108 protein-coding genes and 3 pseudogenes (2 of these 111 only partly in view) are annotated in these 113543 nt (G+C 58.8%); 60 read left to right on the top strand and 51 right to left on the bottom strand.

The features are described from left to right. From ACM1ZW_RS25045 to ACM1ZW_RS25075, 7 genes are all read right to left on the bottom strand, one after another. Positions 1 to 274, bottom strand: the beginning of a protein-coding gene (locus tag ACM1ZW_RS25045; protein ID WP_414880440.1) for a peptidylprolyl isomerase. 686 nt of this gene lie to the left of the window's left edge; 274 of the gene's 960 nt are visible here — the first part of the coding sequence; its start codon is at positions 272 to 274; its stop codon lies beyond the left edge, outside the window. A 10-nt stretch (positions 275 to 284) separates the two neighbouring features. Beyond that, entirely contained in the window at positions 285 to 965 is a 681-nt protein-coding gene (narI, locus tag ACM1ZW_RS25050) for a respiratory nitrate reductase subunit gamma (protein WP_017338871.1), read from the bottom strand. Beyond that, the gene (narJ, locus tag ACM1ZW_RS25055; protein ID WP_017338872.1) at positions 958 to 1713 is read right to left on the bottom strand and encodes a nitrate reductase molybdenum cofactor assembly chaperone; all 756 of its coding nucleotides are present in this window, start codon (positions 1711 to 1713) and stop codon (positions 958 to 960) included. Before narJ ends, narI begins: the two co-directional genes overlap by 8 nt. 2 nt (positions 1714 to 1715) lie before the next feature. Continuing rightward, on the bottom strand, positions 1716 to 3254 hold the full coding sequence (gene narH / locus ACM1ZW_RS25060; protein WP_010460230.1) for a nitrate reductase subunit beta: 1539 nt from the start codon (positions 3252 to 3254) through the stop codon (positions 1716 to 1718). Position 3255: 1 nt separating this feature from the next. Beyond that, positions 3256 to 7029 (bottom strand): nitrate reductase subunit alpha, encoded by a 3774-nt coding sequence (locus tag ACM1ZW_RS25065; RefSeq protein WP_414880439.1) that lies wholly within the window; start codon positions 7027 to 7029, stop codon positions 3256 to 3258. Positions 7030 to 7098: 69 nt separating this feature from the next. Then, positions 7099 to 8496, bottom strand: coding sequence for a NarK family nitrate/nitrite MFS transporter (locus ACM1ZW_RS25070; protein WP_414880438.1), 1398 nt, complete (start codon positions 8494 to 8496; stop codon positions 7099 to 7101). Beyond that, entirely contained in the window at positions 8474 to 9778 is a 1305-nt protein-coding gene (locus ACM1ZW_RS25075) for an MFS transporter (RefSeq protein ID WP_017338875.1), read from the bottom strand. The genes ACM1ZW_RS25070 and ACM1ZW_RS25075 overlap by 23 nt, the downstream gene beginning before the upstream one ends. A 304-nt stretch (positions 9779 to 10082) precedes the next feature. Here ACM1ZW_RS25075 and ACM1ZW_RS25080 point away from each other — a divergent pair, with 304 nt between their 5' ends. From ACM1ZW_RS25080 to ACM1ZW_RS25095, 4 genes are all read left to right on the top strand, one after another. Continuing rightward, entirely contained in the window at positions 10083 to 11885 is a 1803-nt protein-coding gene (locus ACM1ZW_RS25080) for a HAMP domain-containing protein (protein WP_414880437.1), read from the top strand. Beyond that, positions 11882 to 12529: a two-component system response regulator NarL gene (gene narL, locus ACM1ZW_RS25085; protein WP_416739578.1), complete on the top strand. Its 648-nt coding sequence runs from the start codon at positions 11882 to 11884 to the stop codon at positions 12527 to 12529. The genes ACM1ZW_RS25080 and narL overlap by 4 nt, the downstream gene beginning before the upstream one ends. A gap of 86 nt (positions 12530 to 12615) precedes the next feature. Continuing rightward, positions 12616 to 13290 (top strand): Crp/Fnr family transcriptional regulator, encoded by a 675-nt coding sequence (locus ACM1ZW_RS25090; protein WP_416739579.1) that lies wholly within the window; start codon positions 12616 to 12618, stop codon positions 13288 to 13290. Between the two features lie 74 nt (positions 13291 to 13364). Further along, positions 13365 to 13790: a putative zinc-binding protein gene (locus ACM1ZW_RS25095; RefSeq protein ID WP_017338878.1), complete on the top strand. Its 426-nt coding sequence runs from the start codon at positions 13365 to 13367 to the stop codon at positions 13788 to 13790. A gap of 78 nt (positions 13791 to 13868) precedes the next feature. Here the strand turns inward: ACM1ZW_RS25095 and ubiT are convergent, their stop codons facing one another. The 7 genes from ubiT to norR form a co-directional block, all read right to left on the bottom strand. Continuing rightward, entirely contained in the window at positions 13869 to 14336 is a 468-nt protein-coding gene (gene ubiT / locus ACM1ZW_RS25100; RefSeq protein ID WP_416739580.1) for a ubiquinone anaerobic biosynthesis accessory factor UbiT, read from the bottom strand. Beyond that, complete coding sequence (locus ACM1ZW_RS25105) at positions 14333 to 15220, bottom strand: U32 family peptidase (RefSeq protein ID WP_414880433.1); 888 nt, start codon at positions 15218 to 15220, stop codon at positions 14333 to 14335. The genes ubiT and ACM1ZW_RS25105 overlap by 4 nt, the downstream gene beginning before the upstream one ends. A 10-nt stretch (positions 15221 to 15230) precedes the next feature. Next, a complete protein-coding gene (gene ubiU, locus ACM1ZW_RS25110; protein WP_416739581.1) occupies positions 15231 to 16226 on the bottom strand; it encodes a ubiquinone anaerobic biosynthesis protein UbiU in 996 nt (331 codons plus the stop codon). 122 nt (positions 16227 to 16348) lie between these two features. Then, positions 16349 to 17584 (bottom strand): gephyrin-like molybdotransferase Glp, encoded by a 1236-nt coding sequence (glp, locus tag ACM1ZW_RS25115; protein WP_416739582.1) that lies wholly within the window; start codon positions 17582 to 17584, stop codon positions 16349 to 16351. Continuing rightward, complete coding sequence (gene moaB, locus ACM1ZW_RS25120) at positions 17581 to 18135, bottom strand: molybdenum cofactor biosynthesis protein B (RefSeq protein ID WP_010460206.1); 555 nt, start codon at positions 18133 to 18135, stop codon at positions 17581 to 17583. The genes glp and moaB overlap by 4 nt, the downstream gene beginning before the upstream one ends. 243 nt (positions 18136 to 18378) lie before the next feature. Continuing rightward, positions 18379 to 19026: a pyridoxamine 5'-phosphate oxidase gene (gene pdxH, locus ACM1ZW_RS25125; RefSeq protein WP_416739583.1), complete on the bottom strand. Its 648-nt coding sequence runs from the start codon at positions 19024 to 19026 to the stop codon at positions 18379 to 18381. Positions 19027 to 19114: 88 nt separating this feature from the next. Next, positions 19115 to 20644: a nitric oxide reductase transcriptional regulator NorR gene (gene norR, locus ACM1ZW_RS25130; RefSeq protein ID WP_017338885.1), complete on the bottom strand. Its 1530-nt coding sequence runs from the start codon at positions 20642 to 20644 to the stop codon at positions 19115 to 19117. A gap of 155 nt (positions 20645 to 20799) precedes the next feature. Between norR and ytfE the strand changes: the two genes are divergently transcribed. After that, the gene (ytfE, locus tag ACM1ZW_RS25135; protein WP_017338886.1) at positions 20800 to 21474 is read left to right on the top strand and encodes an iron-sulfur cluster repair protein YtfE; all 675 of its coding nucleotides are present in this window, start codon (positions 20800 to 20802) and stop codon (positions 21472 to 21474) included. A gap of 136 nt (positions 21475 to 21610) precedes the next feature. Here the strand turns inward: ytfE and ACM1ZW_RS25140 are convergent, their stop codons facing one another. Next, complete coding sequence (locus tag ACM1ZW_RS25140) at positions 21611 to 22048, bottom strand: CopD family copper resistance protein (RefSeq protein ID WP_145307128.1); 438 nt, start codon at positions 22046 to 22048, stop codon at positions 21611 to 21613. A 28-nt stretch (positions 22049 to 22076) separates the two neighbouring features. Then, positions 22077 to 23267, bottom strand: a complete 1191-nt coding sequence (locus tag ACM1ZW_RS25145) for an NnrS family protein (protein WP_416739584.1) — start codon at positions 23265 to 23267, stop codon at positions 22077 to 22079. A gap of 483 nt (positions 23268 to 23750) precedes the next feature. Between ACM1ZW_RS25145 and ACM1ZW_RS25150 the strand changes: the two genes are divergently transcribed. Beyond that, positions 23751 to 24434: a Crp/Fnr family transcriptional regulator gene (locus ACM1ZW_RS25150; protein WP_416739585.1), complete on the top strand. Its 684-nt coding sequence runs from the start codon at positions 23751 to 23753 to the stop codon at positions 24432 to 24434. Next, complete coding sequence (locus ACM1ZW_RS25155; RefSeq protein WP_017338889.1) at positions 24431 to 24631, top strand: hypothetical protein; 201 nt, start codon at positions 24431 to 24433, stop codon at positions 24629 to 24631. The genes ACM1ZW_RS25150 and ACM1ZW_RS25155 overlap by 4 nt, the downstream gene beginning before the upstream one ends. A gap of 15 nt (positions 24632 to 24646) precedes the next feature. Here ACM1ZW_RS25155 and ACM1ZW_RS25160 read toward each other — a convergent pair whose 3' ends face one another. The 6 genes from ACM1ZW_RS25160 to ACM1ZW_RS25185 all read right to left on the bottom strand — a co-directional run bounded on the left by ACM1ZW_RS25160 (position 24647) and on the right by ACM1ZW_RS25185 (position 30224). Beyond that, on the bottom strand, positions 24647 to 26488 hold the full coding sequence (locus ACM1ZW_RS25160) for a nitric oxide reductase activation protein NorD (protein WP_414883851.1): 1842 nt from the start codon (positions 26486 to 26488) through the stop codon (positions 24647 to 24649). Between the two features lie 78 nt (positions 26489 to 26566). Beyond that, positions 26567 to 27994: a cbb3-type cytochrome c oxidase subunit I gene (locus ACM1ZW_RS25165; RefSeq protein ID WP_414880427.1), complete on the bottom strand. Its 1428-nt coding sequence runs from the start codon at positions 27992 to 27994 to the stop codon at positions 26567 to 26569. Positions 27995 to 27997: 3 nt separating this feature from the next. After that, on the bottom strand, positions 27998 to 28438 hold the full coding sequence (locus tag ACM1ZW_RS25170) for a c-type cytochrome (protein ID WP_416739586.1): 441 nt from the start codon (positions 28436 to 28438) through the stop codon (positions 27998 to 28000). Positions 28439 to 28593: 155 nt separating this feature from the next. Further along, positions 28594 to 28851 (bottom strand): cytochrome C oxidase subunit IV family protein, encoded by a 258-nt coding sequence (locus tag ACM1ZW_RS25175; protein ID WP_031318934.1) that lies wholly within the window; start codon positions 28849 to 28851, stop codon positions 28594 to 28596. Positions 28852 to 28861: 10 nt separating this feature from the next. Further along, complete coding sequence (locus tag ACM1ZW_RS25180) at positions 28862 to 29449, bottom strand: cytochrome c oxidase subunit 3 family protein (protein ID WP_416739587.1); 588 nt, start codon at positions 29447 to 29449, stop codon at positions 28862 to 28864. Further along, the gene (locus ACM1ZW_RS25185) at positions 29433 to 30224 is read right to left on the bottom strand and encodes a CbbQ/NirQ/NorQ/GpvN family protein (protein ID WP_017338894.1); all 792 of its coding nucleotides are present in this window, start codon (positions 30222 to 30224) and stop codon (positions 29433 to 29435) included. Before ACM1ZW_RS25185 ends, ACM1ZW_RS25180 begins: the two co-directional genes overlap by 17 nt. A gap of 199 nt (positions 30225 to 30423) precedes the next feature. Between ACM1ZW_RS25185 and ACM1ZW_RS25190 the strand changes: the two genes are divergently transcribed. The 11 genes from ACM1ZW_RS25190 to ACM1ZW_RS25240 all read left to right on the top strand — a co-directional run bounded on the left by ACM1ZW_RS25190 (position 30424) and on the right by ACM1ZW_RS25240 (position 39463). Further along, a complete protein-coding gene (locus ACM1ZW_RS25190; RefSeq protein ID WP_416739588.1) occupies positions 30424 to 32115 on the top strand; it encodes a cytochrome D1 domain-containing protein in 1692 nt (563 codons plus the stop codon). Between the two features lie 24 nt (positions 32116 to 32139). Next, the gene (locus ACM1ZW_RS25195) at positions 32140 to 32454 is read left to right on the top strand and encodes a c-type cytochrome (protein WP_042932083.1); all 315 of its coding nucleotides are present in this window, start codon (positions 32140 to 32142) and stop codon (positions 32452 to 32454) included. A gap of 19 nt (positions 32455 to 32473) precedes the next feature. Then, the gene (locus ACM1ZW_RS25200) at positions 32474 to 32797 is read left to right on the top strand and encodes a c-type cytochrome (RefSeq protein ID WP_414883858.1); all 324 of its coding nucleotides are present in this window, start codon (positions 32474 to 32476) and stop codon (positions 32795 to 32797) included. After that, positions 32794 to 33972: a cytochrome D1 domain-containing protein gene (locus ACM1ZW_RS25205; RefSeq protein WP_416739589.1), complete on the top strand. Its 1179-nt coding sequence runs from the start codon at positions 32794 to 32796 to the stop codon at positions 33970 to 33972. The genes ACM1ZW_RS25200 and ACM1ZW_RS25205 overlap by 4 nt, the downstream gene beginning before the upstream one ends. 1 nt (position 33973) lies before the next feature. Then, positions 33974 to 34432, top strand: a complete 459-nt coding sequence (locus ACM1ZW_RS25210) for an Lrp/AsnC family transcriptional regulator (RefSeq protein ID WP_416739590.1) — start codon at positions 33974 to 33976, stop codon at positions 34430 to 34432. Next, positions 34429 to 34944 carry an Lrp/AsnC family transcriptional regulator gene (locus tag ACM1ZW_RS25215; RefSeq protein WP_102593703.1) on the top strand — a complete coding sequence of 172 codons (516 nt, stop codon included), beginning with the start codon at positions 34429 to 34431 and terminating at the stop codon, positions 34942 to 34944. The genes ACM1ZW_RS25210 and ACM1ZW_RS25215 overlap by 4 nt, the downstream gene beginning before the upstream one ends. Further along, entirely contained in the window at positions 34937 to 35380 is a 444-nt protein-coding gene (locus ACM1ZW_RS25220; protein ID WP_010460162.1) for an Lrp/AsnC family transcriptional regulator, read from the top strand. Before ACM1ZW_RS25215 ends, ACM1ZW_RS25220 begins: the two co-directional genes overlap by 8 nt. Further along, positions 35355 to 35858, top strand: a complete 504-nt coding sequence (locus tag ACM1ZW_RS25225) for a nitrite reductase (protein ID WP_414880420.1) — start codon at positions 35355 to 35357, stop codon at positions 35856 to 35858. The genes ACM1ZW_RS25220 and ACM1ZW_RS25225 overlap by 26 nt, the downstream gene beginning before the upstream one ends. 26 nt (positions 35859 to 35884) lie before the next feature. Then, the gene (nirJ, locus tag ACM1ZW_RS25230) at positions 35885 to 37063 is read left to right on the top strand and encodes a heme d1 biosynthesis radical SAM protein NirJ (RefSeq protein WP_416739591.1); all 1179 of its coding nucleotides are present in this window, start codon (positions 35885 to 35887) and stop codon (positions 37061 to 37063) included. 70 nt (positions 37064 to 37133) lie between these two features. Continuing rightward, entirely contained in the window at positions 37134 to 37973 is an 840-nt protein-coding gene (gene cobA, locus ACM1ZW_RS25235) for a uroporphyrinogen-III C-methyltransferase (RefSeq protein WP_411960961.1), read from the top strand. After that, positions 37970 to 39463, top strand: coding sequence for a cytochrome D1 domain-containing protein (locus ACM1ZW_RS25240; protein WP_416739592.1), 1494 nt, complete (start codon positions 37970 to 37972; stop codon positions 39461 to 39463). Before cobA ends, ACM1ZW_RS25240 begins: the two co-directional genes overlap by 4 nt. 184 nt (positions 39464 to 39647) lie before the next feature. Here ACM1ZW_RS25240 and ACM1ZW_RS25245 read toward each other — a convergent pair whose 3' ends face one another. The 11 genes from ACM1ZW_RS25245 to ACM1ZW_RS25295 all read right to left on the bottom strand — a co-directional run bounded on the left by ACM1ZW_RS25245 (position 39648) and on the right by ACM1ZW_RS25295 (position 53300). Continuing rightward, positions 39648 to 40391 carry an SDR family NAD(P)-dependent oxidoreductase gene (locus ACM1ZW_RS25245; RefSeq protein WP_172790894.1) on the bottom strand — a complete coding sequence of 248 codons (744 nt, stop codon included), beginning with the start codon at positions 40389 to 40391 and terminating at the stop codon, positions 39648 to 39650. Positions 40392 to 40499: 108 nt separating this feature from the next. After that, complete coding sequence (locus ACM1ZW_RS25250) at positions 40500 to 41003, bottom strand: nitrous oxide reductase accessory protein NosL (protein WP_416739593.1); 504 nt, start codon at positions 41001 to 41003, stop codon at positions 40500 to 40502. Between the two features lie 33 nt (positions 41004 to 41036). Next, on the bottom strand, positions 41037 to 41867 hold the full coding sequence (locus tag ACM1ZW_RS25255; protein ID WP_416739594.1) for an ABC transporter permease: 831 nt from the start codon (positions 41865 to 41867) through the stop codon (positions 41037 to 41039). Beyond that, the gene (locus ACM1ZW_RS25260) at positions 41864 to 42787 is read right to left on the bottom strand and encodes an ABC transporter ATP-binding protein (protein WP_416739595.1); all 924 of its coding nucleotides are present in this window, start codon (positions 42785 to 42787) and stop codon (positions 41864 to 41866) included. The genes ACM1ZW_RS25255 and ACM1ZW_RS25260 overlap by 4 nt, the downstream gene beginning before the upstream one ends. Next, complete coding sequence (locus ACM1ZW_RS25265; RefSeq protein WP_416739597.1) at positions 42784 to 44073, bottom strand: nitrous oxide reductase family maturation protein NosD; 1290 nt, start codon at positions 44071 to 44073, stop codon at positions 42784 to 42786. Before ACM1ZW_RS25265 ends, ACM1ZW_RS25260 begins: the two co-directional genes overlap by 4 nt. A gap of 27 nt (positions 44074 to 44100) precedes the next feature. Next, positions 44101 to 46023, bottom strand: a complete 1923-nt coding sequence (nosZ, locus tag ACM1ZW_RS25270) for a TAT-dependent nitrous-oxide reductase (protein ID WP_416740843.1) — start codon at positions 46021 to 46023, stop codon at positions 44101 to 44103. A 52-nt stretch (positions 46024 to 46075) separates the two neighbouring features. After that, positions 46076 to 48256, bottom strand: a complete 2181-nt coding sequence (gene nosR / locus ACM1ZW_RS25275; protein WP_416739598.1) for a transcriptional regulator NosR — start codon at positions 48254 to 48256, stop codon at positions 46076 to 46078. A gap of 110 nt (positions 48257 to 48366) precedes the next feature. Next, positions 48367 to 49755 (bottom strand): oxygen-independent coproporphyrinogen III oxidase, encoded by a 1389-nt coding sequence (hemN, locus tag ACM1ZW_RS25280; RefSeq protein ID WP_416739599.1) that lies wholly within the window; start codon positions 49753 to 49755, stop codon positions 48367 to 48369. A 22-nt stretch (positions 49756 to 49777) separates the two neighbouring features. Beyond that, positions 49778 to 51124 carry a coproporphyrinogen III oxidase gene (locus tag ACM1ZW_RS25285; protein ID WP_416739600.1) on the bottom strand — a complete coding sequence of 449 codons (1347 nt, stop codon included), beginning with the start codon at positions 51122 to 51124 and terminating at the stop codon, positions 49778 to 49780. 117 nt (positions 51125 to 51241) lie between these two features. Continuing rightward, entirely contained in the window at positions 51242 to 51685 is a 444-nt protein-coding gene (locus ACM1ZW_RS25290; RefSeq protein ID WP_017338913.1) for a CopD family copper resistance protein, read from the bottom strand. A 271-nt stretch (positions 51686 to 51956) separates the two neighbouring features. Next, positions 51957 to 53300, bottom strand: a complete 1344-nt coding sequence (locus ACM1ZW_RS25295; RefSeq protein ID WP_416739601.1) for an MFS transporter — start codon at positions 53298 to 53300, stop codon at positions 51957 to 51959. A 306-nt stretch (positions 53301 to 53606) separates the two neighbouring features. On the opposite strand from ACM1ZW_RS25295, the gene ACM1ZW_RS25300 reads away from it, so the two are divergent. After that, positions 53607 to 55040 carry an aldehyde dehydrogenase family protein gene (locus ACM1ZW_RS25300; protein ID WP_416739602.1) on the top strand — a complete coding sequence of 478 codons (1434 nt, stop codon included), beginning with the start codon at positions 53607 to 53609 and terminating at the stop codon, positions 55038 to 55040. Between the two features lie 70 nt (positions 55041 to 55110). Here the strand turns inward: ACM1ZW_RS25300 and ACM1ZW_RS25305 are convergent, their stop codons facing one another. Further along, complete coding sequence (locus ACM1ZW_RS25305; RefSeq protein WP_414883873.1) at positions 55111 to 56397, bottom strand: OprD family porin; 1287 nt, start codon at positions 56395 to 56397, stop codon at positions 55111 to 55113. A 224-nt stretch (positions 56398 to 56621) separates the two neighbouring features. Between ACM1ZW_RS25305 and gcvA the strand changes: the two genes are divergently transcribed. The 17 genes and pseudogenes from gcvA to scpA form a co-directional block, all read left to right on the top strand. Beyond that, complete coding sequence (gcvA, locus tag ACM1ZW_RS25310) at positions 56622 to 57527, top strand: transcriptional regulator GcvA (protein ID WP_414883874.1); 906 nt, start codon at positions 56622 to 56624, stop codon at positions 57525 to 57527. 94 nt (positions 57528 to 57621) lie between these two features. Then, a complete protein-coding gene (locus tag ACM1ZW_RS25315; protein ID WP_416739604.1) occupies positions 57622 to 58560 on the top strand; it encodes an NAD(P)-dependent oxidoreductase in 939 nt (312 codons plus the stop codon). A 244-nt stretch (positions 58561 to 58804) separates the two neighbouring features. Further along, the gene (locus ACM1ZW_RS25320) at positions 58805 to 59164 is read left to right on the top strand and encodes a Zn-ribbon domain-containing OB-fold protein (RefSeq protein ID WP_414883876.1); all 360 of its coding nucleotides are present in this window, start codon (positions 58805 to 58807) and stop codon (positions 59162 to 59164) included. Further along, a complete protein-coding gene (locus tag ACM1ZW_RS25325) occupies positions 59161 to 60306 on the top strand; it encodes a thiolase family protein (RefSeq protein WP_017338920.1) in 1146 nt (381 codons plus the stop codon). The genes ACM1ZW_RS25320 and ACM1ZW_RS25325 overlap by 4 nt, the downstream gene beginning before the upstream one ends. Before the next feature lies 1 nt (position 60307). After that, positions 60308 to 61072 (top strand): SDR family NAD(P)-dependent oxidoreductase, encoded by a 765-nt coding sequence (locus ACM1ZW_RS25330; RefSeq protein WP_017338921.1) that lies wholly within the window; start codon positions 60308 to 60310, stop codon positions 61070 to 61072. A 10-nt stretch (positions 61073 to 61082) separates the two neighbouring features. Next, positions 61083 to 61889: an enoyl-CoA hydratase/isomerase family protein gene (locus tag ACM1ZW_RS25335; RefSeq protein WP_031318940.1), complete on the top strand. Its 807-nt coding sequence runs from the start codon at positions 61083 to 61085 to the stop codon at positions 61887 to 61889. A gap of 18 nt (positions 61890 to 61907) precedes the next feature. Beyond that, positions 61908 to 62318 (top strand): PaaI family thioesterase, encoded by a 411-nt coding sequence (locus ACM1ZW_RS25340; RefSeq protein WP_017338923.1) that lies wholly within the window; start codon positions 61908 to 61910, stop codon positions 62316 to 62318. Continuing rightward, positions 62308 to 63513: a CaiB/BaiF CoA transferase family protein gene (locus ACM1ZW_RS25345; protein WP_414883879.1), complete on the top strand. Its 1206-nt coding sequence runs from the start codon at positions 62308 to 62310 to the stop codon at positions 63511 to 63513. Before ACM1ZW_RS25340 ends, ACM1ZW_RS25345 begins: the two co-directional genes overlap by 11 nt. 364 nt (positions 63514 to 63877) lie before the next feature. After that, positions 63878 to 64360: an MSMEG_0572/Sll0783 family nitrogen starvation response protein gene (locus tag ACM1ZW_RS25350; RefSeq protein WP_017338925.1), complete on the top strand. Its 483-nt coding sequence runs from the start codon at positions 63878 to 63880 to the stop codon at positions 64358 to 64360. 84 nt (positions 64361 to 64444) lie between these two features. Further along, on the top strand, positions 64445 to 65389 hold the full coding sequence (locus ACM1ZW_RS25355; protein WP_017338926.1) for a Nit6803 family nitrilase: 945 nt from the start codon (positions 64445 to 64447) through the stop codon (positions 65387 to 65389). A 4-nt stretch (positions 65390 to 65393) separates the two neighbouring features. Beyond that, positions 65394 to 66473, top strand: coding sequence for an MSMEG_0568 family radical SAM protein (locus tag ACM1ZW_RS25360; protein ID WP_416740844.1), 1080 nt, complete (start codon positions 65394 to 65396; stop codon positions 66471 to 66473). Positions 66474 to 66486: 13 nt separating this feature from the next. Then, positions 66487 to 67050, top strand: coding sequence for an MSMEG_0567/Sll0786 family nitrogen starvation N-acetyltransferase (locus tag ACM1ZW_RS25365; RefSeq protein WP_017338928.1), 564 nt, complete (start codon positions 66487 to 66489; stop codon positions 67048 to 67050). Next, the gene (locus ACM1ZW_RS25370) at positions 67040 to 68035 is read left to right on the top strand and encodes a sll0787 family AIR synthase-like protein (protein WP_416739606.1); all 996 of its coding nucleotides are present in this window, start codon (positions 67040 to 67042) and stop codon (positions 68033 to 68035) included. Before ACM1ZW_RS25365 ends, ACM1ZW_RS25370 begins: the two co-directional genes overlap by 11 nt. A gap of 1 nt (position 68036) precedes the next feature. After that, positions 68037 to 68363, top strand: coding sequence for an MSMEG_0570 family nitrogen starvation response protein (locus tag ACM1ZW_RS25375; RefSeq protein WP_017338930.1), 327 nt, complete (start codon positions 68037 to 68039; stop codon positions 68361 to 68363). A 26-nt stretch (positions 68364 to 68389) separates the two neighbouring features. After that, the gene (locus tag ACM1ZW_RS25380; protein WP_017338931.1) at positions 68390 to 69613 is read left to right on the top strand and encodes an MSMEG_0569 family flavin-dependent oxidoreductase; all 1224 of its coding nucleotides are present in this window, start codon (positions 68390 to 68392) and stop codon (positions 69611 to 69613) included. Between the two features lie 95 nt (positions 69614 to 69708). Continuing rightward, a complete protein-coding gene (locus ACM1ZW_RS25385; protein ID WP_238588290.1) occupies positions 69709 to 70518 on the top strand; it encodes a Pnap_2097 family protein in 810 nt (269 codons plus the stop codon). Beyond that, positions 70515 to 72521: pseudogene (gene scpA / locus ACM1ZW_RS25390) on the top strand (methylmalonyl-CoA mutase); the annotation flags it as partial. The gene ACM1ZW_RS25385 and the pseudogene scpA, both read left to right, overlap by 4 nt. Positions 72522 to 72612: 91 nt before the next feature. Here the strand turns inward: scpA and ACM1ZW_RS25395 are convergent. Continuing rightward, positions 72613 to 72768 (bottom strand): annotated as a pseudogene (locus ACM1ZW_RS25395) (oxidoreductase); the annotation flags it as partial. Between the two features lie 274 nt (positions 72769 to 73042). Between ACM1ZW_RS25395 and ACM1ZW_RS25400 the strand changes: the two are divergent. Continuing rightward, on the top strand, positions 73043 to 74947 hold the full coding sequence (locus ACM1ZW_RS25400) for a sigma 54-interacting transcriptional regulator (protein WP_416739607.1): 1905 nt from the start codon (positions 73043 to 73045) through the stop codon (positions 74945 to 74947). A 54-nt stretch (positions 74948 to 75001) separates the two neighbouring features. Here ACM1ZW_RS25400 and ACM1ZW_RS25405 read toward each other — a convergent pair whose 3' ends face one another. Continuing rightward, a complete protein-coding gene (locus tag ACM1ZW_RS25405) occupies positions 75002 to 75937 on the bottom strand; it encodes a DMT family transporter (RefSeq protein WP_017338935.1) in 936 nt (311 codons plus the stop codon). A gap of 146 nt (positions 75938 to 76083) precedes the next feature. On the opposite strand from ACM1ZW_RS25405, the gene ACM1ZW_RS25410 reads away from it, so the two are divergent. Both ACM1ZW_RS25410 and ACM1ZW_RS25415 read left to right on the top strand, forming a co-directional pair. Then, complete coding sequence (locus ACM1ZW_RS25410; RefSeq protein WP_416739608.1) at positions 76084 to 76929, top strand: LysR family transcriptional regulator; 846 nt, start codon at positions 76084 to 76086, stop codon at positions 76927 to 76929. A 198-nt stretch (positions 76930 to 77127) separates the two neighbouring features. Beyond that, the gene (locus tag ACM1ZW_RS25415) at positions 77128 to 78291 is read left to right on the top strand and encodes an MFS transporter (RefSeq protein WP_416740845.1); all 1164 of its coding nucleotides are present in this window, start codon (positions 77128 to 77130) and stop codon (positions 78289 to 78291) included. Positions 78292 to 78363: 72 nt separating this feature from the next. Here ACM1ZW_RS25415 and catC read toward each other — a convergent pair whose 3' ends face one another. Next, a complete protein-coding gene (catC, locus tag ACM1ZW_RS25420; protein WP_017338938.1) occupies positions 78364 to 78654 on the bottom strand; it encodes a muconolactone Delta-isomerase in 291 nt (96 codons plus the stop codon). Positions 78655 to 78737: 83 nt separating this feature from the next. Beyond that, positions 78738 to 79121 carry a winged helix-turn-helix transcriptional regulator gene (locus tag ACM1ZW_RS25425; RefSeq protein WP_017338939.1) on the bottom strand — a complete coding sequence of 128 codons (384 nt, stop codon included), beginning with the start codon at positions 79119 to 79121 and terminating at the stop codon, positions 78738 to 78740. Positions 79122 to 79214: 93 nt separating this feature from the next. Between ACM1ZW_RS25425 and ACM1ZW_RS25430 the strand changes: the two genes are divergently transcribed. After that, on the top strand, positions 79215 to 80342 hold the full coding sequence (locus ACM1ZW_RS25430) for an alkene reductase (RefSeq protein WP_416739609.1): 1128 nt from the start codon (positions 79215 to 79217) through the stop codon (positions 80340 to 80342). 64 nt (positions 80343 to 80406) lie between these two features. Here ACM1ZW_RS25430 and ACM1ZW_RS25435 read toward each other — a convergent pair whose 3' ends face one another. The 6 genes from ACM1ZW_RS25435 to ACM1ZW_RS25460 form a co-directional block, all read right to left on the bottom strand. Then, positions 80407 to 80997: a TetR/AcrR family transcriptional regulator gene (locus tag ACM1ZW_RS25435; protein ID WP_416739610.1), complete on the bottom strand. Its 591-nt coding sequence runs from the start codon at positions 80995 to 80997 to the stop codon at positions 80407 to 80409. 100 nt (positions 80998 to 81097) lie between these two features. Then, positions 81098 to 81922, bottom strand: coding sequence for an HpcH/HpaI aldolase/citrate lyase family protein (locus tag ACM1ZW_RS25440; protein WP_416739611.1), 825 nt, complete (start codon positions 81920 to 81922; stop codon positions 81098 to 81100). Then, positions 81919 to 83124, bottom strand: coding sequence for a CaiB/BaiF CoA transferase family protein (locus ACM1ZW_RS25445; protein WP_416739612.1), 1206 nt, complete (start codon positions 83122 to 83124; stop codon positions 81919 to 81921). Before ACM1ZW_RS25445 ends, ACM1ZW_RS25440 begins: the two co-directional genes overlap by 4 nt. Before the next feature lie 6 nt (positions 83125 to 83130). Beyond that, complete coding sequence (locus tag ACM1ZW_RS25450; RefSeq protein ID WP_416739613.1) at positions 83131 to 84483, bottom strand: MmgE/PrpD family protein; 1353 nt, start codon at positions 84481 to 84483, stop codon at positions 83131 to 83133. 10 nt (positions 84484 to 84493) lie between these two features. Beyond that, the gene (locus ACM1ZW_RS25455) at positions 84494 to 85654 is read right to left on the bottom strand and encodes an acyl-CoA dehydrogenase family protein (protein WP_017338945.1); all 1161 of its coding nucleotides are present in this window, start codon (positions 85652 to 85654) and stop codon (positions 84494 to 84496) included. Positions 85655 to 85694: 40 nt separating this feature from the next. Continuing rightward, positions 85695 to 86522 carry an FAS1-like dehydratase domain-containing protein gene (locus ACM1ZW_RS25460; protein ID WP_017338946.1) on the bottom strand — a complete coding sequence of 276 codons (828 nt, stop codon included), beginning with the start codon at positions 86520 to 86522 and terminating at the stop codon, positions 85695 to 85697. Between the two features lie 131 nt (positions 86523 to 86653). Here ACM1ZW_RS25460 and ACM1ZW_RS25465 point away from each other — a divergent pair, with 131 nt between their 5' ends. Continuing rightward, positions 86654 to 87541 carry a LysR family transcriptional regulator gene (locus tag ACM1ZW_RS25465; RefSeq protein WP_017338947.1) on the top strand — a complete coding sequence of 296 codons (888 nt, stop codon included), beginning with the start codon at positions 86654 to 86656 and terminating at the stop codon, positions 87539 to 87541. A gap of 41 nt (positions 87542 to 87582) precedes the next feature. Here the strand turns inward: ACM1ZW_RS25465 and ACM1ZW_RS25470 are convergent, their stop codons facing one another. Continuing rightward, positions 87583 to 88461, bottom strand: coding sequence for a LysR substrate-binding domain-containing protein (locus ACM1ZW_RS25470; RefSeq protein WP_017338948.1), 879 nt, complete (start codon positions 88459 to 88461; stop codon positions 87583 to 87585). 124 nt (positions 88462 to 88585) lie between these two features. On the opposite strand from ACM1ZW_RS25470, the gene ACM1ZW_RS25475 reads away from it, so the two are divergent. From ACM1ZW_RS25475 to ACM1ZW_RS25485, 3 genes are all read left to right on the top strand, one after another. Further along, positions 88586 to 89962 carry an MFS transporter gene (locus ACM1ZW_RS25475; protein ID WP_416739614.1) on the top strand — a complete coding sequence of 459 codons (1377 nt, stop codon included), beginning with the start codon at positions 88586 to 88588 and terminating at the stop codon, positions 89960 to 89962. 61 nt (positions 89963 to 90023) lie between these two features. Continuing rightward, the gene (locus ACM1ZW_RS25480) at positions 90024 to 90437 is read left to right on the top strand and encodes an ester cyclase (RefSeq protein WP_017338950.1); all 414 of its coding nucleotides are present in this window, start codon (positions 90024 to 90026) and stop codon (positions 90435 to 90437) included. Positions 90438 to 90532: 95 nt separating this feature from the next. Further along, positions 90533 to 90793 carry a DUF2790 domain-containing protein gene (locus ACM1ZW_RS25485; RefSeq protein ID WP_414883889.1) on the top strand — a complete coding sequence of 87 codons (261 nt, stop codon included), beginning with the start codon at positions 90533 to 90535 and terminating at the stop codon, positions 90791 to 90793. Between the two features lie 237 nt (positions 90794 to 91030). Here ACM1ZW_RS25485 and ACM1ZW_RS25490 read toward each other — a convergent pair whose 3' ends face one another. The 3 genes from ACM1ZW_RS25490 to ACM1ZW_RS25500 form a co-directional block, all read right to left on the bottom strand. Continuing rightward, a complete protein-coding gene (locus ACM1ZW_RS25490) occupies positions 91031 to 92368 on the bottom strand; it encodes an MFS transporter (RefSeq protein WP_414883890.1) in 1338 nt (445 codons plus the stop codon). Positions 92369 to 92678: 310 nt separating this feature from the next. Beyond that, complete coding sequence (locus ACM1ZW_RS25495; protein ID WP_144425261.1) at positions 92679 to 93245, bottom strand: 2,4'-dihydroxyacetophenone dioxygenase family protein; 567 nt, start codon at positions 93243 to 93245, stop codon at positions 92679 to 92681. A 149-nt stretch (positions 93246 to 93394) separates the two neighbouring features. Continuing rightward, complete coding sequence (locus tag ACM1ZW_RS25500; protein WP_017338954.1) at positions 93395 to 94282, bottom strand: LysR family transcriptional regulator; 888 nt, start codon at positions 94280 to 94282, stop codon at positions 93395 to 93397. 412 nt (positions 94283 to 94694) lie between these two features. Between ACM1ZW_RS25500 and ACM1ZW_RS25505 the strand changes: the two genes are divergently transcribed. Further along, the gene (locus ACM1ZW_RS25505) at positions 94695 to 95159 is read left to right on the top strand and encodes a hypothetical protein (protein WP_238588291.1); all 465 of its coding nucleotides are present in this window, start codon (positions 94695 to 94697) and stop codon (positions 95157 to 95159) included. A 37-nt stretch (positions 95160 to 95196) separates the two neighbouring features. Then, positions 95197 to 96093, top strand: a complete 897-nt coding sequence (locus ACM1ZW_RS25510) for an N-acyl homoserine lactonase family protein (protein WP_017338956.1) — start codon at positions 95197 to 95199, stop codon at positions 96091 to 96093. A gap of 62 nt (positions 96094 to 96155) precedes the next feature. On the opposite strand, the gene ACM1ZW_RS25515 is transcribed toward ACM1ZW_RS25510, so the two are convergent. The 3 genes from ACM1ZW_RS25515 to ACM1ZW_RS25525 form a co-directional block, all read right to left on the bottom strand. Further along, positions 96156 to 97433: an OprD family porin gene (locus ACM1ZW_RS25515; RefSeq protein WP_017338957.1), complete on the bottom strand. Its 1278-nt coding sequence runs from the start codon at positions 97431 to 97433 to the stop codon at positions 96156 to 96158. A 131-nt stretch (positions 97434 to 97564) separates the two neighbouring features. Next, complete coding sequence (locus tag ACM1ZW_RS25520) at positions 97565 to 98359, bottom strand: enoyl-CoA hydratase-related protein (RefSeq protein WP_416739615.1); 795 nt, start codon at positions 98357 to 98359, stop codon at positions 97565 to 97567. A 36-nt stretch (positions 98360 to 98395) separates the two neighbouring features. Further along, positions 98396 to 99565: an acetyl-CoA acetyltransferase gene (locus ACM1ZW_RS25525; RefSeq protein WP_017338959.1), complete on the bottom strand. Its 1170-nt coding sequence runs from the start codon at positions 99563 to 99565 to the stop codon at positions 98396 to 98398. A 147-nt stretch (positions 99566 to 99712) separates the two neighbouring features. Between ACM1ZW_RS25525 and ACM1ZW_RS25530 the strand changes: the two genes are divergently transcribed. The 14 genes and pseudogenes from ACM1ZW_RS25530 to ACM1ZW_RS25595 all read left to right on the top strand — a co-directional run. Continuing rightward, positions 99713 to 100819, top strand: a complete 1107-nt coding sequence (locus ACM1ZW_RS25530) for a phosphotransferase family protein (protein WP_017338960.1) — start codon at positions 99713 to 99715, stop codon at positions 100817 to 100819. A 10-nt stretch (positions 100820 to 100829) separates the two neighbouring features. After that, entirely contained in the window at positions 100830 to 102005 is a 1176-nt protein-coding gene (locus ACM1ZW_RS25535; protein WP_017338961.1) for an acyl-CoA dehydrogenase family protein, read from the top strand. Further along, positions 102002 to 102790: an SDR family NAD(P)-dependent oxidoreductase gene (locus tag ACM1ZW_RS25540; protein WP_416739616.1), complete on the top strand. Its 789-nt coding sequence runs from the start codon at positions 102002 to 102004 to the stop codon at positions 102788 to 102790. Before ACM1ZW_RS25535 ends, ACM1ZW_RS25540 begins: the two co-directional genes overlap by 4 nt. A 14-nt stretch (positions 102791 to 102804) precedes the next feature. Next, the gene (locus tag ACM1ZW_RS25545; RefSeq protein WP_031318945.1) at positions 102805 to 103992 is read left to right on the top strand and encodes a CaiB/BaiF CoA transferase family protein; all 1188 of its coding nucleotides are present in this window, start codon (positions 102805 to 102807) and stop codon (positions 103990 to 103992) included. Positions 103993 to 104044: 52 nt separating this feature from the next. Continuing rightward, complete coding sequence (locus ACM1ZW_RS25550) at positions 104045 to 105661, top strand: acyl-CoA synthetase (RefSeq protein WP_416739617.1); 1617 nt, start codon at positions 104045 to 104047, stop codon at positions 105659 to 105661. A 14-nt stretch (positions 105662 to 105675) separates the two neighbouring features. Beyond that, a complete protein-coding gene (locus tag ACM1ZW_RS25555; RefSeq protein WP_050558282.1) occupies positions 105676 to 106413 on the top strand; it encodes a FadR/GntR family transcriptional regulator in 738 nt (245 codons plus the stop codon). A 7-nt stretch (positions 106414 to 106420) separates the two neighbouring features. Continuing rightward, positions 106421 to 107134 (top strand): nitroreductase, encoded by a 714-nt coding sequence (locus ACM1ZW_RS25560; protein WP_017338966.1) that lies wholly within the window; start codon positions 106421 to 106423, stop codon positions 107132 to 107134. A 23-nt stretch (positions 107135 to 107157) separates the two neighbouring features. Continuing rightward, positions 107158 to 107919, top strand: a complete 762-nt coding sequence (locus ACM1ZW_RS25565) for an SDR family NAD(P)-dependent oxidoreductase (RefSeq protein ID WP_017338967.1) — start codon at positions 107158 to 107160, stop codon at positions 107917 to 107919. 207 nt (positions 107920 to 108126) lie between these two features. Then, positions 108127 to 109434, top strand: coding sequence for an MFS transporter (locus ACM1ZW_RS25570; RefSeq protein ID WP_416739618.1), 1308 nt, complete (start codon positions 108127 to 108129; stop codon positions 109432 to 109434). 206 nt (positions 109435 to 109640) lie between these two features. Continuing rightward, entirely contained in the window at positions 109641 to 110897 is a 1257-nt protein-coding gene (locus ACM1ZW_RS25575) for a 3-isopropylmalate dehydratase large subunit (RefSeq protein ID WP_017338969.1), read from the top strand. A gap of 9 nt (positions 110898 to 110906) precedes the next feature. Continuing rightward, a complete protein-coding gene (locus ACM1ZW_RS25580) occupies positions 110907 to 111419 on the top strand; it encodes a 3-isopropylmalate dehydratase (protein WP_017338970.1) in 513 nt (170 codons plus the stop codon). 20 nt (positions 111420 to 111439) lie between these two features. Further along, entirely contained in the window at positions 111440 to 112297 is an 858-nt protein-coding gene (locus tag ACM1ZW_RS25585) for an isocitrate lyase/PEP mutase family protein (RefSeq protein ID WP_017338971.1), read from the top strand. Between the two features lie 248 nt (positions 112298 to 112545). Further along, positions 112546 to 112653 (top strand): annotated as a pseudogene (locus ACM1ZW_RS25590) (LysE family translocator); the annotation flags it as partial. A 305-nt stretch (positions 112654 to 112958) separates the two neighbouring features. After that, on the top strand, positions 112959 to 113543 hold the 5' portion of the coding sequence (locus ACM1ZW_RS25595) for a lecithin retinol acyltransferase family protein (RefSeq protein ID WP_414880407.1). 15 nt of this gene lie beyond the right edge of the window; the window shows 585 of its 600 coding nt (coding positions 1–585); its start codon is at positions 112959 to 112961; its stop codon lies beyond the right edge, outside the window.

A 113543-nucleotide genomic window follows, 5' to 3' on the forward strand; every position in this document is an offset into this window, starting at 1 on the left:
CTTCTTCGCGGCTTTCGGCCGGGTGATATTGCAGCTCCTGGGCCATCGCTTCCGGCGTGATCGACACCTCGTTGACGCTGATGATCGGCCACTCCTGTTCACTGCTGGCGATCAACTGCGCCGGGGCGTCATCGGCCCCTGCGGGCTCAACCGGCAGCGCTTCGAACTGCGCCTCTGCGACCGGCGCCATGTCGAGAACGGCCTCCGCTTTTTTTGAAGAACCGCAGCCACCGCCGCCCCCATTACCGCCACCACATCCGCATCCACCTGACATGATTGTCTCCTCAGTACTTCTGACGAACGATTTGATAACGGCGCCCCAGGTACCAGATCGGTGCGCTGATCATGTGTACGAGACGGGTGAAGGGGAACAGCACAAACAGGGTCAAACCGAGAAACACATGCAGCTTGTAGATCAGCCCAACCGGCGCGATGGCCGCCGCTGCTTCCACCGGACGCAACAACACGGTGTTCTGTGCCCAATCGGCGAGCATCACCATCACCGAGCCGTCCATATGCGCGGTGGACGCAACGATCGTCAGCAGCCCCAGCAGCAACTGCGCCAGCAGCACCAGCAGAATCAGAATGTCCGAGGGGCTGGACGTGGCGCGGACCCGTGGATCGGTCAGCCGCCGATTGACCAGCATCAGCAAGCCAATCAGGCACAACAGACCAAAGAAGCCACCGGACACCATCGCCAGCAACTGCTTGTTCTCAGTGCTGATCACGTGGTGATAAACCGACGCAGGGGTCAGCAGGCCGACAAAGTGTCCGGCCAGTACGAACAACACACCGATGTGGAAGAAGTTGCTCGCCACGCGCATGCCGCGCTGATTGAGCATCTGGCTCGAGCCGGCCTTCCAGGTGTACTGCGACAGATCAAAACGCGCCCAGCTGCCAATCAGGCAAATCGCCAGGGCGACGTAGGGATAGACCCCGAACAACAACAGGTTCCATTTAGACATTGCCTACCTCCTTGGCCGGCACGGCGGCCAACCCTTCATGCTGAAAATCCACCCAGTGCAACGGCACCGCGCTTTCTTCCCGGGCCTTGCCCGGTGCGCTTGGCAGTCCACTGCAACGGTCCTGCTGTTCGGCCTGGAGAAAGTCCACGGCCTCCTCTTCCCAGATCTTGTCGAGGGCTTCCAGGGAGTCGTCGCGCGGCTCCGCCGCCACCTGCGCCCGCAGGTCGGCCACCGCTTGATGCGGCTCGGCCCCGGCAATTTGCAGCAGCGCCCGGAAGCAGCTGGCATAGGCGCTTTCGCGCTCTTCCAGACGTGCGGCGAGCAAGGCCAGCAAGTGCGAAACATCCGCCAGGCCCTCCCGGGCCTCGATGTCTTCGCGGGTGGACAGGAACTCCAGGTACAGCGGGATGTAATCGGGCAGCTCTTTGACGCCGATGGCAAAACCGGCTTCTTCGTATTGCGCCATCATGTCGACCATCGCCTGGCCGCGATCGCGGGATTCGCCATGCACGTGCTCGAACAAGAGCAGCGACAGCGAGCGGCCTCGACCGAACAGCGCACCGTAGTGTTCCTGCCCATCCATCAGGTCATTGGCGCAGATCAACTCCAACAATTCGAACAACGCACCCCGTTGCTTCGGGCTGATTTCCCGTGACTGGATGATCGCTTGCTCGAGTTCGTCGCGACCGCCAATCAGTGTCTCGGTCGGGTAATCGAGCAGCAGCGAAATCACTTTGAGAATTTGCATGCTCATTCCTCCCACAACTGGACGGTTTTCAGGATGTCGCGGCGGTTGGCTTTCTTCGCACCGAACATGTTGGTGTCGGAGCTGCCGCTGCAGCCGCTACCAAAGCTGAAACCGCAACCGGAGCGCTCGGCAAAGGCGTCGCTCATAGCGTCTTCACGGTGGGCGCTCGGTACCACAAAGCGGTCTTCGTAGTTGGCGATTGCCAGGTAGCGATACATCTCCTCGACCTGGGCCACACTCAGGCCGACATCCGCCAGCACCTGCAGGTCCTGCACGCCGTCGACTTGCTCGGAACGTTTGTAGGCGCGCATCGCCAGCAAACGTTTAAGCGCACGCTTGACCGGCTTTTCATCACCCGCCGTCAGCAGGTTCGCCAGGTACTTCAGGGGAATACGCAGGCTGTCGACATCCGGGATCACCCCGTTCATGCCGACGGTGCCGGCAGTGGCAGCGTTCTGGATCGGCGACAGTGGCGGCACGTACCAGACCATCGGCAAGGTGCGGTATTCCGGGTGCAGCGGCAGCGCGAGTTTCCAGTCCACGGCCATTTTGTAGACCGGCGAACGCTGAGCGGAATCGATCACCGATTGCGGTACGCCATCGGCCAGGGCCTGACGAATCACTGCCGGATCGTTCGGATCGAGGAAGATCTCCAGTTGTTTCTCGTACAGGTCCTGCTCATTGGCGGTGCTCGCCACTTCGCTGATGCGGTCGGCGTCATACAGCAGCACGCCGAGGTAGCGGATGCGCCCGACGCAGGTTTCCGCGCAAACGGTCGGCATCCCGGCTTCGATACGCGGGTAGCAGAAGATGCATTTCTCGGACTTACCGCTTTTCCAGTTGAAATAGATCTTCTTGTACGGGCAGCCGCTGATGCACATCCGCCAGCCACGGCATTTTTCCTGGTCGATCAGGACGATGCCGTCTTCTTCACGCTTGTAGATCGCACCGCTCGGGCACGACGCCGCGCACGTCGGGTTGAGGCAGTGCTCGCACAGGCGCGGCAAATACATCATGAACGTGTTTTCGTACTCGCCGTAAATGTCCGCCTGAATCTTGTCGAAGTTCTTGTCCTTGCGACGTTTGGCGAATTCGGTGCCGAGGATTTCTTCCCAGTTCGGGCCCCACTCGATTTTTTCCATGCGCTTGCCGGAGATCAGCGAACGCGGACGCGCGGTGGGTTGATGCTCGCCCAGCGGCGCGGTGTGCAGGTGCTGGTAATCGAAGTCGAACGGTTCGTAGTAGTCGTCGAGGCTCGGCAGGTCCGGGTTGGCGAAAATGTTCGCCAACACGCGGAATTTACCGCCGATGCGCGGGTTGATCGTGCCGTTGGCGTTGCGGATCCAGCCGCCCTTCCACTTGTCCTGGTTTTCCCATTCTTTCGGGTAGCCGATCCCGGGTTTTGATTCGACGTTGTTGAACCAGGCGTATTCCATGCCTTCGCGGCTGGTCCAGACGTTTTTGCAAGTGATCGAACAGGTGTGGCAACCGATGCATTTGTCCAGGTTCAGAACCATGCCGATTTGTGAGCGAATCTTCATCTCAGTTCTCCTCAATATCGGTCGGCAGCGGACGTGGCAGGTCATCGCCACTTGAACCATCGAGCCAGTCGACTTTGGACATTTTGCGCACCACGACGAATTCATCGCGGTTGCAACCGACCGTGCCGTAATAGTTGAAACCGTAGGCCTGTTGGGCATAGCCGCCGATCATGTGGGTCGGTTTGAGCACGACGCGGGTGACCGAGTTGTGGTGGCCGCCACGGGTCTTGGTGGTTTCCGAACCTGGCACGTTCACGATCCGTTCCTGTGCGTGATACATCATCACCATGCCGTCCTTGACGCGCTGGCTGACCACCGCCCGGGCGGTCAGTGCACCGTTGACGTTGAAGCACTCGATCCAGTCGTTGTCCTCGATGCCGGCGCTTTTCGCGTCGTTCTCCGAGAGCCAGACAATCGGCCCGCCACGGCTGAGGGTCAGCATCAGCAGGTTGTCGCTGTAAGTGCTGTGAATGCCCCATTTCTGGTGTGGGGTGATCCAGTTCAGGACGATTTCCTTGTGGCCGTTGCTGCGCTTGCCTTTCACCCCTTCGATGGTGCGGGTGTTGACCGGCGGGCGATAACTCATCAGTTGCTCGCCGAACGCCTGCATCCACGGGTGATCCTGGTAAAACTGCTGGCGACCGGTGATGGTGCGCCACGGGATCCCTTCGTGAACGTTGGTGTAGCCGGCGTTGTAGCTGACGTGATCGTCTTCGAGGCCCGACCAGGTCGGGCTGGATATGATCTTGCGCGGCTGTGCCTGAATGTCGCGAAAACGAATCGCCTCGTGGGCCTTGGACAGCGCCAGGTGGCTGTGATCGATGCCGGTAAATTCCGAGAGCGCGGCCCAGGCCTTGACCGCCACCTGGCCGTTGGTTTCCGGCGCCAGGGACAGAATCACTTCAGCGGCATCAATGGCCGTGTCGATTTTCGGACGGCCGTGACTGATACCGGCATCGCCTTCTTTGTGATTGAGTTCACCGAGGAATTTCACTTCGTCTTCGGTGTTCCAGTTGATGCCCTTGCCGCCGTTGCCGTGTTTTTCCAGCAATGGCCCGAGAGATGAGAACTGTTTGTAGATGTTCGGGTAGTCACGCTCCACCACGTGCAGATTCGGTGCGTTTTTGCCTGGCACCGGTGCCACGCCGGCGCTTTTCCAGTCGGTGCCGCCAAACGGCTGGGCCAGTTCGCCGACGCTGTCGTGCATCAGCGGGATGGTCACCAGATCCTTTTCAACGCCCAGATGCCCTTCGGACATGCTGGAAAACGCCTTGGCGATGCCTTTGTAGATTTCCCAGTCGGAACGCGATTCCCACGCCGGGTCGATCGCTGCCGACAACGGGTGAATGAACGGGTGCATGTCCGAGGTGTTCATGTCGTCTTTTTCGTACCAGGTCGCGGTCGGCAACACGATGTCGGAATAGACACAGGTCGAGGACATGCGAAAGTCCAGCGTAGTGACCAGATCAAGCTTGCCGATGGCGCCCTCATCCACCCATTCGGCTTCTTCAGGTTTGCAATCGCCGACCTGGCCGATGTCTTCGTTCATCACCCCGTTTTTGGTGCCGAGCAGGTACTTGAGCATGTACTCGTGGCCCTTGCCCGAGGAGCCCAGCAGGTTGGAACGCCAGATGAACATGTTGCGCGGGAAGTTGACCGGGCTGTCCGGCTGTTCGCAGGAGAAGCGCAGCGAACCGTCCTGCAGCGACTTGACCACGTAGTCTTTCGGGTCCATGCCGGCCGCCGCCGCGTCACGGCAAATGTGCAAAGGGTTAGTGTTGAGTTGCGGTGCGCTGGGCAACCAGCCGGCGCGTTCGGCGCGGATGTTGTAGTCCAGGGCATGCTCGGGGAATTTTGATTTATCGGCCAATGGCGAGAGCACGTCGTGCATGCTCATTTTCTCGTGACGCCATTGCGAGCTGTGGGCGTAGAAGAAGCTGGTGCCGTTCATTTGGCGAGGCGGACGGTTCCAGTCCAGGCCGAATGCCAGGGGCAGCCAGCCGCATTGCGGACGGAGTTTTTCCTGGCCTACGTAGTGCGCCCAACCGCCACCGGTCTGGCCGACACACCCGCAGAGCATGAGCATGTTGATCAGCCCGCGGTAGTTCATGTCCATGTGGTACCAGTGGTTCATCGCCGCGCCGACGATGATCATCGAGCGACCCTTGGTCTTGTCGGCGTTGTCGGCGAACTCACGGGCAATCTGGATGGCTTTCTCACGGCTGACGCCAGTGATCTGCTCCTGCCACGCCGGCGTACCCGGTACAGAAGCGTCGTCGTAGTCCTTGGCCACATTATCGCCACCGAGGCCGCGATCAATGGCCAGGTTGGCAGCCGACAGGTCGAACACGGTGGCGACTTTGGCCACGCTGCCGTCCGCCAGCACCACGCTGTGAACCGGCACGCGGCGGTATTGCACAGCATCGCCGGCCACGTGCTGGAAGTGCTCGTGGGACTCGCCGGCAAAATACGGGAACGCCACTTCGGCAACGTCACCGCCAATCAGGCTCAGTTTCAGATCGATCTCACGGCCTTCGCCACCTTCACGGGGAAGGATGTTCCACTTGCCCTTCTCGCCCCAGCGATAACCGATGGAACCCTGAGGCGAAACCAGTTCGCCGCTGACGTCGAGGGCGATGGTTTTCCATTCCGGGTTGTTTTCCTGGCCGAGGTTGTCGGTCAGGTCGCTGGCGCGCAGGAAACGGTCCGGCTGATAACCGGCGCCCGGTGCCTTGTCGACCATTTGCTTGAGCAGCACCAGCACCGGCAGATCGGTGAAGCGCTTGGCGTAGTCGGTGAAATAGGCGCTCGGTTTGTCCAGGTGGAATTCTTTGAAGATCACATGGTTGAACGCCTGCGCCAGCGCCGCGTCAGTGCCTTGCTTAGGGTTCAGCCACAGGTCGGTGAGCTTGGCGACTTCCGAGTAGTCCGGGGTGATCGCCACGGTCTTGGTGCCCTTGTAGCGGACTTCGGTAAAGAAGTGCGCGTCCGGGGTACGGGTTTGCGGGACGTTGGAGCCCCAGGCAATGATGTAGTTGGAGTTGTACCAGTCGGCCGATTCCGGCACGTCGGTCTGTTCGCCCCAGACCATCGGCGAGGCCGGCGGCAAGTCGCAGTACCAATCGTAGAAGCTCAGGCAGGCGCCACCGATCAGCGACAGGTAACGCGAGCCTGCGGCATAGCTGACCATCGACATTGCCGGGATCGGCGAGAAGCCGACGATCCGGTCCGGGCCGTATTGCTTGATCGTATAGACGTTGGCCGCGGCAATGATCTCGTTGACTTCCTCCCAGTTGGAGCGGATGAAGCCACCCATGCCACGCTTGCTTTTATAGGAGTCGGCCTTGGCCTTGTCCTCGACGATGCTGGCCCAGGCTTCCACTGGCGCCATGGTCTGCCGCGCATCGCGCCAGAGCTTGAGCAATGGCTTGCGGATTTTCGGGTACTTGAGCCGGTTGGCGCTGTAGATGTACCAGCTGTAACTGGCACCACGCGGACAGCCACGGGGCTCATGGTTCGGCAGATCGTTACGGGTACGCGGGTAGTCGGTCTGCTGGGTTTCCCAGGTGATCAGGCCGTTCTTGACGTAGATTTTCCACGAGCAGGAACCGGTGCAGTTCACCCCGTGGGTGGAACGCACGATCTTGTCGTACTGCCAGCGCGAACGGTAGACGTTCTCCCAGTCACGGGACTCTTTGCGGGTCTCGCCATGACCGTCGGAAAACTCGTTTTGCTTGCGGTTGAAAAACCGCAATTGATCCAGTAAATGACTCACGGTGTAGTCCTCTCAGGCTTTGTCGCGGGGTCTGTGCCCCGCCCACGCAATGGTTGGATGCAGCTCGGCTCAGCAGGGTGTCGCGGCGCCTTTGCGCGCGTACCACCACCAGGTCACCACGATGCAGCTCAGGTAAAAGCCGACGAACATGTAGAAGGCCATCTCCGGACCGCCGGTCTGGGCCATCGAAGTGCCGAAGGATTTGGGAATAAAGAACGCGCCGAAGGCGCCCATGGCCGAACTGAAGCCCAGGACCGCAGCTGATTCTTTGCCGGCATCCTTGAGCGCTTGTTCGCGCACGGCGGCTGGTTTGCCGGCCGAGGCTTTTTCATGCTGGGTGCGGAAGATCACCGGGATCATGCGGAAGGTGGAACCGTTGCCGACGCCGGTGGTGATGAACAGCAGCATGAACATACCGAGGAAGCCGTAGAAGTTACCGCCCTGGCCGCTTTGCGGCAGAAAGTGCAGAACACCGAAGACCATCACGATCATCAGCACGAAGTTCCACAAGGTCACCTTCGCACCGCCGAGCTTGTCCGCCAGCCAGCCGCCCAATGGACGCACAAGCGCACCCACCAACGGGCCGAGGAAAGCGAACTTCAAGGCAATGACGTCAGGGAACGAGGTTTTGATCAGCAGCGGAAACGCGGCGGAGAAACCGATGAACGAACCGAAGGTCGCCAGGTACAACCAGCACATCAGCCAGTTGTGTTTGCGTTTGAAGATCACCGCCTGTTCGCTGAACGAGGCCCGTGCACTGGACAGATCATTCATGCCAAACCAGGCCAGCACGGTCACCAGGACAATAAACGGCACCCAGATGAAGCCGGCGTTCTGCAACCACAACTGGCCGCCGTCCGGCAGTGCTTGCGGCGAGCCGCCCATGAAACCGAACACACCGAAGGTAATCACCAGCGGCACACAGAACTGCATCACCGAGACGCCCAGGTTACCCAGCCCCGCGTTGAGGCCAAGGGCCGTGCCCTGCTGCGACTTCGGATAGAAGAAACTGATGTTGGACATGCTCGACGCGAAGTTGCCGCCACCAAAACCGCAGAGCAACGCAATCAACACGAACACGCTGTAGGAGGTGCTCGGGTCCTGCACGGCGAAGCCCATCCAGATCGATGGCAGCAACAGCGACGCGGTGCTCAGGGCGGTCCAGCGACGGCCACCGAAGATCGGCACCATAAAGGAATAGAAGACCCGCAAGGTCGCCCCGGACAGCCCCGGCAACGCCGCCAGCCAGAACAGCTGGTCGGTGGTGAAGGAGAAACCGATGGCGTTCAAACGCACGATCACCGTGCTCCAGACCATCCACACCGCAAAGGCCAGCAGCAACGCAGGAATGGAAATCCACAAGTTGCGCGTGGCGGTCTGTTTGCCGCTACTTCCCCAGAACGCGGGGTCCTCGGGGCGCCAGTCATGAATGACCGGGCCTTTGTCAGGCTTTTGCAGAACGGACATGTTCTTCTCCTAGGGCAATGCTGGAAATCGGGGACGGTGTCAGCAGCGGCGCTTTACCCAGCACCGGGCTTTTGCGTATTTCGCTGAAGTACATCCAGGTGAGGGAGACCCAGACCACGCCGTACATCAACATGAAGCAGGAAGAGCGCACGCCGGTGAGGTCCACCAGGGCGCCGAACAGGATTGGCAACACGAAGCCGCCCAGGCCACCGGCGAGGCCGACGATGCCGGACACCGCACCCATGTTTTTCGGGTAGTCATTGGCGATGTATTTGAAGACCGAGGCCTTGCCGAACGCGAAGGCGATGCCCATGACGAACAGCAGTACGGTGAACAGCGCGGGGTTGAGGCCGATGTGAAAATCCACCGGGCCGTTGATCGTTTGCACTTGCAGTTGGGTCTGGGGATACGAGAGCAGGAACAGGCAGATCCAGCTGATCCACAACACCCACCAGGTCACGCTTTGCGCACCCCAGCGATCCGACATCCAGCCACCGACCGCACGCAGCACGCCACCGGGCAGGGAAAAACAGGCCGCCAGCAGCGCCGCGCTTTGCAGGCTGAAACCGTATTCCTGCACGTAGTATTTGGTCATCCACAGCGCCAGGGCGACATAACCACCGAAGACGATCGAGTAGTACTGGCAGTAGCGCCACACGGCCGGGTCCTTCAGCGAACTCAATTGCTCACGCAACGTGGCGCCCGAAGCGCTGCGGTGGTTTTTGTTCTCGGCGCTGAGGAACCAGAACAACAGCGCGGTGATAAATAGAATGGCGCTGAAAACTTTCGGCACCAGCTGCCAACTGCCGGCAGCGATCAATGCCGGGGCCAGAAACTTGGTCACCGCGGCTCCGGCGTTACCGGCGCCGAAGATGCCCATGGCGAAGCCCTGATTCTCCTTGTCGAACCATTTGGCGACGTAGGCAATCCCCACCGAGAACGAGCCGCCGGCCAGGCCGACGAACAAGCCCAGCACCAGGAACTGCCAATAGGCGGTGGCGTGACTGATCAGGTACAGCGGCGCGACACAGGCCAGCATCAGCAGGAAGAACACGCTGCGCCCACCAAAGCGGTCGGTCAGCAGCCCCAGTGGCAGACGCACCAGCGAGCCGGTCAGCACCGGCGTCGCGGCCAGCAGGCCGAACTGGGTTTCGTTGAGCTGGAGAAGGTCCTTGATCGGCACCCCGAGCACGGCAAACATCATCCAGACCATGAAGCAGACAGTGAAGGCCAATGTGCTCATGCCCAGCACCAGGCCTTGTCGTACACGGGGTTCGGTCACAATGCTCTCCAGTCAGTTAGCCATGGCGGCAGACTAGAGAGGCCAACCCCGCAAAAACTTGACCTACGTCAACGAAGCCCATGGGGGCATAGGCCTATGCTTGCGGGGTCTACCTCTAAGGAGGTAGTACAGAAGAACCCTAAAACCGTTTGTTTATCAGTGTCTTAAGGTTTTTCGCCGCGGTTTTTGCTGACAAGGATCAGTCGACAACTCTTTAGAGGTAGCGCGCCCTGGATCGGCGGCAAAACCCTGACCTGGGGTTCCACATGCTCTGTTTTCCTGAAATTGTCCGGAACCTGCGCTGATGATGCGCTGGTTGCGCAGCTCCCTGCCCGCTCGCGCCGGGCTGGCTGTGATCCTGATCGCCGTGCTCGCCCTCGCCAGTTCGTTGAGTGCCGGACTGATCGCCTGGTTCAGCCAGGGTGATGCGGCTGCCATCAACACCGCAGGCTCTGTGCGCATGGAGACCTACCACCTGAGCTGGAAACTGGCCGCAGGGGCAACCGGCGAAGAAATCCTCGCCATCACCGACAGCCTGCAAACCCGTTTAAACAGCCAGTCACTCAAAGCCGTGCTGGAAGATGGCCCGACCACCGCACTGCAGATCAGCTACGGGCAAATCCAGCAACAATGGAACGAGGATTTGCGTCCGGCACTGGAACGCGGTGATGCCGCCTATTTTCAGCTCCAGGCCCTGCCCTTCGTTGAGCAACTGAACCATTTCGTCGACCTGTTGCAGCGCCAAAGTGAACAGAAGCAAGGCTGGCAACAAGTTATCCAGGGCTTGGCGCTGTTCACCACGATGATCGTCCTGCTGCTTGGGCTTTACGAACTGCAATATGGCGTGGTCACGCCCCTGAAAGAGTTGGTGGACGCGACCCAGCGTTTTCGTCGTGGCGATTTCAAGGTGCGGGTCAACCATCAGTCCCAGGACGAATTGGGCCAATTGGCCATGAGTTTCAACGCCATGGCCGAGACGATCGAAGACTCGCATCGCACCCTTGAGAGTCAGGTCCAGCAGAAAACCCTGAACCTGCAACAAGCCAATGCGGCCCTTGAATTGCTGTACCAAAGCAGTCGAAGCCTGGCTACACGCCTGGCCAATGCCGAAGGTTTGGATGAGTTGATCCGGCGCTTCCAGCAACGCCTGCCCGGCTTGCGCCTGTCGCTGTGCCTGCAAGGTCAATTGCAGGCCCCGGCCCAACAGTTGCTCGCCCTGCATGGCGCCAACATCCGCGAAGTCTGCGCCAGCAGCGATTGCGCCACGTGCCAGAAGCACCATAAAGCCAGCCCGCAAACCTTCAGCATCAGCAACCAGGGCAGCGAACTGGGTGAGCTCAAGGCGCATTTTGTCGATGGACACCCGACGCAAGCCTGGGAAACCCAACTGATCCAGGCCCTGGCCAACCTGATCGGCACCTCGCTGTCGCTCAAGCGCCAACGGGAACAGGATCATCGCCTGCTGTTGCTCGACGAACGCACGATCATTGCCCGCGAGCTCCACGACTCACTGGCCCAGGCCCTGTCCTACATGAAGCTGCAAGTCAGCCGTCTGCAAACCCTGATGCGTCGTGGCGAACCGGTCGAGACCCTGGAGAACGTCACCGCCGAACTGCGCGAAGGGCTGAACAATGCCTATCGCCAGTTACGCGAGTTGCTGACCACCTTTCGCTTGCAGATTCACGATGCGGGGCTGGTGCAGGAGCTCAAGGACACCGCCGAAGAGTTCTCCCGTCGCGGGGAGTGCCAGGTGCACCTGCACGTCGACGCGCTGGCCTTTCAATTATCGGCCAGCGAACAAATCCACATTCTGCAGATCACCCGCGAGGCGCTCTCCAATTGCCTGCGTCATGCCCATGCGCAAAACGCCTGGCTGCAACTGCGTCAGGACGGTGAAACCGTGAGGCTGATCGTTGAAGACGACGGGCGTGGCTTCAGCGGCAACGTCGACCAACGCGAGCATCACGGCCTGAAAATCATGGATGAGCGGGCCCGCAGCTTGCGCGGTCAACTCGAAATAGTTTCCAGGGAGCCGCAAGGCACCCGTGTCCAACTGGAATTCCAACCGGAGTTTCTGGGACAAAAAACAGAAGGTAGCGTCACATGAACCCGTCCCTGCAACACACCATCCTGCTGGTCGATGACCATCCGATGATGCGTCACGGCATCCGCCAGATGCTCGAACTCGAAGATGATTTCCTGATCGTCGGTGAAGCCAGCAACGGCGAAGAAGCGCTCGGACTGATCGAGCCGCTGCAACCGGATCTGGTATTGCTCGATAACAACATGCCGGTGATGAATGGCATTGAAACCCTGCGCCAGTTACGGGCGATGCACTACAACGGCAAGGTGCTGCTGTTTACGGTCTCGGATGCCGAAGACGATATTCGCGACGCGCTGCGTCTGGATGCCGACGGCTACCTGCTCAAGGACATGGAGCCCGAGCTGTTGATTCAGTACATCCGCAATGCCTTGAACGGCGAATTGGTGATCAGCCCGGGGCTGACCCAGGTCATGGCCCAGGCACTGCGCTCACCCCAGCGCCAGACCGTGGTGGAACTGACCGAGCGTGAACGTCAGGTGCTGAAAACCATCGCCAGCGGCTTCAGCAACAAAGTCATCGGGCACAAGCTCGGCATCACCGAAGGGACGGTCAAGGTTCATGTGAAAAACCTGCTGCACAAACTCGGCTTGCGCTCGCGGGTCGAGGCCGCGGTATGGGCCATGGAGCATCTGCGCAATGCCGGATGACGGGTATGCCTCTTTGGAGGTAGACCGGCAGAGGCATAGGTCATCCGGCCGACACTCTCTACTATGAGCGTCAGCGGAGGTACGCCATGCTGACCCACCCTTCCATCGTTTTAACGTTGCGCCGTCACCATCTGTTCAGCCAACTTCCGGAGAAAATCTTCGAGGAAGTCTGCAGCCTGGCGATGCTCAAGCGCCTGAGTTGTCACAGCACACTCATGCACCAAGGGGATCCGGCCAAGCGTTTCTTCCTGCTGGTCAGCGGCCAGATCAAGTTGTATCGGCTGACCGGCGAAGGCCAGGAGAATCTGGTGGAGATCATCCAGCCGGGCCAGACCTTTGCCGAAGCTTTACTGTTCAGCCAGGCCCGTCTCTACCCGGTCAGCGCCACGGCGCTGAAAGACAGCGTACTGGTGAGTATCGAGGGCAACCACTACCGCAATGCCCTGGAAGATCAGCCGAAAGTCTGCCTGGCGATCCTGGCGAGCATGAGCGTGCACCTGCACCTGCGTCTGCGCGACATCGACACCTTGACCATGGCCAGTGCGAGCCGCCGGGTGATCAACTTCCTGTTCCAGGAACGCAACCCGGTCAGCGGTTTGATTGTGTTGCAGGTGTCCAAACGCCTGGTGGCCTCGAAGCTGGGCATTCAGCCGGAAACCTTTTCGCGGATCTTGCACCGCCTGGTGGACAGCGGCCTGATCGCGATGGAACGCCGCAACATCAGCATCCTCGCCGAAGAGGATCTCGCGGCCTTCCAATAGTCGTAATTGACCGCCGTCAATGCGCAATGCCACCGCTCTTGCACACTGAAGATGTCCATCCATGGAGAGCGCTCATGTCCCGTTCAACCTTGCCCCTGATTTACTCCTGCTCAGGCTGCTCCAACGTTGCCCAACTGGCCAATACCCTGGCCGTGCGGCTTGATCGCAGCGGACTGGCGGAAATGTCCTGCATCGTCGGGGTCGGCGGGCACGTGGCGGCGTTGGTCAACAAGGCACGCTCGGGACGGCGGATTTTTGCTTTGGATGGTTGTCCGTTGCAATGCGTCGAAAACTGCCTGAAGCAGCATGGTTTGCACGCGGATGTGCATTTGATTCTTAGCCATTACGGGTTGCGCAAACGCTTTGGCGAGGACTGTACGGAGGCGCAGGGGGATGAGTTGTTTGAAGGGATCAAGCAGTTGATCGCCAGTGATGCCCGCCAGTCTGTGGAACAAATACATTCTAATGTGGGCGCAGGCCTGCTCGCGAAGGCGGACTGATATTCAACATTGATGTTGACTGACACACAGCCTTCGCGAGCAAGCCCGCTCTCACATTTTGACCGGCGTTTGCAGGTTCTACTGCGCCGCCAACCCCTTCCCTGCCCGCTCCAGATTGCGCCACAGCCAAACCGGCAACACATCTGGATCGAGGCTGTCGATAAGGTTCTTCAGCGCCAGCCCCAACTCCGTATCACCCTCAATTACCAAACGCCTGCGAAAGAACAACGTATCCGGATCCTCCTGACGACTCGCCAGCAATAAAAACTCACGCCAGTTACCACTGATGGTCACATGCGCGTTGGCGCGTTCAGCAATTCGCAACCCTTCACTGGTCAGCGTAAGAAACCAGGACAACCCCAGGTCCGGAATCCGCAAGCACAACCAGCGCCCACGCAACACTTCAAACTCGCCGTCGCGCAACGGCTCCGCGAGGCAGCGATTGAGCGCCTGCTGCAACGCCAGACGCTGCACGGCAAAAGGCACCCGGCGCACCAACGGCAACAACCGGTCGGCGCCTTTGAGCAGCCACTTCTTCCGATTCACAGGCCGACCTCTTCGACGCGCAACATGCCGGCCTGGCCATGCCAGTAACCGTTACAGCCGTCGACGAACACCGGCGGTGTCTCGCCCAGACGAACCCGTTGATAGGCGGCAATGACCTGCGCCATGCCTTGATAACGAGGGCTCAGTCGCAACAAATCAGCGCCGCAGGCCACCAGCCCTGCGTAATCGGCCAGGAGATTGGTCACCTCGGCCGACATCGTTTGAATGCCATTAATGGTGAACAGTGCCTGCCCTTCCTGACTGGTCAGCGGCAGGCCGTCGGGGTAGTTGATGCAGCAAAACTGGCAGTCGTCCTTGGGCCGGTTTTCCGCCCGCGCGGTGAAGCAGCGTGCGGAATAGGCCAACGGCAAATGCCCATAAGCGAAGACCTCGACTTCCGGGACCTCTCGACCCAGTTCCCGCACCTGATCGAGCACATCGCTAATCAGCGTCGCCGAACACTCCACGGGCGGCACCCAACGGGTCATCCCGCCGTCCAGCAGTTGCGTGAGCGTATGCCCGTTGTACACATTCAGCGCAGGACCGCCCACGAACGGCAACTTGCGCTCGGCCAGAAACTGCACCGCGCCCATGTCGTTGGCTTCCACCAACAGTTGGCCGTTGTCGCAGAGCCGCCGCAGGCTAGAGAGTTCGGAGGCCGCTTCGATAAGCGTCAGGCTGGAGAGAACCAGTTGTGCCTGGCTGCATTCTTGTAACTCGCGCCCCAGCCCCAACCATTGATCCAATGAAAATGACCGGCGTTTCGAGCACACGGTTTCCCCCAGATAAATCACATCCAGGGGCAAGGCCGACATCTCGGCGTAAAAGTTGCTGAGTTGCGCTTTGTCCCAATAAAACAGGACCGGTCCAAGGCTGAGCTTCATGTCGCCTCCCTCATTGCCATGATCGATGGTAAGCACCCAAAGTGGTCTGGCTGCCTTCGGACAAACCGGCCAACACCCGTCGCCATTCCTCCTTGACCCGAAAACTGCCCGGCGAACCACGATGGGCATCCAGCGCCGCACGCCAGACACGGGTGACTTGTTCGACATACGCCGGGCTGCGTTGCCGGCCCTCGATTTTGACCGCCTCGACGCCGATGGCCGTCAATTCCGGCAGCAAGTCCAGGGTGTCGAGGCTGGTGGGTTCTTCCAGCGCATGAAAGCGTTTGCCGCCGACCAGGAAACGGCCTTTGCACAGGGTCGGATAACCGGCGGATTCCTCAGGGGTGTAACGGTCGATCAGCACTTCACTGAGCCGTGCACTCAAGCCGTCGGCGTCTTCGCTCCAGCGCACCGCTTTGGCCGGCGAACAGACGCCACAGAGGTTCGGCGACTCACCGGTAATGTACGAAGACAGATGGCAACGCCCTTCAGCCATGATGCACAAGCTGCCGAAGCCAAAGACTTCGATGGGCACCGGGCTGCTTGCAGCGACCTGACGCACCTGCGCCAACGACAACACCCGTGGCAGTACCGCGCGACGAATTCCGTAGCGCTGCGCATAAAACTCCAGGGCCGCGGCATGGGTCGCCGAGCCCTGTACCGACAGGTGCAGCGCCAGTTGCGGATGCCGCTGGCTGGCGTAGTTGAGTACGCCGGGGTCGGCGGCGATCAGCGCATCCACGCCAAAATCGGCGGCGCGATCAACCGCGCGCTGCCAGCGTTCCCAGCCCTTGGGTTGCGGGTAGGTGTTGACCGCGACATAGAGTTTTCGTTGATGCTGACGAATGTGGGCGACCGCCGCGTCGAATTGTTTGTCGTCCATGTTCAGCCCTGCAAAATGCCGGGCATTGGTGTCATCGCGAAAACCGACATAAACGGCATCGGCGCCTTGGCGCACCGCCGCTTTTAGCGCAGGCAGGTTGCCTGCCGGGCAGACCAGTTGCATGGGTAATCCTCATGGGAAAACGCGTCTGAACCCTCCCCCGATGCCTGTGGCACAGCGATCGAAAAAGGCGCTGCCAGTCTAGCGAAACCGGCAGGCACAGCCTTGACGGCAATCAATTGCGATCAATGCATCAGGTCGGCGAAGGACAGGAACATCACGTTGTCGTGCTTGAGCACTTGCTGCTCGCACTCGATCACCGCCAGACCATCGGCCCAGCACGCGGCGGTCAACATCGCCGAGCTTTGCTGGGGGTGCAGCTCCACGCTCAACTGACCATCAGCACCGGGTGTCAGCCGAGCCCGCAGGTACTGCCGACGTTTGTTGCGCTGCAACCAATCGAACCCGGCGGGCACGGCCAGTGGCGCCGGCAACACATCGCTGACGCCCTGAGCCCTGAGCAGGAACGGGCGCACCACCACCAACGCGGTAATCAGCGCCGCCGAAGGATTGCCCGGCATGCCGATCCAGGGTTTGCCGGCGACTTCGCCGAAGGCCAGCGGCTTGCCCGGCTGAATGGCCAGCCGCCAGAAATCCAGGCTGCCGAGTTCCTCGATCGCTTGTTTGAGGTGATCTTCCTCACCCACCGAGACGCCACCGGAACTCAACAACAGGTCGCATTCCGAAGACGCCAGGCTTAACGCATGCCGGCTGGCGGCCAACTCATCGGCCATGACGCCATAGTCATGCACCTCGACCCCCCAACCGCTCAACAACGCGGCGAGGCAGTAACGATTGCTGTTGTAAATCTGCCCGGGCGCCAATGAATCACCCGGCTCACGCAGTTCATTGCCACTGCTGAGCAAGCACACCTGCAACGGTCGATAGACCTCGAGCCGCCCGATGCCAGCGCCAGCCAGCAATCCCACTTCTTGCGCACGCAGACGTTTGCCGGCCTGGATTAACAGGTCGCCGCGGCGAACCTCCTCACCTTCTTTGCGCACGTGATCGCCAGTATTGACGGGCGGGAACCACACGCGCTTGCCCTCGATCCGACAACGCTCCTGTGGCACCACGGTGTCGGCGCCTGCAGGTAATGGTGCACCGGTAAAAATCTGCACTGCTTGCTGCGCGAGCAACGGTGAGCACGCCGAATCCCCCGCTGCGATTCGTCCGCCAATCAACAACCAGCCACCCTCCGGTGGCAGGTCAGCGGCCCTGAGGGCATAACCGTCCATGGCGCTGTTGTCCCAGGCCGGCAGGTCGACGGGGGAATGAATGTCCGCCGCCAGCACCCGACCCAAGGCTTGATCCAGGTCGATCTTTTGCGCCAGGGGCGGCGGCGGTGCCTGGTCCAGCAAACGATTGATGGCCTCGTCCACCGGCATCAAGTGACCAAGGTCACACACCCGGCCGGTCATGAGCGGGTCTCGCAGGCGTCGACGACCCGTTGCCCTTGCGGTTTCAAATGGGGGGCGAAATTGCATGGGCCGGTGCGGCTGTCCAGCTGTTCGAGCAGGATCTGGTTCCAGGCCGTTCGACACGCGCCCGGCGAACCCGGAACGCAGCACACCAGCACGCCATTGCTCATCCCTGCCAATGCCCGGGATTGCAGGCTGGACATGCCGATTTCCGCAAGGGACACCTGACGGAACAGTTCACCGAAGCCTTCCACGTGTTTGTCCAGCAACGGCAAAACCGCTTGTGGTGTGTTGTCGCGCGCGGTGAAACCGGTGCCGCCGGTCATCAATACCACCTGCACCTTGGGGTCGGCGATCCAGTGGGAAACCTTGGCGCGGATCTGATAAATGTCGTCCTTGACCAGACCACGATCGATCAATACATGCCCGGCCGTTTGCAGCAAATCCGTGAGGGTCTGCCCCGAGGTGTCGGTGTCAAAGGTGCGCGTATCGCTGATGGTCAGCACGGCAATGTTCAGGGGTTCAAACGTGCGTTGCGCCAGATGGGCCATATCCAAGCCTTCCCGTAAATGAGGGTATGGGGCAAAGCCTGAACTGGAATGCCCGATGAGCCTATTCCTCCAAGGAGGTACCTCTACAGGGACATATGAAGAACGTGTAGGCCACACGATACCTGTGGGAGCGAGCCTGCTCGCGATAGCGGCTTGTCAGGCAACATTGATGTCGACTGACCCACTGCTATCGCGAGCAGGCTCGCTCCCACATTGTTCTCCATCGCTGCGCGTTCTGCGGGTTCAAGGTGCCAAGCGGTTCCGTTGCCATACGCCATCGCGCAACCGGTAATCGAGACGGTCATGCAAGCGGTCGGCACGGCCTTGCCAGAATTCCAGGCGATCAGGCTGCAAGCAGTAGCCGCCCCAGTGCTCGGGCCGCGGCACGGCCTGGCCGGCAAACCGTTGGGTGGTTTGTATCAACAGCGACTCAAGCTCGGCCCGATTGGCCAATGGTCGGCTTTGCGGTGAGGCCCAGGCGCCCAGGCGACTGTCCTGTGAGCGGGAATCGAAGTACGCATCCGACAGCGTCGGGGCGAGCCTGGACACTTGCCCCTCGATCCGCACCTGACGCTCCAGCCCCGGCCAAAAAAAGGTCATCGCAGCATACGGATTAGCAGCCAATTGCTGCCCCTTGTCGCTCTGGTAATGACCGAAAAACGTGAAGCCTTCATCACTAAAGCCCTTGAGCAGCAGGACCCGACAGTGCGGGCGACCTTCACTGTCGACGGTCGCCAACACCATGCTGTTGGCTTCGACAGGCGCGGGCTCGGTGTCGCGGGCCAGTTGCATCCACTGTCGGAACATGGCCAGCGGGTCGTCCAGCGCCGCCTCGTCTTGCAGGCCAAAAAGGATGTAGTTGCGGCGCATCTGTGCCAGGGAAAGCGGCATGAGGGTGATCTCCGAAAAGGTTCTGCCCAGCGTGCGAGACTTCGCGCAACAGCACCTTGATCACCATCAACACTGAGCATGCCCAGCCTTACTTGAGGCGTAACCGCCGCGCCAGTTTGTGCAGGTTGCTGGGATCGATTTCCAGGATCCGCGCGGCGCTGGCCCAGTTATCCCCGGACAGGCTCAAGGCCTGGAGAATTTTCTTGCGCTGGTAATCGTCGACCGCTTCCCCCAGGGGCTGGAACGGCGCGTCAGCCGTTTCGTCCAGAGGACTTTCGACGACCACGCCCTGCCCGCCCATGGCACTGTCGAGGTCCAGAATCTCGGGTTCCAGCGTCATGATCAGGGTGCGACTCGTGCCGCGGCTGAGCGTCTTCAACGCGGCTCGGCTAATCACATGTTCCAGCTCGCGCACGTTGCCCGGCCAGCTGTAAGTCAGCAGCGCGCGCTCGGCGGCCGGCGACAGACGCAAACCGCGCAAGCCAAGCCGCGCCCGATTCAGCTCAAGGAAGTGCCCGGCCAGCATCAACACATCGTTACCCCGCTCGCGCAACGGCGGAATCGGCACCGGATAGACCGAGAGCCGGTGATACAAATCCGCCCGAAACAAGCCATCGCGGATGCTGTCCGGCAGGTGCCGGTTCGTCGCGGCGATGATGCGCACATCGACGTGCAACGGCTTGTCGGCGCCGAGGCGCTGGATCTCGCCGTTCTGCAGGGTGCGCAGCAGTTTCGCCTGCACAGCCAATGGCAATTCACCCACTTCATCGAGAAACAGCGTGCCGCCGTTGGCCGCATCGAAACGCCCGGCACGGTCACTGGTGGCGCCGGAAAACGCGCCTTTGACATGGCCGAACAATTCACTTTCCGCCAGAGACTCCGGCAAAGCAGCGCAGTTGACCTGCACCAGCGGCTTATGACTGCGACGCGACAGACGATGCAAGCGCCGGGCGAACAGCTCTTTGCCGACGCCGGTCTCGCCCAGCAGCAACACCGGCAGCTCGGAATCGGCCAGTACATCCAGTTCATTGAGCAACTGGTGCAGCACTTCACTTTGCCCGAGGATTTCGCCTTCGTCCGCCGGTCTGCGTACGTCTTGAATATCGCTGCGGGACAAGCGCAGGCTGCGGTTTTCCTGTTCCAGTCGGGTGACTCGCACGGCGGCTTCGATCTGCAAGGTGCAGCGCTTGAGTTCTTCCCGCGCACGGCTGTCGAAGGTCCCGGCATGCAGCGCATCGAGGGTGATCGCCCCCCAGATCCGACCTTCCACATACAGGCTCACGCCCATGCAGTCATGCACTGGCATCGGTTCGCCGGCGTGATTGTCGAGCAAGCCATCATAGGGATCCGGCAGCCGACTGTCGGGCTCGAACCAGGTGGGTTCGCGCGACGCCATGATCGCCGCCAGCCGCGGATGCTGAGCGATGACAAACCGGCGGCCCAACGCTTCATGCACCAGCCCCACCGTCGCGACCGGCCTGAGGCTGTCGTCATCCAGACGCAGCAATCCCACGGCGCCACTGTTGAAGTACTCGCGCAGGGTCTGGACCAAACGTTGCAACCGCACAGCATTCGGCAACTCGACGATCAGGTCGGCCGCCAGGCTTTCACGCAGCATGGTAGTTATTACCCTCTATGGTTGGATTCACCCTAAAGCGTCCGGGTGTCTATCACCACAACTAAAAATTAAGCCATATTTTTCAATGCGTTAAATATGGCATACCGGGTGCAATGAGCTTGGGGAACCGTTGAAATCCAAACAAGGAACCCCTGATGAGCCTGACCCTATTGGAACAAAGCCTCGGCCAACTGGCGTGCGACATTCCCGGCGCCACGCGGATTTTCCACACCTTTAAACTGGACTTCTGTTGTGGCGGGCATAAAAGCCTGCTTGAAGCAGCCGCTGGCAAAGGCCTTGATCCGGCCCTGATTGCCGATGCGCTGCACCGGCTGCAAGACACCGGCGAAACCCAGCACGACTGGCGCAACGAACCCTCGGAGCTGTTGATCGCCCATCTTCTGGCGCGCTACCACGCCCGCCATCGCGAACAACTGCCGGAGCTGATTCGTCTGGCCCGCCGAGTCGAGCAGGTCCATGGTGCCCGCAGCAGTTGCCCCAACGGCCTGGCCGATCTCTTGACCGACATGCAACAAGAACTTGAAGGCCACATGCTCAAGGAAGAACAAGTGCTCTTCCCGATGCTGCAACAAGGCATCGGCCCTCAGGCCGCACCGCCGATCCAGGTGCTGCGCTTTGAACATGATCAACATGGCGAAGCATTGGAAAGGCTGCTTGCGCTGACCAACAACATCACCCCGCCGGCCGATGCCTGTAATACCTGGCGTGCCCTGTATCGCGGGCTGCTGGAGTTCCGTGATGACTTGATGCAACACATCCATCTGGAAAACAACGTGTTGTTCGTCAACGCACTTAAACCTCGCCATTGATCGATTGCGGGTCATACAAAACCAGTGACACAGCTTTCGCGAGCCAGCTCGCTCTCACAGGGGAACGGTATCCCAATGTGGGAGCGAGCCTGCTCGCGAATGGCGCCGTTACAGGGTTGCGGGTTCTCCAGCGCGATCAACCGTGCCAATAGAACATGGCCTTGGCCAGGATCACGATCAGCACCATGTGCCCGAGGATGCTGCGGCGAATCCAAGTGGCGCGCGTCGTGGTCAGGCATGCGCTTTTCAGCCAGTACGCCAGCAGAAAATAATGGCCGATGATGCTCAGGGCCAGGATGATCTTCAGGCTCAGCAGCGTACCAAAACTGCTCGCCAGCGGCTGACTCAATACACCCCGGTGTTGCCACGCCAGGCTGATACCGGCGCCATACAACAGCAACACCACGCCATGCAGCACCTTGCGCGAACGCACTGCAATCGCTTGATCGGCGCTCGTTTGCGCGCTAACCGCCACCTGCTGGCGGGCGTTGTGCCAGATCACCACCTCGAAAAACAGCGTGCCGATGAAGGCAATCGCCGCCAGCAAGTGGGTGACCAGTAAAAAGGGATACATCACCGGCAGCCTCCATCAGTTAGCGTGCTTAGCCCGGATGGCCGTCCACCCGGGACTGCAACAGCATCGGCCCATAGCGCCAGGCGTATAGCGCAAACGCCAGCACCCAACACAGACCGGCCAGCCACAACGCCGGCAAGGGGAAAAACAGGATCAACACGACCCGGCTCAGACAGGCCAGGTTGAGCAGAATGAACGCCAGGGTCATGCCCGACGGCGGCTCCAGCGCGCGGCCGGTATGCCCCAGGCTGACCCGTGCAATCATCGCCAGCACCAGGCCACCCATGGCGCCAATGGACAGGCAATGCACCGCCAGACTCGGATTGATCGGCACACCGAAATGCCACAGCGCCATCCCGAGACAGGCCACCGCCAACCAGGCATAAGCCAGGTACAACGACCACAACAACGGCACATGCCAGAGGGCGCGATCATGCCAGCGCACCAGGCGCACCAGATGCCCTGCGGCCAACACAGCGAACAACAGGCCCACCCAGAAATCGGGGGCAAGCGCAGGTCCCGCGGCATAGAGCAACGCCACCAGCGGTGAGACAATAAGCAGCAGCCAATCCAGCCACGGCCAAGGGGTAACGCCCTCGACCTTGCCGAGGCCGCGCTGGATGAAGAACGGAATGACGCGCCCACCGATCAAACCCATCATTGCCGCCACCAGCCACAGACCCGTCAACACGCCTTGACGCTGCCAGCCTTCATGACCTTCGACCAGACCATACAGGGACAACCCATCGGCCGCCGCTAACAGCAGCAACACCACCGCAATGGGGTAGTTACGTTTCTGCCGCACCTTCCACAAGGTGAATCCCATGAGCGCAGCCACCGCCAGCGGGAACGCCAGTTCCAGCACCGCGAGCACCGGCAACGGTGCATTGACCAGCCAGGCCACGCGCGCCAACAACCACAGCAGCGCCAGCATGGCCAGTGGTTGCCCGCTGATGCCGGGACGACCGGTCCAGGTCTGCACCGCCGTCAGCAGAAAGCCGGCGATGATCGCCAAGCCGAATCCGAACAGCAATTCGTGTCGATGCCAGCCCAGCCAGCCACCCGCCGGCTGCCAGCCGGAAAGCTCACCACTGAAGGCGAACAGCCAGAGCGGAATGACCAGCACCGCCAGCAGGCAGCCGGCGAGGAAAAATGGCCGAAAGGCCAAACGCAACAGCGGCGCGATAGCCATCGCTTTACGGCGGTCAAGCACTTGCATAAAGCTACTCCTTTACCTTGCTGCTGACCTGACGCCAACCCACACGCGTCGAGGCAAGTCCGGGGGCAATCATCGGGTATTGACGATTAATTGCCTTTGTCGCAGATCAAGTGTGCAAGGGCCGTGCCCTGATGTTCATTCGCCCGCTGTGGTGAGAGGACCTGCCCCCTGTGGGACCGGCTCAGGGTAGAAATGACCATTTAAGGGTTATTTCAACCCTAAACTCCGTGGTCGTTTTCACCCTCCTATCTGACAACCCCAGTAAACAACGGACTCCAGGCATGGCCCGCGTCTTGCTCAATGGTTCAGAAATCAAGGAAAACCTGATCCTTCTCGATCCCCAGGAGTCGTCATGAAAAAAGTCATCCAGCCATTGGCCTGGTTTGTTGTGCTGACCTCGGTGCTGGCGTTGGCCAGCGGTGTCTCGCTGGGCCTCGTTTGACTTGATCGCCATCCCCTCCTCAAACCTCAGGATGAATTCTTATGGTGCTTCATCGCGTCCATCACCAGATTCTGCGCAGTCACCACTTGTTCGAGCCGTTGAACGAAGAACAGCTGGATGAGTTGATGAGTACCAGCCATTTGCTGAGCATCGACAAAGGCGAACCGTTGTTCCGTCAGGGCGAGCCGGCTGACTCGTTCTATTTCGTGATTGCCGGCGCGGTGAAAATCTATCGCCTGACGCCGGACGGGCAGGAGAAAGTGTTTGAGGTCATTGGTGACCGGCAAACCTTCGCCGAAGCGATGATGCTGATGGACACCCCGGACTATGTGGCCTCGGCCGAAGCGATCTGCCCCACTCAGCTCTATCGGTTATCCAACAACACCTATATGCGCCTGCTGCAAAGTAACAGCCGACTGACCTTTGCGCTGCTCGGCAAGCTGTGCGTTCGCTTGCATCAACGGGTCAACGAAATCGAAACCCTGTCACTGAAAAACGCCACCCACCGGGTCGTGCGTTATCTGCTGACGCAACTGGTGCGCCAGCAAACCGTTGGCAGCCAATTCGAACTGCCAATGGCCAAGCAACTGATTGCCGGGCACCTGTCGATCCAGCCGGAAACCTTTTCGCGGATCATCCGTCGCCTGATCGATGAAAACATCATCACCCAGGACGGCCGCCAGATCGCCATTCTTGATCGTCTGCGCCTGGAACAGTTCGAGTGAGTGCCCTGCCCGTCTGTTTGTATTGCCAACGCGCCAACCCCGCACAAGAAACCGAGTGCCTCCAGTGCGGCATGCCCCTGCCGGTATTGGCCGCACACGCGGCGCAACGTCGGCTGCGCCGATTCACGTGGTTCTGCATTGGCCTGACGATCTTCTGCGTGGCGATGTTTTTCTGGCTGCCACGCGGCAGCAGTTGATGCTGCGTGCCCCCCTCAAGGTTGGGTCAACTGGCGGTACAGCTGCGGCAATCGCAGGGGTAATTGCTCGGGCTGACGGATCAAGGTGTAGCCATTGGCGCCGAACATGTAAGGCAGGTATTCCCCGGCCTCGCGATCAATCGTGATGCAGAACGGCGTCAACCCCTTGCGCCGCGCCTCCAGCACCGCTTCGCGGGTGTCTTCAACGCCGTAACGTCCCTCGTACAAGTCCAGATCGTTTGGTTTGCCATCCGTGAGCAGCAGCAACAGTTTGCTGCGGCGCTTGCTCTCGCCCAGCAGTTGGGTGGCCTGGCGGATGGCGGCGCCCATGCGCGTGTAATAACCCGGTTTGAGCCCTTGAATACGACCGCGGGTGTTGTCGTCATAACGCTGGGTGAAAGACTTGAGTTCCTGCATCCGCACTTGATGACGGCGCAACGAGGAAAACCCGTACAGGGCGAAATCATCACCGAGCACCGACAGGGTCTCACCGAACAGCAGCAAGCTGTCGCGGATGACATCAATCACCCGATGCTCATCGTTCAGGTGCGCGTCGGTGGACATCGACACATCGGCCAGCAACAGGCACGCCAGGTCACGGCGTGTCTGCCGTTGTTCCATGAACAAACCGCGTTCCGCACACTGGCCATGCTCGCGTTCAACGTGAAAATCCAGCCAGGCCTGCATATCCAGTTCAGACCCTTGGGGTTGCTGGCGTAACCATTGGCGGTCATTGCGCAGGTGCTCGAACTGGCGCCGCAGACGGTGCGCCGAAGCTTTCAGCCGTGGCGGCAGTGGCTGCGCCTCGCAGTCCCGGGGCACCATCATTTGCAGATTGACGAAGGCGTCTTGCATCTGCTGTTTGCGATAGTCCCACTCCGGCAACTTGATGCCCTCGCCCAGGGGAATATCGTCGACATCGGCCGGCGGTAAATCCAGGTGCAGCTTGAGGCCGCCGCCCTTGCGCAGACGGGTGCGCGACAGGCTCAACTCGTCGAGGTCCTCGGCGACTTTGGCCGCGTCCGGGTCCTCGCTGTCGTCCGACCAGCGATCCAGGTCCACGTGTTCGGTCCAGCTGAACAGGTTCTCCAGACGCACGATTAACAACCCGCCGTCACGGGTGCTTTCATCTATCCGCTTGGCGCGTTTGCTTGCGCCCTTTTGCTCACCGGGCGGGGTCGTCAACGATTCTTCGGACTCCTCCCCCAGGTCGGCAGCCTGAGGGCTCGCGAGGTTTTGCGGCGGGTACAACCACAGCGGCAACGGCCACGCGGCCCGTTCGCTGCGGGGAAAATGTTCGACACTGCCGGGCTCGCGCAGCGCCTGGCATAACGCCCGTTCCAGGGCCGCTTCGCCGCTACTCAATGTGGCCGGATCCGGGCGCAATTGCAGGTGAGCATCGACCAGACGTTTGTACCTGGCACGCAACGCGGGATAACGCCCTAACAGCAGTTGCGTCCAGCGTTGATTGTCCCGGCCCCAGTGCCGCATCTGGCCGGCCTGTGCCGCCAGCAAGGCGAGCCAACGATAGAGTTCTTCGTTCAGCGCGACTTCGGGAAACACCGCGAGGCTCGACGGCAGACGAAGGTTGCTCGCATCGCACCACGCCAGGGGCACTTGCTTGCAGGTGCCGGCGATCTGCTGCAACACGTTGCGCCGCAACAGCAGATCGCGGTCGCTGGCGGCTTCGACACCGATGCCACTGGCGCCGCCCATGGCGCGAAACAGCAGCGCCAGCGGACGTTGCTGGCTGGCCAGTTCGACGCGTGCTTCGGGGAAGTCCGGGCTGGCGCGCCGGGTGATGAAGCGATGCCAGACGCTGCCGACCCACTCTTCCAGTTCGACGGTAAAGGCCATGATCATTGCCCTTTTTGTAAAGCAAAAAAACGGCCCGCTGTATCAGCCGGGCCGACCTTTTCTAGCCTTGACAGCGACTCATGAAGGCACCACGGCCGCCGGGGCGCGCAAGGCTGCGCGGCCACGTTGTTTGAAGCTGAACAGGTAACAGAGCAGTCCCGCAAGGAAACCAAGACCGGCGCCAAAACGGGCCCAGAACAGCACCTGCAGATGTTCGACCGTGGCCATGAAGGGCAACGCGACACCATCGACCTGCCAGCGTTGCAGGTAGACCTGAACGACACCGGCTGCGGTGAGGAACAGCGTGATCATCACCATCGACAGGGTCATCAACCAGAAGCCCCAGATTTCGAAGGTCTGCGAGCGCTCATCGCCTGCTTCACCCAACCCGCGCAGTCGTGGCATGGCGTAGCTGATCAAGGTCATCACGATCATCGCGTAAGCACCGTAGAAAGCCAGATGGCCGTGCGCCGCCGTCAGTTGCGAACCGTGGGTGTAGAAGTTGACCGGTGCCAAGGTATGTAAAAAGCCCCAGACGCCAGCACCGAAGAACGCTGTGACGACGGTTCCCTTGGCCCACAGGGTGGCGGCGCGGTTCGGGTGTTGCCGGCGGCGGTTCTTCACCATGCTGAAGGCGAAGATCACCATGGCCAGGAACGGCAGCGGTTCGAGTGCCGAGAAGATTGAACCGACCCACAACCAGACCTCAGGCGCACCGATCCAGAAGAAGTGGTGACCGGTGCCGATGATCCCGGTAATCAGCGCCATGGCGATGATCACATACAGCCATTTCTCCACGACTTCCCGGTCTACCCCGGTGATCTTGATCAGGACAAACGCGAGCATCGAACCCATGATCAGTTCCCACACGCCTTCCACCCAAAGATGCACCACCCACCACCAGTAGAACTTGTCGCGGGCCAGGTTGCCGGGGTTATAGAAGGAGAACAGGAAGAACACCGCGAGCCCGATCAACCCGGTCATCATCACCATGCTGACGGTGGTCTTGCGACCTTTGAGCAGGGTCATGCCGATGTTGTAGAGGAAGCCCAGGCACACCACCACAATGCCCATCTTGGTGATGGTCGGTTGCTCCAGGAACTCCCGGCCCATGGTCGGCAACAGTTCGTTGTGGGTCAGCCTGGCCAGGCCGGCATACGGCACCAGCAGATAGCCCAGGATCGTCAGCACACCCGCGGCGGCGAAGACCCAGAACAGGATGATCGCCAGCTTCGGACTGTGCAGTTCGCGGTCGGCCTCTTCCGGAATCAGGTAATAGGCAGCGCCCATGAACCCGAACAGCAGCCAGACGATCAGCAGGTTGGTGTGCACCATCCGCGCCACGTTGAAGGGAATGATCGGGAACAGAAAGTCCCCTATCACGTATTGCAGGCCCATGATCAACCCGAACAGCACCTGACCGAGAAACAGCATCAGGGCGAACACGAAGTAAGGTTTGGCCACGGCTTGCGAGGCAAATTTCAGATGCGGATTAGCAATGCTCATCGCTTAGCCCTCCTTGTTTGGCGGCCAGCCATTGGTGTTGATGTTCGAGCTCCATTTGAGGAACTCTGCGATGTCATCCACCTCCTGGTCACTCAACTTGAACTGCGGCATCGCGCGCCGGCCGGGTACGCCCAGTGGCTGCATTTTCATCCAGGCATGCAGAAAGGGTTTGAAGCCCGCGTCCCCACCGCGCCGCTGGAACACGTTGCCCAGCTCAGGCGCAAAGTAGGCGCCCTCGCCCAGCAGCGTGTGGCAGCCGATGCAATTGTTTTGCTCCCAGACCAACTTTCCGCGCACCACGGATTCGGTGAGCTGCGCCTCATTGCTGCGGGCCGGAAAGGTTTGTTCCGTGTGATAGGTCAAGGCCAGGAATATCAGGAAGAAGAAGATGCTTCCCCCGAAGTAGATATTCCTGGCCATGCCTTTAGTGAAGGTCTCTGACATGGTCGCTTCCTCTTTGCTTGGCCCGTCCATGATAGGAAGCGAAGGGTTGAAACCTGCTTGATGGCGATCAAGAAAGACAGATGGTTTTGGTCGGGTATTACTGACAACGCAAATCGAATGGGAGCGAGCAAGCCCGCTCCCACATGAGTATTCCTTCAGCGGAACGACATCAGTGTCATCCCGATCACCGTTGCCAACACCAGCGCCCAGCTCAACATCAACCGGCGCCACAGTCGCGGCGCGTGGCGCATCTCCATGAAGCCATCGGTGATCAGCCACGCCTTGCCCACCGCCACCAGCAAGATGGCCATCGACAGCAGCGATGTCGAGCCAACGTGGGCCAACGCCACCGTGCACACACTTAACGTGGCAAGCGCCGCCCAACAGACGAGCAATACCCTGGAAACAGACATGAGAACCTCGTCAACTCAGCACGTAGACCAGCGGAAACAGCACCACCCAGATCAGATCGACCATGTGCCAATACAGCACACCCGATTCAAGCCCGCTGCGGTTGGCGGCGTTGTACAGGCCACGGCGACAGCGCTCCGCGAGCCACCCGAGAATGACCATACCGAGCAGTACATGGAGAAAATGAAAACCGGTGAGGATCCAGTAGAGGGTGAAAAAGGTGTTGTGCTCAATGCCCAGTCCCGAGGCCAGCAAGTGCCGGTATTCCGTGAGTTTCAGCACCACGTAGACACTGGCGGCGAGTAACGCCATCAGCAGGAAGACCGCACCGTGGCGCGGCCGTGAGCGCCTGACTTGCTCCTGCGCCAGCGCGGCGAACAGCCCCGCGGTGAGCAGGCTCAGGGTCATCGCCAACCCGGTTGAGGTGTTCAGCAACAGGCGGCTTTCACTGAACATCTGCGGCTTGATCGCTTGGGTGACGGCGAACGCCAGGATCAGGATGGCGAACACCGACAGCTCGGCCAGTATGAAAAACCACATCGCCAGATCGCCCGGCAAATGCCTGGGCGCCACACCGCTGGACTCAACCGAAGTGGACATCAACCACGTCCATCAGCGCCGCAACGGTCAGCGGATCATCACTCAGCGGCTCGGCCAGGCAGGCCATGCAGGCCTCACGCGGGGTCATGCCGGAACGGATCATGCGCGCGGTAAAAATCAGCAGCCGCGTTGAGGCGACCTCTTCCAGATCATGTTGATCGAGCCGGCGCAGCGCCTGGCCCAACCGCACCACTTGCGCCGCCAGCGCGTTGTCCACCTGGGCTTCCCGGGCCACGATACGTTCCTCGTCGGCCACCGGTGGATAGTCGAAACGCATCGCCACGAAACGTTGGCGGGTGCTGGGTTTCATGCCTTTGAGCAGGTTCTGGTAACCGGGGTTGTAGGAGACCACCAGCATGAAGGACGGCGGCGCCTTCAGCACTTCGCCGGTGCGTTCCAGGAACAGTTCACGACGATCATCGGCCAATGGATGCAACACCACCACGGTGTCCTGACGCGCCTCGACCACTTCGTCGAGGTAACAGATGCCGCCTTCACGCACCGCCCGGGTCAGCGGTCCGTCCTGCCACCAGGTGCCTTGGGCACCGATCAGGTGGCGGCCGATCAGGTCGGCCGCGCTCAGATCGTCATGGCAAGCCACGGTGTACAGCGGCAGTTTCAGCCGATGGGCCATGTGCTGGACAAAGCGGGTCTTGCCGCATCCCGTCGGGCCTTTGATCAGCACCGGCATGCCGTGTCGCCAGGCTTGCTCGAACAGCGCCTCCTCATTATTGAGCGGTTGATAGAAGGGTTCGCAAGACGGGTTACGGTCCATGGGCTGTCTGTTCCAAAAGCGGATTCAAGGAACACGCTACGGGCCCCTGCGACAACCTGGCAAGTGAGATGGCCGGCAAACTTGATCGTCGTCAAGCGAACAATGGCCTGCTCGGGCATAGCCTTGCACGGCACTAAGAACCTGCGTTCTGCGCTGCCGTTTCAGCACATCGCAAAGGTCTTGCCTGAGGAGAAATGGAATGCTGATCAGCAACAGAAAAATGTTTGCCCTGACCCTCGCCACATTGTGTTCGTCACTGGCCCTGGCGGTGAGTCATGCCGCCAGCGCTGACGAGCCCGCCGCCGCTGCGGCCAATTCGCCCATGGTCAAAACCGCCGGCGCTCCCGACATGAGCCAGGCCGAGTTCGACTCATCCAAGGAAATCTACTTCCAGCGCTGCGCAGGCTGCCACGGCGTTTTGCGCAAAGGGGCCACGGGCAAACCGTTGACGCCGGACATTACCCAGAACCGCGGGCAGCCGTACCTGGAGGCCTTGATTACCTATGGGTCGCCGGCGGGCATGCCGAACTGGGGGACGTCCAATGCGCTGACCAAGGATCAGATCACGGTCATGGCCAAGTTCATTCAGCACACGCCGCCGACGCCACCGGAATGGGGCATGGCCGAGACGCTGAAAACCTGGAAAGTGTTGGTCAAACCCGAAGATCGTCCGAAGAAGCAGCTGAGCAAACTCAACCTGCCGAACCTGTTTTCGGTGACGTTGCGCGATGACGGCAAGATCGCCCTGATCGACGGTGACAGCAAGAAGATCGTCAAGCTGATAGAGACCGGTTACGCGGTGCACATCTCGCGCATTTCTGCTTCGGGTCGCTACCTGTTGGTGATTGGCCGAGACGCCCGGATCGACATGATCGACCTCTGGCCGGTGGAGCCGACCAAGGTCGCCGAAGTCAAAGTGGGCATCGAGGCACGCTCGGTCGAGACCTCAAAGTTCAAAGGCTACGAAGACAGATACACCATCGCCGGCTCTTATTGGCCGCCGCAATTCACCATCATGGATGGCGAAACCCTGGAGCCGAAGCAGATCGTTTCGACCCGCGGCATGACCGTCGACAAACAGGAATATCACCCGGAGCCTCGGGTCGCGGCGATCATCGCCTCCCACGAATGGCCGGAGTTCATCGTCAACGTCAAGGAAACCGGCAAGGTGATGCTGGTCAATTACCAGGACATCAAAAACCTCACCGTCACCTACATCGACGCCGCGCCTTTCCTGCATGACGGCGGTTGGGACAGCACGCACCGCTACTTCATGACCGCCGCCAACAACTCCAACAAGGTCGCCGTGATCGACTCCAAGGAGCGCAAGTTGGCCGCTCTGGTGGACGTCGGCAAAACCCCTCACCCGGGTCGCGGCGCCAACTTTAATCACCCGACCTATGGCCCAGTCTGGGCCACCAGCCATCTGGGTGATGATGGCATCTCGCTGATCGGCACCGACCCGACCAAACACCCGCAATACGCCTGGAAGCAGGTCGCCTCGCTCAAGGGTCAGGGCGGTGGATCGCTGTTCATCAAAACCCATCCCAACTCCCGTCATCTGTACGTCGATACCACCCTCAACCCGGATACAAAACTCAGTCAGTCAGTGGCGGTGTTCAACCTCGACAAACTCGACGCCGGCTACACCGTGCTGCCCATCGCTGAATACGCGGGCATCAAGCAAGGCGCCATGCGCGTCGTGCAACCGGAATACAACAAGGCCGGCGATGAAGTCTGGTTCTCCGTGTGGAGTGGCCAGGCAGACGAGTCGGCGCTGGTGGTGATCGACGACAAAACACTGAAGCTCAAGTCAGTCATCAAGGACAAACGACTGATCACACCCACCGGGAAGTTCAACGTCTACAACACCCAACACGACATCTATTGAGCTCCATCAATGCAAGGAACCACCATGAAAAATACTTTGTTTTCACTGTTCGCCCTGACCGCCGCGCTGAGTGTGCAACCGGCCATGGCCCAAGACGCGCTGGAGCTGTTCAAGAGCAAACCCTGCGCAGCCTGTCATTCCATCGACACCAAGATTGTCGGCCCTGCGCTCAAGGATGTAGCGGCCAAGAACGCTGGCGTACCCGGAGCCGTGGACACCCTCGCGAGCCACATCAAGAACGGTACACAAGGCAACTGGGGGCCGATGCCCATGCCGGCCAACCCGGTGACTGAAGAAGAAGCGAAAACGCTCGCGACTTGGGTACTGACACTCAAATAACCGCCAGGAGGGCGTCTTGATGGTGTATCGACACGCTGTGATTCTGGCGGCCCTCCTCCTCATTTGCGCAACCGCGGTTGCGGCGCCGGACGCCCAACGTCAGGCACAACTCGAACACTTGCTGACCCAGGACTGCGGCGCCTGCCATGGACTGCACCTGACTGGCGGGCTTGGCCCAGAACTGACGCACGCAGCACTGGCCGGCAAATCCAGGGACAGCCTGATTGCCACCGTCACCCAAGGCCGGCCCGGCACCGCGATGCCCGGTTGGGCTCCGCTGCTCAGCCCCGGCGACATCCGTTGGCTGGTCGATCTACTTCTCCAGGGATATCCCGCACCATGATCCGTTCAATCCTGCTGTCAGCGGCGACCGGGCTGTTGTTGTCCGCTTGCGTTCAGCCACCATTGCGTGGCACCGGCGACTTGGGACTGGTCGTGGAGCGCGCCACCGCAAGCGTACAAATCATCGAAAGCGACACCCACACCGCGCTGGCCCGGCTCGAGGGTTTTGGCGACCTGTCCCATGCCTCGGTGGTGTTCTCCCGTGACCAGCGCTACGCCTATGTGTTCGGGCGCGACGGCGGGTTGAGCAAAATCGACTTGCTGACCTGGCGTATCGATCATCGCGTCATCCAGGGCGGCAACAGCATTGGTGGCGCCATCAGTCAGGACGGCAAGTTGATCGCCGTGTCCAACTACATGCCCGGCGGGGTCAAGGTGTTCGATGCCGATACCCTGCAACTGGTGGCCGATATTCCGGCCACGCCCCTGGCCGATGGCACCAAGCGCTCCCGGGTGGTCGGCCTGGTCGACGCGCCGGGGCAACGTTTTGTCTTCAGCCTGTTCGATACCGGCGAGATCTGGACCGCCGATTTCAGTCAGGGCAGCACGCCGCAGATCAGCCGTTTCACCGGTATCGGCCAGCAACCCTACGACGCCTTGATTACCCCCGATGGACGCTATTACATGGCCGGCCTGTTCGGTGAAGACGGCATGGCGCAACTCGACCTCTGGCATCCAGAACGCGGCGTGCAGCGAGTGCTCGGCGATTACGGACGCGGTCAGGCGAAACTCCCGGTCTACAAGATGCCGCACCTGGAAGGTTGGGCCGTCGCCGATAACCAGGCCTTCGTGCCCGCCGTCGGCCGGCATCAGGTGTTGGTGATGGATTCACGCACCTGGCAGCAGACCGCCGTGATTCCAGTGGCCGGCCAACCGGTGTTCGTCACGTCGCGCCCGGACGGTCGGCAGCTGTGGGTCAATTTCGCCTACCCGGACAATGATCGGGTTCAGGTCATCGACACCGAAACCCACGCCGTGGTCGCCGATCTGCGCCCCGGGCCAGCGGTGCTGCACATGGAATTCACCGCACGCGGCGACCAATTGTGGCTGTCATTACGCGACGGTGATCAGGTCCAGATCTGGGAACCGTACCGACTGGAGCTGCTGAGCACCCTGCCCGCCAGAGCACCGAGCGGCATCTTCTTCAGCAGTCGTGCGCAGAAAATGGGGTATTGAAATGAACCTTGAGCTGCTCAGTCGCCAACTCATCGACCGCTTTCAGCACGGCATGCCGCTGTGTCCGTCACCGTACAAGGAGATGGCCAGGATTCTCGGTTGCCGCGAATCCCAGGTGATGGCCTGCCTGGAAGAAATGGATCAGGCCGGCACCCTTTCACGCATCGGCCCGGTGTTCGAACACAGCCGTGCCGGGGCCAGCACCCTCGCCGCCCTCGCCGTGCCCGCCGACCGCCTGCAACAGGTGGCCGAGCGCGTCAGTCAGTACCCCGAGGTCAATCACAACTACGCACGGGAACATTTTTACAACCTGTGGTTTGTGCTGACCGCCCCTGATCGCCAACACATCGACCGCGTGCTCAAGGAACTGGAGGACGACACCGGCCTCATGCCGCTGGACCTGCCGATGTTGACCGCCTACCGCATCGACCTGGGCTTTGCCCTGGGAGAAAACTCATGACACCAGGATTGAACCCCAAACAAGCATTGGCGCTGCGCCGGCACCTCGAAGGCGGGTTGCCGCTGGTGTCGCGCCCGTATCAGGCTCTCGCCGAACGGCTCAACGCTGACGAAAATCAGGTGCTCGAACAGATGCGCCAATGGAGCGAGCTAGGGCTGTTTCGCCGTATCGGCCTAGTGCTGCACCATCGAGCGCTGGGCTTTACCGCCAACGCCATGCTGGTGCTGGATGTTCCCGATGCGCTGATTGACGAAGTCGGCCAGCGCCTGGGGCGAGCGCCCGGCATCAACCTCTGCTATCAGCGGCCCCGGCGCCTGCCGCAGTGGCGGTACAACCTGTTTTGCATGGTGCACGGGCGTCAACGTGAGCAGGTTGAGGCGCAGATCCAGGCGTTGTTGGAGGAGCATCTACTGAGCGACCTGCCCCATCAATTACTGTTCAGCACCCAGGTCTTCAAACAGTGCGGCGGCCGTTTTGCGCCCTCGCGCACCGGAGTACCGACCCATGGATGACCTCGACCGCCGACTGATCAACCGTTTGCAATTGGGCTTGCCGCTGGTGCGCCACCCCTGGCGGGTATTGGCGGCCGAACTGCAGAGCAGCAGCACTGAACTGCTCGACCGATTGCACACCCTGCTCGCTGATGGCGTGCTCACACGCTTCGGCCCGATGTTCGACATTGAACGGCTGGGCGGCGCCTTCACCCTCGCCGCGTTGGCGGTGCCGGAAGAACGTTTCGATGACGTCGCCGAACAACTCAATGGCCTGCCGGAAGTGGCGCACAACTACCGACGCGAACACGCCTGGAACATGTGGTTCGTGCTTGGCTGCGCGACCGAAGAAGGCATCGCCGAGACGCTGCAGCGCATCGAAACCCTGACCGGCCTGCCCCTGCTCAACCTGCCTAAGGAGGAGACTTACCATGTCGGTCTGTATTTCCCGGTCTGAAGACACCCTCGCCCAGCGTCTGATTGCGTTGACCCAGGCCGGTCTGCCGTTACTGGATGACCCGTGGGCGTGGCTCGCCGAACAACTGGAATTAAGCGTCGAATCCACCCTGGACCTGCTTAAGCGCTTGCAGGCCGAGGGCGCGATTCGGCGCATTGCCGCCGTACCCAATCACTACCGACTGGGCTATCGCCACAACGGCATGACGGTCTGGGATGTGCGCGACACCGACATAACGCGCCTCGGCGCGCTGATCGGCGCGCAGCCTTTCGTCAGCCATTGCTATCGCCGCCCGCGCCGAACCGGATGGCGCTACAACCTGTTCGCCATGGTGCATGGCCGCAGCCGCGATGAGATCAACAGCTACCGCGAGCACCTGCGCTATTTGTTGGGCGAGGCCTGTGTTGCCGACGAGATGCTGGTGAGCAGCCGCATCCTGAAGAAAACCGGCTTGCGATTACCTGTCGCTTCGCACTGAACACGCCCTGACTCAAGGAGAGTTGCATGTTGAGGATCAGCCAATACTTGCGTGCGCTGGCAGGCCAGGCGCCTGCACCCAGAACCAGTCCACCGGGCAGTAACCGGGCGCCGGTGGTGATCTGGAACCTGCTCAGGCGCTGCAACCTGACCTGCAAACATTGCTACGCCACCTCGGCCGACAGTGTCTTTCGCGACGAACTGGATACGGCCGCCGCGCTGACCGTGATCGACGACTTGCACGATGCCGGGGTGAAGGTGTTGATTCTTTCCGGTGGCGAACCGCTGTTGCGCGAGGATCTGTTTGTGCTCAGCGCCTACGCCCGGGCCAAAGGTTTCTATGTGGCCTTGTCCACCAACGGCACGCTGATCGATGAGCAGAACATTGCGCAGATCAGTGCGGCGAATTTCGACTACGTCGGGATCAGCATTGACGGCCTGGAAGCCACCCATGACGCTTTCCGCCAACTCAAGGGCAGCTTCGCCCGCTCCATGCAGGCGATCCGGCTCTGTCGCGAACAAGGCATTCGCGTCGGGCTGCGCACTACCCTGACCCAGGAAAACCATCCGCAGTTACCCCAATTACTGGCGCTGATGCGCGAGTACGACGTGCAGAAGTTTTATCTGTCGCACCTCAACTACAGCGGTCGCGGTAAACGCAGTCGCAAACTCGACGCGCACCAGCAGATGAGCCGCGAGGCCATGACGTTGATCTTTGAGCGAGCCTGGGAAGACATCCAACAGGGGCGCGACAGCGATTTTGTCAGCGGCAACAACGATGCCGATGCCATTCTGATGCTGCAATGGGCAGCCCTTCGTATTCCCGAGCATTACCCACGCCTGGAAAACATGCTCCGCGCCTGGGGTGGCAACGCCTCCGGCAGCGGCATCGCCAATATCGACAACACCGGCGAAGTGCACCCGGACACCTACTGGTGGCAGCACTCGGTGGGCAATGTCCGGCGCACGCCGTTCCGCACGTTGTGGCTGGATCAGCCGGATGCCCTGCTGTTGCGCCTGCGTGAGCATCCCCGCGCCGTCGGTGGTCGTTGCGCGCAATGCCGCTGGTTGCCCATCTGCAACGGCAACACCCGCACGCGTGCCTGGGCCGAGGGAGATCTGTGGGGCCAGGACCCCGGCTGCCACCTCAGCGATGACGAAATCGGTGTTACGCCGTCAACGAACATCCCTTGCATTACCCACTGAATAGCCCGTCCGGCCAACCACCTGACAAAGGCTGGGGCCGGTCAACCTGATGAAGCACCAAGGACGTCCCATGCCTCCATCAATTGCTATACCGGCCACACTTGAGTCGCCGTTCCGGCCGGGCGAAGTCGCCCTTGTCGGCGCTGGCCCCGGCGACCCACGCCTGCTGACCCTGCGCGCGTGGAGCCTGTTGATGCAGGCCGACGCCGTGGTGTACGACCGGCTGATCAGCCCCGAACTGCTGAACTTGATTCCCCTCGCCTGCGCCCGTCATTACGTCGGCAAGGCCAGCGGTTGCCACAGCCTGCCCCAGGAACAGATCAACGAACTGCTGGCCGACCTCGCCGATCAAGGGCAACGCGTGGTCCGGCTCAAGGGCGGCGACCCGTTCATTTTCGGTCGCGGTGCCGAGGAGCTGGAGTACCTGCTGCAACGCGGCATTGATTGCCAGGTGGTGCCGGGAATCACCGCCGCTTCCGGCTGCAGCGCCTATGCAGGCATACCGTTGACCCACCGCGACCTGGTCAATTCCTGCCGGTTCATCACCGGCCATTTGCAACGCGATGGCGAGTTGTCGTTGCCCTGGAGCAGCCTCGCCGACAGTAGCCAGACGCTGGTGTTTTACATGGGCTTGTCGAACCTGGGAATCATCGCTCAACGCTTGATCGAAGCCGGGCTGTCGGCCGACACACCGGCGGCGCTGATCAGCAACGGCACGCGACCCGACCAGCACGTCGCCCGCGGCAAGCTGCACCAATTGCCGACCCTGGCGCTGGATTGTCCACCGGGTATTCCGACACTGACGGTAATCGGCTCAGTGGTCGATATGTTTGACGCAGAACAGCTGGAATACCCGGCGCGACTCTACCCGACCCAAGCCCTGCTACGTCGCGCCAAGGTGGCGATATGAGGCGCATCGTCCTTGCCCACCTGTTAGGGGTCAGTGCGGCCCAGGCCGGCGCAGCAGTGCCGGCACTTGAACACGCGGCGCAACTCTATCAGCAGCATTGCCAAAGCTGTCACGGTATCAACCGTCTCGGCGGCGCAGGGCCGGCGTTGTTGCCTGAGAGCCTCAGCCGGATCAAACCTGATGAAATCCGCAGCGTGATTCAAAACGGTCGCCCCGCGAGCCAGATGACCGGCTATGCCAACGTGTTCAGCCCCGCGCAGATCGACGCGCTGGTGGATTACCTTCAGCAACCGCCTGCCACCCCGCCCACCTGGAGCAATGACGACATTCTCGGCAGTTACTCGCTGCTCGCGGACCTTAGCAAACTGCCCTCCACGCCCCAGCACGGCGCCGACCCGATGAACCTGTTTGTGGTGGTAGAAGCTGGCGACCATCACATCGACATCCTCGACGGTGACCGCTTTGAGGTGCTCGCGCGGTTCGCTTCGCACTTCGCCGTGCACGGCGGGCCGAAGTTCTCGCCCGATGGGCGCTTCGTCTACTTCGCTTCCCGTGACGGCTGGATCAGTCTGTATGACTTGCACAACCTGAAGCTGATCGCCGAGGTCCGCGCCGGCCTTAACACCCGCAACCTGGCGGTGAGCAAGGATGGACGCTGGGTGCTGGTGGGCAACTATTTGCCCGGCAACCTGGTGGTGCTCGATGCCCGCGATCTGTCGCTGGTCAAAACCATCCCGACCATCGGTCAGAACGGTACCGCGTCACGGGTCAGCGCGGTTTACTCCGCTCCGCCGCGCGACAGCTTCATCGTCGCACTCAAGGACGTGAAGGAAGTCTGGGAGCTGTCCTGGTCGGGCATACCGGATTTCGAACCCCGGCGGATTCCTGCCGGGGATTTTCTCGATGATTTTTCCTTTTCGCCGGACTACAAACAGCTGCTGGCTACGTCGCGCAAGGCCCAGGGCGGCCAGGTCATCGACCTCGACAGCGGCAAGGTGGTCACCGACATACCGCTGCCGGGCATGCCGCATTTGGGGTCGGGGACCTATTGGAAACGCAACGGTGAATGGGTGTTCGCCACGCCGAATATCAGCAAGGGGCTGATCTCGGTCATCGACTTCAAGACCTGGAAACTGATCAAGGAAATCCCGACCCTGGGGCCGGGCTTCTTCATGCGCAGTCATGTCAACTCGCGGTACGCCTGGACTGACGTGTTCTTCGGGCCCGACAACGATGCGATCCACCTGATCGACAAACAGACCCTGGAAATCGCCCACACACTGCGCCCGGTCCCCGGCAAAACCGCCGCTCATGTTGAGTTCACTCGCGACGGCCGCTACTTGCTGCTGAGCATCTGGGCCACCGATGGCGCGCTGATCGTCTACGACAGCAACACCTTGCAGGAGATCAAACGCATTCCGATGAACAAGCCTTCGGGCAAGTACAACGTGGGGAACAAGATTGAGTTTGCCGAGGGGACTTCGCATTAGGCCTTGTGCCCCAATACCGAAATATACATCGCACTTGTGGCGAGGGAGCTTGCTCCCGCTGGGGCGCGCAGCGCCCCTACAAACCGTCACTGGGTACATTCAGATTAAACGCAGGCGCTGGTTTTACGACTGCTACGCAGCCGAGCGGGAGCAAGCTCCCTCGCCACAGGTTTGTCTTCGCCCTTTAACCCAAGGTGTAACCGTTATCAACCTTCCAGTCCTGGCCGTAAACACCCCGAGCCCCCTGCGACAGCTGAAAAACAATCACATTGGCCACCGCCGCCGCATCAAGAAAATGCCCCGGCAACAGACGTTTACCAAGCGTGTCGGCAACATCGTCAAGCTCCCCATCGCTCAACCCCAAGTGATCCCACATCGAGGTAGCCGTCGGTCCCGGCGAGACCAGATTGATGCGCACATCAAAATTCGCGAACTCCACCGCCAGCGTGCGTGCCTGAGCCGCGAGCGCAGCCTTGCTGGCAATGCAAGCGGCCAACCCGGGAAAGCTCGAGCCGGTCAGGAAGCTCCCGACAAACACCACCGAAGCCGGGCTCGCCAATTCACCGCGTAACGCCGCCAGGGTGTTCAACGCCCCGGCGCCGTTGACCGCCCACTGACGCTGGAAGGCCTGCATATCCAGGCTGTCGGCCATCTCGGCGACACCCGCGTTAGGCACCAAATAGTCCACGGGGCCCATCGCCGCAGCGCGCTCGGCCAGTTCGCTCAGGTCTTGCTGACTTGTGACGTCCCCGGCAAACCACTGCAACCGCTCGCCGTAGATCTGCTGCAAGGCCGGCAATTCACCGAGAGTCCGTGACATCGCCAGCACCTTGACCCCGCGCGGTAATAGCGCGGCGCACAGAGCCAGGCCGATCCCGGAGCTGGCACCTGTGACCACCGCCAAACGATCTTGAAACTCGGTTTTCATCATTTTCTCCTGGGCATCACGGATGCCAGCACTGGGGACGTAGCGAGACCTATCTTTGAGCAGGAGACGAAAAAACGACTTGACGGCGATCAGGCTTTTTAAACGACGTTAGCGTTGCTGCAGCAGTGCCGGAGTGATCTCGCTGAAGCGCAGCAAGCGACCGCCCTGTTCAGCGGCAAGCTTTTCAGCGGCCTCGCGACTTGAGAACGACGCCAGCACCACGCCCATGGCGCCTTTGAGTTGGGTGCCGACCACGTAGAAGGCGTCTTTGGCATCGATCAGGTGGGCGTCATTCGGCGCGTTCCACGGGCTGCGGCCCATGTCATGGACATACAGTTTTGCATCGCCATGATGGTTTTCCGGCTGCAACCACCAGCCGATCATTTCCGCCGTGGAACAGAACTTCCTGACCCCGGCCCGCTCGACCACTTCGCCCTTGGGCCCGGGGAATCCGTCGATAATCATCCCGCAGACATGGCATTCATCACTGGGATGAAAGGCTGCGGCGGCGTCGCTGTAAGTGGCTTGCACTGGGTTGTCACAGGCCGTCAGCAGGAGGCACATCATCAGGCCCGCCACCGCGCGCATCGTCGTCAGATAAAACGTACTCATCGTCAACTACTCCAAAACCATCAAAGTGGAAATTCATGTCGCCCGGCGACGAAACAACAGCCAGGCCGAGCCCAATGGCACCGCCACCCACAGCGACAGGCATAGCCAGAGCATCGAGCCCGGCATCGGCAAATCGCTGCCCAGCGTCAGCACAGCCGCGGTACTGGCGCCGGGTTCAAAGCCGGAGAGGTTGATCAGGCGATAGATGTCAGCGGGGTTGAGCAGCAGCAACCAGGGCAGCACTTTCGGGTTGAACTGCCCTTCGCTGAGCACCAACAGCGCCAGCAAAGCCAGATCGAACACCAGCACGAAGAAGAACCACACGCCCAGCGCCAGCCCGGCCGCCGTGGATTTCTCGGCCGACGCACTGCTCAGCACATAGGCCAACCCCAGAAACCCCCAGCCCAATAACGTCGACGACGCCATGAACCGACCGAAGGCCCAGAGCAGCAGGCTCAGCTGGATATCGTCCACCAGCACCGCGATGGCCAGCATGGCGCAGCCGAAACCGATCAGCGTCGCCAGCGCCAGGATCAACCCGTGGCCGACAAACTTGCCGAGCAGAATCTGCCCGCGACCCAAGGGGTACGTCAGCAACAGCAGCAACGTGCCGCTCTCGTCCTCGCCGACGATGGCGTCATAAGCCAACAGCAACGCAATCAACGGCATCAAAAACGTTGCCAGACTGGCGAGGCTGGCAATGGTGGCTGGCACCGAGGTAAACCCCAATTGCCCGGAGGCCGCCGCGCCCAGCCAGGCGATGCCGATGGCCAGCACCGCGAACAACACACTGATTGCCAACAACCAGCGATTGCGCAACCCGTCACTGAATTCCTTGCGGGCCATGTTCCAGACAGCGTTCATACGGTCTCCCCGATTGGCATCGCACCGGCCCGGCTCATGTAGTAGCGGTAAATATCTTCCAGCGACGGTTGATGGATTTCCACGTCGGCCGGTTCGTCTTCATTGAGCAGCTGGCGCAACAGCCCGAGTTTGCTGCCATTGAGCGCGGCCACTTCAAGACCTTCGACGCCCCAGCGTTCGGTGAGGTGCCCGGCGTTGTTCCAGCGTTGCTGCAAGGGCCCGGCGTGCTTGAGGCCGTTGGCGCGAATCAGCGTCGGCAACCCGGCTTCCTCGCGCAAACTGCGTAGACTTCCCAGTGCCAGCAGACGTCCCTGGGTCAGAATCGCGGCGCGGTTGATGTGCGCCTCGACACCGGGCAAGACGTGGGAACACAGAATGATGCTGGTGCCTTGGCTACGCAGGCGATCGAGCAACCGATACAAGTCCTGAGTGGCGATGGGATCGAGGCCGACTGTTGGTTCGTCAAGCAACAACAAACGCGGCTCACCAAGCAGCGCTTGCGCCAGCCCGAGGCGTTGACGCATGCCCTTGGAGTACGTCTTGACCCGTCGATGCGCCGCACCGGCCAGGCCGACTTCCTCCAGCAGTGCGTCCACTTGGGCGGACGCGGCGCCTTTGAGTCGCGCGAAATGACGCAAAGTCTCGACACCGCTCAGTTGCGGGTAAAACGTGACGTTTTCCGGCAGATAACCGAGCAGGCGCCGCACATGGGGATCGCAAGGCAAGCGACCGAACACCCGGACCTGCCCTTCGCTGGGCTGGAGCAGGCCCAGCACCAGTTTCATGCTGGTGGTCTTGCCCGCGCCGTTATGCCCGAACAAACCCAGCACTTCACCTTCCGCCAGGCTGAGGTTGAGCTGATGCAACACGGTGGCATGCCCATAGCGCTGGCTGACGCCTTCGATGTCGATGACGTTCATGAGTTGGGCTCCTGGGTCAGGGGTTGAGTGGATGATTTCATCAGCGGATGGCTGTCCAGCACCCCCGGCGATTTCATCACCGGAAAGGCTCGTTGCACCCAGCGCAGCAACTCGATCCCAGGGCTGTTCATCAGCAACCGCACCTGCGGGTACAGCCAGAGCAGGCGGTCGACGTTGTCATTGGGTTCGTAGGCGATATCGCCGAGGCCGTCGTTGTTGCGGTCCCAGCCCAGGTAATCGCTCCAGTAGTTACCGCGGCCATCCACCGACCACTCCTGCAAGCGGGTGGCGACGTACTTGACCTGTCGCTGGTTGCCGACAAACGCGTTGTCGGCGATGCGGTTGTCTTCCGAGCCGGCGGTGAGATGGATGCCCACGGCGCTGCGCTCGAAGTGGTTGTGTTCGATGCTGTTGAACAGCGCGTTATAGATGAACAGCGCCTTGCCCTCGGCGCCGCTGATCATGCTGTCGCCGGTCGAGCCGTCGCGCACGTCAGTGACGAAGTTGTCACGCAAGGTTGAGTAAGTGATGTAGTTCATCAGGATCCCGTAGTTCTGATCCTGTTCGGAGCGATTGCCGATCACCGTGAGCTTGCGGCTTTGCATCAAGGCGTAGCCGGTGCGGGTGCGGCGGGTGGTGTTGCCGATCAGTTGGTTATCGTTGGCGAACATGTAATGCACGCCGTAGCGCAGGTCTTCCAGGGTATTGCCTTGCAGCAGGTTGCCGTTGGAGGTGTCGATGTAGATGCCATCGCGGGTGTCGCGCACCTGGTTGCCAATGACCTTGGCGCCATGCACCGCATACAGATGAATGCCGTTGCCGCGATCCTGGGAGCGCATCGCCGGATCACCCTGAATGCGGTTGTCGATCAGGCTCACATTCTGAGTGCCGTCGACCCAGATACCGAAGCCCTTGCCCTGCAGGCGATTGCCTTTGATCACCGCGCCATAGGCCATGGGCTGGATGAACAGCGCCGCATTCATGGCGGTGAGGTCGTGTCCCCAGTTTAGAAAGGTGCAGCCTTCGATGGCGACATCCGGCGCGCCGATGATCACACCGTTGCCCTGCCCGTCCCCCTGAAATACCGCGCCGGGCTCGCAGAGAATCTGCATCGGTTGATCGACACTGAACGAGCCCCGGTATTCCCCCGCCGGCAGGTGCCAGCGTTGATTGGCGTCTACCCGCAGCGGCAACGAGGTGATGGGTTGCACCGCCAGCGCGCTGCCGGACATCAGCAGGAGCGCAAATGCAATGACCGTCACCGGGTTTCCCTTGCTATCAGTCATTGCTTCGCTCCTGTCGATGGGCAACGGTCAGGCCTTCTCGACCTTCATGCGGCCGACCATTTCCATGTGCAGTGCATGGCAGAACCAGCTGCAGTAGTACCAGTGCAGGCCGGCCTTGTCGGCGATGAAGGTGATCGACGAGGTCTGCTGCGGGCTGATTTCCATGCTCACGCCATGGTTGGTCATCACGAAGCCGTGGGTCACGTCTTCAATCTGGTCGATGTTGGTGATGGTCACCGTGACCTCGTTGCCTTGTTTGACGGTGAACTCCGGCAAACCGTAGGCCGGGGCCATCGAGGTCATGTAGACGCGGACTTTGTTGCCGTCGCGGATGACCTTGTTGTCGGTCTCCAGCTTGATCCCGTCTTTGGCGGCGATCGCCACCGTCTCGGCGAAAAACGGGTCGTTGCGGTCCCAGATCTTCTTGGTCTTGATCTGGTCGCGGCGGGCCATGACGCAGTCGTGGGGTTCGGCGAAGGCCGGGCCGTCATGCACCAGTTTCATTTCCTCGCCGGAGATATCGATCAGTTGATCGTTTTCCGGGTGCAGCGGGCCGGTCGGCAGGAAGCGATCCTTGGAAAATTTGCTGAGCACCATCAGCCATTGGCCATCGGCGTCTCTGGTTTCGGTCAGCGAGGCATGGTTGTGGCCCGGCTGGTATTGCACGTCGAGTTTCTGCTTGATGTAGTTGATCTTCTCGCCGGTGTACGCGCGAATGGCCTCCTCCACGTTCCACTTCACCACCTGGCTGTCGATAAACAGCGTGGTATAGGCATTGCCGCGGCCGTCGTAGGTGGTGTGAAGCGGGCCCAGCCCCAGTTCCGGTTCGCCGACCACCGCATCGCGCGGGTCCTTGAATTTGTCGTCGAACAGATCATCCAGCTTCGCGGTGGCGATGATCGTGCAGGTGGGCGAAAGTTTGCCCGCGGCAATGAAGTACTTGCCATCGGGCGTCATATTGATGCCGTGGGGGTTCTTCGGCACCGGGATGTAGCGGGTGAACGTGCTGTCCTTGCCTTCGTTTTTACGACCGTCGACCACCGGCACTTTCGAGCCGTCCAGGGTGATGAACCTGCCAGCCTTGATCGCCGCTTCGATGCGCGGGATGTTGAACACCACCACCCAGTCGCGCTCGTTGCGCATCATGCCGCCCAGGTCGTAGGCCTTCTCCGAGTTGTAGCAGGTGGACGCCGCGTATTTGCCGGTGTAGTCGGCGTCGGTGTTGTCCAGGTTGCCATCGACAATGACCTGGAAGGCCATCTCCATTTTCTCGGCATCGATGGCGTTGAACATCGTGTAGCTATTCTTGTCCTGCAGGTCGAAGGTGCTGCCGTCATTGGGGTGTGGAATCACGAATTCAGCATTGGCGAACACGTATTTTGTGTGCGGCACTTTTTGCAGGCGCAGCCCGTGAACGGCCTGCACATTGGGCACGGTGAGCATCTTGTCGCACTTCATGATGTCCAGACGGATACGCGCAACACGGCTGTTGGCCTTGTCATTGATGAACAGGTATTTGCCATCGTACTTGCCGTCAGTCATGGACAAATGCGGGTGGTGGCAGTCGCCATTCTGGAAATGCGCGCTGTCGCCCATGATCCGTTTGCTTTCGTTGGTCAGGCCCCAGCCAGTGGCGGAGTCGACGTTGAACACCGGTACACGCAACAGCTCGCGCATCGACGGAATGCCCATGATCCGCACTTCACCCTGATGACCGCCACTCCAGAAACCGTAGTACTGGTCCAGTTCGCCCGGCCCGACGTGGGTTTTCAGTTGCGCGTCCTTGGCCGCTGCCGCCCAGGTCTCACGGGTAAACACCGCGCCACCGATGGCCGTGGCACCGGCCAGTACCGCGCCGGTCACCGCGCTGGTGCCCAGGAAACCGCGACGACTGAGGCCGGTCGATTCCGGCACTTCAGTGGCTTTTTTGGATTCTGTGTCGTTCATCAGGTGTATTCCTTGAAGGATAAAAACGGTCGCAGCGCACAGGCGCTCGCGGGGTTCATTCCAGAGCGCTCACTTCCACGACAGGTATCAGTTGCACAGCGATGGGTGCCGGTTTGCCGCGCTTCTTGCGCTTGTTGATCAGTGGCGGACACTTGTTGTCGTTGTGGTAAGTCATCTGGCAATCGAGGCAGTAGTGGCACTCGTTGGCATTGATTCGGCCATCGGGATGAATCGCCTGGATCTCGCACTCCTTAGCGCACAGCTGGCAGGGTGTGCCACAGTCCTTGCGGCGTTTGAGCCAGTCGAACAGGCGAAATTTGCTCGGAATCGCCAGCGCGGCTCCCAACGGGCAGATGTAGCGGCAATAGACTTTGCGGGTGAAGAGGTTGATGACCAGCAGTGCCACCGCGTAGAGAACGAACCACCATTGGCGGTCGAACCTGAGGGTGATCGCGGTCTTGAACGGTTCCACCTCGGCGAACAATTCGGCGGTGGACATCGACTCCAGGGAGAGGCCGAACAGCAGCAGCAAAATGATGTATTTGATGGCCCACAGCCGTTCATGCACCGCGAAAGGCAATTCGTATTGGGGGATTCTCAGCTTGCGCGCGGCTTCGTTGATCAGCTCCTGCAAGGCACCGAACGGGCACAACCAGCCGCAGAATACGCCCCGCCCCCACAACAGAATGCTCGCGGCGGCGAAGACCCAGAGCATGAAGATCAGCGGGTCGGTGAGAAACAACTCCCAGCGAAAGTGATCGAACAGCGCATGGGCGAAGGTCAGCACATTGACCACCGACAGTTGCCCCAGCGCATACCAGCCGAGAAACACCACGGTAAAGACCAGGTAACCTCGGCGCAGCCAGTGCAGAAAACGTGGCCGACGCGTGAAGGAGTCCTGCAGGAACAGGATCGCCATCAGCAGCAGTAAAGCGCTGCCGAGCACGGTGATCTGAAAGGTTTTCTGGTACCAGATGGTCAACCACATCGGCCGACCGGCTTCCTCGAGGGCGGCCAATTCTTCGACGCTGGGCAGTGGCCGCTCAAGGTACGGCTCGGGCAGTTGATAAGGCAGTTCGAAGCTGCTGAAGGTGCTACTGAGCGGCCCGGTTTGACGACGCACCAGCAATTCCAGGGACCAGGGCGATCCCGGGTCGAACCGGGCCGGCTCGCGCACAATGAAAATCGACATTTCGGTGAATTCCGGCATGCCGCTGGCAAAGACGTCGGAGAGCCGCTGATGGTCCATGTCGCGAAAACTGATGACGTTGCCGAACTGGCGCAATTGCACCCGATCGAAAATCCCGCCGCGCACATACCCCGAGCCTTTATAGGAAAAAAGCCCACGACCCAGCACCACAATGGCCTGCTCGCCGGGCTTGAGGTCCTGCATAAGTAAGCGATATTGATTGTCGCCCAGCAGCGCACGGCCGATGGTCGGCGGATTCAGGTCGGCGGTGTAGAGCTCGATAAAGGTCTCATCCACCTGATCGGCGGCGGCGTTTTCCACGCCTTCGGCGTCGGTGCCCTTGAAGGCGGCGTCGACCTGACCACGGGTCAGGTTCAAGCGGCGGATGGCGCCGTTGCCGGTCAGTTGTTCCCAGGTGGCGGGTTCGAAAAAGTCCTGGCGCACGGTGGCAGGCATGCGTGCCACACCGCCCGTGTCCTCGATCAGCTTGAGCGATACGGCCACGTCGTGGGCGGCGCGCATGATGACCTCGTTGACCACCATCGCCGTGACGGTAGCCCCGGCAATCGCATCGACGGTGACGGCCTTCGGGTCGCTGGAATGGCCGACGACCACCCGCTGGCTGACCTTGATGCCCTTGTACCTGGCGCTGAAGCCGTGAAGTTTTGCCTCAGGAATGCCGATCAGCAGAATGGGCTCATGGTGCTCCAGCACATAGGCATCCTGAATCGCACCTGCAGTGTCGAGGATCACCTGGGTATTGATCGGCTTGCCCGAGTAGGCAGGGATGTCCACCACGTCCAGACTCTGGAACACATAGCCGAGCACCTTGCCGGCGGCGGACAGCGTGCGCACCTTGAACCGGCCTTCGGGGGCGGAAACGGAATCGGTCTGAGGGAAGGTTTTCTCGATGCGCTGCTGCTCGATGTCGCCGTATTGCTTGGCTTGCACCGCCTCAAAGGTGGCGAGTATCAGCATTAGCATGACCACCAGCCCGACGCCCAAGGCGCGCAGGTTGCCGTGTATCGAAGGCGGATGGATTGTCATGGGCTCGCTGATTTCAAAAGGGCTTTCGGTCATGTTAGGGAGCGTTGCGCCCCCTGCCCTTGATTGAAATCAACTTGAGAAATTAGCCCATGAGGACAGGCGCCAATGACTCAAACCGTGCGTGAAAACAGGCCTTTTTGCTCACTACCCAGATAGGCGTCAAACGCCATCGCGGCACTGCGCATCATCAAGTGCCCCTGTGGTAACAGCACCAGTTCGTCGCAGTGGATCAGCAGCAGTCCGTCGCGAACATGTTCCTCCAGTTGGGCCAAGGCATCGGCAAAGTACTCGGTGAAGAGAATGTCATGACGCATTTCATAGCGGTTAAACGTAATACGGCCGTGGCACATCAGGTCGCTGATCACTTCGCGGCGCAGCAAGTCGTCTGCGCTCAAGCGGTAACCGCGATGCACCGGTAGCAGGCCTTGGTCCAGACGCGCGTAGTACTGAGACAGCTCCTTGACGCTCTGGCTGTAGCTGTCGCCGACCTTGCCGATCGAGGACACGCCGAGGCCTATCAAGTCGCAGTCGGCGTGGGTGGAGTAGCCCTGAAAGTTACGCTGCAGGGTGCCATTGGCGCGGGCCAGCGACAGCTCGTCGTCCGGCAAGGCGAAATGATCCATGCCGATATAGACGTAACCGGCCGCGGTCAGACGGCGGATGATCAGTTCAAGCAATTCCAGCTTGCGCTCCGGCGGCGGCATGTCGGCGGGACGAATCAACCGTTGTGCGCGAACCATTTCCGGCAGGTGCGCATAGCTGTAGGCAGCAATCCGGTCCGGACGCAGCGCGATGATCTTGCTGAGGGTGACGTCGAAACTCTGCACGGTTTGCAACGGCAGGCCATAGATCAGATCGACGCTGATCGACTTGAATTGCGCCTCGCGTGCCGCAGCAACCAGCGCATAAATCTGCTCTTCACTTTGCTGGCGATTGACCGCGGCCTGCACGTCGGGGTCGAAATCCTGAACACCGAAGCTCAGGCGATTGAAGCCCAACTGGCGCAGCGACCGGATCTGCTCGGTGCTGATGGTGCGCGGGTCGACTTCGATGGAAAATTCATGGTCATCGCTGTCATCCATGTTGAACGCCTGATGCAGGCAATCCATCAGGTCCGCGAGCTGTTCACTGGTTAAATAAGTCGGCGTGCCGCCGCCCAGGTGCAATTGCGTGAGTTTACGGGTGCTATCGAACAAGGCCGCCTGCATCGCAATCTCAAGCTTGAGGTACCGAAGGTACTCGACGGCGCGATGGGTTTTCTGGGTAATGATTTTGTTGCAGGCGCAGTAGTAACAAAGACTTTTGCAAAACGGAATATGGATATACACCGACAGCGGTTTCGACGCGCTTGCCTGGTTGCTCTCGCGGGCGGCACGCTGATAGTCGTCAACGGCAAAGGCCTGATGGAACTGTGGCGCGGTTGGGTAAGAAGTGTAGCGCGGCCCCGGGCGGTCATACTTTTCGACCAGGGCGCGATTGAAATCAAAGGAAGGCTTCATGATCAATCAACTCGCAAATGGGTTAACACCTCGCACCGCCCACATCCTTTTCAAACAGGTTGCAGATGGCATCCACTTCCGGCCGACCGGCAGGGAGAATGCTGATGAAGCGGCCTGACAACTCAATCAACCCCTCACGACTCAATTGCTCCAGCAACGGCCAGACCGACGAGAAATACCTGGAAAAAACCAGCCCATAACGTCTTTCGATGGCGCGTATATCCAGTTCCAGATCGCACGCCAGTCGCTCCATGACCATTTGCCTGATTTGCTCCCCCGCCTCGAAGCGCCAGCCTCGACACGTCGGCAATTGCTGCCTGTCCAGTTGCTGCTGATAGCGTTCAATCTCGTCGGTGTTTTGCGTGTACAAATCGTCGATCTGGCTAATGGCACCCAAACCGAATCCAACATGATCGCAATAGCCGTGACGGGAGAAGCCCTCACAGGTACGGCGCAACCGGCCTCGCTCCTGGGCGACTGCCAAATCATCATCGGGCCGGACAAACTGCCCCATACCGATGTAGTGATAACCCGCGCAAAGCAGTTGATCAAAGCAGATCTGGCGCATCGCGCCTTTATCGACCTGGCTGCACTGCTCTCTGACTTTATCACCGAGCACCGGACGATAGCGTCGTGGTGGCCGGGCATAATCGAACACCATCAGCCGGTCTGGCTCCAGCTTGATAATGCTCGCCAGCTTCAACGCAAAACTGTCTGGCGTCTGCCAGGCATGGCCAAAACCCAGATCGACGTTGATGGATCGAAAACCAAAGGTCCGCGCCGCGTCCATGAGCGACTGGATCGGCGCCGGGTTCTGGTAGCAGGCCACCGACCTCTCACAGTCGCTGTCGAAATCCGGTACACCGATGCTGACATGATTGAACCCCTGGTCGCGCAGCACGCCCATGGTCGCCCAATCGGTTTGATAAAGGTCCACCTCGACGCTGTAGTCGCCGCAATCATGTAAGAGAAAGTTGAAACGGCGACGCAGATGACTCATCAGCCGCCCTATGTGAGCAATGGTGAGTGTTGCGCCGCCCAGATGAAACTGTTCCACCCGTTGCTGCGCATCCAGGTGGCAACCGACGAGGTCGATCTCCTGCTCCAGATGCTGGAGGTACTGCTCAATACCCTGGTGCTCGTCGGCGCTATCACGAGGGGAACAAAAGGCAAGCTTGAGGCTGGAGGGTAGCTGCACGTTCAGGGACAGCGGACGTCGCTTCTGGCGGCTGACGCGCAACGCGCGAAGCAGATCCAGTGATCCGATACCCTCATGGAATTTTTGCGTGTCGGCATGACAGTTGGGGTCGAGCACGCCCTGATCGCACCGGGCGACCAGCTCGCCGGGGTTGTGAAAGAAATCGAGCATGAAGGTCTCCGACACTGGCTGCGGGTCATCAGTGTCGGGGTTCAACGATCAATACGCCTTGATTTGCATCAAGCACAAGGCAACGTCTTGGAAGAACAGACCACCCTTCAAAGCCGATCACCAGGTCAGATAAAACATTCCCTTGGCCAGCAGCACGATAACGACCATGTGACAAAACAGGCTGCCGTGGATGAACTGCAGGTACCGCGGACTCATTCGGCCACGTTTGAACAAAAACATGGCCACCAGGAAGTGCAGCAGTACGCTCACGGCCACCGCGACTTTCAAGGCCAGCAATGTGCCGAACGATGAAGCCAATGGTGAGGCAAGGACTGGCAGGTAGCGCAGCCAGACCATGCCGAGCCCCGCACCGAACAATACCAGCAGCACCCACGGCATCAGCGAGCGCGCTCGCCGGCCGATGCCTTCCTCCACCAGCAACATGACCCTGGTGGGTAGCTGTTTGCGGATACTTTCAAGGAACAGAACTTCGAAGAACACCGTACCGATAAAGATCAGGGCGGCAAACAGATGCAACGTCAGAATCAGCGGATAGATCATGGAGGTGTCGCCTTGAGTCAAGGCAACCCGTTACGCACGGGTATGTCGATCTCTGGAGACTACTGAGCCGTCGGCTCCATGTGGTTGACATCGATCAAGAAAGCACAAAACCCACACTCACCGCACTTCATCGGTATCGAACGCGCAGAAGTGGCCGTTTTTACCGTTGGTCAAGTGAAAACCTGATAGGCGTGCTGCCTAAACCATTACTGCAATGCCAAACGCCCGATGCGGTGCATCAGGCGTTCGGTTAAATCGGTGTAACACTCAATTAGCGCAGAGGCAGGCCCCTGGTTTCTGGCATGCGCAAATAGACCACGGCACTGATGGCGCTGATCACCGCCAGGTAGATCCAGAACAAGTGCCCATAGCCCCATCCGGCCATCGCGGCCATGAGATACGGTGCGGTTCCGCCAAACAGTGTCACTGATAATGCGTACGGCAAGGCGATACCGGTCACTCGAACTTCAGCCGGAAATTGCTCCGCCATGGTCACTGCAGAAGCTGCGCCGAAGCCTGTCATGATGACCATTGATATGGTTTGCAGGATGGTCACTTCCGTCAGACTGATACCGACATGCAACAGACCGAAACTTGGCCACGCCCACAGTACCGAAGCGACGGCAAATCCGATCAGAACCGGCCGGCGACCGAGTCTGTCAGCAAGTTTCCCGGCAAAAGGCATTAGCACCAGTGACACCCCTACCGAGATCACGCCTGCCAGCAATGTGTCACGGATCGACATACCGGTGATCAGGTGAACCTGCGAGGGATAGCTCACCATCCATACATAGTTGAGCAAGTTGCCGGCCATGGCGATGCCGATCACCCGCATCGCATCTTTTTTATGGCTGAAAAACAGATCACGCAGAGGCCTTTTTTTCATGTTGCTCGCGGAGCGCGCCTTGAAAATTTCAGTCTCGCGCACCGACAGGCGGATCCACAGCGCGATCACCCCCATCAGAGCGGCAATGATAAAGGCAACGCGCCAACCCCAGTCGTTCAACGCAGCGTCACTTCCCAGCGATGCCAGACCAAAGCCCAGAAGGAACGAAACCATGGTCCCGGCATTGATCGCGAACCATTGCCATGAGCCGGCGAAGGCGCGGCGGTGTGCAGGGGCTGACTCGATCAGGAACGCCGAAGCAGAGCCGAATTCCCCCCCAGCGGAAAACCCTTGGACCAGGCGCGCTAAGACCAAAATGATCGGTGCGGCAATTCCAATGCTGTCGTAGTTGGGGCATAGGCCGATGACCAGCGAGGCCAGCGACATCAGCAGGATAGAAAGCGTCAAGCCTTTCTTGCGGCCGTAGCGGTCGGCTATTTGGCCGAGAACCGCACCACCGATTGGCCGCATGATGAAACCAACGGCGAAAATCGCCAACACTGACAGCAAGTTAGTAAGACTATCCCCAGCGGGGAAGAACTGTCGGGCAAGGATGGAAGAAAACGTGGCGTAAATCACCCAGTCGGTATATTCGACTATGGTGCCGAGCGTTGCGGCGACAATGGCCTTTTTCTCGCCATAGGTCAGTTGCCGCCCCTGAACATTTGCACCGGCGCCTGATGCCGACTCTGGCGACAGTGCACTCATCAAACTATTGTCGTTACTCATTTCTACGGCTCCCGTGGGCGCTATTATTATTGACCTCTAGTCGCGGCCTCGTCTTGTCACGGGTTCATACTGCAATTTACCCGCGCCCCGGTGAATCGAGATTTTCGCCCTGCATCGTTGATTAAATCTCAATGCATAGGCATCTATTGAATATTTCAGGCTATTGAAAGTTGTTTGATATTTGCTCAATCGCCAACACCATAAAACTCAGTTGAGCAATATGAATCTGCTGGTTGTAATAGGTATTCGTAATGGAGTTTTAAACAATAAAGACGAGCCTCACTGCAGTTTCAGAGGAGACACACAATGTTTATAAAAGTTAACAGCTTCGTCGATGGCCGTTCCATGGAGCCGGCTGACGGGCAGTATGTCGACAAGATCGATCCGCGCACCGGAGCCAAGATCAGTGAAGTCGCCAGCAGCGGGCCGAAGGATGTGGCTCTGGCAATCGAGTCGGCAGCCTCCGCGCTGCAAGGCTGGCGCGACATGCGCCCCGCCGAACGTGGGCGCATCCTCAATGAATTCGGGCGCATCATCCGTCAAAGCGAAAATACGCTGGGCGCGCTGGAAAAGGCCGATACCGGTAAACCCGGCAGCGAGATGGCGGCGCTGATGGACCTGACCGCCCAATACTTTGAGTTTTATGGTGGCATCGTCAACGTCATGGACGGGGACGTGATTAACCAGGGCCCCGACTATCACATCTATACACGCCGAGATCCCTTTGGCGTGATTGGGGTCATCCTGCCTTGGAACGCCCCGCTGCACCAGGCAGCGCGCGCTATCGCTCCCGCCCTCGCTACCGGCAATACCGTGGTGGCCAAACCCTCCGAACACACCTCTGCCTCACTGGTGGAACTGGCACGCATTGCCGTGCAAGCCGGAGTGCCTGCCGGAGTCTTCAACGTCATCGTGGGCAAAGGGAGCGTGATCGGCCCCGCCATGGCTCACAACCCGCATATCCGCAAGATTTCCTTTACCGGCGGTCTGCGCGCGGGGCAGGAACTGGGACACATTGCCGCTGAACGCATCCTACCGCTGACCCTTGAACTGGGCGGCAAGTCCGCCAACATTGTGTTCGACGACGCCGACCTCGATGCGGCCGCCAAAGGCTCGACCAAGGCATTTACCTGGAACAGCGGCCAATGGTGCGCTGCAGGCACGCGGTTGCTGGTCCAGGAGAATATTCATGACCGCTTCGTCGACAAGTTGGTTGCCGAGGTGGGTGCCCTGCGCGTCGGCCCGGAGGATGACTCGACGTCCGGGCCGATTACCACTCATGCGCAGTTCGAGAAGATCCAGAGCTACTTCGCCATCGCCGAACGCGAGGGGCTCAAGCCTGCAATCGGCGGCAAGGTGGCCGTACACGAGGGCTATGAAGAGGGTTGGTACATCGAACCGACGGTATACACCGGTGTGAACAACGATATGACCCTGGCCCGCGAGGAGATCTTCGGGCCTATTGTCTGCGTCATTCCCTTCAAGGATGAAGCCGATGCGCTGCGGATTGCCAACGACAGCGAATTCGGCCTCGGTGCCGGTATCTGGAGCCGTGACATCGGCCGGGTGCATCGGGTCGCCGCGCAACTGGAGGCCGGCCGGATTGTCGTCAACGAGTACAGTGGCGGTTTCGTCCAGACGCCATGCGGTGGCTTCAAGCAAAGTGGCTACGGTCGCGAACAAGGCATCGACGCCCTCTCCCACTATACCCAGCTCAAATCCGTGATCATTCGCCTTTAAATACTTTTCACACACAAAAAAAAGGGCACAGCCATTGGCTATGCCCTTTTCGTTTACGGTCGACGACTGTTTACCAGATCGGCAGGGAGTAGCTGAGGATCACCCGGTTCTCGTCGATATCGCTGGCAAAGTTGCTGCGCGTGCTGGCGTTTTTCCATCTAACGGCAAGGTTTTTCAACGCACCGCTCTGAATGACATACGCCAATTCAGTGTCTCGTTCCCACTCTTTTCCAGCCTGAACCTGGTTGCGCACACTCACCTGGTCGCCCGACAGATAGCGCGTCATGAAAGTCAGGCCAGGAATGCCAAGCGCCGTGAAGTTGTAGTCGTAGCGCAGTTGCCAGGAACGCTCATCTTGATTGCCGAAATCATTTATCTGTACCAGATTGATCAAATACGCGTCGGTGCCGTTGAGGTTGGCAAAGCCGGTTGCCCCGCTCATGCGTTGATAGCCAAGGCCCAGCGAATGGCCGATCGCGCTATAAGTGAACATCGCGCCGAGGGCAGAGTTTTCGACGTTGCTACCGCCCTCATCAAGGCTTCGCGCCCAGCGGATATCGGACGTAAGCGTTTGTCCTTCGGTGAGCGCCAACTTGTGGTTCAAGGTCAGGTAGTGCTGCCGGTAAATGCCATCAAGAGCGCCATAGTGGTAGGCCGTACTCAATGCTGGCGTCCAGCGATAGGTCCCCCCCGCAAAATCGAAGCGCTCACTGCTTGTCTTCCGGCCTGGCCGGATATTGCGTGCAGCGCCGTTGAATACCGTCATGGGCTCATTGTCGCTTGAGTTACGCAGGTTGATCCGGTCGAACCGCCCGAGATCGAAAGTCGTATTGCTCAGGTCGGCACTATTGAACCAGGCGCCGCGAAACGTCTGCGGCAACAAACGCGTGTCGTTGTACATCGCCACGGGCAGTTTGGGCGTCAGGGTGCCGGCTTTCAGTGTGCTTTGCGCCATGCGTAACTTGGCGGTCAGCCCCAACTCGCTATATTCATCCTGGGCACGGCCGCCCGGGTCGCGATCAGTAACGAGCAACCCTGTGCCGGTTCTGGATGGGCCCGAGTCCAACTTGATGCCGAGCATGCCCAATGCATCCATGCCAACGCCGATCACTCCGGGAGTAAAGCCGGATTCATAGCGCAGGAGAAAACCCTGGGCCCACTCCTCTGCCTTGCTTTGAGCCGCACCTGATTGGCGAAAGTCGCGATTGAAGTAGTAGTTGCGTAAATCCATGCTGGCTTTGCTGTCGGTGATGAAGTCCGCAAAAGCCGGCGAATGCACAGTGCTGACTGCGCCGCACAATGCCAGTCCTGAGGCGCGTTGAAAATGCTTGCGATGGCGCGTTTTGGCGATCTTCATGAATGGATCTCTTATTGTTGTCGGGAGCTGCATCACGACCAGATGGCGCGTGCGCGCCGATCGTAGAAATCGCAGCCCCCTGACGACAATCGAATAAAACGGGCGCCCACCTTGAGCTTTTATCAAGCGTTCACTTTATTGTTGGGATGCGCCGGGCAATTAAATACACTCCGCGTCCTCGTTTTTTCCAATACAGTAACTTCCAACAACAAGAGATGACTTCCATGGACCGACTGCCGCCACTGAATGCCATCCGTGCGTTTGAGTCCGTAGCGCGTCATTTGAGCATCACCCATGCCGCCGATGAGTTGAATGTCACGCCGGGTGCGGTCAGTCGGCAGATCCGCGCACTCGAGGATTTTCTCGGCCTCGACCTGTTTGTGCGCGGGCATCGGCAAATCACCTTGACCCATTCCGGCGAACAATATTTCCGTGCTGTGGCCAGGATGATCGAAGACTTGCGCGGCGCCACGAAGAAACTCATGTCGCCGCCCCTGCGGCGGCAAATCAAGGTGCGTGCCTACACCACGTTTGCCATGCAGTGGTTGATACCCAGGCTCGCCAGCTTTCACGCCGAACATCCCAAGATCGAGGTGCTGTTGACCGCATCGCTCGAGCCGGTCGACTTTCACAAGGAAGACATCGATGCCGCGATCCGTCTTGGTGCCGGCGAATGGCCCAATTGCAATTGTTACGTGCTGAGCGATAACCGTCTTGCACCCGTCTGCAGCCCTTCTCTTTTGCAACATGGTCCGGGCCTGAGTACACCCGCCGACATCGCGCAGTACACCATGCTGCACTCGATCGCCAGGCCCGAAGATTGGCGCTACTGGCTGGAGGCAAGCGGCGTGAGCCGTGACGTCGATGCGCTTGCCGGAATGTCATATCAGAGTTCTTCGATGGTCTATGCCGCTGCCGCTGGTGGCCAGGGCATTGCCATGGCGCAGTTGTTCCTGGTCGAGAAGGAGTTGCGTGACGGCACGCTGATCAAACCTTTCGATCAAGTCGTCGACATGGGCGTGTACACCTATTATCTGCTCACGCCAAGGCACCGCGAAGAGAGCGATGACACCCGGGTTTTCCGCGAGTGGATCCTCGAGCAGGCACGTTTGACCCGCGAAGGCGCTTGAGTTTTTATCAACCAAAACGCGCCAATAACTCCTTTGTCGCAGGGTAAACGGCAAACCTAGGATGGTGTCTTCCCAATAATAAGGACGACACGCGATGAGCCGACTTCCAACGCATTCAGACGCTGCATCCATCGAAACCATCGGTTTTATCGGGTTGGGCGCCATGGGCCAGAAAATGGCCCATCACCTGCTCGACAATGGCTATGACCTGAGTCTGTTTGACCCCAATCCGCAGGTATTGGCGCCCTTGCTCGCACGCGGAGCGCGCAGTCATGGCAGTCCCCGTGATGTCGCCGATCACGCGCGGATCGTGCTGATCTGCGTGCCCACTCCGGAGATCGTCGAACATGTGGTGCTGGGTGACAATGGGGTCATCCACGGCCAACAGGTGAAAATCCTGGTGGACCACTCAACCACCGGTCCGAGTATGGCCCGACGTATTGAACAGGCACTGCGCGATCATGGTATCCAGGCATTGGACGCGCCATTGGCGGGTGGCGTGACCGGCGCACTCAATGGCACCCTCTCGGTGATGGTGGGCGGTGACAAAACTGCCTACCAACTGTGTGAACCGGTATTCGCCTGTTTCGGCAAAAAAGTCGAACACATCGGCACAACGCCAGGCCTGGGCCAGACCTTGAAGCTGGTCAACAACATGATCGTTGGCGCCACGCTGGTCGCCACTAGCGAAGCAATGCTGTTCGGTATCAAGTCCGGGCTCGAACCCGGGCAAATGCTGGAAATGCTCAACGCCAGCACTGCGCGCAGCTTCAGCAGCGAACAGATACTGGCCGGCACCGTGATGCAGCGCGAATTCGATTTCGGCTTTCGCCTGGACTTGATGCGCAAGGATGTACGACTGTTCCTCGCAGAGGCGGAAAACGTCGGCACACCGGCCTTCACCTGCGCCGTGGTCAAGCAGTTCTTTGATCAAGCCATGAGCGACGGTGACCCAGCACGCGACATGACCCATGTGGTCAAGGTGCTCGAGAAAATGGCCGGCGCAACCATCGACGGGCATACCTCATCCTAGGCTCACCCCCCTCCTTTTCTGGATGCAGGCAAGCTGGCTTGGCCCGCAGTTTTCAAAGCGTAAAATAAACCAGGCGGGCCGATAAGGCCCGCCGTCATCTGTGCCTTTGAAGGTGCCCTCTGCGGCTGCTGGTTTGATTTTTTCTCAATTCAACCGCGTTTTTATATCGTTTGTCGCCCATTGAGGCGTGCCCGAACATACCTCCAGACGTTCGCAATCGAGCGCAATAAAAACAGGAGGTCACATGAACAGTCCGTCACCCGTCTGGGCATCCACTACACCGCCCCGGCTTGCTGCTTCACGACATTTGGGCACTGGCGAAATCTTCTTTCCTGCGGTCACTGCCGATTCGCCCCTGGCCGATCAGTTCCAGGACACCACCCTGAGCGTGGAAGGCCGCGTGTACAGCTTCACCATCATGCACCCCAGCCCCAAAAGTGGTTTGAATCCCTTCGTCCTGGCCTACGTCGACCTGCCCGGTCCTGTGCGTCTTTTCGGCCGCCTCAACGCCAGCGGTGACCGTCCATTCATTGGCGAAAAATGCCGCGTGATTGCCGATGAGACTTTCGGCTACGTATTTGAATCCCTGGAGATACGTCCATGACCCAGATGCATGTAATGGGCGCTGCGATGACGCCCTTTGGCCGCCACATTGGCGTGATGGCGCCGGAACTTGCCCAGCGAGCGATCCTTGACGCGGTGGCCGATGCCGGCGTCTCCCTTGCAGACATACAGGCGGTCTATTGCGCCAATGTGCTGGGCGGGATGATTCTCGGACAAGTGATCCTGCGTGACCTGGGCCTCAAGGGCATTCCGGTCTACAACATCGAAAACGCCTGCGCCAGCGGCGCCACCGCCGTCCACCTCGCTCGGCATGCGCTGATGTCCGGGCAATACGAGCGGGTACTGGTGTTTGGTATCGAGCAACTGACGGCGTTGGGCGGTGGCACCATCCCCATGCAGCGCAACGATCGCATGACTGATCTGTACGCCACGGCCGGTATGGTCCTGCCGGCAGTTTATGCCATGCGCGCCACACGCTTTATCCATGAGCGAGAAGCCAAGCCAGCCGACCTCGCAGCTGTTGCAGTGAAAAACCGCCACCATGGTTCGCTCAATGAGTATGCGCAGCAGCGTACCGAAGTCAGCCTGGAACAGGTGCTCAGTTCACGGATGATCGCCGACCCGCTGACCCTGTTGCAGTGCTGCCCGTCGCAAGTCGATGGCGCCGCCGCCATGGTGCTCGGAACGCAGCCTGGGCCACAGGCCAAAGCTGTCAAGGTGTTGGGCTCGATCATTGTCTCGGGCATGCGCGAAACCGGTGATGACGACATTCTCGATGCCGAAATCACCGCACGCGCGGCGCGCCTGGCCTATGAGCAAGCCGGGGTTGCGCCCGCCGACATTGGCGTGGTCGAGCTGCATGACGCCTTCACAATCGCCGAACTGCTCTATTACGAAGCCCTTGGCCTGGCGGCGCCGGGCGAAGCCGTGTCGCTGTTGCACTCAGGGGCCACCGCGCTTGGCGGTCGCGTACCGGTTAACCCAAGTGGCGGTCTGCTGGCCAAGGGTCATCCGCTGGGCGCTACCGGCGTCGCGCAAATGGTCGAGCTGACCTGGCAATTGCAAGGGCGCGCCGGCAGTCGTCAGGCCGGCACACCGAAGCTGGGCCTGGCGCAATGCACCGGTGGCGGTATTGCGGGCGTCGATCACGCCGCCTCTGCCGTCCACATTCTGGGAGTTTGAGATGAGCACTCGACATTTCACTGCTACACAGGTCGCCGCAATCACCGGCGCCGCTCGCGGCATTGGTCTGGCTATCGCTGAACGACTGGCGCGCCAAGGCGTATTTGTCTATCTGTTGGACCGCGACGAAGCAGCACTCGCCGCAAGTGTTGAGGCCTTGACGGGGCATGGTTTGAAAGTCGCCGGCATTGCGCTGGACTTGACCGAAGGTGAGGCCGTCAATGCAGCGTTTGCGCGGATCCACGAAGCCCACGGGACGCTCGACTTTCTCGTCAATAACGCCGGTGTGGTCAGGGACAAGCGTTTCCTGAGCATGACTGAGCAGGATTGGGACCTGGTCGTCGATACCAACTTGCGTGCCCAGTTTCTGTGCTGCAAGGCCGCCCTGCCGTTGATGCTGGAAAAAGGCTTCGGCCGTATCGTCAACATGTCCTCCAGGGCCTGGCTCGGCGGTTTCGGTCAGGCCAACTACTCGGCGGCCAAGGGCGGCGTGGTGAGTTTGACCCGCAGCCTAGCCATCGAGTTTGCCGCCAAGGGCATCACTGTCAACGCGATCGCGCCCGGCATTGTCGATACCCCGCTGTTCCAGAGCTTCGCCCCTGAGGTTCAGGCAAAACTCAAGGAAACCGTGCCGGTAAAACGCATCGGTACCCCAGAGGACATCGCCAACGCCGTCGAGTTTTTCCTCGACCCGGCCAGTTCCTATGTGACCGGACAAACCTTGTATGTCTGTGGCGGACGCAGTCTGTCATCGGCCAGTGTTTGAGGTGAGCGCCATGTCAGTCTCAATGGAACTACAGGGTGCGATTGCGCTGATCACACTGGATCGTCCGCAGGCCTTGAATGCCCTCGATCTGGACTCGCTCCAGGTCCTTCGGGAGCACCTGGTGAATGTGCGCGATAACCCCGCGCTGCGCGTCGCCGTCATCACCGGTGCCGGCGAGCGGGCGTTTTGCGTCGGCGCGGACCTTAAAAGTACCCGTTCTTCGTCAGCCTCATATGCCCAGGCGCTGTTCCTGGCCAATGACCCTGCTGCCGATGCCGGTCTTTACATCCGCTTGATGGACCTCAGCGACCTCGACCTGCACAAGCCACTGATTGCCGCTGTCAACGGTCACTGCCTGGGCGGTGGCCTGGAGCTGGCGTTGCAATGCGACCTGCGCATCGCCTGCAGCAGCGCCTCCTTCGGGCTGCCCGAGGCTGCCGTGGGCTCTATCCCTGCGGTCAGTGGTTTGCACCGGCTGATGCGGGCGATACCGGCGGCCCCTGCCATGCAGATGGCCTTGACCGGGCAACGCATCGATGCACACCAGGCACACAGCATCGGCCTGATCTCCGAACGGCTGGACAGCCACGACGCATTGCTGGCGCGTGCCATGGAGCTCGCCGAGCGAATTGCACAGCAGGCGCCACTGGCCATACAGGCACTGCAAACCCTGTCACGCAGCACTGCGCACCTCAGCGACCGCGATGCCCAGCGGTTGACCGAGTTGTACTGGGGGGTGCTGCGCGATACCGAAGATCGAATCGAGGGCCGTCAAGCCTTCGCCGAGAAACGTGTACCGCACTACAAGGGCCGCTAGGTGGCCCGAGGAGAGATCATGCAATTGCACAATCCCTTTCTTCAGGGCCTGGGTGTCAAGTTGATCCGCTGGGAACCGGGAGAGGCCGAATTTCAGCTGCACATCGCCGAACAACATCTCAACCGTCAGGGCGCCTTGCACGGCGGGATGATCGCCACACTGATGGACGCGGCGTGTGGCTATGCAGGCTTGCACACTGGCGAAGGCGAAGCTGAGATCCATGGACTCACCGCAATGTTGAACATTGCCTACCTGCAACCGGCATTCGAAGGGAGCGTTAGCGCATTGGGCCGGGTTCGCCGCGCCGGCAGGAGCCTCTACTTCGCCGAAGCCGAGCTGCTGTCCGACACCGGCGTTCTTCTGGCCACCGCCCAAGGGACCTTCAAGAAACCCCGGGCGTCGATCCGCGGAGGTAATCATGTTACGTAACGCACTGGAGGGCCTCACCGTCCTCGATTTCACCCAGATCGCCGCAGGCCCGACGGCGACCATGCTGATGGCCGACATGGGCGCTCGTGTGATCAAGGTCGAACCCCGCGAAGGAGAGCTGGGTCGCACCCTGGGGCCAGCCTGGGTGGGCGAGGACAGTGCGCTTTACCACGCTTTCAATCGCGGCAAGCAATGCATTGGCCTGGACCTCAAGCACCCGGACAGCATCGAGGTCATCAAACGCCTGGTGCTGCAAGCCGATGTGCTGATCGAAAGCATGCGCCCAGGTGTGATGACGCGGCTGGGCCTGGGTTATGAAACCCTCGCCGCACTCAAGCCTGACCTGATCTATTGCTCGATCTCGGCCTACGGCCAGGAAGGACCCTATTCGGACCGGGCGGGTGTCGACGGGATTCTACAAGCGGATTCCGGCCTGATGAGCCTGATTGGCACGCCGGGCTCGGCGCCCTGCAAAGTGCAGGCTCCGGTGGTGGACGTGGTCACTGGCTACATGGCCTGCATGGCCGTATTGGCCAAGCTGCACGCCCGTCAGAGCGATGGTTTGGGCGGCCATCTGGATGTCAGCCTGATGAATTCGGCGCTTGCACTGCAACAGTCGTCCATCACCAGCTATCTGAGTGATGGAAAGTTGCCGACTCGCATCGGCAGCGGCGCACCCTACTCGGCACCCAACGAAGCCTTCCAGACTGCGGATGGCTGGCTGATGGTTGCGGCCTACAACGGCAACCGCTGGCCGACCCTGTGCAAAGTACTGAACCACGAAGAATGGATCACCGACCCACGCTACGTCAGCTCCGCACAGCGAGTCGTCCACCGCGCTGAGATGTGCGCCGCGTTGACTGACGTTTTCATCAGCAAACCAACGGCCCATTGGCTGCAGGTGTTGCATGAAGCGGACATTCTCTGTTCGAAGGTGGCCGACTACAGCGATCTGATGACGCATCCACAGATTGCCAGCAATCGCATGCTGGTTGAGCTCAACGATCCTGTACAGGGCGTCGTGCGGGTCCCGGGGTTCCCCATCAACAGCGTGCAGGCTGCGCAAACAGCCTATGGGCCCGCCCCGCAAAACGGTGAACATTCGCGCTCGGTGCTGCGCGACTTTGCGTTTTCCGAAGCACAGATTGCCGCGCTACAGGCATCGAAGGCATTGCACTGTAGCGACGCCCTCTGACGGCCAATGGCTGAAACCCGGGCCCTTTCATCGCAACGCGGTGGAGGGTCCCGGGTTTTTTCTTTTCTGCAAAACACCTGGTTGTTCAAGCTCGCGGCAAATATCGCGGAACCTGAAGCGCACCACTACGATATTTCGTACCGAGCCACTACGAAACTCCGTATTTATACGCAAATTCGTGATCCGGAGATGAACCCCGAGGGGCTTTCAAGACGTTTTAAGTTTTAATTTATCGTTGTATTTCAATAAGTTGATGATCGCCAAGACCAACAGGATTCAAGTGGCACACTTCTCGCTCCAGTCCCTGTAACCGATCGGCCGATCCCGGCCATCGATAACAGCAAGTACTACTGGAGACGACGACATGCCCAATGTGGACATTGCCCACTATCAAGACGGCGACTTTTTGGTCAACTACGAAGAAAAGGTCTTCGAGGACGTCAAGGCCGCACCCGGTGACAAGGCCCTGTTGACCTTCCACACGATCGCCTTCGAAGGCTCCATTGGCCTGGTCAACATGCTGCAAGCCAAGCGCCTGCTGCGCAAAGGTTTTGAAACCAAGATCCTGCTCTACGGGCCAGGCGTGCAACTTGGCGTGCAACGCGGCTTCCCCACCTTGGGCGCCGAGGCCTTCCCCGGCCACTTGGCCGTCAATAACCAGATCAAGGCATTCATGGCTGAAGGCGGTGAAGTCTATGCCTGCCGCTTTGCCTTGCAGGCGCTGTATGGGCAAACCGAAAAAGCCCTGATCGAAGGCATTCGCCCAATCAACCCTCTGGATGTCATGGACCTGCGTCTGCTGATGCGTCGTGAGGGCGCGATGATCATCGATACCTGGACTGCCTGAGTCGCGGCCCGCCCGCTCCGCGCAGGAAGCGGGCGGGCCTGCAAAGACCTTCAGCCTCACTCCGCCGCCCCAAGGAATTACCCCATGCCCGTTATTCGCGCCGCCGCCGTGCAGTTCAGTCCCGTGCTTTACTCGCGCCAGGCAACCGTCGACAAACTCTGCCGCCAGCTGCTGGAACTGGGCCGCGAAGGCGTGCAGTTTGCTGTCTTTCCGGAAACCGTGGTGCCGTACTACCCCTACTTCTCGTTCGTGCAGCCGCCCTGTGCCATGGCCAGGCAACACCTCATGCTGCTCGAAGAGTCGGTCACCGTGCCCTCGGACGTCACCCGCCAGATCGGCGAAGCCTGCCGCGAAGCTAACCTCGTCGCCTGCATCGGTGTCAACGAACGCGATGGCGGCACAATCTACAACGCTCAACTGCTGTTCGACGCCGACGGCACGCTTATCCAGCACCGACGCAAGATAACCCCCACCTATCACGAGCGCATGGTCTGGGGCCAGGGCGATGGCTCCGGTCTGCGCGCTACCGACAGCGCCGTCGGCCGCATCGGCGCCCTCGCTTGTTGGGAACATTACAACCCGCTGGCGCGCTACGCGCTGATGGCCGATGCAGAACAGATTCACGCAGCGATGTTCCCCGGTTCCCTGGTCGGTCAGATCTTCGCTGATCAGATCGAAGTCACCATCCGCCATCACGCCCTGGAAAGCGGCTGTTTTGTGGTCAACGCCACTGCCTGGTTGGATGCCGGGCAACAGGCACAAATCATGGCCGACACAGGTTGTGCCATCGAACCTATCTCAGGTGGTTGCTTCACGGCCATCGTTTCGCCGGAAGGCAAGCTGCTCGCGCAGATGACCGAGGGCGAAGGGGTGATCATCGCCGACCTCGACTTTGCCTTGATCGACAAGCGTAAACGCATGATGGATTCAGTCGGCCATTACAGCCGCCCGGAATTGCTCAGCCTGCAGATCGACCGCCGAGTCACGGCACATGTGCATGAGCGTGGCGAGGCTTGCGAACATGAATAGCCCAATGATTGCCAGCGATCTGCTGGCCCAACTGCAATGCCATGGCGTTCGCTGGCAAGGCGCCGAAGGTCTGAGCCGCAAGGGCGGAGCGGGCCCGTCGGACCACAAGGCGCTGAGCCTGGGCGCGCACACCGCCATGGTGCCGATGCTCAACCGCGCCTCCCTGGACTCGCCCTACTCTGCCGAACCTGACGCCACCGGCGGCCAGGCGCTGATCTTTCGCGAAGGCTTGCAGGTTGGCCTGGTACAACTGCCGGGCGTGCCGAATTTCTACAGTTTGAGCACCGAAGACGGTACGCCGTACTGGAAGATCGCCACGTTGCACAGCAAGGACGTGTTGGCCACAACCGTGCTGCAACACTGCATCCGCATGAACGAAGCGGCCACCTCCTGCCAGTTCTGCGCCATCGACCAGTCCCTGACGTCGGGCAAGACCATTGCCCGCAAGCGCCCTGCACAATTGGCAGCGGTCGCAAAAGCGGCGGTCGAGCTGGACGGCGTCAAGCACATGGTGATGACCACTGGCACGCCGCAGACGCCCGACCGTGGTGCGGCAATCCTTTGCGAATCGGCGGCGGCCGTAACGGCCGCGGTCGACCTTCCCATCCAGGCCCAATGCGAGCCGCCAGACGACGATGTCTGGTTCGAGCGTCTCAAGGACAGCGGCGTGGTCTCGCTGGGCATGCACCTGGAAGCAGTCACCGACGAAGTTCGCCGGCGGATCATGCCGGGCAAGGCCGAAGTCCCGTTGCAACGCTACTTCAGCGCCTTCGAGGCCGCGGTCAAGGTCTTCGGCCATGGCCAGGTCAGCACCTACATCCTCGCCGGACTTGGCGACAGCGAGGAGGCCATCGCCAACATGTGCGAAAGGCTCGCACGCATGGGCGTATACCCCTTCGTGGTGCCCTTCGTGCCCATCGACGGCACTCCACTGGCCCACCACCCAAAACCCGACAGCGCCTTTATGCAACGGCTCTATCCGCGTATCGGTGCGAGCTTGCGCCGGCATGGGCTGCATTCGGACAACATCAACGCCGGCTGCGCCAAATGCGGCGCCTGCTCGGCCCTGAAACATTACGAGTGACAGGAGCCTGACCATGGCCGAACACGCATTTGCCTTGAGCGAAGACACGTTCCGGGATTTTCTCGCCGACGATTTGCTCGTCAAGCCAGCCAGTGAAACCTGGGAGCGCAGCGGATATTACGCACTGCGCCGCACAGTGTTCTGCGAAGAACAACGTTTGCTGGAGAAAGACAAGGACGAACGCGACTTTCAGGCCATTCCCATTGTTGCCATCGCCCACCACTGCGGCATGCCGGAACAAGTGATTGGCGCCGTGCGGATCTACCAGACCGAGCCCGGTGTCTGGTTCGGCGGTCGCCTATGCGTGGAGCGGGCCTACCGCCGCCACGGCATGATCGGCAAAGCCCTCGTCAACGAAGCGGTATCGCGGGCTATCGACCTGGGCTGCCAGACCTTCCTGGCCACCGTGCAGGTTGCCAACCAGCAGTATTTCCATGGCTTGCACTGGCAGACGCTTGAGGCAATCGAGCTGCTTGGCCAGCCCCACATGCTGATGCAGGCAGACCTTGATTGCTATCCCTTCATGCGGCGTCAGGTTGCCTTGACGCCTCGCCGGAGCCGCTGTCATGGGGACTGATCTGCACACCCTGTTGGCAGCATTGAAGAACACGCCAGCAATGCGTTCCAAACAAGCTATCCAGCAACCAGCGCGATTCATGCAAGCGTTGACGTGCAGCGACGATGCGCGCTACGCGTTACCCGGTGACGACACCGCAGCCATCCGTTGTGGCGACCAATACCAACTGCTCGCCATCGAGGGCATGCTGCCGAACTTTGTCGCCCAGGCGCCGTGGTTCGCCGGTTGGTCGTCTGTCATGGCCAACGTCAGTGATATTACCGCCATGGGCGGTCGCGCCACGGCAGTGGTCAATGCCTATTGGCATCACGATGTCGAAGCAGCCGACAGCGTGCTCGCCGGCATTCGCGACGCCTGCAATGCCTATGGCCTGATCCTCGCGGGCGGTCACACCAGCCTCACCCCGGACAATCCGACGGCACTCGCCGTGGCGATCACTGGCTGGGCCCGGAGCCTGCTCTCGAGCCTTCATGTCGCGCCCGGTCAGGCCCTGGCCATGGTCGTGGACCTGAACGGCCAATGGCACGGCCAGGCGCCGTACTGGAAAGCGTTCGAAGGTGTGCCCGGCGAACGATTGCGGGAAAAGCTCGAAGTCATTCCGCGCCTGGCCGAGGCAGGCCTGTTGCTGGCCGCCAAGGACATCAGCAACGCGGGGATTCTTGGTTCCTTGCTGATGTTGCTGGAGCCGACAGGATGTGGCGCGCGAGTCGATCTCGGCGCCCTGCCCCGACCTGGGAATGCGCCTTTGGAACGCTGGCTGCAAGCCTTCCCCAGCTACGGCTTCCTGTTGACCCTCAAGCCAGAAGACCTGGCCACTGTGCAGGCGGCCTTCGCCTTTGAAGGTTTGCACTGCGCGCCAATCGGCACGATCAACGACAGCGCCAGCCTCGACGTACAACTGGCCAACCAGCACGACGAATTCTGGAACTTGCGACGACAGCCCTTTACCGGTTTCAGCTACCCCAACCTGATCAAGGAGCACTGACATGCCCGCCGTCAACATCCGCTTGCGCTGGCCCGATGGCCAGGAGAGCAACGCCTACTCGCCGTCCACCACCATCTACGACTACCTGCAAGCGGGTCAAAGCTATCCCCTCGACGAATTTCTGCGCCGGGCGGAAACCGGCCTCAACAACGCCTCCGAACGGGTCAGGCAGGTCAAGGGTTTTTATTGCAGCGCTGCGATGGACACGCTCGGCAGCCTGCGCCTGAGCGCGAGCAAGTTCAATGCGCGCGAGGCGCAGGTCGAGGTACTGGAAATCAAGAACCAGGGCGCCGGGCAGGTTAACTACGCCGGATTTTCCGACATTTGAATCACGACTTCTCAGAGGACCACAGCATGAATCACTACAAAGCGATCGTCGTCGGCGGCGGCCAGGCAGGCCTTTCTGCCAGTTACTACCTGCAACAGCAAGACATCGACCACCTGGTGCTGGAAAAGCACACCCTGACCCACACCTGGCGCAACCAGCGCTGGGACGCCTTTTGCCTGGTGACTCCCAACTGGCAATGCGCCCTGCCCGGCTATCCCTATGCCGGTGACGACCCGCACGGGTTCATGAAAAAGGATCAGATCATCCGCTACCTGGACGGATTCATCGCCAAGGTCAACGCCCCGGTGCGTGAGGGCGTGACCGTACAGCGCATGAGCGCCCGCGCAGAAGGCGGTTACCTGCTCAACACCAGTGCAGGCGACTTCAGCGCCGACCAGGTCATCGTCGCCAGCGGCGGCTACCACACCCCGATCATTCCGCGCCTGGCCGAACGCCTGCCAGCCGAGATCAAGCAAATCCACTCCGAACAGTACCGCAACCCCGATGCGCTGCCAGAGGGTGCAGTCCTGGTGGTCGGCTCTGGGCAGTCCGGCGCGCAAATCGCCGAAGACCTGCACCTGGCCGGCCGCAAAGTCTTCCTTGCAGTAGGCGATGCGCCGCGCTGCGCGCGCTTTCACCGCGGCAAAGACGTGGTCGACTGGCTGGCCGAGATGGGCTACTACGACATCGGTGTTGATGTGCACCCTCTGCGCGAGGGCGTACGCGACAACACTAACCATTACGTCACCGGCCGTGACGGCGGGCGTGACATTGACCTGCGCCGCTTCGCCAGCGAAGGCATGCAACTGTTCGGCCGCCTGGAAAGCCTGGACGGCACCACCCTGAAGTTCGCCCCTGATCTTGGCACCAACCTCGACGCAGCGGATGCCGTGTACAACCGAATCAATGCGAGCATCGACAAGTACATTGCGGAAAAAGGTATTGAGGCCCCCGCCGGCACGGTCTATGAGCCACTGTGGACGCCCGGGCAGGAAACCACCGATCTGAACCTGGCAGGCTCGGGCATCACCAGCATCATCTGGTGCATCGGCTTCCAGCCGGACTTTACCTGGGTCGACGTCCCCGTATTCAACGGCCGCAGCTATCCCGGCCATCAACGCGGCGTGACCGCCCGGAAGGGCCTGTACTTCCTCGGTTTGCCATGGCTACACACTTGGGGCTCGGGGCGGTTTTCCGGGGTGGCGCGCGATGCGCAGTTCGTGGTCGAGCATCTCGCTGCTTGCCGCTGACCTTTCGGCGGGCATTTATCCGTCGGCCCTGCGCGGGCCGACGTCAGGGGTTTCGCATGCATAACGTCAGCCTCGAACAGACTTACCTCGCCAGCATGCCCAATCTGGCGTACACCGGCTTGTCCGAAAACTGGCTGCTCAAGGAATGCGGTCACCAACACTGGCTGGCGCTCGCCGGACTCTACGACCGACCACTCCCCGATTTTGTCGACGCACAGGGGCGCACAGCCTATGCCGCCTTCACCCTGGTCAAAAGCCAGGGGCTGCAGTTGCAGGCGATCACCGAGAATCGCTCGTTCAGGATAGAAACAAAACTCGGCCGGGCGGGCCAAACCCGGCATTACAGCGAACATCGGCTAATGCTCGGCCAGCGTTGCGTCGCAGAAATCAGCCTGATGTCGGCCTTTGTCAGCCGCCATACGCCGGGGGACAACCGTAGCGTCGCCAAAGCCAGCCTCAGGGGCACAGCACCGATTGAGGCCACCCTCCCCACCTCCCTGCAAACCTTGCATGCGTTCGGCAAACAGCTGCGTAAAGGCGACTGGCTCAAGCACTTCGAGATCAGCCGTGCCGCGTCATCAGCAACATCGGTCTTCTCATTCACCCCTTGCCCCGACGTCGACTTCAATGGCGCCGAATTTCTTTACTTTGCCAACTTCCAGGCGCTGGTCGAGCGCGCCGAGTGGAGCGTACTGGGGCTGCGCCGCCCAGGTTTGGTAAGGCAACGTGAAATCCACTTCCACGGCAACCTCAACATTGGCGACAGCGTTCACGTTCATCTGCATACCGCAGAAGCTGGCCAACATTCACGGCATTGGTGCGAGGTTTTTCGCCAGTCCGATGGCTACAAGCTTGCCGATGTCTTTACCGAGAAAACCTGGCTTCGGGAGTGCACAAGGCCATGACTCGTTCTCCGTTGTACCGCGCCCCCGGCCTGCAACTCAAAGCGCTTTACCGCCCCTGCGATCTTGCCGGCATCGAACATCTGGATAGCGATCCGGGCAAGCCGCCTTATCTGCGCGGCCCCTACGCCAGCATGTACACCCACAAACCCTGGACGATCCGTCAATACAGCGGTTTTGCCGACGCCCGGTTGTCCAATCAGCGTTTACGCCAAAGCCTCGCCGAGGGGGCCCAGGGACTGTCCGTTGCATTCGATCTGCCGACCCATCGTGGTTACGATTCTGACGACACTCACTGCAGCGCCGACGTCGGCAAGGCCGGCGTGGCCATCGACAGTGTCGAGGACATGCTTGAATTGTTCGACGGCATTGCACTGGACCGGGTTTCCGTGTCGATGACAATGAACGGCGCGGTTCTTCCAGTTCTGGCAGCCTTTATCGTGGCCGCCCAGGAGCGCGGCATCGCCAGGGAGCAACTGAGCGGTACCATCCAGAACGACATTCTCAAAGAGTTCATGGTGCGCAACACTTATATCTTTGCGCCCGAACCTTCGCTGCGGATCTGCACCGATATCATCGAATACCTCGCCCGGCACATGCCACGTTTCAACCCCATTTCAGTGTCCGGCTATCACTTCCAGGAAGCCGGCGCCGATCCAATACTCGAATTGGCACTGACCCTCCTCAACGCGCGAACCTATGTCGAGCAGGTGCGACTTAGAGGGCTGGATATCAACGCCTTTTGCGCGCGAATGAGCTTCTTCTTTGGTGTCGGCAACGACTTCTTTACGGAGGTGGCAAAGCTACGGGCTGCGCGTGTTTTATGGAATGAGATCAGCGAACAGATGGGGGCCGACAAGCCGAGCGCCAGGGCCATGCGCATGCATTGCCAAACCTCCGGCTGGACGTTATGCGCACAGGACCCGATGAACAATGTCGTGCGCACGACCGCACAGGCCATGGCCGCAGTATTTGGCGGCACCCAGTCACTGCACACCAATGCCTGGGATGAAGCCCTCGCACTGCCCAGCGCAAGTTCGGCAAGGCTGGCAAGCAACACCCAACAAGTCCTGCAAGAAGAAACCGGTCTGACCGATGTCATTGACCCTTGGGCCGGCTCCTACATGATGGAGTCCTTGACCGCGTCAGTGTGCCGCGAGGTTCGCGCGTGTATTGCACGCATAGACAGCGAAGGCGGCGTGGTCGCGGCGATCAATAATGGCTCGATCAGCACGATGATCCATGCCCAGGCAGTGCAGACACAAGCGCGGCTCGATACCGGAGCGCTACGACGGGTCGGAGAACGGACAGCCAGCCCGACATCGCAAGCCCTCCATACGGCCTATCCGGTGGACAGCTGCGCGGTGCGTCAGCGTCAGAACCAGCGACTCACGCAATTGCGTATCAGGCGAGACGAGGCGGCGGTACAGGCGCACCTTCAGGCGCTCACCCATTGCGCACGGAACGGTCAGGGCAATCTGCTGGAACTCGGCATTGCCGCGATCAGCGTCAGAGCGACCGTAGGTGAGTGTACGAAGGCACTGGAGAAAGCCTGGCCTCGTCACCGTCAGGCACCTGCTTTTCTACCCCGCGGCTATGGTGCCCTGCGCGGCCAATTACCTGGTTGGTCGGCACTTTGTGTACGTACTTCACGCTTTTCGACACAGCATGGCCGGCCGCCACAGGTACTGCTCGGAAAACTCGGCCAGGATGGCCATGATCGCGGGATCCGCTTGATCGCCTCAGTGCTCGTCGAAGCAGGATTTCGGGTCACGATGCTGCCACTGTTCCAGAGTCCAGCCGAACTGCTGGCCTCCATGAACGCCGATGGGCCGGTCGATCTGATCGGATTTTCCAGCCTTGCAGGTGCGCACAACGAAATACTCTGCGACCTGCTCCTACAGCTGCATCGCCAGCGCATCGACGTTCCCGTCGTGCTGGGCGGGATCATTGCGCAATCGGACATCGCCTCACTCACCCAGCAGGGTGTGCGTGCCGTCTTCGGCCCAGGAGACGATGTGCTCGAAATCGCCAATCAGTTGATGAGCCTTGTCGAGCAACAATCTGTTCAAAGCCGCGCACGGAATGCGGCAGGATTCAGCGGCGCCGAAACAGCGGCCGGGGCTCAATCGCCAAGCGCCCATACTGCACGCTCATACCAGCCAGCCCCCTGAGGGCGTCGTCAGGGGATTTGTCTTCACGCACCGCAATTTGCTCGGTACTCAACGACGGGGCGATCACTTTGCCCAAGGCTGCGCTTGCGCTGATATTCATTACAGATTCAGATCTCGTATAAAAACAGGATCAGACTCAACTGAACCTGCCCGGTAGGCGCGCCCTATCTGATATCTTTTTTTTAAACGGTTGTTCTGCCTGTTTTACCTCAAACAACTAGCACCTGACCTTTCACCGCTGGCGCTCATCACATCAATCTGCGATGGTTTTTTACGGCTCATCTGATGCTATCAATGAACCCCGAACTCCCGTAGATATACGAAAATTCGTAACGCCACGAGATGTCGTACCCATGAACGAAACCGACTCCATCACTGGCTGGGCCGACCTGGCCTACTCTTCACGACATATGGTTTTCGAGCATTGCGCCGAAGCCATTGCCCTGCTCAACCCCTTCTCCGACCGCTTGGTGGACCTGAACATCGCAACCTGCAAGTTGCTCGGTTACCCGCGTCAGGAACTGCTTGATCTGCCTGTGAGCAAACTGTTTGGTCATCAGTTGGCGGACTTGATCGTGTTTACCCAAGCCGTCATGGACAAAGGTCGCGGCTGGACTGAAGAACTGAGTTGCAACTGCAAGACCGGTGAGCGCATCGAATTGACGATTTCTGCCACAACCTTGCAGATCAAGGGCCAGCAGCAGCTTATCCTGGTACTGCGAGAACTGAGCCATGAGCAATACCAGCGTGACCAGGCCCACACTGAGCGCACCATGCGCGGCGGGCTGATCGAGTGGCGCAATATCCTCAACCTGTTCCAGGAATCGGAGCGTGATAACCAGTTACTGCTCAGTTCGGTGGGGGACGGTATCTACAGCATCAACACAGAGGGCCTGGCTACTTTTGTCAATCCGGCCGGGGCTCGGATGCTGGGTTGGGAGCCCAAGGACATGATCGGCAAGAACATCCACCGCATACACCACCACACCCATGCCGACGGCAGCCATTACCCGGTCGAGAGCTGTCCGATCTACAAGGCGGTGCGTGATGGTGTGGTTCATGAAGGACGCCAGGAGATTTTCTGGCGCCGCGATGGCAGTTCGTTCCCGGTGGAGTTCACCAGTACTCCAGTGATTTCCGATGGCCGAATCGTCGGGGCCGTGGTGGTTTTTCGGGATATTACCGAACGGCGCAATACCGAAAACCAACTGCAAAGTGCGCTTGATGAGCTGCAGGTACTGAAAAAACGGCTGGAAGAGCAAAACGCCTACTTGCAGGAAGAGATTCATATCGAGCACAACTTCCGCGAAATCGTTGGCCAGAGCGCCCCCATTCTAAAAATCATCAAGCAGATCGACGTGGTTGCCCCTACCGATGCCAGCGTACTGATCAACGGCGAGTCGGGCACGGGTAAGGAATTGATCGCCCGTGCGATTCATCAGGCCAGCCGTCGCAACGCAAGTCCGCTGATCCGGGTCAACTGCGCGGCAATTCCCACCGAGCTGTTTGAAAGCGAATTCTTCGGACATATCCGTGGCGCCTTTACCGGTGCTGTCCGCGATCGCGTCGGGCGCTTCGAACTGGCCGATGGCGGCACGCTGTTTCTCGACGAGATTGGCGAAATCCCCCTGGAGCTGCAAAGCAAGCTGCTGCGGGTTTTGCAGGAAGGCCAATTCGAACGGGTCGGCGAGGAGCGCACGCGCAAGGTCGATGTCCGGATCATTGCTGCCACCAATCGGGACTTGCGTCTGGAAGTGGCGGACAAGCGTTTTCGCGAAGACTTGTATTTTCGCCTTAACGTATTCCCGATCCAGTCTCCCGCACTTCGCGATCGTCCCATGGACATCGCGCCGCTCGCTGCGCACTTCCTTAAACAAACCGCAAAGCGGCTAAACATGCCTGGGCGTCGACTGCGCAACCTGGATATCGAGCGCCTGCAGCGCTACTCCTGGCCGGGCAATATCCGCGAGCTGCAAAACGTCATTGAGCGTGCGCTGATCACTTCAATCGGCGTAGACCTGACGCTCGATCTGCCCGAAGAGAACAAACACAGTCCTCTGCTGACTCAACCCTCCAGCATCTCCCCCACGATCATGACCGACGCCCAGTTGCGCGAACTGGAGCGCAACAACATGCAGGCTGCGCTCAAGGCCGCTGACGGCAGATTGTTTGGCAAAGGTGGAGCCGCTGAACTTCTTGGGCTGAAACCCACGACGTTGGCTTCAAGGTTCAAACGGCTGGATATCAAGCCCGGATAGCATCATGTCAGCCGCCCGCTTGCCTGCGATGGGTTGCTGAACGCCTTGCGGAGCTCAGCGCGGGCTGGGAGCAGCGGCTAACGGGTCAGGTTGTGTCGGCCTGAACACCAGACCCGAGGCAAACACTACGCCCAGAATGACGCCGCCAGCGCCAAGCAGTTGCCAGACATTGGGTGCTACACCCAACACCGAGGAAACCAGCATGGTGAACACTGGGGCCAGATTGAAAAAGATCGACGTGCGTGCGGCGCCGATGGCGTGGATGCCTTTGAACCACAGCAAGTACGCAATCAACGAGCCGCAGACCGCCAGGTAGATGACTGCACCATGAATGGACAGCGAAGCGGTACTGATGCTGGCAACCGGAGCCTCATAGATGAATCCCAGCACAATCAGGCCAATGACACCGAACAACATCGAGAAGGTTGTTGTTTCCAGCGGCGTTGCATTTTTGACAAAGCGCCGTGTGCCGACCATGTTCGCAGCCCATGCAATGCTGCCGGCCAGAATGATCGCATCACCGGTGGCCACTTTCAGCCCCAGAAGCACCTGGATATCCCCTCGGGTGATCACCAGGCCGACGCCCAGCAAGCCCAATACGAGACCTATGGCACGCCCGCGATCAATGCGATCGCCCTCAAGCAGAACTGCAAAGAGCATGGTCCAGAGCGGCGTGGTCGCCAGGATCAATGCGCCGTTGATGGGGGTGGTGCTTTGCAGGCCAAAGAATGTCGCAAGGTTGAACGCAGTGAATCCAAGCAGGCCCAGGCCGATAAAAGCCACCAGATTGTTCTTCAGCGTGCTCAGGCGCAACTTGCCGGCCAGACCGAAAATCAGTACGAGTAACAGGGTAGAAATCGAAAAGCGCTCAATGGAAGCGCTGATGGGTGCCATGCTCTTGATGATGTAGGCACCCGCGTTGAAGTTGGTGCCCCAGAAAAATGTGGCACCCACGATGCCGGCATACGCGAGAGGCGTTGATTTAGACATGGCTTTTTCCTCGTCAAGTCGTGCGATGAAAACCCGGCAGCACGCGGGGCTCTTTGCACCTGTTTGTCAGGTGTTGAAAGATTCTTGCAGACCCGTCGACGGGGAAAAATTCCCCATTTATTCACCTGTCATATGAGAAAACGCCCATGTTTGACTGGGAGGATCTTCGCTATTTCATTGTCTTCGCCCATGAACACTCTTTATCGGCGGCGGCACGCAAGCTCAAGGTCGACCATGCCACCGTGGCGCGCCGCATCAGCGCCCTCGAGGGCTCGCTTAACCTCAAACTGGTGGACCGCCGCCCTCGCTCGTACGTGATCACCGAAGACGGGGAACGTATCGCTCAGCTGGGGCGACGCATGGAAAGCGAATCCTTCGCGGTGCAGCGGACCGCGTTGGCCGGGCAGGAAAGCTATACCGGCGAAGTCATCGTCAGTGCCCCGCCAGCGCTCGCCTGTACCCTGATCGCGCCCCGCATCAATGAATTGCGCATGAAACATCCGCAGCTGTCCCTGCAATTGATCGGTAGCCTGGGCAGCGCTTCCTTATCACGACGGGAGGCGGATATAGCTGTGCGACTGAGCCGCCCCACAGAGCCGGACCTGGTGGCCCGCAAGGTTGCGACGTTGCCGTTCCACCTCTACGGCTCGGCGGACTATTTGGCCAACACCGCCGCGCAGGACCTGACTTTCATCGCCTACGACGAGACGATGGAACAAACACCACAGCAGGACTGGCTCCAGGCGCAAGCGGGTGATCGTCCTATCCTGCTGCGCAGCAATGACCTGAATATCCAGGCCACCTGCGCTCAAGCAGGCGCCGGTGTTGCCGCACTGCCCTACTTCCTGGGTCGCCACTACGGTCTGCAAGCGATGGAGACCGTGGGAGCGGATTTTGCGCGGGAAGTGTGGCTAGTGGTCCATAGCGACATCCGCTATACCCCGGCTGTGCAGGCGGTAATGAGTTTTCTCGCATCCTGCTTTGATAACTGAACCCGTGCACAGGGACGGATGTGCATTTTTGCGGACGCTGCCCGCACTTTTTCAGGCTGGCGAAGGGAACTATCCAGCGGCAAAAATAGGATCACGAATGCCCGATCACTCCATTCATACCCTTCGAGGATTTCAGTGACCGACACGCACCCAAAACCAACGGTTGTTGCTTCCGTTTTGTTGGCTATCGCACAGATTATGGTCTGGGGTGGTTCATTTTTTTTGATGGCGATGCTTGCAGGCCCGGTGGTCAAGGACACGGGCTGGTCACAGCAATGGGTGTACGGCTCACTGTCGCTAGGCATTTTAATTTCTGGGCTGCTGGCACCGATGGTCGGCCGCGGGATCGCCAGGATCGGTGGTCGACTGGTCCTTGCAAGCAGTGGCCTCATCATCGCATTGGGCCTGTTCTTGCTCGCCAGCGCCCCCAACCTGCCTTGTTTCGTTCTGGCCTGGGTGGTGATTGGTATCGGTATGGCGGTTGGACTTTACGACCCTTTGTTTGCCGCGCTGGGGCAACTCTATGGAGACAATGCGCGCAGTGCGATCACCCGGATCACGCTGATTTCGGGTTTCTGCACCACCATTGTCTGGCCACTGATTGCCATCCTCATCGAGCACCTCGGCTGGCGGGAAACCTGTCTGGTGTACAGCGCTGGACTTGCGCTGATGGTGCTGCCGATCTACCTGTGGGTGTTTCCCAAGCACGTCCCCGCCGTGCAAACACCAAAGGTGCACTCAGGCATCGAACATGCGCTATCGAGCGTGGCGCAGGAAAGGATGTTCAAGCTACTGACCGCGGGCTTCATCCTGGCCTCGGTGATCATGACCGCCATTTCGGTGCAACTGATCGCGATACTACAAGCGCAAGGCATCTCGCTCCCTGCAGCCCTGGGTATTGCCGCATTGCTCGGCCCCAGCCAAGTGGGTGCCCGCGCCATCGACCTGTTCATCGGCAAGCAAACTCACCCGATCTGGAGCGCGTTAGGCTCTTCGGTGCTCGTCGCACTGGGTCTGCTGTGCGTGATTATGTCTCCTACGATGGCAGCCGTAGGCATCGTGCTCTACGGCGCAGGTAGCGGCATTCGTTCCATAGTTCGCGGCACTCTGCCCCTGGCGCTTTTCGGTGCGCGCATCTACCCGATCATACTGGGCCGAATTGCTCGCCCTACATTGATTGCGCAAGCATTGACACCTTTGGCAGGCGGGTACTTGCAGCAGCGTTATGGCGCAACGGTGACCATGATAGTCCTGGGTGGCCTTGCGCTAGTCAACGTCGTTCTCGTGTTGATGTTGTTGATTCAGGTACGCAAGACGTCGAAGCCGGACGGCACGAGGGCCGCGACGATAGCGTCTGACTGACGAGTCCCTCATGAGACTGCCCGCGTTGAGAAGGACCATGGGCCTTGACGCTCACTCACGAACAGCATCAGCCTAGCGATCATCTTCATGAATGGATGCGGGGTGCCGGCAGATCGCATCCACCTCAATTGCCATATAGGGATGTAACGGCAGTTGCATCAACAAGTCGTGCAGTTCCTGCACGCTGTCAACGTCAAAGATGCTGTAATTGGCGTAGTGCCCGGCGATGCGCCACAGGTGACGCCACTTCCCTTGTTGTTGCAGGCGCTTCGCCAAGGCTACCTCATCAGCCTTGAGCTGGGAGGCGAGTTCAGGGGGCATGTCGAATGGCAAATTCACGGTCATTTTCACATGGAACAGCATGATGCTCTCCTCAAGTTTGATGAACGATGGGGAGGGAGCCAACTGCTCCCACCCTTCAACCTCCAGTTAGCGGCAGACTCGCACTACCGCTGGCCATCAAGCGAACGCACGACCGCATCGCACGATAATAGTCGATGGGCATCCCCCTGTTCATTCGCGTGCTGCTGGCCCCATTCCTGAAGCGACGAAATCAGCGGCTGAAGACTCAACCCCAATGGCGTCAGCATGTAATCGACGCGTTGCGGCTCTTCAGGATAGGTTTTTCGCCAAACAATACCGTGTTCTTCCAGCGCCTTGAGCTGTTGAATCAAAACTTTCTGCGAGATGCCGGCAATTTGCGCCTCTATCTCACACGTCCGCTTGGGACCCTCCAGCAACACATGGATGATGACGGCTTTCCAGCGTCCTGAAATGATTCCAAGGGCACGCTCGATGGGTAGGCGGGGAAGCAATTTTGTCAGGGTCATAGGGCGATTAAATCTTGCATACCAAAGGGTGTGTAGATAGGAGAATAAGCGCTAACTAATCTGGTTCTCCAGTCCACTTTGGAGTTAATTCAGATGTCCTCCTTGTTCAAGGCTTATACACGAGGTCCCCTTAAACTGAAAAACCGCATCGTCATGGCCCCCATGACCCGATCGCGCACCTCCAGCGGGGATGTCCCCAATGCGCTGATGGCGGCCTATTATGCGCAACGAGTGAGCGCTGGCCTGATCATTACGGAAGCTACAGATGTCTCGGCATCTAGCAATGGCTATGCGTGCACCCCCGGCATTTATACAGCGGAGCAGACTCAAGGTTGGCGCCTGGTAACCGACCGAGTCCATCTCCACGGCGGAACGATTTTTCTGCAAATCTGGCATGTCGGCAGAATGGCCCATCATACAATGCTACCTAACGGAGAGGCACCGCGTGGTGCGACCGATGAGCGGGCAGCACAATCCCAAGTATTTATCTACGACAGTACCGGCAAGGCGGTTTTCGTTCCCGCGGATACGCCGCGCAAGATTGAGACCGACGAGGTCGCAGATCTGCTCGATGAGTTCACCCTCGCTTTCAGGAACGCAAGGGCTGCCAAGTTTGATGGTGTGGAAATTCACGGGGCCAATGGTTATCTCTTCGATCAGTTCATGAACTCGACCCTTAACACGCGCTCAGATCAGTTCGGGGGGCAGACACCTCAAACACGCACGCGCCTGCTGCTGGATGTGGTCGATCTGGCGATTCGCGAACTGGGGGCCGGCAAGGTCGGCGTTCGCGTTTCCCCCTTCGGAAAATTCAATAGCATGCCGTCTGACCCATTCGCTGAAGAAACATTGCTGTACCTGTGCAGCGAGTTGAATCGCCGTGAGATTGCTTATCTGCATGTCGTTTACCAACCGTTACCTGCAGGCAACACGGTGGACAGTGAGTTTAACGAAAAGAATCTAAGTGACGACTTGGTGCGCAAGGTGCGAAAAGCCTTTCAGGGGACATTGATCTGGTGTGGAGGATTTGACCAAAACTCGGCTCGGGCGGCATTGGATGAAGGCTGGGCAGACCTGATTGCTTTCGGCAGACCCTTCATTGCCAATCCAGATTTAGTGGAGCGCATGACAAACAATTGGCCGCTCGCTGAAGCGCATCCTGACACCTTCTATACACGCGACGGTGAGAAGGGCTATACCGACTTCCCGTTTTTTCAGTAAGCCGGAAAGCGCCCGTCAAATCACACTTTGTGTGATTTGACGGGCGCAAACACGATCAGCGCGTCTATTGCGTCTGCATCAACCTTCGGCAAAGCATCGCGATGGATTCGGTGACGGACCGGTCCATTGCATTGACCGAACCCACCGTTTTGGTGACACCCGAGATCATCGACAGTAAACACTGCGAAGTCAGGTCGATATTGCACACTTGAAACTGGCCATGCCGAATGCCCTGAACAATGATTTCGCTGAGCGCCCCCAAGTATCGCCCATGAAGTGCAACCAGTCGGGTTTGCAATCCATCATCGACGTGGCGCAATTCACGCTCGAACAACCGTTCTTCATTGGCGAACGCTGAGCTGCGTTGTAAATGGAACAACACAAACGCATTGAGGTTTTCCAGCGCGCCCCGACGCTTGGGTTTGCAAACTTTCCAATCGTCGAGCCGCCGTTGCAGCACTGAGCTGAGCACCTGCTCGAGCAGCTCAACCTTGCCAGGAAAATGATAGTAGAGACTACCCGCGTGCACTCCGAGCGTCTTGGCCAACATACGCATCGACATTGCACTGTAACCACAGTCGAGCATCAAGAGCGTGGCCGCCTGCACAATGTCAGCTTCGCACAATGCAGGCCGTTGTTTGAAAACCGCGTTCATTCTCGATCGAACTCTGCTTATCCATTACGCATAGACCGGTAATCGGCCCAGATCGATCACCCATCTGGTTAGCGCGATTCGGTATCTGAGGCAAAACCGCTTACGACCTTTCATGAGCCAGCACCTGACGCGCACGGCGCAGTACCGGCGCATCGATCATCTGGCCATCAAGTCGAAACGCTCCGCCTTCATGTTCAGCCGCGGCCAGGACTTTGCGTGCCCACGCCAACTCCTCTCTAACCGGCGCAAATGCTTGCTGGACTGCTGCCACCTGTGCAGGATGAATACACAGCAAGCCATCAAAGCCCATACCGCGGGCGCGTCGCGCAGCGTGTGACAAACCATCGAGGTCACTGATGTCGGGAAAAACCGTATCGACCGGTGCCGCCAAACCTGCTGCCGCGCTTTGCAATACCAATTGATAGCGGACATGGTCGATGATCGTTGCGCCTCCTTCGGTACCTTTGATGCCCAGATCCAGGGCCAGATCCAGGCCACCGAAACTCAAGCGTTCCACCCCGGGGCCGCCAACGATTTGCTCTAGCGCAAGAAGTCCCTGGGCCGTTTCGATCAGTGGCCACACGGGTTTTGCGCAAACGGATAAGGCGTCGACCTGATCCACACTTTCTGTTTTGGGCAGAATCACGCCGATGACCCCCGGATGCCGGGCACAAAATTCAATGTCGGCAGTATGCTCGGCATGATCAGGAGCATTAATGCGTACCATGACCCGCGCCTGGCAATGACTGCGTAGAAACTCCGCCAGGTTCTGCCGCGCCTGTTGTTTGAGCGGTTCTTCTACAGCGTCCTCAAAATCAACGATAACCCGCCCTGCTCCGCTGGCCAGCGCCTTGGCGAAACGCTCCGGGCGACTACCCGGAACGAACAGTGCGGTGACGATCGCAGGCCCATTTCGCTTGCTCATATAACCGCTCCCTGTTTCATCTTCGCGATTGCGTCGCTGGTGTACCCGAGCTCAATGAGTATGGCTTCACTGTGCTCGCCCAATGCAGGGACTGCGCCCATGCGCGGTTCGAACGCACTATTGCTCGCCGGTGGCAACAAAGCCGGCAACACGCCTGCCGGACTGCCGATATCAACCCAGCGTTTGCGCGCCTTGAGTTGGGGATGGTTCCACAACCCACGCATGTCATTGACGTTGGCGTTGGCAATTTGCGCACGATCCAGCCGCTCGACGATTTGCGTTACGTTTAAATCAGCGAAGGTGTCGATAATGATTTGTCGCAGCGCCTTGCGATTAGCCGAGCGTTTGACGTTGGCGCAAAACCGCTCGTCCTGTTTGAGAGTCGGCATCAGCAGAACCTGATCACAAAACGCCGACCATTCACGCTCGTTTTGCAGGCCCAGCATGACCGCCCCGCCATCACCGGCAGGAAACGGACCATAGGGGTAAATCGTTGCGTGGGAAGCGCCTGCGCGTGGCGGCGGCGCTGCACCGTCGTAAGCGTAATACAGGGGAAAACTCATCCACTCAGCCAGGCTTTCAAGCATGCTGACGTCAACGCGGCTACCCTGCCCCGTACGTCCACGCAACAGGAGCGCCGACAGAACACCGCTGTACGCGTACATACCCGCCGCAATGTCTGCAATTGAACACCCGGCCTTTGCCATCTCGTCCTGACCCGCACCGCCCGTAACCGACAGAAATCCACTCTCGCTCTGAATCAACAAGTCATAAGCCTTCTTGTCCGAGTAGGGACCGCCCTCCCCGTACCCGGAAATATCGCAGACGACCAGTTGCGGGTACTTTTCGTGCAGTGCTTCAAAAGACAATCCCATCCGCGCCGCTGCGCCTGGCGCAAGGTTCTGAACCAACACATCGGCTTTAGCCAGTAGCGCGTCGAGAACGTTGTCGGCGCCTTCCGCTTTCACGTCCAGCGCCAGGCTCTCCTTGGAGCGGTTGCACCATACGAAGTGCGATGCCAGACCGTTGGTGCGCGTGTCATATCCGCGTGCAAAATCACCGACATTGGGCCGCTCGACCTTGATCACGCGCGCGCCCATATCCGCCAGCTGACGCGTGCAAAAGGGTGCGGCGATCGCGTGTTCAAGGCTGACGACCGTGATGCCGTCCAGCGGGCGCGATCTATCAAAGTGCTGACTCATGAACGGCTACTCCGCGAAGGTGGACAGGTCTTGGGCTTCACGCAACGCCCAGACACGGTCAATCAGAAGGCTAGATTCTTCAAGCGTTCGGGCTGCGGAAAACGCCAGTAACTGGCGGAATTTTTCCTCCAGCTCAGGCCGGGATAACGTGTTACCCGGATCGCCCTTAGGCTCATCGCAGCGGCCAAAGAGAACGCGACCATCGGTTGTGGTGACCTCTACACGGCCCAGCCAACGCTGGGGATAGGCTTGGTCGACTTGCAGGTCGAGCTCCATGCTGACGTTTTTGGCGAACGCGGCGACCTCTGGGTCGGTCAGCGCCAGCCGGTCGAACTCGGTTAGCCCAGCCTTGGCGTGTACCGCAATCAAACCCAGCACGGTGCCCATGGAAAACTTGGCCTGGTGCACGGTTTTTGGCAGGACGACTCGGCCCAGCACGTCGATGGCGGCTTGATGGACATGCGTGACCACCTTGGCGATCTGCTCGTGGGTCAGGCTCTGCTCACGCATCAAGGCCAGCAATGCATCCGCGGCGGGATGGGTGTGGCGACACGAGGCGTGGAATTTGAAAGAGGTTTCAAGCAATGCCCAACGACTGCCCAGGCCCAGTGATAATTTGCTCGGATCGGCATCGCTGGACATGCCTGCAGCCATGCCTTGATCACCCTCCAGAATATTGCGTGCCCCGGATAGACCTTCTTCAGTCAAGTACGCGGCGAGCAAACCGTCAGCAGCGGCTTTGGCCGTGTGCAGTTGCTTGGAGTCTGCGGCATCGCGCAAGAACTCCCACAACCCGGCGGCCTGGGTGCCTGCCGTCCCCAACAGGTTGATGAACTGCTCCTCGTTGAATCCAAGCAGCTTGCCTACCGCCACCGCTGACGCCAGCGTACCGACGGTCGCGGTGGTGTGGAAAATCCGGTAGTGCGAGCGCCCCAGGAACTCACCGATACGAATGCCGGCCTCATAGCCGGCAACCGAGGCCAACAACAGGTCACGGCCGGATTTGCCGCGCTCCTGCGCGGCAGCCAACACCGCCGGAAACACCACGGTCGCCGGATGCAGCACCGAGCTATTATGCAAGTCATCCTGCTCGACCAGATGCGATGATGCACCGTTGACCAAGGCCGCAAAATACGCCGAAGTGCCGCGACCATTGACCAGTATTTTGGCGTTACCGTGCGCCGGTCCCATCTTTTGCGCATAACGCTCGAACAGCGGGATCGGGTGCGCGCCCTGACTGGCAAACGCCGAACCGAGCCAGTCCAGGAACAAGTCTTCAGTGCGATCAAGAACACTGTCCGGGATGCTGGCGTACTCCAGTTCCGCGAGGAACTGCGCCAGTTGTTGTGTATGACTCATGACAGGCTCCTTAGAAACTGCGCGGCAGTTCGAGCAGATGCTCGGCAACGTAAGACAGGATCAGGTTGGTAGAGATGGGCGCTACCTGGTACAGCCGGGTTTCGCGGAATTTGCGTTCCACGTCGTACTCGCAGGCGAAGCCGAAACCACCGTGGGTTTGCAGGCAGGCATTGGCGGCCTCCCAGGAAGCCTTCGCCGCCAGGTACTTGGCCATGTTGGCGCTGGCACCGGCATTGATGCCGCTGTCGTATTCCTCACAGGCACGCCAGCGCATCAGGTCTGCGGCTTCGATTTCGATATGGGCTTCGGCAATCGGGAACTGCACCCCCTGGTTCTGGCCGATGGGACGACCAAACACTACTCGGTCACGAGCGTACGACGCCGACTTTTCGATAAACCATCGACCGTCGCCGATGCATTCGGCAGCGATCAATGTGCGCTCGGCATTCAAGCCATCGAGGATGTAGCGGAAGCCCTGGCCCTCTTCGCCGATGAGGCTGTCGGCAGGAATTTCCAGGTTGTCGAAGAACAGCTCGTTGGTCTCGTGATTGACCATATTTGCGATCGGCTGCACGGTCAGGCCGTTGTCGATGGCTTCGCGCAGGTCGACGAGGAAAATCGACATGCCTTCGGACTTTTTCTTCACTTCAGCCAACGGCGTGGTGCGCGCCAGCAGGATCATCAGGTCGGAATGCTGGATGCGCGAAATCCAGACTTTCTGCCCGTTGATGATGTACTTGTCGCCTTTGCGCACGGCCGTGGTTTTGATCTTGGTGGTGTCGGTTCCCGTGGTCGGCTCGGTAACCCCCATGGATTGCAGGCGCAACTCGCCATTGGCGAGCTTTGGCAGGTAGTAACTTTTTTGGCTCTCGCTACCGTGGCGCAGCAGGGTAAACATGTTGTACATCTGTCCGTGAATAGTGCCGGAATTACCGCCGCAACGATTGACCTCTTCCAGGATCACTGACGCTTCGGCCAGTCCGAGGCCGGAACCACCATATTCTTCGGGGATCATCGCCGACAACCAGCCGGCTTGGGTCATGGCAAGGACGAAGGCTTCGGGAAAGCCTTTGCGCTCATCGATTTCGCGCCAATACGCGGCGTTAAATTCCCCGCACAGCGCTCGCACACCTTCACGAATGGCATTGAGTTCTTCATTGTTGTTTTGCATATCTATCGCTCTCAGGGTGCTTGGAAGTGAGTCTGCCCACTCAGTCGAAAACCAGTTCGGCGATCTGTGCCAGACCACCGTCATTGCTCGCCCACAGTTGCGCACGGCCAGGCGCGAGAACGGCTCCACCGACGTCAAACGGCTGTGGAGCAATCAAAGGGCGCACACCGCGGAAATTGAACGCGCGTGGTTGGGCGTAAGGATGGGCACGCAGGAACGCTTGCAAATTCAGCGTTGCGATCAAAGGACCATGGACGACTTTTTCGGGGTAGCCCTCGACATCCACCACATAAGGCACGTCGTAATGAATACGGTGACCGTTGAACGTGATAGCGGAATAACGGAACAACATCACGGCGTCTGGGAAGACGGTTTCGTGCCATTGTGTGACCGGCGCGGGGTCACCGGGCGCGAGGTTCGGCGCCGTCATTTCGCGATAGACGATGTCCTGCTCTTCGCGAATGCACAGTTGCCCGCCCTGGGAAAATTCGTGGCTTACCGTCACGAAGAGCAATTGCCCGCTACGACCGTTTTTCTCCTCGATGCGGGTAATGGTCGACAGGCGTGAAGCTTCGGTTCCAGCGCGTAGAGGCTGGATGAATTCGACCCGGCTGCCGGCCCACATACGATTGCGCCGGGCCGCTGGCGGCAGGAATCCACCCCTCGCCGGATGGCCGTCCTCGCCCAAACCGGACGGCGCGACAGGCTCCTGAAAAAAGCACCAGTGCCACAGTGCTGGAAGTGCCGCCCCCGGCTTCAGCGGTGGCACGCCGAAAGTCGCAGCCACCCGTTTAAGCAGACTGGCGCCCAAATCGTCGGTCGCTTCTTCGGTGTTGCCGAGCCACGCATTTAGGTCGTGATTACTCATCAAATTTGCATCCTCGGTATGTTGCGTTACGACCGATGATGCGAGTGGCGTGGTGTTCTGTGAATCTACTTTTCTTTAAGCCTTCGTTAAACCAGAATTAACACCAAAGACCATCAGAAGAGACTTGCGGCATGCACTTTGATTTGACTGATCTGCGCCTGTTCATTCACATCGCCGAAGCCGCCAGCTTAAGCCAGGGGGCTCGACGGGCATTTATGTCACCTGCTGCGGCAAGCGTACGTATCAAGGCGCTGGAGGCGCAGTTGAACAACCATTTGCTGTATCGAGACAGCAAAGGCGTCGAACTGACCGATGCGGGCAGCAAGCTGCTGCAACACGCACGGTTGATCATGCGTCAGGTGGGGTATTTGAAAACCGAGTTCACCGAGTTCGGCGCCGATTCATCCGGGCATATCCGTATTTTTGCCAATACAACGGCCGTCACGGAGTTCTTGCCCGAATTGCTTTCCGGATTCCTCGCACAACGTCCCGGCGTGACTGTGGACCTGCGGGAACGGTTGTCCCGCGACATCATTCGAGGCGTGCTCGATGGTTCGACGGACATCGGTATCATTGCCGGCCCGGTGACGGCGAAAAATCTGCAAGTGCTGCAATTCAGCACTGACCGACTGGTGCTCATAGTGCCCGAGGGGCACGAACTGACCCGGCGTAAACACATCAGGCTGCGAGATACCGTTGCCTTTCACCATGTCGGCATGCAAGAAGGCAGTACCCTTCAGGCATTTGTACGCGATAAAGCCGAATTGATGGGTGAAACTCTGGTCTGGCGAATTCAGTTGTCCAGTTTCGAAGCAGTCTGCCGCATGGTTGAAGCAGGCGTCGGTATAGGTGTGATTCCGGAGTCCGCCGCCCTGCGCAATAGCAAAACCATGAAACTGGCCATTCTGGAGCTGGACGAACCCTGGGTGGTGCGCGACCGCAGTATTCTCATACGGGACTTCGATGCATTGCCAGGATGCGTCAAAGCACTGATCAGTCTCTTGCGAGAGCAACAATGAAACCAGGTTGCACGGTTCATCCGGCCGCGCAGCCTTAGACCTCAGGTCAAACTGGTTCCCGACATCAAGCCTTCGGTCAGCAACGAAACCAGAGGCTGGACCAGATGCTGCGTGCGCAACTCATCACCGATCACCGCCACTTCCGTCGTTGGCAACGTCGGTAATTTTTCCGAGGGTTCGACAATCCGCATGCCTTCCTGCAGGAATGAAGTGCCCAGCGCGGTAATGCCGAGTCCGGCCGCGACGGCAGCCTGAACCCCAATCAGGTTGCTGGCAAGACAAGCTGAAGACCATTCACGTCGTACCGACGCCATCGCTTCGATCATGATTGCGCGGTAGGCACACGGTGGTCGCATCATCACCAGGCGAACCGGGCGCGAGGCTTCGATTTCATAGTCTTTGGCAGCGATCCACACCAGCGGCTCGCGCCAAATGATTCGACCACGCTGAGCGCTGTTGCTGATCTTGCGTTTGGCAATCACTACATCCAGCTGGCCGGCTTCGTAGTCGTTCAACAGGTCGTTACTCAGGCCTGTTGTGAGTTCAAGCTGGACATCGGGGTAAAGCTTGCTGAACCGCGACAACAGCTTGGGCAACTGAGTGGGCACGAGATTTTCCGAGATCCCCAGACGTAGCAGGCTTACCTCCGCGGGTTCCCTTATTTCCCGAACGAAACTGTCGAAGTGCACCATCATCTTGCGCGCGCCGACCAGCAGGCGTTCGCCGTCCGGCGTCAGGGTCAACGCACGGCTGGTACGTTCGAACACTCGCAGGCCCAGCACTTCTTCCAGGCGGATGATCTTCTGGCTGACCGCCGATTGCGACCGGGAAATCACGTCGGCCGCGGCAGTAAAACTGCCGGTTTCCGCCACGGCGATGAACGCCCGCAACAAATCGATTTCAACGTCTCCAGCTTGCATGATGAATTCGCCTTTCTACTAGATACCATTAACTTTATGCGTTTGAGTTCTTGATAGCAAACTCCGAATATCGGGTCATGAAGCCAATCGAGTTGGCCCGACAAACCGGATCAGGAGCGTGTGGATGAATGAATCAGAATCCAGGCCCTCGGTCATGAAAGTGATATCCAACGCACTTGTGCTTATGGCAGTAGCACTTGGATTCGTCATGGCCATGCTGGATGTCACTGTGGTGAACGTTGCGCTGTCGGATCTGCAACGCGAGTTCGACGTACCCTTATCCTCCCTGGTTTGGGTCATTGATGCTTATACGCTTACATTTGCTTCATTCCTGCTGCTGGGCGGTGCGCTGGCAAACATGCTCGGAGCCAAGCGGGCTTACATGCTCGGCCTGGCCTGGTTCATTCTGGCCTCTTTAGGATGCAGTCTGGCCACATCTGCGCCGGAGCTGATCGTAGCCCGTTTCATGCAAGGCATCGGTGCCGCGCTGTTCATGCCAAGCTCCTTGAGCCTGCTCAGCGAAGTATTTCCTGATCGCAGTGTGCGTATGCGAATGGTTGGAATCTGGGGCGCCATCGTCGGTACGGCAGCAGGAACCGGACCATTTGTAGGCGGTGTACTCGTCAACACCCTGGGCTGGAGAAGCATTTTCTATTTGAATATACCGATCGGCATCATCGGTATTCTCCTGTCCCAGTGGACATTGTCCGCTTCTGCTCGCCGCCCGGTCAGCTTCAACCCCAGCACGCATTTGCTGATTATGCTCGCATTGGGCGGTGCCAGTTTCGTGCTCATTGAAGGCCCCACGCTCGGCTGGCGCGCCAAGAGCAGCCAAATTGCACTGGCTGTTACGGTAGTAGGCGGATTGGCCGTGGTCTGGCGGGAAAAAGTCTCGGCAGCGCCAGTCATCCCGATCCAACTGCGGGGCAACAAAAATTTTTGGACCCTCAACGGGCTGGGGTTTCTGATCAACTTCGTCTTATTTGGCGAGATCTTCTTCATCAGCCTGTTCCTGCAACAGTTCCATCACACCACGGCGCTGCAAACCGGCACTTGGATGCTACCGATCATGGGCGTGGTGCCGATCATCAATTACGCCTCAGGACATCTTTCACACCGGTATGGCGAGCGTTTGGTAATGCTTTGCGGGTTAGGCATTGGGGTAGCAGGCGCCCTTGCCACGGCCTTGATCGGCGGTAAGGCGGCCTATGTCTGGATAGCCCTTGGCGCAGCACTGTGCACGGGCGGCATGGCGTTAGCGATACCGGCAGTCATCAGCACAGTCATGCATGTGAGCGGTGCCCTTAACTCCAACGTGGCCGCCGCCGCGCTTAACGCAAACCGCCAGATCGGCGCACTCACTGGTGTGGCGGTGATCGGGATTTTGCTGCACGCCGTCAGCGACTGGAACCTCTCAATACGGTTCGCGTTTGCCCTTGATGCCTGGGTTCTGATCGCCGCACTGGCATTGGTTTATCGGTCAAGAACTCTGACCCACTGATATCTGTTTTGCGTCACCACTGAAGCGGGCTGTAAGGCCCCAAAAAACCGAGGAACCCAAGATGGCAGACAATAAAGCTGTAGAAATTGTTGAAAGCTTCTGGCGTGAAGTCTGGCAGGCGAGAGACCCGCAAGCCGCCGCACGCTTTGTTGCAGAAGACTTCATTATCACGTCGGGCGGTGTCGATATTGTCGGACGTGAAGCCTTTATTGAGTGGATTGGAGTTTTCCTGTCGAAGATTGAAGACTTCACGTTTGGCAGTATCGAAACCTTTCAAAATCATGAAGGTACTCGAGTGGCTTCGCGCTGGAAACTCGCTGGAAGAAACCAGGGGTTCATTGGCGGTCGTTCATGCCGCACACCTTTTGAAATGCTCGGTACCGCGGTTTGGGAGGTTCGTCCAGACGGCTTGCTGGCGCATAACTGGGTTGAGCGTAACTCGCTCGAAGTCCATCGCGACTTGATGGCTCTATAAGGTCGTCACACGACGGCACTTTTGTCTCGAAAACTCCCTCCGCTCTTGTCCACGCAACAAAGTTGAGGGAGTCATTTACCAATGAGGATACGTTAATGAAGAATTATCTTCCGTGGATGACGCTCGTCTGTGCTTTTTCTGTCATGGCTCAACAGGAGCACAATGAGGGTCCGATAAAAGTTGAGCAATACCACTATGGAATGCAATTGGATATCGCCAGCGTCATCTCCACTACGACGCCGGCAGACAAATGCAACGCATCACCGGTCACCATGATTTATCGCGACTCCGAAGGCCGTCTCAAAGGTCTTGAATACATCGTTCTGTCGTCGGACTGTGCAGCTGCAAGCGGCTGAAATCACCTCGCTACCTGAATGAACTCCTACTCGCTTGCAGAAACAAGAACAAGAAAGCAAGCACCCTTCCCCCCCTTCTTCGACATCCCCCTCATTCCTTTCCATTCGATGGCTATATGGAACCGCATTGTGTCCGAAACTCAAAGTGACCGCGATGTTCCGAGGGACACAAGCACAAAAAAATCGCCGAGCACAGCTCAGCGATTTTATCGTTCAATCCTGTTTGAACCCGCAGTTTTATACTGCCGGTACTTGCGCACCAAGAACCGGTTCGATGCGCGGGGTACGCACCATGCACATCATGATCAAAATCCCAAGCAGCAATAATCCGGTGACGGCGTAGAGCCCATAGGCAAAACTTCCGGTAGCTGTTTTGATGGCTCCCATCAAGTAAGGCCCCACAAAACCGCCCACCATGCCAACGGTATTCACGTAAGCAATGCCACCGGGCGCGGCGCCAGCCGGCAAGTAACTCATGGGCATGGCGAGGATTATCGGCATCGCCGAAAACACGCCGAGTGCAGCCAAGGTCAGCCCGACAATACTCAAGCCAAAATTACCTTGCACAAAAGGCAACATCCCGAAACCGATGGCAGCCATTAATGAGCACACTGAAATATGCGCGCGGCGCTCCAAACGTCGATCGGAATGCCGGGAGATAAGGATCATGCCAATCGTGGTGATGCTGTAAGGCACCATCGCCCACAGGCCGATTTCAGTCCCCGTGGTCAAGCCGGCTTCACGCAGCATCATGGGCATCCAGAAATTCACCGCGTTGTGCCCACAAACAATGGTGAACCAGGTTATGGCGATAAGATGGATAGTTGGCCCGCGCAACGCGCCGATAAAGCCGTCATCACGCGCTGGCTGGAAACTGGCCAGATGACCGATCACTTTGACTTTTTCATCGGCTCGCAACCACCTGCAGGTGGCGGGACCATCAGACAGCAACCACAGCGCCAAGACCCCCAACACAATCGAAGGAATGCCCTCAATGACAAACAACCATTGCCAGCCTTGCAGCCCGGCCGTGCCCTGGAATACGTCGAGAATCATCCCTGACAAGGGCGCTCCTGCTACGCCAGCGATGGCCGAACCGCAAAGGAAAATGGCGGCCATCTGCGCCCTTCGAGCCGGAGGAAACCAAAAAGTCAGGTACAGCAGTACCCCAGGGGCAAAGCCAGCTTCGAATGCCCCCAGCAGTAAGCGCATCAGATAAAACGAAGTTGGGCTTTGGACCAGCATGGTGCAGCAAGAGACAAAGCCCCAACCGATCATGATGCGGGCAATGGTGATGCGTGCACCGAGGCGTTTCATCAGCAGGTTGCTGGGGATCTCGCAGCAGATGTAGCCAAAAAAGAAAATTCCGGCGCCCATTCCGTATACGGCGTCGGTAAAGTTCAGGTCTGCTTTCATATGCAGCGCGGCAAAGCCAACGTTAACCCTGTCCAGGTAGGCGAACACATAACAAATGAACAAAAAGGGCATCAGCCGCCAGGCAATCTTGCGATAGACGGGATCGTTATCATCGATCTGCGGCGCAACGCCATTAGCGTTGGAGGGTGTGGAATGCATGGATTGAATCTCCTGCTGCTATTGTTATTGGATGCGGAAGAGTTACGTTGATGAATGTTTGTCTCTTTTGCAGTCAAAGCGGTTGGGCAAGTGCATCCAGATCCATGGAAGTTCGAATACGTACAAGCCGCGAACAAAATGAATAAACGTCAATTCATTTTAAGCTCGCGGCCGGGCCAGATTGTTCGCAAAGTGTTCGTATTAACTCGACACTGTAATCACCGGATAACGCGATGCCGTCATCGAGACTTTCAATCCGATGCCAATTAACGCTTTGGAACTTTTCTTAACCGTTATTTTTCAAGTCGGATCAGCGAATGAACTGGTCGGCGTAATCAGCACCCAACCCGACGGATTCGTAATGACGACGGGCACTTTCCAGTTTGGTGTATACGTCCTCATAGTCCAGCGCCTTGCCGTAAGGATCGACATAGACGTAGTTGCCGGTCACGTGAAACAGCGTGATCATTTCGGTCACGTCTTCCGGCACAACCAATGTATGGGTCTCTCCTGGTGGTTCGAAGGCATAGCTGCCCTCGGTAGCGACCCATTCGTGTTCAAGATAATGCCAATGGCCGCGCAGGGTAATCGCATGCACCGGCCCACCATGTCGGTGACGGGAAAGAACACCGGCACGACGCACGCGGGTCAGATTGACGAAGTAGCCGCCCGACAAACTCAGGATCAACGGACGAAACCATACGCCTTCAGCTTGTGGCACCCACTCTCGTTCGTCACAGTCAAGATTCAGTGCGCCTGGCAGCAAAAAATCCGCCGGCATTCCTGCCGGTTGATCAAACTGATAAGGCACTTTGGATTGATCGCCACGCGCGGCCGTCATCACGGGTCTAGCCAAACTTGTTTCTTGTGCAGTCATTTTCAGATCACCTCACGGTCAAGCATTTAGCAAATACGATATCGCTATCGCAAACATCATAAAGTTTGCATTTAACATGCGAACTCCCCCAATGAGCGCACCCAATAGGAGCGCACTCAAAAAAGATCAACTTAACTTTTCGCCGTGCGTCAGGTTATCGTCCAGCGCTGGTCTTTCACTCGATCGCTGAGAAAATCAATAAACACTTTTATCCGCGGACTTAAATATTTTCGATTCGCATATATCAGGCTCACCGATTCTTTTTCACCGGTATAGAACTCTGGCAACAGCGGTACCAGCCGCCCATGGCGAATATCTTCACCAATATGAAATCCCGCGAGCTTGACGATGCCCGCTCCCTGTAACGCCAAATCTCGTAGCAGGTCACCCTGACCGAACGAAGAGCGACTGCGAAACGGCACTTTGAACAAGCGCCCGTTTTCCTGAAATGACCACGCGCTCCATTGGCTTTCGAAGTCAAAGCCAAAACATTGGTGGGCCAGCAAATCCTGCGGATGAAGTAATGGCGCGTGATTAGCCAGATACTGCGGCGAGGCACAGATAATCCATTCGTTGTCGTTCAAGCGACGGGCAACCCTCGATGAACTGGGTAAAAAACCGCTGTGAATGGCGACATCGACACCTTGCTCAAACAGATCGAGGTATTGCGCCCCCAATTGAATATCAAGATCGAGTAACGGATAGGTTTCCAGAAACTGTGGCAGCCACGGCAGGATCTGGTGCTTTGCAAAAGTGGTCATCGTATGCACGCGCAACATGCCGCTGACCCGGGTGGGCAGACGTTCGGCTAATGAGTCAGCCTCGCTCATGGCATCAACGACCGCCAAGGCACTTTTCAGATAGACCGCTCCCTCTTCCGTCAGTAGCAATGCTCTGGAACTTCGAACAAACAAACGCACTTGCAAGCGTTCTTCCAGCCGTGAAATCAGCTTGCTTACTGCCGAGGGCGTCAGATGGCTTGCCCGGGCCGCCGCGGAAAAACTGCCGTGCTCGGCTGCGCGTATGAAGGCGAGCATTTGCGAATAGTTGTCCAGATCTCACCTCCCGTTTTTATCAGTTGTCAGCCGGTCAATGACCGGGGCTTGGGGATCATGGTGCTTAAACTATTACATCTCTGAAAGGCTGAATATCCTCAAGATTTCACACCGGCTGTGAATTTTGGTCACAGCGGTGCCAATTCATAGGTGGCGAAATAAAGACTGGCAGACAGGCCAGGATTTATTGGCTTAACCACTGGCTGCAATCTGATTTATTCGTTTGCCAAGGGCATTGGTCACTCAAATACTCAAAACGCAGAAATGCCAAAGACAATAAGAGAGACCCCACATGTCCAATACGCCACGTTCCCTGGCTACGCCTTATACGTTGTCGTTCAGCCAGGATTGCATGGATGGCCGGCTGGCTCCCTTCAGCGCGGAAGTCGAGTCCATGACCGAGTCGGCGGTTCGTCCGGTCATCCATACCAAAGATGAACTCAATCACTATGTAGCGCTGATCGAACGCCCCTATGCAAAGCTCAATCGGGTGATAGCACAAATCGCCGGGCTGTTGATTCTTGGGCAAGCCGATAATGGCTTCAGTACTTACGCTCAACTGGCGCGCACGCCGGAACAGGATCTGATCGAAGTTATGGATCTGCTGGGCAATCTCAATATCCCGGTGATGGCGTCAGCGCATTTCAACCACTTGTCGCACACGGCCAGCAGTTTGTTGCACATCGCCCGAGAACTGCAGCGAAACATCAGTAATGGTGCAGTACTCAGGGAGCGCACACCGGCCTTACTGAAGGGACTCAATAACACCAATGCCATGCTGCGCTGCGCATCCAATGCACAGTTGGGGCTTATGCCTGTCGATCTGCAAAACGCCTGTTTTTGCTGTTCGCAGCATTGATATCGCTTTCATTCAAACACTCATAAAAGAGGCTGTCATGTCCCCCTATTCGATCTGGATTCTCGAATTTGCCAATATTCCGAACTTTCCGGTCAGCGGCATCAAATACGGCGTACATAATGAAGGGACCCGCAAATTGCCCTATTGCTATGTGCTGATCAAAGGTAATGGCCGCACGATCATGGTGGACGTCGGTTACAACCATCGCGATTACGGCCAGGCATTGGCCAAGCAATTTGGGGTTGGCGACTGGCACTCGCCACGGGACGTTCTGGCCGAGTGCAATGTCACGCCTGAAGAGGTCGATACGGTGTTTGTGACTCATGCTCACTTTGATCATTTCGGCAACACCGATGCCTTTCCCAATGCACGGTTTTATCTTCAGGAGCGGGAGCTGTCGAAGTGGATCTGGGCCATGGCGCTTCCGGACCGTCTGAACTGGACCCGCACCGGACTCGATCCTTCGGACATTTTGCGAGCGGTCGATCTGGCGCGCCAGGGCCGCCTTATCTGCGTGGAAGGTGAGATAGAGGACGTAGCACCGGGTATCGATCTGCGCGTCGCGTTCGACAGCCATACATTCGGCTGCATGTGGGTTCACGTACGCAATGATCTGGCCTCCAGTTCACACAACAGTTGGGTGTTGGCCGGAGACTTGGTGTACGTGTACGACAATATGCTGGCCAACCCGAAAATAGACCAAGGTGATATCACCGGGACATTGGAATACCGGCCCGTCGGGCTGGCGCAGAACAGCAATACCAATCTTGTGCTTGCCACCGAGGAAATGCTCAAGGCCGTGGATTACGAGGCCAAACGGGTGATCCCGGTGCACGAGGATCGGTTGAGCGAGGTATTCCCTACCCGTGTCACCGATAAAAACCTGCGGATCATGCAAGTCTGCCTGGCTGAAGGGGAAACTTCCCGCGTCTGACCCTCGGGTGTTGAGTCTTGCAAAAGCCGTCTTGCGACGGCTTTTGCGTTTCTGGCATGGGGTTACTTCAGCGCCAGGGTGTAGCTGAATATCAAGCGATTTTCGTCTGTGTCGCGCGTGTAGTTAGAGCGCTGGGTCGCATTGAGCCATTGCACACCGACGTTTTTCAACGGTCCGTCCTGCACCACGTACGTGATGTAGGTGTCGCGTTCCCACTCTTTACCCTCCTGGCTCATGTTGATCACATTAGCCTGGTCGCCACGTACGTATAGGGTGGTCAACGTCAGGCCCGGTATGCCCGCTGCAGCAAAGTTATAGTCGTAACGCGCGCGCCATGAACGTTCCTGGGCGCGCGAGAAGTTACTGACCTGTAGTTCAGTGAAAAGGTAGCTGATCGTGCCGTCGATCAACGGATAGGCGGTATCGCCCCACAATTTCTGATAGCCACCGCTGATGGTATGGCCATTGAGGGAGTACCCCAGATTGGTACTGAGCGTTTGGTTATCGACCTTGCCGCCCAGCGCCGCGCCCGTTTCACTGCCGTCAAAGTATCGAACTTCACCCAGGATCCGGCCCGGCCCCCATGGCGTGCTGTATTTCAACCCGGCGAACCCTTGCTGATAGATGTCCTGCAGTTGACCGTAATGCAGGCTGGCGAGCAGATCCGGAGTGACCAGATAATCGACTGCCGCGAATTTGAAATCGTCCGAGCGTGCGCTGCTTGCATACTGCCCAGACTGGCTGGTGATGCCCATTTTTTCGAAATCCGTGGAGTCGCGTTGCTTGACCCGACTGATATGGCCCAGGTTGAGGGTCATGTTTTGCACGGCCTTGCTGGTGAGTTGCTGGCCTTCGAATGTCTGGGGGAATGCACGGCTGGTGTTCGGTTGTATCACCGCGATGCCAGACGGTTGCAAACTGCCCACGAACAATTCATTGCTTTCAAACAACCGCGCCTTGGCGGTCAGTCCAAGTTTTGAATATTCGTCAGCGGCACGTTTGGCGAAGGGCTTGGCCGGATCGTCGGAATCAGCCTGGCGCGCCAGAATCCCGGTACCCGACCGCTCCGGTGCCGAGTCAAGTTTGATCCCGAGCATACCCATTGCATCGAGGCCGAAACCAAGCGGCCCTTCGGTATAACCGGACTGGTATTTGAGGATAAAGCTTTGCGCCCACTCCTCCGCTTTCGACGGCCCGGTACCGTCGCGGTAATCGCGATTGAAGTAATAATTCTTGGTGCTGAAATTGACGTGACTGTCTTCAATGAAATCAGCGTGTGCCAGCGCCGGCAGCCCGGCCAATGCGCCTGCCAGAGAGACAGAGAACAACTTCGGAGTCATGTTTTGTATACCTGTATTGTTGTTGTGGGGACTTCGGAAATGACTAAACAAACTCGAATGACGGACACGCAAAACCGACAAGCCAGAATAAAAGTCCGGCCCATTGGCATAAACGAATGTCTTGTTATGTATCAGCGATGCTGGAAGATCGGCGCTCGTTTCTCAATGAACGCGCTGGCTCCTTCCTTCTGATCCTGTGTCGCGAACAAGGAGTGAAACGCGCGTCGCTCATAGCCGAGCCCTTCGCCCAACCCGGTTTCGTACGCCTGGTTTACACATTCCTTCATCAGCAACAGACTGGGCAAAGAGCGCGCGGCAATGTTCTGCGCGATCGTGCCGACTTCAATCAGTAATTGCCCTGAAGCCACCACTCGTGAAACCAGCCCGATTCGTTCGGCCTCCTCGGCCCCGATTCGGCGCCCCGTCAGGCACAAGTCCATCGCTTTGGCTTTACCGACCCAGCGCGAGAGTCGCTGTGTTCCGCCGGCGCCAGGAATCAAGCCAAGGGAAATTTCCGGCAAAGCGAAACTGGCGTTGTCCGCCGCAATGATCAAATCGCACATCATGGCCACTTCACACCCGCCCCCCAGTGCGTACCCCGCGACTGCGGCGATCATCGGTTTGCGACACCGTGCGATCCGGTCCCACTCGCCAAGAAAGTTATCAAGGCTGGTTTGCGGAAATGTCTGGTCGCGGGTTTCCAGAATGTCAGCACCGGCGGCAAAAGCTTTGGCGCTGCCGGTCAACACCACGCAGCCGATCTGAGGATCTTTTTCAAAACAATCCAATGCCTGGGAAATTTCCGCGATCATCTGCGTGTTCAAGGCATTCAACGCTTCGGGACGGTCCAGCGTGATCCATCCGACCCGGGCATTACGGCTGGCGCGCACATAAAGCAGGTGGCTTAAACAGACCTCATCTTGCATATCGTTCTCCTGATGCAGTTATTTCGTCAGCGTTGCCTAACGCGTGCGCTCCAGAATGCTGACGTAGTTGGCGACCGCCGCACCGCCCATGTTGAACAGGCCTCCCAGGCTTGGTGTGTTGGTCAGTTGCAGGCCAGGTGACTCGCCTGCCAATTGCATGGCGGTCAGCACGTGCATTGAGACACCGGTCGCCCCGATGGGATGACCTTTGGCTTTCAATCCCCCCGACAGATTGACCGGCAAACGCCCGTCAGGCTGCGTCAACCCCTCAAGAATTGCCTTGGCGCCTTGGCCAGGCAGCGTCAGGCCCATGGCTTCGTACTCAATCAATTCGGCGATAGTGAAACAATCGTGGGTCTCGACGAAGTTCAGGTCATCGAGCGTCAGGCTCGCCATGCTCAACGCCTTGTGCCACGCCTTGGAAGCACCTTCGAAACGCGTGATGTCGCGTCGGCTGATCGGCAGGTAATCGTTGACCTGCACCTGGGCTCGTATCGAAATACGCTGCTCCCTGCGCATCGCGACGTCATCGCAAGCCAACACCAGGGCTGCCGCGCCGTCCGACACCAGCGAACAATCGGTACGACGTAAAGGTTTGACCACGTAAGGATTGCTTGCGGATTCCTGACCGCAAAAACTCACGTCCAGGCTTTTCCGCAAGTGAGCCAATGGATTGATGCTCCCGTTGTGATGGTTTTTCGCCGCAATGCAAGCCAGCGCATGAGATTGATCCCCGTAACGGGAGAAGTACTGTTGGGTAATATCGGCGAACAACCCGACAAAAGACGCCTGCGCCCCGCCCTCCTCGGCGACATAACTGGCGGATACCAATGCCTGGCGCACCGCTTCCTCCGTGGCAGCCGTCATCTTCTCCACGCCCACCACCAAAACAATTTTCGCCTGGCCCGACGCGATCAGGCTCGACGCCTGGCGCACCGCTGCAGACCCGGTGGCGCAGGCGTTTTCCACCCTTGTCGACGGCGTAAAACGCAAACCGCTGTCGGCCTGCAAGACCAGTGAGGCCGGCGAGCCTTGGGGATCCATACCCTGGTTGAAATGCCCGATGACAATCTCGTCGATATCCCGAGCCTCCAAATGCGCATGTGCCAACGCGTCCAGAGTCACCCGAGTAATCAACGATTCCAGCGACTCGCCCGCAAGCTTGCCGAATGGTGTATGCGCCCAACCAATAATATTGCCGAACATAGCTGCCTCCCCGACAAAGCCTATTTTCAGTCCGACAATATTCTTAATCGTTACGCTCAATTCCCGCAATAGCTCATTTTAATGCTTGACGATGTATTTTCGGTCCGACAATAATCGATTCAATCTCAACGTCGGATGAACGTAGCTATGGTCGAGATCGGATTCACTCCCGCTGCCCGTCAGCGCTTACCCGAAGGTGTTGCCCTCAGGCCCAAAGAGGCAAGCCACGAGCTTGACTGGGTCACTATTGAGCGCTATCTCGCCAGCCAAAACTTGCGGATGGACCCTGGCCACGCACCGAGGCAACTGTCGGGCGGACTGGCCAACCTGAATTTTCTGGTGCGCATCAATCACACCTGGATGGTGCTGCGTCGTCCTCCCGCAGGACCGCTACCACCGGGCGCCAATGACATGCAACGTGAGCACCGGATTCTTTCCCGACTCTGGCGCGTATTTGCGCTGGCGCCACGCAGCCATCATTTCTGTGCCGACGCGGGCGTCGCTGGCGCGCCGTTTCTCTTGATCGACTACCGGGCCGGCTTGTCTTTGCGAGGCGACAGTGTTCACCCCTTGCCTGCCAGCGAAACCACCGGGCACCAATTATCAAACATGCTGGTCGATACGCTCGCTCAGTTGCATACCGTCGACCTGGCCAGTGTCGGGCTGGAAAACCTCGGGCGGCCGGAAGGCTTTTTCAGACGCACTGCGCAGGGCTGGATCAAGCGCGCGCAGTGGGTGGTCAATGGTGACTTGAGCCGTCCAGCGCAAGCGCTGGCGCAATGGTTAACCGACATCAAGGACCCGATCGCAGGCAAACCCGTGCTGCTGCATAACGACTTCAAACTCGACAACATTCTGATCGACCCGCAGACATTGCAACCTAGGGCCATTGTCGATTGGGACATGGGCACACAAGGTGACGGCCTGTTCGATCTCGCCACGCTGCTCAGTTACTGGGGCGAGCCCGACGACCCTTCCTGCATGCACCGCTTGGCGCAGATGCCAACGATGCAACCGGGCTTTTCCACCCGGCAAGACATTGCCACCACCTACAGCGCATTGACTGGACAAAGTCTTGACGACCTCAAGTCTTATCGCGTGCTCACCATGTTCAAACTGGCGGTTGTGTTTCAACAACTTCACCGCCGGTATTTGGTCGGCGAAACCAGCGACCCCCGTTACGCCGACTTCGGTCAACTGGCAGAAGAGCTTTTCGAATTCACCCTCGATATTTCCAACAATAAGATTTTCTGAGGATTTCGCCGTGGACTTCACGTTGCCTGATTCGCTCGCTCAATTGCGAGACAAGACCTGTACCTTCATTCAGGAGGTGGTGATTCCCTATGAGAAAGACCCTCGACGCAGCGCCCACGGGCCAAGCGACGAGTTGCGCAGCGAACTGATCACCCAGGCTCGTGATGCCGGCCTGTTAAGTCCACACGTAGACCGCGATCTGGGTGGTCTGGGGCTTTCCCATGTGGGCCGCGCCGTGGTTTTCGAAGCTGCGGGTTATTCGATGCTCGGGCCTGTAGCGCTCAATTGTGCAGCGCCGGATGAGGGCAACATGCATTTGATGCAGACCGTGGCCTCTGCCGAGCAAAAACAACGCTGGCTCGTGCCCTTGGCGCAAGGCAAGACGCGCTCCTGCTTTTGCATGACAGAACCGTCGCCAGGCGCCGGCTCCGACCCGACATTGCTGATGACTACAGCCATCAACGATGGCGACGACTTCATCATCAATGGCCGTAAATGGTTGATCACCGGTGCAGACGGCGCAGCGTTCACCATCATCATGGCCCGCACGATTGTCGATGACGTGGACGTGGGCGCCACGATGTTTCTGGTTGATCTGCCTAACCCGGGATTTCGCATCGAGCGCGCCCTGGACACCCTTGATTCGTCCTTCACCGGCGGTCATGCCGAAGTCGTGCTGGATAACTTGCGCGTATCCAGAACCGATGTACTTGGGGAAGTCGGCGAAGGTTTTCGCTATGCCCAGGTGCGATTGGTCCCGGCCCGTTTGACCCACTGCATGCGCTGGCTGGGTGCCGCGCAAAGGGCCCATGACATTGCCGTGGTCTACGCACAAAAACGTGAAGCCTTTGGCCTGCCCATCATCGCTCACGAAGGCATCGGCTTCATGCTTGCCGACAACGAAATCGATTTGCACACCACCCGTCTGAGTATCTGGCATACCGCCTGGCTGCTCGACCAGGGTGAGCGCGCAAGCGCCGAAAGCAGCATGGTCAAAGTTCATGCGTCAGAAGCGATCTGGCGAGTCGTCGATCGTTGCGTGCAGGTGCTGGGTGGCATGGGCGTCACAGCCGACACCGAGGTCGAGCGGATTTTCCGTGACGTGCGGGCTTTCCGTATCTACGACGGCCCGTCCGAAGTCCACCGCTGGAGCATCGCCCGTCGCCTGGGGAGGAAGGCCCAATGAACGGTGAAAACTCACCCGCGTTCGCCGTGTTTTCCGACCTCGCCGATAAAGTCGTGATCATTACCGGCGGTGGCCGAGGCCTGGGGCGAACCATTGCCGATGGCTTCGCCAAGCAAGGTGCCACAGTGGTGCTGGTAGGGCGCAGCCTTGAACAACTGAACATCGCCGTGCGCGAGATCAATGAAGCGGGTGGCAAAGCCGCCGCGTTCCAGGCCGATATCGCCGATGAAGACAGCGTGTCCGCCCTGTGTAAATCAGTGCATGACACCTATGGCCGGATTGACGTATTGGTGAACAACGCCGGTATCAATCCCTGGTATAAATCTGCGGAAAACACCACGCTGCAGGAGTGGCGGCAAATCATCGACGTCAACCTGACGGGCGTGTTCCTCACCTGTAAATATGCCGGCCAATTGATGCTCAACGCGGGCCAGGGCTCCATCATCAACATCACCTCCGTGGCCGGTCGCGTGGGCCTGGCCAAGACCACCGCCTACTGCGCGGCCAAAGGCGGGGTCGAGATGCTGACGCGCCAGTTGGCACTGGAGTGGGCAGCAAGAGGCATTCGGGTTAACGCCGTTGCACCCGGCTACTTCGCCACCGACTTGACCGAAGGCCTGCGCACGCATCCGGTCCTGGGTCGCAGAGTCATGGATCGCACGCCGTTGGGGCGCTTCGGCGAGCTCCAGGAAATCGTCGGCGCCAGTCTGTTTCTGGCCTCATCGGCAGCCTCGTATGTCACCGGTCATTCATTGGCCGTTGATGGCGGCTGGACCGCGTGCTGAGGGAGGCATAGACCATGAGCACTCCTGTGATGGCGCTCGAAGGCCTGAAGATTCTCGACCTGACCCGCCTGCTGCCCGGTGCATTCTGCACGCAGATCCTGGCCGATCTGGGGGCTGAAGTGATCAAGATTGAGCAGCCACTGAGCGGCGATTACAACCGCGCGTTTACCCCGCTGAACAAGGTCGAGTCTGGCTCCTTTCTCCTGCTTAACCGTAACAAACAAAGCATCACGCTCAATCTGAAAAGCGAACAGGGAAAGCAGATCCTGCTGGATCTGGCGCGGGATGCGGACGTGTTGATCGAAGGCTTCCGCCCAGGCGTGATGCGACGTTTGGGTCTGGCTTACGAGACGTTGAGCGAGATCAATCCACGGCTTATCTATTGCGCCATTTCCGGCTACGGCCAGGACGGTCCTGACCACCTCAAGGCTGGCCACGATCTCAACTATATGGCGCAGGCCGGGGCGTTGCAGTTGTTCGGCAAGGCTGGCGAGGGACCGATGGTGCCGGGCCTGTCGATTGCCGACGTCGGTGGCGGTTCGCTGATGGCGACCACCGGCATTCTGTCTGCACTGCATGCCCGTCACCGGACCGGTAAAGGCCAATTGGTGGACGTGTCGATGCATGACGGCGCGATTTCCTGGCTGGCCCTGCATGCCGCCGACTCATTGTTCGCCGGCATCGAACCCCGAGGCGGCGAGCGCCCGTTTATTGGCCAGGCGCCCTGCTACAACGTCTACCGCTGCGCCGATGGCAAGTACTTCGCGCTGGGCTTGATCGAGGCACATTTCTGGCTGCGGTTTTGCCAGCATCTGCAACTCGAAGAGCTTGAGAACGAGCAATGGCCAACCGGCGAGCGCTGCGTGCAGCAAAAGCAATTGCTGGCCAGCCTGTTTGCCAGGCAGTCCCGCGATGCCTGGGTGGAAACCTTCAATGACGTCGACCTGCCGGTCGGGCCGGTACTGGACATCGCCGAAGCACTGGATGCACCACACGCCAGGCACCGACAAATGCTTCAACACATTGAGCATCCGGTGGAAGGTGTGATTCCACAACTGGGCTTCCCGGTGAAGTACTCCCTGACGCCTTGTACCCTCAGAAGCCCGCCTCCATTGCTGGGCGAGCACAATGAAACAGTACTCGGCGCCCTCGGCTACAGCGCCGGTCAAATCGATGCGCTTCGACAATCGCGGGTGATCTGAACCCGCCAGTGATTTTGACGAAAAACAATAATGACTCCTGAGGAGAAAAATCATGGCCCGCAATATGAGTCACTACGATCAGAGCTATCGGGATTTCAAATGGGAACTTCCGCCGACGTTTAACTTCGGCACCGATGTGGTCGATCGTTACGCTCGCGAAGCCGATGGTCCCGCATTGATTTGGGCGAATGCCGCCGGGGAAGAAATCCGCCTCTCGTATTCCGACATATCACAACTCACCGACCGATTCGCCTCAGTGTTGACTCAACGCGGCATACGACGCGGCGATCGAGTGCTTATCATGCTGCCGCGTATTCCGGATTGGCAGATCGCGATGGTCGGCTGCCTCAAGATAGGGGCGATTCCGATTCCTTCCGTGGAAATGCTCACCCGCAAGGATATTAATTACCGCGTCCGTCACGCCGACGTGCGCGCGGTGGTGGCCAGGTCTGAGCACGTCGAAAAGTTCGCCGATGTGATGAACGACGTGGCGGTCAAGTTATCGCTGGGCATCGCACCGGGTTTTGAGTCGTACGAGAACGCGATGATCAACGCCGACGGCGTCTTCGAGCCCGCGGTGTTGTCCCTCGATGAACCGGCGGTGCTGTATTACACCAGCGGTTCTACCGGCGAACCCAAAGGTGTGCTGCACCCGACCCGAAGCCTGTTTGCCTGGCGCGAAGCCGCACGGCACTGGCTCGATCTGGATCGCAACGATGTGATTTGGTGCACCGCCGACGTAGGTTGGAGCAAGGCCGGCACGTCCATCCTGTTTGGCCCATGGAGCGCCGGTGCCTGTACTTTTTTTTATGACGGCCCGTTCGATCCAGCACAGCGTCTTGCGTTGTTGGCCAAATACCAGGTCAGCGTCTATTGCGCCCCTGGCACCGAACTGTTTCGCGTGGTCGACGAGGATCTCTCCCGCTACGACCTGTCGCAGCTGCGTCACACGGTATCGGCCGGCGAGCGGTTAAACGCTTGCGTGGCAGAGAAATGGCGTAAGAAAACCGGGGTCCCGGTCATGGAAGCCTACGGACAGACCGAAACCCTGATGACCCTGGCAAACTTTGCCTGTGTTGCGACGCGCGAAGGATCGATGGGGCTACCGATGCCGGGTAGCGACGTCGACATCATCGATGCCCAAGGCCGCCGACTGCCCTGGGGCAGTGAAGGCGATATCGCGATTCGCGTTCCTAATCCATTGCTGATGCTCGGTTACTTAAAGGACGAAGCGCGCACCCAAGAGTCGTACGTCGACGGCGACGATGGGCGTTGGTTCATTACGGGAGATATCGGAGCGCGAGACGCGGACGGTTACTTCTTCTACAGTGGCCGACGTGATGACGTCATCAACTCGGCGGGTTACCGAATCGGTCCAACCGAAGTGGAAAATGCCCTGCTCAGTCACCCTGGCGTTCTGGAATGTGCCGTGATTGGCGCGCCCCACGAGGAACGCGGTGAAATCGTCAAGGCGTTCGTGGTGCTGCGCCCCGGTATGGCGCCGAAAGATCAACTTGTCAGTGACTTGCAGGACCATGTCAAACACATGACTGCGCCCTATAAATACCCACGCGCCATTGAGTTCGTCGACGCGCTGCCCAAGACCCAGACAGGCAAGATTCAGCGCAGCGCACTCAGGGCACTTGAAAAAAAAGAGACTCACCCTTGAAGAACAGCCCATTCATGGCACTGCCAATTGATACCACCTCTACGGAATCCAGCTTCCGCGTGGTGGCCCGAACCATTGAACAGCAGATCCTCTCCGGGGAAATCAATCCCGGGGACATCCTGCCGGCTGAAGCCAGGCTGGCGGAACAACTGGGCGTAAACCGCTCGACCATCCGGGAGGCCATCCGGGTCCTGGAGCAGAACGGTTTTGTCAAACGCGAACCGGGGCGACGCAAGTTGATCACCTCGATCCCGCATTCCGGTGAGATCTCCCAGCGCCTCACCGCCACCATGGTGCTCAACCAGGTGACGTTCGAGGAGTTGTGGGAAGCGATGTACGCCCTGGAGCCGGCAGCCGCAGCTGCCGCAGCGGTACGTGGCAACGACGAGGATTTTGCCGCAATCGAGGTCAATCTCGCCGCGACGCGCCAGGCACTGGAGGACTGTGCAAGCCTGGTGGAACTGGATATCGAGTTCCACGAATTAGTGGCCAAGGCAACACGCAACCGGGCGATCCAAATGGCCAGGGCGCCATTGAGCACGCTTTTTTATCCGCCCTTTTACACGGTGATGTCGCAGCTCAATGCGGGTCAGCGCTTATTGACCGCTCACGAACATATTTACCAGGCCATTCGCGATCACGACACGGTCAATGCCCGGGGCTGGATGGAAAAACACATTCAGGACTTCGAACGTGGCTATGAGTTGGCGAACCTGAACATGAACAGTCCGGTGCATATGCCCGAACGATGAGGTCAGCATGAACACAAAGGCCTTTTCCATGAACATTCACGATCCGCAGCTCAGTACTCGGCAAGCCATCACGTCACGCCGTTCGGTACGCGCTTTTTTGCGCACGCCGGTACCACGCGAGACAGTCGAGCACGTTCTGGAACTGGCAGCCCGCGCACCAAGTGGATCGAATGTTCAACCCTGGCAGGTTTGGGTACTGACAGGCGCCCCGCTCTACGATCTCGGCCAGGAACTGCAAGCCCTGGCGCTGAATGCAGAGTCGGAGCACGCCGAAAACCCGCAAGTGCATCACGTGCGCGAACCGTACCGCTCCCGGCGTCGAAAAGTCGCTCAGGACTTGTACCAGGCCGTGAATATCAATCGCGATGAAATGCAAAAAATGCGTGTGCAAACATCACGCAACTTCGTTTTTTTCGATGCCCCGGTTGGGCTGTTCTTTACCATCGATCGGGATCTCGATAACGGCCGCTGGCTCGATTACGGGATGTTCCTGCAGACCCTGATGCTGGCGGCAAAAGCCCATGGTCTCGACACCTGTGCCCAGCAGGCCTTCGTCAAATACGAAACGCTGATCGCTCGGCGCCTGGGCCTGGATGACAACCAGAGGCTAGTGTGCGGCATGGCGCTTGGTTTTGCCGACCCGAGTGCGCCGTCAAACAGTTTCATTGCCGAACGCGCGCCGTTATCGGCATTCGCGCAGTTCGTCGTCACTTTGAACTGAACAACAAAACCCGGAGCTACAGGATGGATATCGACAATAAGGTTGTGGTGGTCGCCGGTGGCGGCTCAGGTCTTGGCCAGGCAACGGCCCAGGATCTTGCGGCGCGTGGCGCCCGCGTGGTGATCGTGGACCTTAACGAACAGGCCGTGCACGAGGTCGCCAGCAAAGTTGACGGCTTGGCAGTCATCTGCGACGTGGCGGATGACGAGGCGTCTCGGATCGCCATGCAGACGATTGTGGAACGTGTCGGACGACCTCACGTACTGGTCAATTGTGCGGGCATTGCCCCTTCCGCGCGAATCATTGGCAAACGGGGCCCGGCATCGCTCAGTGATTTCGAACGGGTCATTCGTATTAATCTGTTGGGCACCTTCAACTGGCTGCGTCTGGCGGCAGACGCCATGAAAGACAATACGCCCAACGATGATGGTGAACGAGGCGTGATCATCAATACCGCCTCGATAGCCGCCTATGAAGGCCAGATCGGCCAAAGTGCCTATGCCGCCTCCAAGGGAGCAATCGTCTCCATGACATTGCCCGCAGCCAGGGAGTTGGCACGTTTTGGCATTCGCGTGACGGCGATTGCGCCAGGCTTGTTCGGCACTGCGATGCTTGAGGCAATCGACGCCGACATCAAGGAGCGACTGATCGCTGATATACCGTTTCCTCATCGCTTCGGAAAACCGTCCGAGTTTTCCGCGATGGTCGGCGCGATCATAGAAAATCCGATGCTCAACGGCTCGGTCATCCGGCTGGACGCCGCACTGCGCATGCAAGCGCAATAAATTCCCCACGCTCCATATCGGTACCCGATGTGCACTTTCATTTGCGATCGCACAACAACTTGATCAATTAAAAAACGGCAACAGTAAATACCGCGGCATAAAGATGATCGCCAGTAACGTTTTCGCGCGCGCGTAAAAAAACACCGCAATAAATAACAGCGTTGATGCTCTCTCGTGCTTCCAATAATAATTTTCGGAGACAACATAATGCACTCTAACTCTACCGTCGGAAAATCCGACCCGCTTGATGCCACTTACAAAAAAATAACCTGGCGCTTGCTTCCCTATTTATTCATCGCCTATGTGTTTGCGTATCTCGATCGGGTCAATATCGGATTCGCCGCTGTGCAAATGAAAGCTGATCTGAACTTTACCGATGCTGTTTACGGGTTGGGTGCCGGCGTATTCTTTATCGGTTATTTCATGTGTGAAATCCCCAGTAATTTGCTGATGAACAAAATAGGCGCCCGCTTGACCATCGCCCGCATCATGATCTGCTGGGGGCTGGTATCCAGTTGCATGATGCTGGTGACCAGTCCGACGTCGTTTTATCTGTTACGGCTTTTATTGGGCGTCTTCGAAGCCGGCTTTGCACCCGGAGTGCTGTTGTATCTGACGCTGTGGTATCCACCGGCACGCAGGGCACAGATGGCTGCTATTTTTCTCAGTGGTGCCGCAGTCGCAGGTTTGATCGGCGCGCCAATCTCCGGCTGGATGCTCGACGCACTGGATGAATACGCCGGATTGCATGGATGGCAATGGCTGTTCATGCTCGAAGGTATTCCTTCGGTTTTTCTGGGTTTGATGGCATTGGTGATGTTGCCGGATCGCCCTGGCGCGGCAAGCTGGCTTACACCTGAAGAAAAAAATCGCATCAAGGCCGAACTGGTTACCGGGCAGTCAACAGCCCACCATGGTTTTATCGACGCGTTGCGCGATCCGGTCATTTATTACATTGCTCTCGCCTGGTTTACCGTGATTTGCGGTATTTATGCCGTGGCTTTCTGGATGCCCATGCTCATGCAGGACGCCGGGATCAAAACCTCCACTCAGATCGGCCTGTGGTCGATCATTCCCTACGGCTTCGCAGCCATTGGCATGGTGTTGATATCGCGTCACTCCGACAAAGTCATGGAGCGTCGATGGCATGCAGCGACCTGTGCCTTGCTTGGGGCGCTAGGCCTCGGTCTGCTTCCGTTTGTACACGACAATTTCTTCCTGACCATGGCAGCTTTGACCCTGGCCAGCACGGCGGTCTTCTCTGCCATGCCGATTACCTTGGCAATGCCCATGTGCTATCTGTCCGGCAAAGCTGCTCCGGGCGGTATTGCCTTTGTCAACACGATCGGTTTGTTGGGCGGCGTGGCCAGCCCTTACATGCTGGGCCTGATCAAGACCAATACAGGCAGTCTGGACAACGGGTTGTTTCTCATCGCGGCGTTGCTGGTAATCGGCTCGTTGCTGGTGGTGGGATTCGTGCGCCTGGAACCGCAAAACAAACCTGTAGTTGTCTGAGATGCTTTTCTGATTTCAGCCATTAGGTAACCGCATCGCAGGACGAGACTGTCTTATTTCAGTCAGTCTCGTCCTGCGCTTTTTCCGTCAATCAATTAGAACAGTGACTGGCTGCAATCAGAATTATGCGTTTGCCCGTTCGGCATCAAAATCAAATAATCAACTTATAGACAACCCATTATTTGCGCTCACGCAGGAGTATTCCTATGGGCTACACCATGACTGAAAAGATTCTGGCCCGTACCGCTGGGTTGGCAGCAGTCAACGCCGGCGATGAAGTTCAAGTCAAACCGGATTTCGTATTGGCATATGACTTTCCCGGTTATACCGATCGCTACTTCAAGGAAATGGAAAGCGAGTTTCAGGTTATCCAGGTAAAAGAGCCAGAACGCTTTGGCGTATTTATCGATCACATGGTGCCGGCCATTAATCCGGAAGAAGAAAACTTCCACAAGGAAACCCGGGACTGGACAACGCGTAACGGTGTGGAAGTATTCGAGCGTCGCGGCATTGGTCATCAGGTGGCGGCTGAAGTCGGTTATGCGGTGCCTGGCGCATTGGCTGTGCATTTTGATCCACACATTTCGCAGTTGGGAACGTTCGGTACATTAGCCCTGGGCATTCACCGCAACATGCTACAAGCCTATGTTCAGGATACGGTTTCCTTGCGAGTGCCGGAGACTGTGCGGATCGATTTCATCGGCCATTTGCAAGACGGTGTCATGGCCCGCGATGTGCTGAATCATCTGGTCAAAACCCTGGGCCCGAGCGCCTGCCAGTTCTGCGTGATGGAGTTGGGCGGTCGCGGGCTCGCCAACCTGTCCGTCGAAGGCTTGCAGACCATTACCGGCCTGGCGATGTTCACCGGTGCAATTTCCGCGATTGTCGCGCCTGATGCCGCGCGCCTTGACTATGCCCTGCCTCTGGCTCGAAAAGTTCTCGAGCCGGTATACAGCGATCCGGATGCCCGGTATCAGGCGATCCACACCATCGACTTGAGCGCTATCGAGCCGGTTATTGTCATTCCACCCAGCTCCGCCGGTACCCGCGATCTTGCCGAGTACATCGGTATGGAAGTGCAAGTCGGCTATCTCGGTTCCTGCGCCTCCGGACGCCTGGAAGACCTGCGCATCGCGGCGCGTATTCTTCGCGGCCGCACATTGGCGCCTGGCTTCACGTTGTATGTCGTTCCGACCAGTCAACACATCATGGCCGAAGCGGCCCGGGAAGGCTTGTTGACCACGCTGGTGGAGGCCGGCGCTTTTGTCTCGTCGCCCAGTTGCGACTACTGCTATGGCCGGATAGGCACCATGAATGCGGGACAGCGTGCCGTTTCCACCGGAACCTTGAACGTACGTGGTCGGATGGGCAGTACCGACGCTGAAATCTACCTGTGCAGCGCCGCCGCTGTGGCTGCTGCCGCAATCGAAGGCAAGGTCGCTGACCCTCGCCATTATCTTTGAGGATTCGTCATGAGCCTGCTCAATCTACGCGGCCGTGTGGCTTACGTATTCGAAGAGGAAAATTTCGATATCGATCAAATTGTGGGGGTCAAGAATATCCGCACAAGCGATGCCGAAGCGTTGGCCAAGTTGGCCATGAGTGCTTACGACGAACACTTTGCGCGGGACATGCGACCCGGTGACGTGTTGGTCGGTGCTGCCAACTTCGGCTATGGGCATCCACACTACCCACCGATGATCGCCATGCGCCAATTGGGTATCACTGCGGTGATCGCCGAGTCCTTTTCGCCAGGTTACTGGTGGGGAGAAATGGCCGAAGGCTTTCCGCAAATCGAATGCCCGGGCATCACCCGACTGGTGAAGCGCTGGGACGAGATTGAAGTGGATTGGCAGCGCCTTCGGGTGATCAACCACAGTCAAGGCACCGAACTGACGTTCCGGCCCTTCAGCCAATCCGACCTGCATGTGCTCGAGGCCGGAGGGCTCATTCCCTACATCAAACAACAACGGCAATGCCGATAGACTTCCTCAGGAGAACCGAAATGCGCGCAAAGAACAGCTTTTACCCACTGACCGAAGCCTTCAGCGGCCCCAAGGCGCTAGTGATTCCAGGGGCCTACGATGCATTGAGCGCCATGCTGGTACAAGCGGCCGGTTATCCGGCGGTCTATGTCGGTAGCTATGCAACGGCGGCCGCCGGATTTGGCCTGGCGGACGTCGGCGTGCTGACGCTGGATGAGCTGGCCCGGCATGCCAAGTCGGTCAGCGGCGCAGTCAGCGTGCCAGTGATTGCTGATGCCGAGGGTGGTTTCTTCGACCCCGCCAATATCTGGCGCACTGTGCAGGCCTTCGAAGACGCGGGCGTGTCGGCTATTCATATCGAGGATCATGCCGGTGGCAAACACACCAATCTGGAACAGAAGCTGATTCCGTTAGAGCTGATGCTGCAACGTTTGCAGGCCGCCATGGATGCGCGACGCAACCCGGAATTCATCATCATCGCTCGAACCGATGCCATCTGGGCGACTCACAATGTCGATGAGTGCGTTACACGCTTGAAAGCGTTTGCGCAAATCGGCATCACGCACTTTTTTGCGAACGGTGCAGACCCGGCCACGTTGCGAGAAATCAAAAAGCAGGTGCCGGGCAACTACATCGTGATCAACCTGCCCAGCATACGCAATCGGGATGAGTGGGATGGCGCTGCCGATGTCGTGATCGATTACGCATTCTGCCTGCTGGCGGCGAGCAAGGCTCTGCAAGTGGCACTCGATCAATTTACAAGTAGCCCCGACGCAAATCGCTCGGACGCATTGATCGAAGACTTTGAAGCGTTTGAGCATCGTCTGGGCTACAGCGAGTTTACCGAGCGAGCGCTGCGCTACGCCCGTCACGATTAAAGCCGAACTCAATGTATTTCGAACGTGTCCAGTCTATCCGGCCTGCCGGAACACACTGATCGGCCATCCTGCGAAACCGCCCATGAATCTGATGGCAATACTTGTATTGTTTCTTCAATTGATGACATCGCCTCACGCTGCCCGACCACCGGAAATCGTGATGAGCAGAAGAAAAACCATTCCTTGGGCGGGACTTGCGTACCGGCGTCCATGCATTTCGACGATTATCTTCAAGAAAAAAAATTGATGGCTTTTGGCTTGAACGAAGCGCGCTGGCGCAACGTATTCAGCAATGGCTGTTCGGTACTCTTCTCATAGGATTCTCCGTAAGGCTGGCACTGGTAAAGCAAGCCTGAATCCCAATTATTGAAGAGCTGTTTCATTGGCGACTGTGGTGTTCGCCCATTCGCGTCGGAACCGGCGCGAAATCACTGCCTTAACAACTGGAGCACTTGATACAACCCCTTCGGTCAGGTCGGCTCAACCAGAGCGAGAGGCTCTCGGATGAGTCATCGATTCGGATAGAACTCGATTGGCGCCCGGAATAATACTGAAGTATGAGACGCCCATATACAGTGACTATCGGCTACAAACCTATGCACGACTGCTTATTTCCCTCTGGAAAGTTACTCTACTTTCAAAGGTTCCAGAGGACTTCATCGTGAACAAGCTACTGATGAAAACAATTGGCATTGTATCCTCCCTGGGTTCGATCTGTTTGAACTCGGTAGTCGTCAATATGGAATGTGAATCAAGCGTGAATGACCCGTTTTTTGAAAACGGTTCCCGTGTCTGCAGCGTTAACAGTGCGCCAACACCATGGGAAGCAGACTCAAAGCATGCAGCCTTCATAGTCCGCGACGCTGATCGCCTGAGCCCCGGATCGCACCTGATGAGTCCGCGCAAGTTCTATGTTCATCACGGCATCTACCTTGGCGATGGCAAGGTCGCTCATTACTCTGGATTGAGTGCATCGCTGCAAGCCGGCCCTATCGAAGTCACTGACCTGGATCGCTTCGGCAACGGCAGTTCCATCTGGGTAGATCAGGAGCAGTGCGCTTTTTCCAGCGACGAGATCATTGTGCGGGCCATGTCGAGAGTCGGTGAATCACAGTACAAAATACTGTCAAACAACTGCGAACACTTTTGCAATTGGTGTATTAACGGCAATAGCTACAGCGCACAAGTTACCGAGTACCTCCATCGCCCTTTCCGCTTGGTGCGCATACTTTTCTCGTCGAAGACA

This window comes from Pseudomonas sp. NFX71, assembly GCF_048079215.1.
In the GTDB taxonomy this organism is placed as follows: domain Bacteria; phylum Pseudomonadota; class Gammaproteobacteria; order Pseudomonadales; family Pseudomonadaceae; genus Aquipseudomonas; species Aquipseudomonas fluorescens_B.

What these genes read in the sequence shown, in the direction of transcription:
- ACM1ZW_RS25470 (WP_017338948.1), bottom strand. Translation starts at nt 88,461, where the DNA reads ATGCAAGCTGGAGACGTTGAAATCGATTTGTTGCGGGCGTTCATCGCC.
- ACM1ZW_RS25465 (WP_017338947.1), top strand. Translation starts at nt 86,654, where the DNA reads ATGCACTTTGATTTGACTGATCTGCGCCTGTTCATTCACATCGCCGAA.
- ACM1ZW_RS25345 (WP_414883879.1), top strand. Translation starts at nt 62,308, where the DNA reads ATGTTACGTAACGCACTGGAGGGCCTCACCGTCCTCGATTTCACCCAG.
- ACM1ZW_RS25475 (WP_416739614.1), top strand. Translation starts at nt 88,586, where the DNA reads ATGAATGAATCAGAATCCAGGCCCTCGGTCATGAAAGTGATATCCAAC.
- ACM1ZW_RS25140 (WP_145307128.1), bottom strand. Translation starts at nt 22,048, where the DNA reads ATGTATCCCTTTTTACTGGTCACCCACTTGCTGGCGGCGATTGCCTTC.
- ACM1ZW_RS25320 (WP_414883876.1), top strand. Translation starts at nt 58,805, where the DNA reads ATGAACAGTCCGTCACCCGTCTGGGCATCCACTACACCGCCCCGGCTT.
- ACM1ZW_RS25245 (WP_172790894.1), bottom strand. Translation starts at nt 40,391, where the DNA reads ATGAAAACCGAGTTTCAAGATCGTTTGGCGGTGGTCACAGGTGCCAGC.
- ACM1ZW_RS25190 (WP_416739588.1), top strand. Translation starts at nt 30,424, where the DNA reads ATGCTGATCAGCAACAGAAAAATGTTTGCCCTGACCCTCGCCACATTG.
- ACM1ZW_RS25565 (WP_017338967.1), top strand. Translation starts at nt 107,158, where the DNA reads ATGGATATCGACAATAAGGTTGTGGTGGTCGCCGGTGGCGGCTCAGGT.
- ACM1ZW_RS25570 (WP_416739618.1), top strand. Translation starts at nt 108,127, where the DNA reads ATGCACTCTAACTCTACCGTCGGAAAATCCGACCCGCTTGATGCCACT.
- ACM1ZW_RS25215 (WP_102593703.1), top strand. Translation starts at nt 34,429, where the DNA reads ATGACACCAGGATTGAACCCCAAACAAGCATTGGCGCTGCGCCGGCAC.
- ACM1ZW_RS25450 (WP_416739613.1), bottom strand. Translation starts at nt 84,483, where the DNA reads ATGAGTCATACACAACAACTGGCGCAGTTCCTCGCGGAACTGGAGTAC.
- narI (WP_017338871.1), bottom strand. Translation starts at nt 965, where the DNA reads ATGTCTAAATGGAACCTGTTGTTGTTCGGGGTCTATCCCTACGTCGCC.
- ACM1ZW_RS25180 (WP_416739587.1), bottom strand. Translation starts at nt 29,449, where the DNA reads ATGTCCACTTCGGTTGAGTCCAGCGGTGTGGCGCCCAGGCATTTGCCG.
- ACM1ZW_RS25175 (WP_031318934.1), bottom strand. Translation starts at nt 28,851, where the DNA reads ATGTCTGTTTCCAGGGTATTGCTCGTCTGTTGGGCGGCGCTTGCCACG.
- ACM1ZW_RS25485 (WP_414883889.1), top strand. Translation starts at nt 90,533, where the DNA reads ATGAAGAATTATCTTCCGTGGATGACGCTCGTCTGTGCTTTTTCTGTC.
- ACM1ZW_RS25210 (WP_416739590.1), top strand. Translation starts at nt 33,974, where the DNA reads ATGAACCTTGAGCTGCTCAGTCGCCAACTCATCGACCGCTTTCAGCAC.
- ACM1ZW_RS25400 (WP_416739607.1), top strand. Translation starts at nt 73,043, where the DNA reads ATGAACGAAACCGACTCCATCACTGGCTGGGCCGACCTGGCCTACTCT.
- ACM1ZW_RS25545 (WP_031318945.1), top strand. Translation starts at nt 102,805, where the DNA reads ATGAGCACTCCTGTGATGGCGCTCGAAGGCCTGAAGATTCTCGACCTG.
- ACM1ZW_RS25520 (WP_416739615.1), bottom strand. Translation starts at nt 98,359, where the DNA reads ATGCAAGATGAGGTCTGTTTAAGCCACCTGCTTTATGTGCGCGCCAGC.
- ACM1ZW_RS25580 (WP_017338970.1), top strand. Translation starts at nt 110,907, where the DNA reads ATGAGCCTGCTCAATCTACGCGGCCGTGTGGCTTACGTATTCGAAGAG.
- ACM1ZW_RS25240 (WP_416739592.1), top strand. Translation starts at nt 37,970, where the DNA reads ATGAGGCGCATCGTCCTTGCCCACCTGTTAGGGGTCAGTGCGGCCCAG.
- ACM1ZW_RS25440 (WP_416739611.1), bottom strand. Translation starts at nt 81,922, where the DNA reads ATGAGCAAGCGAAATGGGCCTGCGATCGTCACCGCACTGTTCGTTCCG.
- ACM1ZW_RS25355 (WP_017338926.1), top strand. Translation starts at nt 64,445, where the DNA reads ATGCCCGTTATTCGCGCCGCCGCCGTGCAGTTCAGTCCCGTGCTTTAC.
- ACM1ZW_RS25540 (WP_416739616.1), top strand. Translation starts at nt 102,002, where the DNA reads ATGAACGGTGAAAACTCACCCGCGTTCGCCGTGTTTTCCGACCTCGCC.
- ACM1ZW_RS25415 (WP_416740845.1), top strand. Translation starts at nt 77,128, where the DNA reads ATGGTCTGGGGTGGTTCATTTTTTTTGATGGCGATGCTTGCAGGCCCG.
- ytfE (WP_017338886.1), top strand. Translation starts at nt 20,800, where the DNA reads ATGAGCCTGACCCTATTGGAACAAAGCCTCGGCCAACTGGCGTGCGAC.
- nosR (WP_416739598.1), bottom strand. Translation starts at nt 48,256, where the DNA reads ATGACAATCCATCCGCCTTCGATACACGGCAACCTGCGCGCCTTGGGC.
- nirJ (WP_416739591.1), top strand. Translation starts at nt 35,885, where the DNA reads ATGTTGAGGATCAGCCAATACTTGCGTGCGCTGGCAGGCCAGGCGCCT.
- ACM1ZW_RS25340 (WP_017338923.1), top strand. Translation starts at nt 61,908, where the DNA reads ATGCAATTGCACAATCCCTTTCTTCAGGGCCTGGGTGTCAAGTTGATC.
- narL (WP_416739578.1), top strand. Translation starts at nt 11,882, where the DNA reads ATGAACCCGTCCCTGCAACACACCATCCTGCTGGTCGATGACCATCCG.
- ACM1ZW_RS25585 (WP_017338971.1), top strand. Translation starts at nt 111,440, where the DNA reads ATGCGCGCAAAGAACAGCTTTTACCCACTGACCGAAGCCTTCAGCGGC.
- ACM1ZW_RS25095 (WP_017338878.1), top strand. Translation starts at nt 13,365, where the DNA reads ATGTCCCGTTCAACCTTGCCCCTGATTTACTCCTGCTCAGGCTGCTCC.
- ACM1ZW_RS25330 (WP_017338921.1), top strand. Translation starts at nt 60,308, where the DNA reads ATGAGCACTCGACATTTCACTGCTACACAGGTCGCCGCAATCACCGGC.
- ACM1ZW_RS25460 (WP_017338946.1), bottom strand. Translation starts at nt 86,522, where the DNA reads ATGAGTAATCACGACCTAAATGCGTGGCTCGGCAACACCGAAGAAGCG.
- ACM1ZW_RS25105 (WP_414880433.1), bottom strand. Translation starts at nt 15,220, where the DNA reads ATGAAGCTCAGCCTTGGACCGGTCCTGTTTTATTGGGACAAAGCGCAA.
- ACM1ZW_RS25255 (WP_416739594.1), bottom strand. Translation starts at nt 41,867, where the DNA reads ATGAACGCTGTCTGGAACATGGCCCGCAAGGAATTCAGTGACGGGTTG.
- ACM1ZW_RS25515 (WP_017338957.1), bottom strand. Translation starts at nt 97,433, where the DNA reads ATGACTCCGAAGTTGTTCTCTGTCTCTCTGGCAGGCGCATTGGCCGGG.
- ACM1ZW_RS25170 (WP_416739586.1), bottom strand. Translation starts at nt 28,438, where the DNA reads ATGTCAGAGACCTTCACTAAAGGCATGGCCAGGAATATCTACTTCGGG.
- ACM1ZW_RS25550 (WP_416739617.1), top strand. Translation starts at nt 104,045, where the DNA reads ATGGCCCGCAATATGAGTCACTACGATCAGAGCTATCGGGATTTCAAA.
- ACM1ZW_RS25560 (WP_017338966.1), top strand. Translation starts at nt 106,421, where the DNA reads ATGAACACAAAGGCCTTTTCCATGAACATTCACGATCCGCAGCTCAGT.
- ACM1ZW_RS25365 (WP_017338928.1), top strand. Translation starts at nt 66,487, where the DNA reads ATGGCCGAACACGCATTTGCCTTGAGCGAAGACACGTTCCGGGATTTT.
- ACM1ZW_RS25090 (WP_416739579.1), top strand. Translation starts at nt 12,616, where the DNA reads ATGCTGACCCACCCTTCCATCGTTTTAACGTTGCGCCGTCACCATCTG.
- ACM1ZW_RS25435 (WP_416739610.1), bottom strand. Translation starts at nt 80,997, where the DNA reads ATGAACGCGGTTTTCAAACAACGGCCTGCATTGTGCGAAGCTGACATT.
- ACM1ZW_RS25195 (WP_042932083.1), top strand. Translation starts at nt 32,140, where the DNA reads ATGAAAAATACTTTGTTTTCACTGTTCGCCCTGACCGCCGCGCTGAGT.
- ACM1ZW_RS25185 (WP_017338894.1), bottom strand. Translation starts at nt 30,224, where the DNA reads ATGGACCGTAACCCGTCTTGCGAACCCTTCTATCAACCGCTCAATAAT.
- ubiU (WP_416739581.1), bottom strand. Translation starts at nt 16,226, where the DNA reads ATGCAACTGGTCTGCCCGGCAGGCAACCTGCCTGCGCTAAAAGCGGCG.
- ACM1ZW_RS25555 (WP_050558282.1), top strand. Translation starts at nt 105,676, where the DNA reads ATGGCACTGCCAATTGATACCACCTCTACGGAATCCAGCTTCCGCGTG.
- ACM1ZW_RS25290 (WP_017338913.1), bottom strand. Translation starts at nt 51,685, where the DNA reads ATGATCTATCCGCTGATTCTGACGTTGCATCTGTTTGCCGCCCTGATC.
- ACM1ZW_RS25510 (WP_017338956.1), top strand. Translation starts at nt 95,197, where the DNA reads ATGTCCCCCTATTCGATCTGGATTCTCGAATTTGCCAATATTCCGAAC.
- ACM1ZW_RS25145 (WP_416739584.1), bottom strand. Translation starts at nt 23,267, where the DNA reads ATGCAAGTGCTTGACCGCCGTAAAGCGATGGCTATCGCGCCGCTGTTG.
- ACM1ZW_RS25305 (WP_414883873.1), bottom strand. Translation starts at nt 56,397, where the DNA reads ATGAAGATCGCCAAAACGCGCCATCGCAAGCATTTTCAACGCGCCTCA.
- ACM1ZW_RS25495 (WP_144425261.1), bottom strand. Translation starts at nt 93,245, where the DNA reads ATGACTGCACAAGAAACAAGTTTGGCTAGACCCGTGATGACGGCCGCG.
- ACM1ZW_RS25490 (WP_414883890.1), bottom strand. Translation starts at nt 92,368, where the DNA reads ATGCATTCCACACCCTCCAACGCTAATGGCGTTGCGCCGCAGATCGAT.
- ACM1ZW_RS25480 (WP_017338950.1), top strand. Translation starts at nt 90,024, where the DNA reads ATGGCAGACAATAAAGCTGTAGAAATTGTTGAAAGCTTCTGGCGTGAA.
- ACM1ZW_RS25300 (WP_416739602.1), top strand. Translation starts at nt 53,607, where the DNA reads ATGTTTATAAAAGTTAACAGCTTCGTCGATGGCCGTTCCATGGAGCCG.
- ACM1ZW_RS25455 (WP_017338945.1), bottom strand. Translation starts at nt 85,654, where the DNA reads ATGCAAAACAACAATGAAGAACTCAATGCCATTCGTGAAGGTGTGCGA.
- ACM1ZW_RS25525 (WP_017338959.1), bottom strand. Translation starts at nt 99,565, where the DNA reads ATGTTCGGCAATATTATTGGTTGGGCGCATACACCATTCGGCAAGCTT.
- ACM1ZW_RS25335 (WP_031318940.1), top strand. Translation starts at nt 61,083, where the DNA reads ATGTCAGTCTCAATGGAACTACAGGGTGCGATTGCGCTGATCACACTG.
- ACM1ZW_RS25150 (WP_416739585.1), top strand. Translation starts at nt 23,751, where the DNA reads ATGGTGCTTCATCGCGTCCATCACCAGATTCTGCGCAGTCACCACTTG.
- ACM1ZW_RS25385 (WP_238588290.1), top strand. Translation starts at nt 69,709, where the DNA reads ATGCCCAATCTGGCGTACACCGGCTTGTCCGAAAACTGGCTGCTCAAG.
- glp (WP_416739582.1), bottom strand. Translation starts at nt 17,584, where the DNA reads ATGACCGGCCGGGTGTGTGACCTTGGTCACTTGATGCCGGTGGACGAG.
- ACM1ZW_RS25505 (WP_238588291.1), top strand. Translation starts at nt 94,695, where the DNA reads ATGACCGAGTCGGCGGTTCGTCCGGTCATCCATACCAAAGATGAACTC.
- catC (WP_017338938.1), bottom strand. Translation starts at nt 78,654, where the DNA reads ATGCTGTTCCATGTGAAAATGACCGTGAATTTGCCATTCGACATGCCC.
- ACM1ZW_RS25325 (WP_017338920.1), top strand. Translation starts at nt 59,161, where the DNA reads ATGACCCAGATGCATGTAATGGGCGCTGCGATGACGCCCTTTGGCCGC.
- pdxH (WP_416739583.1), bottom strand. Translation starts at nt 19,026, where the DNA reads ATGCCGCTTTCCCTGGCACAGATGCGCCGCAACTACATCCTTTTTGGC.
- ACM1ZW_RS25295 (WP_416739601.1), bottom strand. Translation starts at nt 53,300, where the DNA reads ATGAGTAACGACAATAGTTTGATGAGTGCACTGTCGCCAGAGTCGGCA.
- narH (WP_010460230.1), bottom strand. Translation starts at nt 3,254, where the DNA reads ATGAAGATTCGCTCACAAATCGGCATGGTTCTGAACCTGGACAAATGC.
- ACM1ZW_RS25285 (WP_416739600.1), bottom strand. Translation starts at nt 51,124, where the DNA reads ATGCTCGATTTCTTTCACAACCCCGGCGAGCTGGTCGCCCGGTGCGAT.
- ACM1ZW_RS25225 (WP_414880420.1), top strand. Translation starts at nt 35,355, where the DNA reads ATGTCGGTCTGTATTTCCCGGTCTGAAGACACCCTCGCCCAGCGTCTG.
- narJ (WP_017338872.1), bottom strand. Translation starts at nt 1,713, where the DNA reads ATGCAAATTCTCAAAGTGATTTCGCTGCTGCTCGATTACCCGACCGAG.
- ACM1ZW_RS25265 (WP_416739597.1), bottom strand. Translation starts at nt 44,073, where the DNA reads ATGACTGATAGCAAGGGAAACCCGGTGACGGTCATTGCATTTGCGCTC.
- ACM1ZW_RS25165 (WP_414880427.1), bottom strand. Translation starts at nt 27,994, where the DNA reads ATGAGCATTGCTAATCCGCATCTGAAATTTGCCTCGCAAGCCGTGGCC.
- ACM1ZW_RS25260 (WP_416739595.1), bottom strand. Translation starts at nt 42,787, where the DNA reads ATGAACGTCATCGACATCGAAGGCGTCAGCCAGCGCTATGGGCATGCC.
- ACM1ZW_RS25425 (WP_017338939.1), bottom strand. Translation starts at nt 79,121, where the DNA reads ATGACCCTGACAAAATTGCTTCCCCGCCTACCCATCGAGCGTGCCCTT.
- ACM1ZW_RS25530 (WP_017338960.1), top strand. Translation starts at nt 99,713, where the DNA reads ATGGTCGAGATCGGATTCACTCCCGCTGCCCGTCAGCGCTTACCCGAA.
- ACM1ZW_RS25500 (WP_017338954.1), bottom strand. Translation starts at nt 94,282, where the DNA reads ATGCTCGCCTTCATACGCGCAGCCGAGCACGGCAGTTTTTCCGCGGCG.
- ACM1ZW_RS25070 (WP_414880438.1), bottom strand. Translation starts at nt 8,496, where the DNA reads ATGTCCGTTCTGCAAAAGCCTGACAAAGGCCCGGTCATTCATGACTGG.
- ACM1ZW_RS25360 (WP_416740844.1), top strand. Translation starts at nt 65,394, where the DNA reads ATGATTGCCAGCGATCTGCTGGCCCAACTGCAATGCCATGGCGTTCGC.
- hemN (WP_416739599.1), bottom strand. Translation starts at nt 49,755, where the DNA reads ATGAAGCCTTCCTTTGATTTCAATCGCGCCCTGGTCGAAAAGTATGAC.
- ACM1ZW_RS25410 (WP_416739608.1), top strand. Translation starts at nt 76,084, where the DNA reads ATGTTTGACTGGGAGGATCTTCGCTATTTCATTGTCTTCGCCCATGAA.
- moaB (WP_010460206.1), bottom strand. Translation starts at nt 18,135, where the DNA reads ATGGCCCATCTGGCGCAACGCACGTTTGAACCCCTGAACATTGCCGTG.
- ACM1ZW_RS25315 (WP_416739604.1), top strand. Translation starts at nt 57,622, where the DNA reads ATGAGCCGACTTCCAACGCATTCAGACGCTGCATCCATCGAAACCATC.
- ACM1ZW_RS25205 (WP_416739589.1), top strand. Translation starts at nt 32,794, where the DNA reads ATGATCCGTTCAATCCTGCTGTCAGCGGCGACCGGGCTGTTGTTGTCC.
- ACM1ZW_RS25370 (WP_416739606.1), top strand. Translation starts at nt 67,040, where the DNA reads ATGGGGACTGATCTGCACACCCTGTTGGCAGCATTGAAGAACACGCCA.
- ACM1ZW_RS25575 (WP_017338969.1), top strand. Translation starts at nt 109,641, where the DNA reads ATGGGCTACACCATGACTGAAAAGATTCTGGCCCGTACCGCTGGGTTG.
- ACM1ZW_RS25200 (WP_414883858.1), top strand. Translation starts at nt 32,474, where the DNA reads ATGGTGTATCGACACGCTGTGATTCTGGCGGCCCTCCTCCTCATTTGC.
- ACM1ZW_RS25430 (WP_416739609.1), top strand. Translation starts at nt 79,215, where the DNA reads ATGTCCTCCTTGTTCAAGGCTTATACACGAGGTCCCCTTAAACTGAAA.
- norR (WP_017338885.1), bottom strand. Translation starts at nt 20,644, where the DNA reads ATGCTGCGTGAAAGCCTGGCGGCCGACCTGATCGTCGAGTTGCCGAAT.
- ACM1ZW_RS25405 (WP_017338935.1), bottom strand. Translation starts at nt 75,937, where the DNA reads ATGTCTAAATCAACGCCTCTCGCGTATGCCGGCATCGTGGGTGCCACA.
- ACM1ZW_RS25160 (WP_414883851.1), bottom strand. Translation starts at nt 26,488, where the DNA reads ATGGCCTTTACCGTCGAACTGGAAGAGTGGGTCGGCAGCGTCTGGCAT.
- ACM1ZW_RS25220 (WP_010460162.1), top strand. Translation starts at nt 34,937, where the DNA reads ATGGATGACCTCGACCGCCGACTGATCAACCGTTTGCAATTGGGCTTG.
- ACM1ZW_RS25350 (WP_017338925.1), top strand. Translation starts at nt 63,878, where the DNA reads ATGCCCAATGTGGACATTGCCCACTATCAAGACGGCGACTTTTTGGTC.
- ACM1ZW_RS25445 (WP_416739612.1), bottom strand. Translation starts at nt 83,124, where the DNA reads ATGAGTCAGCACTTTGATAGATCGCGCCCGCTGGACGGCATCACGGTC.
- ACM1ZW_RS25080 (WP_414880437.1), top strand. Translation starts at nt 10,083, where the DNA reads ATGATGCGCTGGTTGCGCAGCTCCCTGCCCGCTCGCGCCGGGCTGGCT.
- ACM1ZW_RS25375 (WP_017338930.1), top strand. Translation starts at nt 68,037, where the DNA reads ATGCCCGCCGTCAACATCCGCTTGCGCTGGCCCGATGGCCAGGAGAGC.
- gcvA (WP_414883874.1), top strand. Translation starts at nt 56,622, where the DNA reads ATGGACCGACTGCCGCCACTGAATGCCATCCGTGCGTTTGAGTCCGTA.
- ACM1ZW_RS25250 (WP_416739593.1), bottom strand. Translation starts at nt 41,003, where the DNA reads ATGAGTACGTTTTATCTGACGACGATGCGCGCGGTGGCGGGCCTGATG.
- ACM1ZW_RS25380 (WP_017338931.1), top strand. Translation starts at nt 68,390, where the DNA reads ATGAATCACTACAAAGCGATCGTCGTCGGCGGCGGCCAGGCAGGCCTT.
- cobA (WP_411960961.1), top strand. Translation starts at nt 37,134, where the DNA reads ATGCCTCCATCAATTGCTATACCGGCCACACTTGAGTCGCCGTTCCGG.